Source organism: Microbacterium sp. LWH7-1.2 (genome assembly GCF_038397755.1).
GTDB lineage: Bacteria > Actinomycetota > Actinomycetes > Actinomycetales > Microbacteriaceae > Microbacterium.
On record NZ_CP151637.1, the window covers coordinates 790,716 to 903,718 of the forward strand.

Consider the following 113,003-nt stretch of genomic DNA (forward strand, 5'->3'; position numbering starts at 1 on the left):
TGGTCACCGGCGACATCACGCAGATCGACCTGCCGCAGGGCGCCTCCGGCCTGCGGCTCGTGACCCGCGTTCTCGGCGACATCGACGACATCCACTTCTCGTACCTGACGAGCGATGACGTGGTGCGCCACACCCTCGTGGGCCGCATCGTCGACGCCTACAGCGAGTACGACGAGCGCCGGATCGCCGCGCGTCGCGAGAGGGACGAGGCATCCGAGTTCGCCAACCGCGCCGAGCGACGCGCCGCCACCGTGCGCGGCGGCGGACCGCGTGACCACCTTCCGAAGCGAGGACGCCCATGACCATCGAGATCGGCAACGAATCGGGGATCGCCGTCGACGAGACGGTGCTGCTCCGCCTCATGGAGCACAACCTCGCCGAGCTTCACGTCAGCCCGGACGCCGACGTGGCGATCCTGCTGGTCGACGAGGGCGCCATGGAGGCGCTGCACGTGCAGTGGATGGACGAGCCCGGCCCCACCGACGTGCTGAGCTTCCCGATGGACGAGCTGCGCCCGGGTACGGAGGACGCCCCCACGCCCGCGGGCCTCCTCGGCGACATCGTGCTGTGCCCGCAGGTCGCCGAGACCCAGGCGGTCGCCGCAAAGCACTCGACGCTCGACGAGCTCATCCTCCTCACGACGCACGGACTCCTGCACCTCCTCGGCTTCGACCACGCCGAACCGGAGGAGGAGCGGGAGATGTTCGGACTGCAGCGCGAGCTCATCACCTCGTTCCAGGCATCCGAACGCCGACGACCTCGCGCATGACCGCCGCCCTGCTGCTCGTCGCCGCGGCGCTCCTGCTCGCGTTCGGCGCCCTCATGGTCGCGATCGACGCGGCGCTCAGCGTCACCTCCCGGGCGGATCTCGCGGAGCTCGGAGCGGGCGGACGCAATGCGGTGTCGCTGCGGAAGATCGCAGACGACCCCGACGCGCACGCCAATGCCGTGATCTTCATCCGCGTGCTCGCGGAGACGACGGCGGCCGTGCTCGTCACCGTCGCATTCACGGACCTGTTCGACAACATCTGGTGGGCGATGCTCGCCGCCGCGGTGCTCATGACCGGTGTCTCGTACGTCGTGGTGGGAGCGAGCCCCCGCACCGTAGGACGGCTCCACGCCAAGCGGCTCCTGCGCGGCGCGGCGCCGATCGTCCGCGGAGTGCGCATCATCCTCGGGCCGCTCGCGCATGGTCTCGTCGCCCTCGGCACGCGCATCACGCCGGGCGCGTCGCGCGGTTCGTCGTTCGCCTCGGAGGAGCAGCTCCTCAGCATCATCGACGAGGCGGCCGAGAACGAGCTCATCGAGGAGGACGATCGCGAACTGATCCACTCGGTGTTCGATTTCACCGACACGTTCGTCCGAGCCGTGATGGTGCCGCGCACGGACATGGTGACGGTGGATGCCTCCACCTCGACGCGTGAGGCGATGACGATCTTCCTCGAGAAGGGCGTGTCACGCGTGCCGATCGTCGACGACGACGCCGATGACGTCGTGGGCGTGCTGTACCTCAAGGACCTCGTGCAGTTCGGCTTCCGCGACGAGATTGGATGGCGGGACGCCCCGATCAGCCGCATCGCACGGCCGGCGGTGTTCGTGCCTGAGTCGATGAAGGCCGAGACGCTGCTGCAGCAGATGAAGCGCGACGCCGTGCACGTGTGCCTCGTGGTCGACGAGTACGGCGGCGTCTCGGGTCTCGTGACCCTGGAAGACCTCATCGAGGAGCTCGTCGGCGACATCTCGGACGAGTACGACCCCCGCGGCGAAGAGGTCACCGAGCTGGAGCCCGGGCACTACCGCGTGAGCGCACGCCTCGGCCTTGACGAGGTCGGCGACCTGTTCGGGCTCGAGCTGGAGGACGAGGACGTCGACTCGATCGGCGGACTCCTCGGAAAGGCGCTCGGCCGCGTTCCCCAGCCCGGCGCGACGGCGGAGTATGCCGGCCTCGTGCTCACCGGCGGCGCGTCACGTGGGCGCGGACGCGGCATCTCGACGGTGTTCGTCGAGCGCGGCGACCCCGCACTGGGTGTCGGCCGTCCGCCGCGCACGGGCGAGATCCGCATCGTGAGCCCCCGCACCGGCGAGATCCGGCTGCCTCGGAAGGAAGAGACGTCATGACCGAGAACGATCCCATGCCGGCACCCGGGACCGACTCGCCCGCCGTTCCCACCGAAGGGCGTTCGGGGTTCGTCACGTTCGTGGGCCGGCCGAACGTGGGCAAGTCGACGCTGACCAACGCACTGGTGGGCGAGAAGGTCGCGATCACCAGCGACAAGCCGCAGACGACGCGCCGCGCGATCCGCGGCATCCTGAACCGCCCCGGTGGTCAGCTCGTGATCGTCGACACCCCAGGACTCCACAAGCCGCGGACGCTCCTCGGGCAGCGTCTCAACGACCTCGTCGAGCAGGTGCTCGGCGACGTCGACGTCATCGGCTTCTGCGTGCCCGCCACCGAGAAGGTGGGCCCCGGCGACCGTCGCATCGCGGAATCGCTGAACGGCTACGGCCGCGCGAAGAAGGTCGCCGTCGTGACCAAGACGGATGCCGCCACCCGCGAGCAGATCACCGAGAGGCTCATCGAAGTCGATCAGCTCCGCGAGGACTGGGCCGCCGTCATCCCGCTGTCCGCCTTCACGCGCGACCAGCTCGACGTCCTGAGCGACGAGCTTCTCACCCTCATGCCCGAGGGCCCCGCACTGTACCCCGAGGGTGTCGTCACCGACGAGTCGACCGAGGACCGCATCGCCGAGATCATCCGCGAGGCCGCGCTCGACGGCGTACGCGACGAGCTGCCGCACTCGATCGCCGTCGTCGTGCAGGACGTGGCGCCCCGCGAGGACTCCGACCTCACCGACATCTACGCCGACATCGTCGTCGAGCGTGACAGTCAGAAGGGCATCATCATCGGGCACAAGGGCTCCCGGCTGCGCGACGTCGGCACCCGCGCCCGCGCGCAGATCGAACCCCTGCTGGGCACCAAGGTGTTCCTCAAGCTGCACGTGCGCATCGCGAAGGAGTGGCAGCGCGACCCCAAGCAGCTCGGCCGCCTCGGCTTCTGACCCGGACACGGCGGACGGATGCCGCGAACCGGCGCCTCCGCGTCGCTACGGGCGTAGCCTGGTGGAGTCGACCGGAGAGAGGAGGAGTCGCGATGACGAAGCATTCTCCGGTCCTGCCGTGGAGCGACCCTCGCGACGACATCGCGGTCGGCGTGCTGATGGCGAACGGCAGGCTCGCACCGCGGAAGTTCGCGAGCCGCGCCGAGGCCGAAGCATGGGCGCGTCCCGACGAGGGCGACCGCGTCGTCGAATGGAACCTCGTCTGCGAGTGCGACGACTGACCCGGCTCACCCGCCGGTCTCGGTGATCGCCGAGCGGATGACGACGGTGTCGGCACCGTACTCCGCGTCCACGGCAGCCTGCCGGCTCCCGTCGTCCCAGACCACGTCGACCCACAGCCTGCCGTCCTGCGGATACGAGGCCAGGTACGCATCGCCGAGCTTCTCGGGAAGTTCGTCCTGGATGGCGGCGAGGGTCGCCTCGTCGCCCTTCCCCGGCTTCCCGCCCGTCGGGTCTTCCGGCCGGATCGGGTCGTACAGCGCGAGGAGGATCGGCGGCTGGACCGAGGTGAACGTCTCGCCGTCGTACGTGCCGCGCACGGCGTAGGCCCCCCAGGTGACGTCCCCCGAAGACTCCGCACCCTCGAGCCCGCCCCACGCCCAGCCCTCGAGCGGGATTCCCGAGCACTGCGGGGGAAACGACTCCGCCACCGCGCCCAGGCACAGCTGCGTGACGCCGCCCGTGTCGAGGACGGTGCCGGTGGCCGCCACCTCGCCCTCGGGGGGCACCGGTGTCACCGCTCTGGGCGACGTCGGCGGCGGCGACCCGCCAGGACTCGCGCTCGCGCACGCGGCGGCAGCGAGGACGACGAAGGCGGCGGTGGCGGCGATGCCGAGCGGGCGACGGAGACCTCTCATGCCTACATGGTGTCGCCCCGACGCCGATCGTCTCGGGTGCGTCATGGCGCGGCATCCGTTCGTCATCTGTTCGCTGCTGCCCGGAACGGGGTGTAGCCTGATGCCATGCGCTTCGGCGGGCTTCTCCTTCTTAGCCGCCGCGACGAGACCTCGTTCTAGGGCCTTCCTCGTCGCGGAGCTTTTCGTTGGCCCGCATCATCAGGCATCGAGCCGCCCCCATCGGGCCGACGCTCGGACAGACGAGAGAAGCGACGACATCATGGAGAACACTCAGAAGCCCTCGGGCATGCCGACCCACAAGTATCGGCCGTTCCACGAGCAGATCACCGTGGATCTGCCCGACCGCACCTGGCCCGACCAGCGCATCACGACCGCACCCCGCTGGTGCGCCGTCGATCTGCGTGACGGCAATCAGGCGCTCATCGACCCGATGAGCCCCGAGCGCAAGCGCATCATGTTCGACCTGCTCGTGAGGATGGGCTACAAGGAGATCGAGGTCGGCTTCCCCTCGGCGAGCCAGACCGACTTCGACTTCGTGCGTCAGCTCATCGAAGAGGACCTGATCCCCGACGACGTCACGATCCAGGTGCTGACGCAGGCCCGCGAGCACCTCATCGAGCGCACGTACGAATCCATCGCCGGCGCCAAGCAGGCGATCGTGCACCTGTACAACTCGACGAGCGTGCTGCAGCGCGAGGTGGTCTTCCGCACCGACGAGCAGGGCATCATCGACATCGCCCTCGAGGGCGCGCGCCTGTGCCGCGAGTTCGAGAAGCGCATCCCTGAGACCAAGGTCTTCTACGAGTACTCGCCCGAGAGCTACACCGGCACAGAGCTCGAGTTCGCGCTGAGCGTGTGCAACCAGGTCATCGAGATCTTCGAGCCGACGCCCGAGCGCAAGGTCATCATCAACCTGCCCGCGACCGTCGAGATGGCGACGCCGAACGTCTACGCAGACTCGATCGAGTGGATGAGCCGTCGCCTCGCTCACCGCGAGAACGTCATCCTGTCACTGCACCCCCACAACGACCGCGGCACCGCGATCGCGGCGGCGGAGCTCGGCTACATGGCCGGCGCCGACCGCATCGAGGGGTGCCTCTTCGGCAACGGCGAGCGGACGGGCAACGTCGACCTGGTGGCGCTCGGCATCAACTTGTTCACGCAGGGCATCGACCCCCAGATCGACTTCAGCGACATCGACCAGGTCAAGCGCACGGTCGAGTACTGCAACCAGCTCCCCGTGCATGAGCGCAGCCCGTGGGCGGGCGATCTCGTCTTCACCGCCTTCAGCGGCTCGCACCAGGACGCCATCAAGAAGGGCTTCGAGGCGATGGACGCCCGCGCCGCAGCCACCGGCGTGACCGTGGACGAGATCGAATGGGCGGTCCCGTACCTGCCGATCGACCCGAAGGACCTGGGCCGCTCGTACGAGGCGGTCATCCGCGTCAACTCGCAGTCGGGCAAGGGCGGCGTCGCGTACCTGCTCAAGACCGACCACTCGCTGGATCTGCCCCGCAAGCTCCAGATCGACTTCTCGGGCGTGGTTCAGGCCAAGACCGACGCCGAGGGCGGCGAAGTCACGAGCGACCAGATCTGGAAGATCTTCACCGATGAGTACCTGCCGTCGGAGGTCGCCGACGAGCGCTGGGGCCGCTTCGAGCTCCTGGCCACGAGCACCCGCAGCGACCTGTCGGGCGACGTTGCGCTCGACATCACGCTGCGTGACGGCGACGAGCGGTTCGAGGCATCCGGGCACGGCAACGGTCCTGTCGCCGCGTTCCTCGAGATCATCCGCGCACAGGGATTCGACGTGACGCTCTACGACTACGTCGAGCACGCCCTCAGCGCTGGCGGCGACGCGCAGGCGGCCGCCTACATCGAACTCCAGGTCGACGGCGAGCGCCTCTGGGGCGTCGGCATCGACTCGGACATCTCGACCGCATCGCTCAAGGCGATCGTGTCGGGCGTGAACCGCGCCATCCGCACGCGGCAGCGCTCCGGAGCCCTCGCGGGCGTCTGAGCGCGAACCGTCGACGGGTGTGCGCGGGTGATCCCCGCGCGCGCCCGTCGGTGTGCTTCAGGGCTTGACGATCGGGATCGTCGAGGTCTCCACGGCCACCTTGCGGCGGTAGAGCGCGCGCTGCTCCGGGAGGGAGATGTCGAAGATGACCGCGAGCAGGCGTATCACGGTCGTCACGACGATGCCGATCACCGCGGCGACGACCACGCTCGCTCCAAGCTGCTCGGCGGTCGCGAGGACGAGGCATCCGATGCCCGCCGCTGCCGCGTAGAGGGAGCTGACGTGCAGGATCGCGACCGGCAGCCCCATGATCACGTCGCGGAGGATGCCGCCGCCGACGGCCGCGCACACCCCGACGAACACGGCGGGCACGAGCGGGAGACCGAGCACGAGTGCCTTGCTCGTGCCGAATGCCCCGAACAGGCCGATGACCAGGGCGTCGAGGCCGACGATGACGGCGTTCAGTCGCTGGAAGAGGCCGGCGAGCAGCATCCCGAACAAGGCCGCGCCGGCAGCGGTGAGCAGGTACCAGTTGCTCTGCAGGGTGGTCGGCGCGACGTTGAGGAGCAGGTCGCGGATCAGACCTCCGCCCATGCCCATGACGATGCCGATGATCGCGACGCCGAGCAGGTCGAGCCGCCGTTCGCCGCGGAAGCCCGATGCGAACAGGGCGCCCTGGATGCCGCCGAGACCCACGGCGATGAGGTCGGCCCACAGGGGGATCACGAAGACCGGCTCGTCCACCCCTCCATTGTCGACGGCGATCAGGGGATGTGGGTGCGCACCGCCGACAGGAAGCCGTCGAGATCGTCGGTCCACAGCCGCACCGCCTCGATGCGGTCGCGGCCCTGCGGAAGCCGCACGTCGAGCGGGTGCTCGAGTCGGATCAGCACGTTCGTCTCGTTCGCGATACGCGCGGCGAACGTGCGGCCCTCCGGTTCGTCCATGACGGCCGGCGCCTTGTCGACGCGGTGCGCAGAGCGCTCGACGGATTGCACGACGTCCCACGGCAGGTCGAGATCGAGCTCTGCGCCCTGCCGCACCCGGATGCCGTCCGGCCCGACCGCGTGCGGTCGGGTGAGGTAGCCGAACAGGAGCCCGAGCATCCAGGTCACGCCCCAGATGCCGAGGATGAGGAGCGGGATGCGGACCCAGGCCCACCGGTGGACGATGAGATCCAGGATCGGGATCTCGACGGCCGACAGCACGATGAAGATCACCAGCAGGGTCATGACAGGGGAGTGGTACCGGAACGCGCTGGCGCCCGCGGGAACCCGCGGTCGACGGAACACGAGGCGGTAGATGCTCTGGTACACCCCGAGCTCCATGATCCACGCGCGGCGGGCGAGCGTGCGCAGCTTCGTCGGCCACGCGGCCACGGTGGCCGGCCCGGGACGGTCGTCGACGATGCTCATGATCGGCCGTCCTCGGCGGTGCGGGCCTCGTGCTCGTCGATGAGCCGGGTCAGGCGGTCGAGGACGTGTGTCAGCCCCCGCAGGGTGGCCTGCGTCGTCGCCTCGTCGAGGCCGTCGATGAGGTGCGCCCCGAGTTCGGTGTGCTCGGCATCCATGGCCCGCATCGCCTCCTCACCGCGTGGGGTCAGCGTCACGAGCACCGCTCGGCGGTCATGGGGATGCGGCTCGCGCCGTGCGAAGCCGGTGGCCTCGAGCCCGTCGACGAGGGTCGTGACGTTGCGCGGCGTGACGCCCAGCGCGGACGCCAGCTCGGTCTGGGTGCGCGGGCCCTCGTGGAAGACGAGCCACAGCAGGTGGGTGCGGGCGGGAGTGAGGCCTCGGCGGTCGAGCTCGCGCTCCTGATCGGCGCCCAGGACGCCGGACAGCGCGAGCAGGGTGTCGAGAATCTGAGTACCAGACATAGTGAATAGACTACATCACTTCGCGCATGTCGCCCGCGGCGTCGTGCCGCCCGATCGTACGGGAGCGCAGGGATAATTGACGCGTGCCCACCTACCGCGATGAAGTCGTGGTCCTGCGCACCCACAAGCTGGGGGAGGCCGACAGGATCGTGACGATGCTCAGCCGCCGTCACGGCAAGCTGCGCGCCGTCGCCAAGGGCGTTCGTCGCACGTCGTCGCGCTTCGGCGCGCGACTCGAGCCGTTCATGGTCGCGGACGTGCAGCTGTACCAGGGGCGATCGCTCGACATCGTCCAGCAGGCCGAATCGCTCGGCTCGTACGGCGCCGAGATCGTGGCCCACTACGACCGGTACACCTCCGCGCACGCGATGGTCGAGGCGGCCGACCGCCTGAACGAGGCGGAGGCGACGCCCCAGCAGTACCTGCTCCTGGTCGGGGGACTCCGTGCCCTGTCGCGCGGCGAGCATGCCGCACGCAGCGTGCTCGATTCGTATCTGCTCCGCGCGATGGCACTGTCAGGCTGGGCGCCCGGTCTCGGCGAGTGTGCGCGATGCGGGCGCCGCGGCCCCCACGACACCTTCGTGGCCCAGCAGGGCGGCATCGTCTGCCGCGACTGCGCTCCGACCGGCGCCGCCCGCGTCGACGCCGCCACCGTATCGCTCCTGCAGTCGCTCATGGCAGGGGAGTGGGACGTGGTGGATGCTGCGTCCCCGGGGTCGACCGCCGCCGCATCGGGTCTCATCGCCGCCTATGCGCAGTGGCACCTCGAGCGCGGCATCCGTTCGCTCTCGCATGTCTCGACAGCCCCGCAGGAAGGCTCCAGGTGACCCCGAAGCCCTACACGCACCGCGACGCGGTGCCGTACCGCCCGCTCGACTGGACCGGCGTGCACCCGCCGGAGTATCCGAGAGGCGCCGTGCCGAACCACGTCGCGATCGTGATGGACGGAAACGGCCGTTGGGCGAACCGCCGCGGCCTTACCCGTATCGAGGGGCACAAGGCGGGAGAGGCTGCGTTGCTGGACGTCGTGGCCGGCGCGATCCAGGCGGGCGTGAAGCACCTCTCGGTCTACGCCTTCTCGACCGAGAACTGGTCGCGCTCGCCCGACGAGGTCCGCTTCCTCATGGGCTACAACCGCGATGTGCTTCACCGCCGCCGCGATCAGCTCAACGAGTGGGGCGTGCGCATCCAGTGGGCCGGCCGCAAGCCCCGCCTGTGGGGCAGCGTCATCAAGGAACTCCAGTTCGCCGAGCAGCTCACCACGGGCAACGACGTGCTGACGCTGACGATGTGCGTCAACTACGGCGGCCGCATCGAGCTGGTCGACGCGATGCGCTCGATCGCCGACGACGTCGCGGCGGGACGCCTGAAGCCCTCGGCCGTGTCGGAGAAGCTCATCCAGCGGAGGCTCTACCGCCCCGACATGCCGGATGTCGATCTGTTCCTCCGCTCGAGCGGCGAGCAGCGAACGTCGAACTTCCTGCTGTGGGAGTCCGCCTACGCGGAGCTCGTGTTCCTCGACACGCTGTGGCCCGACTTCACGCGAGAGGACCTGTGGCGCGGCATCGACACGTACCTCGGTCGCAATCGCCGTTTCGGCGGCGCGGTGGACGCGCCGGACGCCTCAGCGACGACCTGAGCTGCGCTCCGGCGACGGACGGGGTATCCAGCGAGCCCTCACGCCCTCATCATTGACGTGAGCCGCGCATGCGGCCGGTCAGGAGGCGCGATATGGCGCTGTCACGGCCCCGGGTGGGCCTCGCCGCCGTCCTGAGCCTCGCCGTCGTCTTCGCCGTCACGGGATGCGCGACCGCTGTGACCGCGGAGGACGCGGGACGCACAGCGACGGCGAGCCCGTCCGCTTCGCCGGACGAGACGAACGAGGGCACCGCCGACGGCGAGGCCGACGGCGGCGCCGACGAACAGGCGCAGGTGGACTCCGACGGTGGTGAGGATCCCGCCCAGGACCGCGTCCGCACGGGCCCCGTCGCTCAGTACGGCGGTCCCGCGTACGGCGATCAGGGCACGGCCGAGGTCATCGAGGACGGGCTCTGGTGCAAGACGATCGCGGTGTTCTGGGGAGGCGATCCTGTACCCGAGGGCGTCAGCTTCACCTTCGAGAACGCCGTGACGGATCGGCCGGGCCTGCGGGTGGACGGCAGCGTGTGCGGCACTCGGGGAGCGGACCGCTCGTGCCTCGGCATGGTCGTCCAGGCGAACGAGTCGGGCATCTTCTGCAGCCTCGTCCTCCGTCCCGCCGCCGACTTCCAGGACGGCACCGCGATCACCTTCCGCGGCACACTCGAGTGCCCGACCGCCGAGATCTGCGACCAGGTCGCCGCGCGCGAGGTCGAGCCGGGGCCGCCGATCATCGTCAACGACCCCGAGCCGTCCGCCGAGCAGGACCAGGACTCGCAGCAGGAAGGTGAGCAGCAGGAGGAGCAGCAGCTGGACGAGTCGCCCGAGCCTGCACAGTCGCCGTCGCCGGAGGAGGAGCGCCGGTGACCGATCGCCCGGCGACCACGCCCTCGGAGCCCTCCGCGACGGGCGATCCCGAAGCGCACCTGCGCGAAACGCCCCTGCGCGCAGAGCGGCGTCCGGCCGAGCCCGGCCTCGGCTTCGAGAAGTGGATGGGCTTCCTCTCCTCGTTCGTCGCTCCGCTCACGCTGGTCACCGCACTGCTCTTCTACTTCGGCTATGTCTCGACCCGAGAGTTCTTCCGGTACTTCGGGGTCGACGTCGACATCATCGGGCTGAGCTCGCAGGAGTTCGTGATGCGAAGCCCCGGCGCCCTCTTCATCCCGGTCATGGTGCTCACCCTGCTCGCCGCCGCGGCGATCCTGGGCCACCGCGCCCTGCGGAAGTGGCTGCTGACCCGGGAGCGCCCGACGCAGCGCCGGGTGATCGGCATCCTGGCGTGGACGGGGATCGGCTTCATCCTCGCCGGTCTCGGCCTGGCCTTCCTCGTGCCGTTCGTTCCAGAATGGACGTACGGCCAGCTCCTCACGCCGCTGTTCCTCGCGATCGGCGCGGGACTCGCCGCCTACGCGTCCGCCACCGTGCGCGCCCTCGACCCTTCGAGCGGTGGGAGAGGCGTGGTCGTGCTGCTCGTCCTCGTGATGATCGCCGGAACGTTCTGGTCTACCGCGACCATCGCGCAGTGGTGGGGCCTCGGACAGGCGCGCTCCCTCGCCGCCGACCTCACCACGCTTCCCGCCGTCGTGCTCGACACGCGTGAGCGGCTCTTCCCGGGCAACGACGCGATCACCTTCCAGCAGCTCGGGGACGAAGCATCCGTCGAAGATCCTGCGGCCGCCCCGCAGACGTTCGGGTACCGCTACTTCGGCCTCCGGCTGCTCGCGCAGGGTGGCGGACGCCTGTACCTCGTGCCGGACTCGTGGTCACCGGATGCCTCGACCCTCGTGGTGCCGTACGACGACGTCCGGGTGAGATTCCGGTTCGTGCCCGACGCCGATCCGCCGACTCCCTGAGCATCCTCACCGACGGCGACGCATTCGGCGGAATAGATGCGCGGACGCGCGCGGTTGTCCTCAGCATGACGGACGCCATCAAGATCGACGTGTGGAGCGACATCGCCTGCCCCTGGTGCTACATCGGCAAGCGGAATCTCGAGAACGGACTGGCCGCGGCATCCGCCGACGACGACGCCCCGGCCGTGGAGGTGACGTTCCACTCGTTCGAGCTGTCGCCCGACACCCCCGTCGACTTCGAAGGCGACGAGCTCGACTTCCTCGCGAAGCACAAGGGCATGCCGCGCACCCAGGTGCAGCAGATGCTCGAGCGCGTCACCGGCGTCGCCGCCGAAGCCGGCCTGGAGTACCGCTTCGACCTCCTCAAGCACACCAACACCGTGAAGGCCCACGAGCTCCTGCATTTCGCGAAGGAGCAGGGGCGGCAGCACCAGCTCGCCGAGCGGCTGATGGCCGCGTACTTCACCGAGGGGCGCCACCTCGGTCGCGAGGACGAGCTCGTCGACCTCGCGGCGGATGCGGGCCTCGACGCCGAAGCCGCACGGCAGGCCCTGCAGAGCGGCCGCTACCTCGACGCGGTGCGGGCCGATCAGGCGCAGGCAGCGGCCTACGGCATCAACGGGGTGCCCTTCTTCGTGATCGACGGCAAGTACGGCGTGTCGGGGGCGCAGCCGGCCGAGGCCTTCGCGCAGATCGTGCGCCAGGTGTGGTCCGAGCACCGCGAGCCCGCCGACGTCGACGCCTGAGCCCCGCACGACAACGGGCCCCCGCGATCGATCGCGGGGGCCCGTTCGGTCGGTCGGGGTCAGCGAGGAAGGTTCGCCTCGATGACCTCGACGATCGCCGGGTCGTCGGGCTTGACGTTCGGACGGAAGCGGTGGATGCCGCCCTCAGGCGTCAGGACGAACTTCTCGAAGTTCCAGACGATCGGGCCTTTCTTACCCTCGGCGTCGCGTGCCTTCTTCAGTGCCTTGTAGACCGGGGCGGCGCCGGGACCGTTCACCTTGATCTTGTCGAAGACGGGGAACGTCACCCCCCACGTGACCGAGCAGTACTCGAGGATCTCGTCCATCGACCCCGGCTCCTGACCCATGAACTGGTTGCAGGGAAAGCCCAGGACCGTGAAGCCGCGGTCGGCGTAGGCACGCTGCAACTGCTCGAGCTGCTCGTACTGCGGGGTCAGGCCGCATTTCGAGGCGACGTTGACCACGAGGACCACCTGGTCGCCGTACTCCGAGAGGGTGGCCGTGCCGCCGTCGGCGGTGTCGAAGGGGATCTCGCGCAAGTCGGTGAGCGTGGCCTTGGTCATCGTCCCAGGCTAAGCCCTCTGCACAGGGGCGCGGCCGTTCAGCCAAGGAACGGATTCCTGTAAGAGAATGGAACGCGTGACGACTGCCCTCGCCCCCGCGCCGACGCTGCGCATCGGGCCCATCGAACTCGACGCCCCCGTGGTGCTCGCGCCGATGGCGGGCATCACCAACACGGCTTTCCGGCGCCTCTGCCGCGAATACGGAGCCGGTCTTTACGTCAGCGAGATGATCACGACGCGCGCCCTTGTGGAGCGCAACGCGACGACGATGCGCCTGATCACGCACCACGAGTCCGAAACCCCCCGCTCGATCCAGCTGTACGGCGTCGACCCGGCCACCACCGAGGCGGCCGTGCGCCTCCTCGTCGAGGAGGATCGCGCCGATCACATAGATCTGAATTTCGGATGCCCCGTCCCCAAGGTCACCCGCAAGGGCGGGGGAGCGGCGCTGCCCTGGAAGCTGGGCCTGTTCCGCGAGATCGTGAGGCGCGCGGCGCGCGCTGCCGGCGACATCCCCCTCACGGTCAAGATGCGCAAGGGCATCGACGCCGACCACCTCACCTACCTCGATGCGGGCCGCATCGCCGAGGACGCCGGCGTGGCCGCCGTCGCCCTGCACGCGCGCACCGCGTCGGAGTTCTACTCGGGCGAGGCGGACTGGTCGTCGATCGCGAAGCTCAAGGAAGCCGTCACCAGCGTCCCCGTGCTCGGCAACGGCGACATCTGGTCGGCCGACGACGCCGTGCGCATGATCGACGAGACCGGCTGCGACGGCGTCGTCGTCGGGCGCGGATGCCTCGGGCGTCCCTGGTTGTTCGGTGACCTCGCCCGTGCGCTCGGCGGCCCCGGTGCCGCACCGGCTGAGCCGGTCGACGCGACCCTCGGCTTCGTCTCCCGCGCGTTCCGCCGGCACGCGGAGCTGCTCGTGGAGTTCCTCGAGGACGAGGACCGCGGCTGCCGCGACATCCGCAAGCACGTCGCGTGGTACTTCAAGGGCTACCCGGTCGGCGGGGAGCTCCGCGCGAGCCTGGCGACCGCGTCGAGTCTCGCCGAGATCGACGATCTCCTCGCGACCCTCGACGCCGACGCCCCGTATCCGGGCGCGGCGGCGGAGGGCCAGCGCGGGCGCGCCGGCACGCCGAAGCGCCCCGCTCTGCCCGACCGCTGGCTCGAGTCGCGCGAGCTCAGCGCCGAGGCCACGACCGCGATCGCCGAAGCGGAACTCGACCACAGTGGCGGCTGACCTGGCCGGCACGTCGGAGCGCCCGGTGGGGTACGACGACGCCGACGCCGCCCGCTTCCACGCCGAACGCCACCGCTCGCAGCGCGGCGACTTCGCCCGCGACCGCGCCCGTGTGCTGCACTCCGCGGCTCTGCGACGCCTCGCCGCGAAGACGCAGGTGCTGAGCCCCGCGAGTCCCGCCGACTTCGCGCGCAACCGCCTCACCCACTCGCTGGAGGTCGCCCAGGTCGGCCGCGAGCTGGCGACCGCTCTCGACCTCGCCGCCGACGTCGTCGACACGGCCTGCCTCAGCCACGACCTCGGGCACCCGCCCTTCGGCCACAACGGCGAACGCGCACTGAATGAGTGGGCCGAGGACGTCGGCGGCTTCGAGGGCAACGCGCAGACCCTGCGCATCCTCACGCGGCTCGAGCCGAAGGTGGTCGACACCGACGGGCGCAGCTTCGGTCTGAACCTCACCCGCGCGAGCCTCGACGCCTCGTGCAAGTACCCGTGGACCGCCGATCACCCCCTGCCCGACCCGGGCGGCCGGCTCAAGTTCGGCGTCTACCCCGAAGACGAAGAGGTGTTCCGCTGGATCCGCGCCGGTGCGCCGGGCCGGCTCCGCTGCATCGAGGCCGAGGTCATGGACCTCTCCGACGACATCGCCTACTCGGTCCACGACTTCGAGGACGCGATCGTCAACGGCTACCTCGACCCGGCGCGCCTGGTCGATCCGCGCGAGCACGAGTGGCTCCTCACCGCGATCCAGTCCTGGGTGGGTTTCGACTTCGCCCGTGACGAGCTCGAGGACGCGCTGTTCCGGCTCACCCGCATGCCCGAGTGGATCGACGCCTTCGACGGCACCCGTGCCGCGCTCGCGCGCCTCAAGAACCTCACCTCAGACCTCATCGGCCGCTTCGCGCGCGCCGCGACGACGGCTACGCGCGAGTCGTACCCGACGTCCGTGCTCACGCGCTATCGCGGCCACCTCATCGTGCCCCGCATCGTCGAGGCCGAGATGGCAGTGCTCAAGGGCATCATCGGTGCCGCAGTCGTGTCGATCGAAGGACGCAAGGACCTCTACAAGGAGCAGCGCCGCCTCCTCAAGCGCCTCGCCACCGCTCTGTGGGAGCGCCCCGGCGCCCTCGACGCGCTGCACGCGGAGGACTTCGCGGCGGCCGAGACGGATGCTGCGCGCCGCCGCGTCGTCGTCGACCAGGTCGCCAGTCTCACCGACCAGCTCGCGATCGCGTGGCACGGGTCGCTCGTCGAGCCGGTGGACGCCGCATCCGTCGGCGTGTGGGCACCGGGCGCACGCCCCATGGACACGGCTTCCCGCGCGTTCCGCGCTTCCGAGGCGCGCTGATGGCGGGGCGCATCCGCCAGGCGGACGTCGACGAGGTCAAGGCGCGCACGAACATCGCCGACATCATCGGCGAGCGGGTCGCGCTCAAGTCCGCCGGTGTCGGCTCGATGAAGGGGCTCTGCCCGTTCCACGACGAACGCAGTCCGAGCTTCAACGTGCGCCCGCAGGCCGGCTTCTACCACTGCTTCGGCTGCGGCGAGTCCGGTGACGTGTACTCGTTCCTGCGCGCGATGGACCACGTGACCTTCACCGAGGCCGTCGAACGGCTGGCGGGCCGCATCGGCTACGCGCTGCACTATGAGGACGGTGGCGCCGCCCCTGAGCACACCGGCCGCGCGCGCCTGTACGCCGCGAACGCGGCGGCCGCGGAGTTCTTCCGCTCGCAGCTCATGGCGCCTGAGGCGGACATCGCGCGACGCTTCCTCGGTGAGCGCGGCTTCGACGCGGGCGCTGCGGCCCACTTCGGCGTCGGGTTCGCCCCCAAGGGCTGGGAGGGAATGACCAAGGCGCTGCGCGCCAAGGGGTTCACCGACGAGGAGCTCTCGTCCGCCGGCCTCGTGTCGCAGGGGCAGCGCGGCGTCTACGACCGCTTCCGTGGCCGCGTGGTCTGGCCGATCCGCGATGTCACCGGGCAGGTGATCGGGTTCGGCGCGCGCAGACTGTTCGACGACGACAACGGCCCCAAGTACCTGAACACGCCTGAGACGACGATCTACAAGAAGGCGCAGGTGCTCTACGGCCTCGACCTCGCCAAGCGCGAGGTCTCCCGCCAGCACCAGGTGGTCGTGGTCGAGGGCTACACCGACGTGATGGCATGCCACCTGGCAGGCGTCACGACCGCGATCGCGACATGCGGCACCGCGTTCGGATCCGACCACATCACGGTGCTCCGGCGCGTGATGGGAGACGACTCCACGTCCGGCGAGGTCGTCTTCACCTTCGACCCGGATGCCGCGGGGCAGAAGGCGGCGCTGCGCGCCTTCGCCGATGCCAAGCGATTCAACGCGCAGACGTATGTCGCCACCGGTCCGGAAGGGCTCGATCCGTGCGACCTGCGCCTCGCCCGTGGCGATGGCGCCGTGCGCGCGCTGCTCGAGACGAAGGTGCCCATGGTCGAGTTCGTGCTCGATCAGCGCATCTCGGGCTACGACCTGCGAAGCGTCGAAGGGCGGGTCGGCGCGCTGCGGACGGCGGCTCCGGTGGTCGCCGAGCTGCGCGACCCGCTCCTGCAGCCCGAGTACGTGCGTGTGCTCGCCCGACGACTCGGCATGGACACCGAGGACGTCCGCCGGGAGGTCGAGCGTGCGGGCCGGAGCAACGGGGGCGGCCGACGCGACGCCGCGCCCGGCACGTCCGAGCCGGCCGAGCCGCCGGTGGTCGACGGCGCCCTGCGCGTCACGCTCGGGACCCTTCCGCGCACGCCCGACGTCGGGATCGAGCGCGACGCGCTGATGGGTGTGCTGCAGTTCGGCCACCGCATGGACCCGTCACTGGTCGCTCGCGCGCTCGACCTGCCGTTCCGGCATCCGGCTCTGGACGCCGTGCGCGTCGCCGTGCGCGACGCTCCGGGGATGCAGCGCCCCGGTTGGGCGGTGGATGCCGTCGCCACCGTCCGCGAGCCCTACCGGTCGCTCGCCGCGGAGCTTCTCGCCGCCGACTTCCCCGCTCTGAGCGACGATGAGGCGGTCTCCTCGGCGAGCGACCTCGCACGCCGCCTGGTGATGCGCGGATTCGACCGCGAGAAGGCGGAGCTGCTCGGAGCGATCCAGCGGGTGCCCGCGGACTCCGAAGAGGGCCGCACGATCCGGCTGCGCCTGCGGGAGCTCGACGCCCAGCGACAGGCGCTGGCCGACGAGGGATCCTGATCTGATCCCGTCGGCTGGCGTCGGCGCCGGCCGCAGGGCAGGATGAGGACATGGCTCCTCGACGAGACGCGGATGTCGCGATCGACTGTTCCGATCTGTCGATCGCCCGCTCCGGGCGCGGGGGTTCAGCCCAGCGCGTCGTCGACGGCGTCTCGTTCACGTTGCCGCATGGGGGCATCCTCGCGCTGATGGGGCCGACGGGCTCCGGCAAGTCGTCGCTGGCGGCGGTGCTGGCAGGCGCCGACGAACCCGGCCTCGCCGTCGTCGGGGGCCGCGGTCTCGTCGAGGGGGTGGCGGTGCGGCGCCCCCGCCGCGCTCATCGGTATCTCACGTACTACGCCGGGTACGTCCCGCAGTCCGCCGGGGCCCGGCTGCCGGCACGCCTCACCGTCGCCGAGGTGATCGGCGAGCCCATCACGAGCCGCGACCGACGCGTCAGCGCACGCGCACTCGCGGTGCGGGTGGCGTCGCTCCTCGACGAGCTGTTGCTGCCGCTCGGCGCCGCTCCCAAATACCCGTACGAGCTCAGCGCGGGCATGCGCCAGCGCGTGGCCCTGGCCCGGGCGCTGGTGCTCCAACCTCGCGTTCTGATCGCCGACGAGCCCTTCGCCAACATGGACGTCGAGGTGCGCAAGGCGGCGCGCGAGGCGGTGCTCCGCCGGCGGCGTGAACTCGACATGGCGGCCCTCGTCGTGACGAATGAGCCGGATGTCGTACGTGAACTCGACGCGGACGTCCTCGTGCTGCGGGCGGGGCACGCGGTCGCCTTCGGACACGGAACGCAGGATCTGCTGTGGACGCCCGACGGCCGGGCCGATCAACGGCTGGTCAACTACTGAGCCGCCCGCGTGGTCATGAGCACGGGTTGAGCTTTGCTAGTATGGACTGGTTGCCCGCACGAGAGTGCGGAACATTCCTCCATAGCTCAATTGGCAGAGCAATCGGCTGTTAACCGATAGGTTCTTGGTTCGAGTCCAAGTGGGGGAGCGAAGGCCTCGGGGCTCCACCCCCGAGGCTTTCTTCGTCCCCGGGGACCCACATCGAGGAGTGCACATGGCGGCTCGCGCGAAGCCTTCGCCGCGTCTTGCCGTCGAGGGCGACGTACCCGCCCCGGCGCCCATCTACCGCTCGATCCCGCTGCTGCTCGCGCTGGGCGTGTTCGGCACCACGGTCCTCTGGGTCGGGCTCGTCGTGCTTTTCGGGGGTGGACCCTGGATGTTCCCGATCTCGGCGCCGGCGCCCTGGCTCTTCCTCGCGCTCGTGCCGTCGATCATCGCGATCCTTCTCGCGGTCCGGGGCATCGCATTGTGGTCGCTGGTGTTCGCAGCGGCGAGCGTGTGGCTCGTCCCCACGGGTATCGCGACGATCGCGGTCGTGCTCGTCGCCCTCTGGACGGTGCGCGGCATCCGAAGTCAGTGGGCTGCCCACGATCTCGATACCGTGATCTCCACCGCGGCCGCACATGGGCTTCCGGTTCTGGTCGTGCAGCACGTCGCGGGTAAGGCACGGCCGCGCAAGGCCACCGACACGACGCAGGTGCAGGTACGCGACGTCGACACCGGGGAACTCTCCACGGCCCGGATCTGGGGCCCGATGATCACGGGCACGACCTTCGTGCGCCAGGGGATGAACGTCATCGCGCAGGCTCCGCCCGGAGCCGAGGCGGAGCTCCGCCGCTGGGTCGAGCGACAGAACCGACGGAGCGCGGCGGCCACCGCCTGATCACCGCCGCAGCCGTGGGCCGGATCGTGCGGACGACCCGGTCCACGGCTGCACGGGGCCAGTTAGAGCATCGTCAGGAGCTCCTGCATCTCGGCGATCTCGGCCGTCTGGTCGTCGATCACGCGCTGGGCGAGGGCGAGAACATCCGGATCCTGGCCGTCGGCGAGGGCGGCCTCCGCCATCTCGACCGCGCCTTCGTGGTGCACGACCATCTGCTCCAGGAAGATGCGGCCGGCTTCCGTCCCCCCGGCCGCACCGAGCGCGGTCATGTCGGCCTCCGACATCATCCCGTCGCCGTGATCCATGCTCCCCGAGGCAGCGGGGTCGTCCGCGACACCCCACTCACCGAGCCATCCTTCCATGAGCTCGATCTCGGGACCCTGGGCGGCCTTGATCCGCTCCGCCAGCTGGACGACGGCGGGGTCTACTCCGTCCTTCTCGAGGATCATGTCCGACATCTCGATCGCCTGCTCGTGGTGCGGGATCATCATGACGACGAACATCTGGTCGGCCATCGATACGGAGCTCGCAGAGCCCGACGGCGTCCGCGACCCGTGGTCCATTCCGGGCATCGAACCCGGGCCGTCGGACCCGTTCGCACACCCCGCCAGCCCGAGGGCGATGGCAAGGGGGAGTGCGGCGATGAGGGCGCGCTTGCGGTGATTCATTTCTTCTTCTCTCTGTCGTCCGGGTATGGCGGTCAAGCGCCCGACGGGTCGGGCGCCGGACGGCTCACGTCCGGCTGATCGAGAGAAGGGTGAGAGAGGGGGGATGCTGCGGAGCACGGTCGACGGGCACCCCGAGGGCCGCGGCCCTCCAGGACGCATCGCGCCGCCCGATCAGCCACGAGGAGCCGTTCGGCGCGACGAGGATCACCGTGAGGAGGAGTGCGACGACGCAGACGACGGCCCACACGTTCGGCAGGGAGGTCTCGGCGAGCGTGGGGTCGGTCTCGACGATCGCGCCGTCGTGCGCATGATGCGGCGCCGTACGGGACTCCATGGACGTCGCCACCGCCGTGGGTGGCGATCCATGCGCGGCATGCGACCCCTGCGAAGCGAGCACGTGCATCCCGAGCAGTCCCAGCACGATCGCCGCGATCATCAGGACGTGGGCGCCGAGCCCAATGCGCGTCGAACGGGGCGCAGGCTGCGGAAGCGGCATCCGTTCACCCCTCGACGTCGGTACGCGGTCAGCGTGCCGACGAGTCTATCGCGATACCCCCTGAGGGTATAGCGTCACAGCGCTGCTCAGGCGTCGAGGTCGTCGATGCCGGGCGTCCAGGAACTTCCGGGTCGGCCCCAACCGCGCTTGCGCGCGATCTTCTGCACGGTCTTCCAATCTCCGTCGTCGAGGCGGTCGACGTAGAGGATGCCGTCGAGGTGGTCGAACTCGTGCTGCATGATCCGCGCGCGCCAGCCGTCGACTTGGATGCGGACGGGCTCGCCCTCCAGGTCCGTGCCGGTCACCAGCACCTCGTCGGATCGGCGCAACGGGAACCGCTCGCCGGGGAACGACAGGCATCCCTCGGACTCCTCGTCGGGGTCGGGGGCACCCGGCTCGAGCGACTTCATCCACAGTTCGGGATTGATGATCACGCCGCGCCAAGGCTTCCCGTCGTCGTCGGCGTACGCGTAGGTGTAGATGCGCAGCGGCACGCCCACCTGCGGAGCCGCGAGACCCACGCCGGGTGCGGCATCCATCGTCTCGAACATGTCGGCGACCAGGGTGCGGATCTCGTCCGTGATCTCTTCGACGACGGACGCGGGGGAGTGCAGGACGGGATCGCCCATGATGCGAATCGGGAGAACAGCCACGCCCTTGAGCCTATCGACCGGCGCCTGCGGCTAGTGTCGTTGTGTGGTGTGGACGGCGGTTGAGCTCGAGGACGTGGGCGATCAGCTCGTCGGCGCGTTCCAGAACCCCGGCATCCTCATCGGCATCCCGCTGGCCCTGCTCGGCGCCGTCTTCATGTCGTTCGGCGCGCAGTACCAGCACCGCGGCGTCACCAAGGTCGAGCGGCTCTACGGTTCCCAGAGCAACGGCGGGCTCGGTGCGAGCCACCTGCTGAAGCTCCTCGCGCGACCGTCCTGGGTGATCGGCACGGTGATGTTGGCGCTCGCCATCGTGTGCCAGCTGTCGGCGTTGGCGTACGCGCCGCTCATCGTGGTGCAACCTCTCGGGGCGATCGCCCTCGTCATCACGACCCTGCTGAACGCGCAGATCAGCGGTCACAAGCCGACCAGGCGCTCGCTGACCGCGATCGGCGCGTGCGTCGGCGGCATCTTCATCTTCGTGACGATCGCGGCACTGTTCGCGACCGAGAAGCCGGTTTCCAACGGTCAGCTGATCACCATCCTGGTGCTGCTGGGCGTCGTCACGATCGTCTTCGCGGGACTGTGGATATGGCTTCGCAAGCGCATGGGCGCCCTTTTCTACATCATCGCCGCCGGTGTCATCTACGGCTTCGTCGCGACGCTCGCGAAGGTCGTCATCGTCCGCATCCAGGCCCAGGACTTCAACTGGCTGACGTTCACCTGCCTCGCGGCCCTCATCGCAGGCGCCATCGTCGGCGCCTATTTCGTGCAGAACGCGTATGCCTCCGGGCCTCCCGACCTCGTCGTCGCCGGCCTCACCGTCATCGATCCCATCGTCGCGATCTTCATCGGGCTGACGGTGCTGCAGGAGGCCGCCGGCGCACCTCTCTGGGTCTACATCTCGTTCGCGCTGGTCGGCGCGGTCGCCGTGTGGGGCGTGTTCCAGCTCGCCCGTCATCACCCTCAGGTGCTCAGCGAGAGCCAGGAGCTCCCGATCCAGCGGGGGAGCGCCGGACGGGCGACGGATGCCGCGCACCCGCACACGGCATCGATAAAGGTGACCGAGGCCGTCGCCAAGGTGTGGCCGGAACCACCCGTGAAGGACCCGGCCGACGAGGCAGAGGGCAAGCCGGGCAGGTAGGCTCGTCCACGCACTCATCAGTGCGCGGGGCGGTGGCCAAGCTGGTCAAGGCAGCGGGCTCATAACCCGACGATCGTGGGTTCAAGTCCCACCCGCCCTACCCGAGAGGCCCGTCGCGATCATGCATCGCGGCGGGCCTCGACGCGTTCCACCGCATCCGCCGGCCCGCGGATAACGGCCGGATGAGAAATTCGTTCATACCCCTAACTTTCGGAGGGGGAAGCAGTGACGGGCGCCTCGGTTTGCCTGTAGCGTCAGCGACATCAATGTCCCTGGCTCCTGATGGAGGCGAACGATGAAGTTCTTGCAGAGGCTCGGCAGGTCGATCATGCTCCCGGTGGCTGTGCTGCCGGTGGCTGCGATCCTGTCCGGCATCAGCTACTGGATCAGCAACGGCGGAAAGAGTCCCAACCTCGTCTCCGCGTTCCTCGGCGCCGCCGGCGGCTCGCTGCTCGACAACATGGCGCTGCTGTTCGCCGTCGGCATCGCGCTCGGCATGGCGCAGAAGTCCGACGGCACCTCGGCGTTGGCCGGGCTCGTGTCGTGGCTCGTGGTGACGACCCTCCTCAAGCCTGAGACGGTCGCCCTCTACACGGGGATCGCCGACGTCAACGAGGTCGATCCCGCGTTCCTCAAGGTGCAGAACGTCTTCGTCGGCATCATCTGCGGTCTGATCGGCGCGTTCTGCTACAACCGCTTCAAAGACACGAAGCTCCCGGATGCACTCTCGTTCTTCTCGGGCAAGCGTTCGGTCGCGATCGTCACCGCCGGCGCGTCGCTGGTCGTCGCCATCGCTCTATTCTTCATCTGGCCATGGGTCTACGGCGGTCTCGTCACGTTCGGCGAGTGGATCGTCACGCTCGGGCCTTTCGGTACGGGCATCTACGGCTTCCTCAACCGGCTCCTCATCCCCGTGGGACTGCATCACGCGCTCAACTCGGTGTTCTGGTTCGACGTCGCCGGCATCAACGATCTGAACAACTTCCTGTCCGGCGAAGGCACGTACGGCGTCACCGGCCAGTACATGACCGGCTTCTTCCCGATCATGATGTTCGGCCTGCCGGGAGCCGCCCTCGCCATGTACCTCACCGCGAAGACCACGCGCAAGAAGCTCGCCTACGGAATCCTCCTCGGCGGCGCGATCTCGTCCTTCTTCGTGGGCGTCACCGAACCTCTCGAGTTCGCCTTCATGTTCCTGGCGCCCGTGCTGTATGTCACCCACGCCCTGTTCACGGGCATCTCGATGGCGATCAGTCAGATCCTGCCCGTGCGCATGGGCTTCGGCTTCTCGGGCGGCTTCATCGACCTCGTCCTCAACTGGATGAACCCGATGGCGCAGAACCCGTGGCTGATCCCCGTGATGGGTGTCTTCTGGTTCTTCATCTACTTCGGGGTGTTCTACTTCTTCATCAAGCGGTTCAACCTGAAGACCCCGGGCCGCGAGGACGACGACATCCTCGGGGAGGGGACGGAGTACGACACACACGTCGCCGACGACAAGTACCTCGTCACCGGCAGCCGCTTCATCGACGCGCTCGGCGGAAAAGACAACATCCTCGAACTGGAGAACTGCGCAACGCGCCTGCGTATGGAGATCGACGACGTCAGCAAGGTCGACGAGACCGCGCTCAAGCGCGCGGGCGCCGCGGGCACCATGAAACCGGGCGGCAAGTCGGTGCAGGTGGTCTACGGCACGAACGTCCAGTTCGTGAAGGACGCGATGGAGCAGATCATCGCGGGTGAGGTCGCGGCGCCGTCAGGTGCGGCGCCCGAGCCGGCGATCGCCCCTGCCGCCGGCGGCACCGCGGTGCTGACCGACACGCCCGCGACCACCACCGTCACCCTGCGCCAGCCGCTCGAGGGCAAGGTCGTGCCGCTGTCCGCAGTGCCCGACCCGACGTTCGCCCAGGGCATCATGGGGCCGGGCATCGCGATCGAGCCGACCGGCGACACGGTCGTCGCGCCGGCCGACGGCACCATCGGCGCCACGTTCGACAGCAGTCACGCGGTGGCGCTCGTGCTCGACGACGGCACCGAGCTGCTGATCCACGTCGGCATCGACACCGTCGGGATGAAGGGCGACGGGTTCGAGACCCTCGTCGAGAAGGGGCAGAAGGTCACGGCGGGAACGCCGCTCCTGCGCTTCGACCTCGCGAAGATCCAGGCGGCCGGACACCCCTCGATCACTCCGGTGATCGTGCTCAACAACGAGAACGCGGCCGTCGCCTTCGAGTGACACCCGCGTCCCGGACACGATGAACGGGACGGATGCCTCGGCCCCGAGGCATCCGTCCCGTCTTCACATCGCGTTGCCGATGTAGGAGTACTTGACGAAGACGTCGGGGGCCAGGCCCGCCTCTTCGAGCACGCCTTGCACGGCGCTCAGCATGTAGCTGGAGTCCCAGCCCATGTAGAGCGAGTGCTGGTCGTCGAGGCGGTCCCACTGGCCGTTCCAGGACTGCGCCGTGTAGACCGGGCCGCCCCGGCGCGCGCTGTACGCGACGACCGCCTCTCGGGCGTCCGCCCAGAGCCGCTTGAAGACGCGGTTGAAGAGGTACTTGACGTCGGGCACCTCCCAGTGCTCGCCGCAGTACTCGACGTACGACCACTCGCGGTGCCAGCCCGGGGGCCATCCGCGGCGGCGGACGGCGTCGAGGATCGGGGTCAGGCCGTCATCGTCGATCGCCGGGCCGCCCGGACGCTTCCAGACCTCGACGAACCGTCCGGTGAGCCGCGTCGATCGTTCCGCGATCGCGGCCGTGCCCCATGAGGGCAGGTCGGCGAGCTCGGCCGTGGTCGAGACGGCGCTGCGGGCGTACAGCGCCTGCTTCTCGGGGAACGACCGGTCGAAGGCGCGGACGGCGAGGTCCTCCTCGAGAACCGTGAGGTTGCCGATCGTCTTCGCGAGCGCGCGATGGCTGTTCTGCTCGTCGTCGGTGTACGACGCCCACTCGCGGACGCCGTCGCCCGACCAGCCGTCGCCGGGGGCGAGCGGGAAGATGTGCTCGACGTCGAGGCCCCCCGCTCCGTCCACCCCGGCGATGCGGCCGAGGACGTAGGCCGCGTGGGGGAGTTCCGAGTACTTGAGGGCGACAGCGACGCGCTCGTCGGACGGCGTGATGCGTGAGATCGCCGACACGAGCGCACCTGCGCCGTCCTCGCGGGCCCGGCACAGCCGGGCGACGAGGCGGTCAACGCCCGTGCCGACGACAGCGCGACGCACGAGCAGCGACTGCACCATCTCGAGCGTGTCGATCAGTTCGTCGCGCCCGAGCGATCCCCGCTCGAAGTCGCGGTACGCCCGCATGACCAGCGGGTACATTCCGGTGCCGAACGTGCTGAGGTAGGCGAGGTGGCGCGCGATACCGGCATCCAGAGCCTCGTTCGGCCGGAGCAGGATGCGGTACACGCGGGAGAGTTCGCGCCACTCGTCCGCATGATGCAGGAGGCCCTCGAAGTCGAGCCGGGGGAACTCGTGGCGGAAGGCGTCGTACACGCCGCGGCCGCCGACGACGGTCACCTCGCGGCCGGTCCGCATGACGAGGTACTGCCGCCAGAACTCCGCGATCGAATCGCCCGTGTTCTGCTCGATCACCTGCCAGTAGTCGACTTCGATCTCGCGTTGCTCGGAGTGATTCAGCCCCATCAGCACGTAGTTGTGGATGAGTTCGTGGTCGCGCAGCGGCTCGCCGGTGGAGTTGAGGCTCTCGAAGATCTGCTGCGCGTTGGCGCCGGCGCCGAGCGTGATCGCAACGTGCTCGAGCTTCTGGAGTCCCCGCCAGATGCGCGGCGCCTCCTCGAGACTGATCTGGCTGCGGAAGAACGCGTAATTGTCGTCGAACCGCGAGTCGCGGTGCTCCCCGGCTGCGAGCGGGAGGTCGAGCACGACGCGTTCGAACACCGACGCCCACGCCCGGTGCGGACGAAGCTTCGTGCGCGCGTCGTCGTGCGAGTGGACGAGAACGCGCTGGAGCTGATCGGCGAGGTCGGGATCCGTTTCGCGCACCGTGTGGTGCAGAGCTGCGACCAGCAGCATGAGCGTCGTCGTGCGCTGCTGTCCGTCGATCAGCACGAGTTCCGCGTCCGACCCCTCGCCGCTCGCGGAGGAGAGGATCGATCCGATGAAGTGCATCTGCCGATCGTCGAGATCCGCGACCGCACGGATGTCGGCGAGCAGCTGCTCGCACCCGCCGATGTCCCACCGGTACTGCCGCTGATACACCGGGACCACGATCGTCCAGTCCGCGGCGGAGAGCCAGCCGATGGTGTTGACAGCAGTGGCATCGACGTTCGTGGCAGTGACCATGGCCCGTCCAGTCTAGGCCGGGCTCCCCGCCTCGGAGCGGGGCTGCAGCGGCCGCCGGTTATTCACGGCGCGGGCTTCGGGGGCGTTCAGACCCCCGAGGTAGGCTTACCTAAGTTGAGCCTGTTAAAACGTGCTGGCTCACTGACCGAAAGGCATGATTCGTCATGGGTTACATCAAGTCCGCCATTCTCGATGAGACCGGCTTCGTGGTGCTCGACTCCTACGGTGAGGAGGTCGACCCGAAGGAGTGGCTCTCGATCGAGTACGTCGACTGGAAGTCGTCGGGCGACACCCGCTTCGCGCCGCTCGCGTCCGCCAAGGGCGAGATCGAGTGCAACGGGTTCTGGAACCACACACCGCCGCGCACCGACAAGGACGGCGTCTGGATCCCCGAGCAGACCGAAAAGGCGCCGACCCTGACCCGTCGCGCGCAGGAGCCCGGCGCCAACGTCGGCCGCTGCCGCATCATCGAACTGCAGCCGAACACGTACGCCGACGCGCTGTACAACCTCCACCAGGACGACAACAACCGCCTCAACCCCGACGGCACCGGCTGGGTCGTGCGCGGCTTCTTCAACCTCACCGACGACAAGAACAGCTACTTCGTGCTGCGGGAGAACCGCACCGACCCCAGCATCGAGTACCGCGTCGCGCTTCCCGCGGGCGCTCAGCTCATCGTCGACACGCAGCGCCTGTGGCACGCCGTTCATCACGACGGCACCGAGCCGCGCTACTGCCTCATCACCTCGTGGGAGTCCGGCCCCGAGCTCGACGCCTACATGGAGAAGTACCACGCCGTGCCCACCGCACCGCAGTTCGAGGTCGCGCAGGAGGTGCTCGACGCCGGTCAGGCCGAGCAGGCCCGCCGCGACGCCGCGCGTGCCGCGTACTACGCCGCCAAGGGCAAGGCCGAGGTCCAGGCCATGAGCGAGGCCTGAGCACCGCCTGCCTGATCGGAGAGGGCCCGGGAATCACAGTCTTGTGATTTCCGGGCCCTCTCCGCGATAATGGCGGCAGCACAACCGAACAGCACGTCATGACACCGTCACAGGTCGTAGGGGAAGACGCACCTGACGAACGGAGAGATCATGGCGACACACAAAGCGCGTGGGGTGATCTTCATTCACTCCGCGCCAAGAGCGTTGTGCCCCCACCTCGAGTGGGCAGTCGGGCGAGCCCTCGGCCGCGCCGTCAGCTTCGACTGGGCGGATCAGCCGGTGCTGACCGGCAGCAGGCGCTCCGAGTTCTACTGGGAGGGTGCCGCGGGGACCGGGTCCGCCCTCGCCACGGCGATCCGCGGCTGGGAGCACCTGCGGTTCGAGGTCACGGAGGATCCCACCCCCCGCAGCGACGGCGGTCGCTGGCTGCACACGCCCGGTCTCGGCATCCATTACGCACAGACCGATACCGCGGGCAACGTCGTGATCGGCGAGGACCGGATCCGCTATGCGATGGAGATCGCCGGTGGCGACGCGTTCGAGCTGCAGCGCGAACTCGATGTCGCGCTGGGGGCCGCGTGGGACGAGGAGCTCGAGCCGTTCCGGCACGCGAGCGACGACGCCCCCGTCGTCTGGCTGCACAAGGTCGGCTGAACAACCCCACAGACGCAGGCGGCGCGAGGCGCCACTACCGAGGCTCGGAGGCCGTGAATCCCGGGTCGCGGGACCGCGAACCGCCGCCTGACACGACAGACGCCCCCGGTCGGCTTCACCGGGGGCGTCTTCGCGTCAGGTGTCGTCAGACCGAGCGGAAGGCGACGACGGCGTTGTGGCCGCCGAAGCCGAACGAGTTGCTGATCGCGAGCTGGTCGCCGGCGCCGAGGGCGAGGGGCGAACCCGAGATGCGCAGCGGGATGTCGGGGTCCTGTGTGCTGACGTTGATGGTCGGCGGCGCCTGACGCTCGCGCAGCGCGAGGAGCGTGAAGATCGCCTCGAGCGCGCCGGTGCCGCCCAGCAGGTGGCCGGTCGCGCCCTTCGTCGCAGAGACGGGGATCTCATGGACGCGGTCGCCGAAGACGCTCAGCAGCGCCTTGTACTCGGCGATGTCGCCGGTGGGGGTCGACGTGGCGTGCGCGTTGATGTGCGTGACCTCGTCGGGCGTCGCACCCGCCTGCTCGAGCGCGAGACGGACGGCACGCGAAGCACCCAGGCCCTCCGGCTCCGGGGCCGTGATGTGGTACGAGTCGGCCGTCACGCCGCCGCCCACGACCTCGCCGTAGATCCTCGCGCCGCGGGCCTTGGCGTGCTCCTCGGTCTCGAGGACCAGGGCCGCCGCGCCTTCGCCCATGACGAACCCGTCGCGATCGACGCTGTACGGCCGCGACGCGGTCTCGGGGGAGTCGTTGCGCTTGGACAGTGCCTGCATCGCGGCGAAGGCGGCGATCGTGAGTGGGTGGATGACCGCCTCGGCTCCGCCGGCGATGACGACGTCGGCGCGACCCGCTCGAAGGCTCTCGAAGGCGTTGACGAGCGACTCGGTGCTCGACGCGCACGCTGAGGCGACGGTCCGCGCGTAGGCGCGGGCGTTCAGGTGCATCGAGACGGCGGCGGCGGGGGCGTTCGGCATGAGCATCGGAACGCTCATTGGCATGACCCGGCGAGGACCCTTGGTCTTGAGCGTGTCCCAGCCGGCAAGCGTCGTCTGGAGGCCTCCGATGCCGGTCGCGAAGTCGACGGCGAACCGCTCCGGCTCGACCTCCGGCTTCCCTGCGTCCTCCCACGCCTCGAACGCGGCGACGAGCGCGAACTGCGCGGACGGGTCGAGGCGGTTGGCGACCGGACGCTCCAGCACCGTGTCGGGCCGGACGAGCGCCTGCGCGGCGAAGGTGACGGGGAGCTGGTACTCCTCGACCCATTCCTGCTCGATGGTGTGCGTGCCGGATGCGCCGCTCAGCAGCGCCGACCAGCTCTCGGGCGCGGTGCCGCCGATCGGGGTCGACGCGCCGATGCCGGTGACGACGATACGGGGTGTGCTCATGGATCAGAGTCCTCGTGATGCTGGCCGGTGGGGGCCGCGGCCCCCACCGGGATGGTCCTACGCCTGGTTCGACGTGATGAAGGTGACGGCGTCGCCGACGGTCTTGAGGTTCTTGACCTCGTCGTCCGGGATGGTGACGCCGAACTTCTCCTCGGCGTTGACGACGATCGTCATCATCGAGATCGAGTCGATGTCGAGGTCGTCGGTGAACGACTTCTCGAGCGCGACCTCGTCGGCCGAGATACCGGTCTCGTCGGTGATGAGCTCCGCGAGTCCCGCGAGGACCTCGTCGTTGGTGAATGCCATGGGATTCTCCTGTTTGTTAGGGGTAGGCGTGCCCGAGCGGGCCGGGAATCAGTCTAGGGTCGCGGTTCGCCGCGTCAGGGAAGGACGACGACCTGCGCGCCGAAAACCAGCCCGGCGCCGAAGCCGATCTGGAGCGCGAGTCCGCCGCTGAGCTCGGGGTGCTCCTCGAGCAGACGGTGGGTGGCCAGCGGGATGGAGGCCGCCGAGGTGTTGCCGGTCGTCTCGATGTCACGGCCGATCAGCACGGTATCGGGAAGGCCGAGCTGCTTGGCGAATTCGTCGATGATGCGCATGTTCGCCTGGTGGGGCACGAAGGCGGCGAGATCGGATGCCTCGATCCCGGCGGCCTCGAGCGCCTGGCGCGCGACCTTCACCATCTCCCAGACGGCCCAGCGGAAGACCGTAGGGCCCTCCTGGCGAAGCGTCGGCCACGGCGCGACGCCGTCCCGGAACTCCTTCAGCGTGTGGTTCATGCCGACGGCCTCGGACTTCGAGCCGTCGGAGCCCCAGACGGTGGGCCCGATGCCGGGAGTGTCGCTGGGACCGACGACGGCCGCGCCCGCTCCGTCGCCGAGCAGGAAGGAGATGCTGCGATCCGCGGGATCGACGATGTCGCTGAGCTTCTCGGTGCCGATGACCAGCGCGTAGTGCGCGGCGCCGGCGCGCACGAGCGCGTCGGCCTGAGCCACGCCGTATGCGAAGCCGGCGCACGCGGCGTTCAGGTCGTAGGCAGCGGCAGGGTTCGCCCCGACGCGGTCGGCGACGATGGCCGACACCGACGGGCTCTGCTTCGGGTTGCTGATCGTCGCGACGATCACGGCGTCGATCTGAGAGGGTTCCAGACCCGAGCGCTCGATCGCCTCGCGGGCGGCATCCGTTGCCAGATCGATCGCGTCGGTCTCCGGCACCGCACGAGTGCGCGTGACGATGCCGGTGCGCTGACGGATCCACTCGTCGCTGGAGTCGATCGGGCCGATGAGATCCTCGTTCGGGACCGCGATCTCGCCGCGTGCGGCGCCGAACGAATAGATGCGCGTGTGGGCGGCACCGGTGGGCTGGATGAGGCTGCGGGTCATGCGAGGTACTCCGGTCAGGCGTCGGCGGCCACCAGGGCGGTGGCGGCCTCCAGGTCAGCGGGCGTCTTGACGGCGACGGCGGGGACTCCGCGGAGCGCGCGCTTCGCGAGCCCGACGAGCGTGCCCGCGGGGGACAGCTCCACGATGCCGGATACGCCGGCGTCGGCGAAAGACTCCATGCAGAGGTCCCAGCGCACCGGTGAAGCGACCTGGTCGACGAGCAGGTCGACGAATGCGGTGCCCGAGGCCGCCGCGGAGCCGTCGCGGTTGGTCCACAGCGTGACGCCCGGATCGGAGACGTCGTGATCGTTCGCGGCGGCGCGGAGAGTCTCGACGGCCGGAGCCATGTAGTGCGTGTGGAAGGCGCCGGCGACCTGCAGCGGGATCACGCGGGTGCCGGCGACCGGCTCGGCCGCGAGAGCCTGGAGGGCGTCGAGTGCGCCGGCGACGACGAGCTGCCCGCCGCCGTTGTAGTTCGCGGGGGAGAGGCCGAGCTCTTCGAGGCGGGCGAGGACGGATGCCTCGTCCCCGCCGATCACGGCGCTCATGCCCGTTTCGGCTGCTGCTGCCGCCTCCGCCATCGCTCGGCCGCGGATGCCGACCAGGGTGAGCGCTGACTGTTCGCTCAGCACGCCCGCCGCCGCTGCGGCCGCGAACTCTCCGACCGAATGCCCGGCGACGCCGCCGATGCGTTCACGGTCGGGCAGTGCGTTCCACGACAGCAGGCTGGCTGCGACGATGAGCGGCTGCGCCACCTGGGTGTCGCGTATCTGATCGGCGTCCCATTCGGTGCCGGCGGCGACGAGGTCGACGCCCGACCACTCGGAGTACAGCGCGAGGCGATCCGCCGCGCCGTCCGATTCGAGCCAGGGAGTCAGGAAGCCGGGGGACTGGGATCCCTGCCCGGGGAAGACCGCGATTCTCACCGTTCCATCCTGTCAAGGATCAGAGAGGTCGTTCTGGCGACACCGTCACAAGAATCAACGGCGGCTTTGTGCGTGGCCCACACCGACAGGGGGATCAAGCCGGGTTGCGCCGTGCGGGCGGCCGACGGCGCGAGGCATCCGTTCCGATCGATCCGAGGATCAGTGCCGTCTGCAGGATCAGCGCCTCACGAGGCCCGGTGGCGTCCCAGCCGATCACCTCCGACACGCGCTTGAGCCGGTAGCGCACCGTGTTCGGGTGCACGAACAGCTCGCGGGCGGTCGCCTCGAGCGACCGGCCGTTGTCGAGGTAGGCCCACAGCGTCGACACGAGGTCGGCGCTGTGCGCCTGGAGCGGTCGGTAGATGCGCTCGACCAGCGTGAGCTTGGCGAGAGGATCCCCCGCGAGCGCGCGCTCGGGGAGGAGGTCGTCCGCCTCCACCGGCCGGGGCGCGTGGCGCCACGCGCGCGCGACGGCGAATCCGGCGAGGGCCGCGCGGGCGCTCTGGCTCGCGTCGACGAGTGCCGGCACCGTGGGGCCGAGCACCAGGTAACCCCCGCCGAAGCCCGGCTCGAGACGGCGCGCGATCTCACCGAACGGAAGGTCTGTCACCGCGTCGTCCGCGACGGCCGACGGCTCGGCGCGCCCGACCACCAGCACGAGACGGGAGCCCTGCACGCCGATCAGCACGTCGACGCCGAGCTTGCGCGCCGTCCGCCGGAGCTGGTCGACGTCGAACTGCGGGGGAGTCGTGCCGACGAGCACCGCGACCTCGCCGTGACCATGCCAGCCGAGGGCGGCGATGCGGCTCGGCAGCTCCTCGTCGGCCTCTCCGGTCAGGATGGAATCCACGACCAGCGCCTCGAGCCGCGCATCCCAGAGGCCGCGAGCCTCCGCCGCGCGGGCGTAGACGTCCGCCGCGGCGAAGGCGACCTCGCGCGAGTACAGCAGGATCGCCTCGCGCAGATGCTCCCCCTTGCCGGCGACCCGCTCCTCGGTCACCTCGACCGTCACACGGATCAGCTGCAGCGTCTGCGTCAGACTCACGCTCCGCAGCAGCTCACGAGGAGCGGCGGCGAAGATGTCGGCGGCGATCCACGGTGTCGACTCGGGCTCGTCGTACCACGAGATGAACGACGTGATGCCGGCCTGCGCCACCAGCCCGACGGCGGAGCGTCGGGCCGGCGGCATCTCGGCATACCAGGGCAGCGTCTCCTCGAGGCGCTTGATGGTGACGGTCGCGAGGTCGCCCGAGATGCGTCGCAGCCAGGCGAGCGTCTCGACCTTGTCCATCACCTCGGTGGATTTGCCCATCCGCGGGTCAGCTCTCGCCGCCCGCGTTCCCGCTCGTGCCGGCGGTCACGTCGTGCAGGCGGTACTTCTCGATGGCCTGCGCCGCGAGGCTGCGGTCGACCGCGCCCTCTTCGGCCAGTGCCTGCAGCGTCCGGACCGCGACCGACGGGCCGTCGATCTTGAAGAAGCGACGTGCCGCGGCGCGTGTGTCGGAGAAGCCGAAGCCGTCCGCACCGAGCGTCGCGAAGCGGTTCGGCACCCACGGACGGATCTGGTCCTGCACCGCGTGCATGAAGTCGCTGACCGCGACCACCGGGCCTGCGGCGTCCTTCAGCTTCTCGGTCAGGTAGGCCGTGTGCGGCTCCTCCTCCGGGTGGAGGAAGTTGTGCTCGTCGGCGGCCAGGCCGTCGCGCCGCAGCTCGCTCCACGACGTGACAGACCAGACGTCGGCCTGCACGCCCCAGTCGTCGCGCAGGAGCTGCTGCGCCTCGAGCGCCCACGGCACGCCCACGCCCGACGCGAGGAGCTGGGCCTTGGGGCCCTCACCCTCGGCGGTGGAGACGCGGTGGATGCCTCGCACGATGCCGTCGACGTCCACGCCTTCGGGCTCGGCCGGCTGCACCAGCGGCTCGTTGTACACCGTGAGGTAGTACATGACGTTCGGGTCGGGGTGGTTCCCGCCGTACATGCGCTCGATGCCCGAACGGACGATGTGTGCGATCTCGTAGCCGTAGGCCGGATCGTACGACAGGGTCGCCGGGTTGGTCGCGGCGAGGAGCAGCGAGTGGCCGTCGGCGTGCTGGAGACCCTCGCCGGTGAGCGTGGTGCGTCCGGCGGTCGCACCGATGATGAAGCCGCGCGCCATCTGGTCGCCCGCCGCCCACTGGGCGTCGCCGGTGCGCTGGAAGCCGAACATCGAGTAGAAGACGTAGACCGGGATGAGCGGCTCGCCGTGCGTCGCGTACGAGGTGCCCGCCGCGGTGAACGCGGCGACCGCGCCGGCCTCGTTGATGCCGACGTGGACGATCTGCCCCTGCGGGCTCTCCTTGTAGGCCAGGAGGAGCTCGCGGTCGACCGACGTGTAGTTCTGGCCGTGCGGGTTGTAGATCTTGGCCGAGGGGAAGAACGCGTCCATGCCGAAGGTGCGCGCCTCGTCGGGGATGATCGGCACGATGCGGTGGCCGAAGTCCTTCGCGCGGAGCAGGTCCTTGAGCAGGCGCACGAACGCCATGGTCGTGGCGATCTCCTGCGTGCCCGAGCCCTTCTTCGGCAGCGCGTACGCCTCGTCGCCCGGAAGCTGCAGGCCGACGTGGTGCGAGCGGCGCTCCGGGAGGAAGCCACCCAGGGCGCGGCGGCGCTCCAGCATGTACTGGATCGTCTCGTCGTTCGAGCCGGGGTTGTAGTACGGCGGCAGGTAGGGGTTCTCCTCGAGCTGCGCGTCCGAGACCGGGATCCGCATCGAGTCGCGGAAGTACTTGAGGTCCTGCAGGGTCATCTTCTTCATCTGGTGGGTCGCGTTGCGGCCCTCGAAGTGATGCCCGAGGCCGTAGCCCTTGATCGTCTTGGCGAGGATCACGGTGGGCTGGCCCTTGTGCTCGGTCGCGGCCTTGTAGGCGCCGTAGACCTTGCGGTAGTCGAGGCCGCCGCGGCGGAGCTTGCCCCAGATGTCGTCGTCCGACCAGTCCTTCACGAGGGCGGCCGTGCGCTCGTCGCGCCCGAAGAAGTGCTCGCGGATGAACGCGCCGTCCTCGGCACGGTAGGTCTGGAAGTCGCCGTCCGGGGTGGTGTTCATGAGGTGCACGAGCGCGCCGTCGGTGTCCTTCGCGAGCAGCTCGTCCCAGCCAGAGCCCCAGACCACCTTGATGACGTTCCAGCCGGCACCGCGGAAGAAGCTCTCGAGCTCCTGGATGATCTTGCCGTTGCCGCGGACCGGGCCGTCGAGGCGCTGCAGGTTGCAGTTGACGACGAAGGTGAGGTTGTCCAGGCCCTCGTTGGCCGCCACCTGCAGCTGACCACGGCTCTCGACCTCATCCATCTCGCCGTCGCCGAGGAACGCCCACACGCGCGAGTTCGAGAGATCCTTGATCCCGCGGTTGGTGAGGTACTTGTTCGACATCGCCTGGTAGATGGCGTTGATCGGGCCGAGGCCCATCGACACCGTCGGGAACTGCCAGTACTCGGGCATGAGGCGCGGGTGCGGGTATGACGGCAGCGCGTTGGGCGCCTTCGACTTCTCCTGGCGGAAGCCGTCGAGCTGCTCGGAGCTGAGGCGCCCCTCCAGGAACGAGCGGGCGTAGATGCCGGGCGAGGCGTGGCCCTGGATGAAGATCTGGTCGCCGCCGGTCGGGTCGTCGAGGCCGCGGAAGAAGTGGTTGAAGCCGACCTCGTACAGCGAGGCGGACGATGCGTACGTCGAGATGTGCCCGCCGACGCCGATGCCGGGCCGCTGCGCGCGGTGCACGGTGATCGCGGCGTTCCAGCGGATCCACCGGCGGTAACGGCGTTCGAGCTCCTCGTCGCCCGGGAACTCGGGCTCGTTCTCAGGGGCGATCGTATTGATGTAGTCCGTCGTGGGAACCTGCGGAACGTTCAGCTGCAGCTCGTGGGAGGTCTGCAGCAGGCTCAGCATGATCTCGCGGCCACGTCCGTGGCCCTTGGCCTGCACGAGCTGCTGGAGGGACTCCTGCCACTCGGAGGTCTCGTCGGGATCGCTGTCGAGGGGTTCCTGCGAGTACGGATCCTGATCGTTGACAGTCACAGAAGACCTTTCGTCGTCTGGCAGATCGTGCCAGGTAATCGCTACCGGAGCGGCGCGGGCGTTGTCTGCCCTGCACAAACGCACCAACTTCCAGCCTAGCGAGTTCGAGACGCTCCGGACGCACCTCGTAGACTGACCACGAGGGCCTTTAGCTCAGCTGGTAGAGCGCCACGTTTACACCGTGGATGTCGTCGGTTCGATCCCGGCAGGGCCCACCCGAGATGTCACCGCCGGTCCGCGCGCGGATCCCCGTCGCCGCTTCGATCCCCGTCGTCCCGCTCGTGCGAGACGACGTGGGGCAGCGCGAACTCCTGGTACCCGGGCTGGCCGATCTTGGAGTGCCTGTGCGAGTACGCGAAGTAGATCACGAATCCCAGGACCAGCCACACCACGAATCTCAGCCACGTCTCCACCGTGAGGTTGAGCATCAGGTAGACGCAGATCGCGGCAGACAGCGCCGGCAGCCACGGGTTGAGGGGCACGCGGAAGGTGCGGTGCAGGTCCGGGCGCTTGCGCCGCAGCGCGATGACGCCGATCGACACGAGCACGAACGCCGACAGCGTGCCGATGTTGACCATCTCTTCGAGCAGGCCGATCGGCGTGAAGCCCGCGACGACGGCGACCACGATCGTGACGAGGATCGAGATGACCCAGGGCGTGCGGAACCGCGGGTGTACCTTGGCGAGGCCCATGGGCAGGAGCGCGTCGCGCGACATCGCGAAGATGATGCGCGTGGCGCCGATGAGGAGCGTGAGCACGACCGTGGTGAGGCCCGCGACGGCGCCCGCGGAGATCAGTGTCGCCATCCACGTCGCCCCGTGGAAGGCGAAGGCGTTGGCGAGGGCCGCCGCCGGGTCGAGGTCCTCGTACGGCACCATGCCGGTGACCACGAGGGCGACGGCGCAGTACAGGAGCGTGCAGATCACCAGGGAGGCGATGATGCCGATCGGCAGGTCGCGCTGCGGGCGGCGGGTCTCCTCCGCAGTGGTCGCGACGACATCGAAGCCGATGTACGCGAAGAACACGAGCGCGGCGCCGGCGAAGATGCCGCCGACACCGAAGGCGGTCGGCTCGATGCCCGAGAGGAACTGCAGCAGCGGCTGGCTGAGCCCTGTGGCGGCCTCCCTCGGCGCGGGCGCGGGCACGAACGGCGACCAGTTCGCGGGACTCACGAACAGGAGGCCGGCGACGATGACGAACAGCACGATGAAGAGCTTCACGGCGACGAGCACCATGTTCACGCGCAGCGACTCCTTGATGCCGAACGTCATGAGGCCGCCGAGCACGAGCACGAGCAGGATCGCCATGAGGTCGACGGTGCCGCCGTATCCGATCTCGGCGGGGATCGGCATCCCGAGCTGTTCGAAGAGCGTGCCGAGATACGCGCTCCATCCCTGCGCCACGACGCTCGCGCCCAGGAACATCTCGAGGATGAGGTCCCACCCGATGATCCACGCGAACAGCTCCCCGAGCGACGAGTACGAGAAGGTGTAGGCGGATCCCGACACCGGCACGGTCGACGCGAACTCGGCGTAGCAGAGCGCGGCGAGCGTGCAGGCGATCGCGGCGACCACGAAGCTGATCACGATGGCCGGTCCCGCGACCTCGTGCGCGGCGCGGCCGGTGAGGGTGAAGATGCCGGCGCCGATCACGACGCCGATGCCGAAGACCGTGAGGTCCAAGGCCGTCAGGGACTTCTTGAGTCGGAATTCCGGTTCGTCGGTGTCGGCGATCGACTGCTCGACCGACTTGGTGCGGAGAACGCCCATGGTTCGCGCCTTTCGTCTTCGGAACGGCCGGTCGTCGAATGCTAGCCGCCACCGTTCGCGCCGTCGATGCCCACGGTAGGTTGGTGACGTGAACGCCAGCCCCGCAGACCAGCGCCGCCTCGTCGAGGTCGCCCAGCTCGACGCCCGCATCCGCCAGGCCGACAACGCCCGTAAGAACCCGCCGCAGGCGGGTCGCGTGCAGGAGCTGCTGGGCCGGCGTCAGGAGCTCTCGCAGGAGCTGGGAACGCGCCTCGGTGCCAGGGACGATCTGCGCACCGAGCTGTCGCGCATCGAGTCCGATGTCGCCGTGGTCGACGCCCGCGCGGCACGCGATGCGGGCCGCCTGGCGGCCTCGACCAACTCGAAGGAGGCACAGGGGCTCGAGAGCGAGCTGGCCGCCCTCGCCCGCCGCAAGAGCGATCTCGAAGACGCGGAGCTCGCCGTGATGGAGCGTCTCGAGACCGCCGACGCCGCCATCGCCGAGCAGGAGGGCCTCATCGCGGCGACCAACGCCGAGGGCGCCGAGCTGAGCGCCGACGGCAAGCGTGCCGTCGCCGAGGCGACGGCGGCCTTCGAGGCAGCCACCCGTGACCGCGCGGCCATCGCAGGCAGCGTCCCCGCCGACCTTCTCGCCTTGTACGACCGCCTCGCGGTCCGCAGCGCGGGCGCGGCGTTCCTGCGCCGGCGCACGTGCGAGGGCTGCCACATGGTGCTCGCCGGCACCGACCTGCAGGTGCTGCGCCAGGCCGGCGAGAACGACGTGGTGACGTGCCCCGAGTGCGGCTGCATCCTCGTGCGCGACGACGAATCCGGGCTGTGACCGCAGCCGGGCAGCGCTGCGGTGGGCGTGTCTGACGCCCCGGGCTGGATCGTCCTCGGGCGGACCGGACGCGGCGCCGCCGCCGTTCTGCTCGACGCGAACGCCGACGAGCTCGGCCGCGACGAGGTCGACGGTGCCGCGCTGTCGTCGTGGATCTCGGACGCCGAGTCCCGCTGGGCCCCGCGGTGGGTCTGGCACGACACGCCGCAGTGGTACGCCGCACTCCTCGCCGAGGGCGTCCGCGTGGCCCGGTGTCACGACCTGCGCCTGTGCCACGCGATCCTGCGCGACTCGGCGCTGGTCGCCGCGACGGCGGGGGTCAGGCGGGCACGGGAGTGGGATGCTGCGCCGCACGTCGATGCCGACGAAGCCGCGCCCGCCCTGTTCGAGCTGGATGCCGTCGCGCGCGGTTCCGGCCCGCCCGCCGACGTCGAGGCGGCGCTGGCCGAGTTCGCGCGTCAGCGGGATGCGGTCGCCGGCAGCACCGAGTCCGGTCGTCTTCGACTGCTCACGGCTGCGGAGTCGGCGGGCGCGCTCGTTGCCGCCGAGCTGCGTGCGGCGGGACTCCCATGGGACGCCGAGGCGCACGACCGCATCCTCGTGGAGACCCTCGGGCAGCGCCGTCCCGGTGGCGCGCAGCCCCTGAAGCTGGCCGCGGCAGCGGAACGCGTGCGCGCGGCACTCGGCGATCCTTCCGCGAGCCTCGATTCCCAGCCGAAGCTGCTCCGATCGCTCCACCGCGTCGGTGTGCTGGTCGAGTCCACCAGCCGGTGGGAGCTCGCCGAGCAGCGGCATCCCGTCATCGAACCGCTCCTCGAGTACAAGAAGCTGTCGCGGCTGCTGTCGGCGAACGGGTGGGCATGGCTGTCGGAGTGGGTCGCCGACGGCAGGTTCCGCCCGGTCTACGTTCCCGGCGGCGTCGTCACGGGGCGCTGGGCGTCGTCCGGCGGGGGAGCGCTGCAGCTGCCTCGTCAGCTCCGCGAGGCCGTCCGCGCGGACCCGGGATGGCGGTTGGTCGTCGCCGACGTCGCCCAGCTCGAGCCACGCGTGCTCGCGGCGATGTCGGGCGACACGGCGCTCGCGGCGGCGGCCCGCGGACGGGACCTCTACACGGGGATCGTCGACAGCGGTGCCGTCGCCACCCGGCAGGAGGCGAAGATCGCGATGCTCGGCGCGATGTACGGCGCCACCACGGGAGAGTCGGGGCGGCTGGTGCCGCGCCTGCGCCGCGCCTATCCGCGCGCGATGGGTCTCGTCGACGACGCGGCCCGCACCGGCGAGGACGGCGGCACCGTCTCCACGTGGCTCGGCCGGACGTCGCCGGCCCCGTCGCCGGAATGGACCGCCGCGCAGTCGCTCGCGACCGAGGTGGACGCCTCCGGCGCCGACGAGAACCGCGCCCGGCGCTGGGCCCGCGATCGTGGTCGTTTCACGCGGAACTTCGTCGTGCAGGGCACCGCCGCCGAGTGGGCGCTCGCGTGGCTGGCCGACCTGCGCGGGCGCCTCGCCGCGCTGCCGCCGGTCCCTCCCGAGCGCGGCGCGCCACGTTCGGGGCCGGCGTTCGAGCGCCGGCCGCATCTCGCCTTCTTCCTGCACGATGAGGTGATCGTGCACACCCCCGAGGAGCATGCGGATGCTGCGGCCCAGGCGGTCACGGATGCCGCGGCGACCGCGGGGCACCTGCTCTTCGGCGGCTTCCCCCTCGACTTCCGGCTCGACGTGCGCATCGCCGAGACCGCGCTCAAGGACTGACCGCGCCGCGCGCACCCGCAAGGCGGCGATAAACTGACGAATGCGAATGGGTCGGCTGGACGGTCGCGTCGCGGGCGGTTCGCCGCCGCGCGCCGAGGAACGTCCGGGCTCCACAGGGCAGGGCGGTGGGTAACACCCACCCGGAGCGATCCGCGAGACAGTGCCACAGAGAGCAGACCGCCCGGCTTCGGCCGGGTAAGGGTGAAAGGGTGGTGTAAGAGACCACCGGGGTCGTGGTGACACGTCCCGCACGGTAAACCTCGCCCGGAGCAAGGCCAGACAGGGGATGACGACGCGGCCCGCCGAGTCCCCGGGTAGGCCGCTGGAGCGGCACGGCAACGTGTCGCCGAGAGAGATGACCGTCCACGGGGCTCACGCCCCCGGACAGAACCCGGCGTACAGGCCGGCCCATTCGCCTAAATGATTTTGATCAGGTCTTTCCTGGTCAGTTCTGGTCCGCAGTCCGCAGAGAGTCCGCGGAATCCGCGAAAAGCACGGAATCGATGGCCTCGCGTGTGCGGTCGTCGGAGTCCGGCCACAAGTGGCTGTAGGTGTCGAGAGTCTCGGCCGCAGTCGCGTGCCCGAGCCTCGTCTGCACCACTTTTACCGACTCTCCGTGGCGGATCAGCAAGGACGCGTAGAAGTGCCGCAGCGAATGCAGGCCAGTGCCGGTGGAGTCGGTCAGCTTCGCCGCCGTGCGGGCCGCCGCAAATGCGTGCCCGAACTTCTGCCGCGTGATGCCCTTGCCACCGAGTGTGAACAGCAGTTCGCCGTCGCCGACTCCGTACATCGCGATGTGCTCGTTCAGCGCCGCAACGACGACGCGCGGGAGCGGCACCACTCGATCGGACGCTTCTGTTTTAACCGGACCGAACTCAGCCGTGCCGCCGGCCCTCGTCACCAACTGCCGGTCGACCGTCACGGCGGGGTTCTTCCCAAGCAGCCGCACGCGGTCGCGCGTGAGCCCGAGCGCCTCGCCCTGTCGAAGCCCGGTCCCGGCGACGAGCACGATCAGCGCGCTCAGCTCCGCGGGCACCTGATCGCGGAGGATCTCGACCTGAGCGTGCGTGAGCGGCACCACGCGGGTCTTTCCGACCTTCGGCAAGCGGACGCCGGTACAGGGGGACTCGGCAATCTTCTTGTCGTGCACGGCGGCGCGGAAGACGCTACCGATGATCTTAAACACGAGCGCGACCGTCGAGGGGGCCAGCGCCGCCCGGCCGTCGCTCGCCGTGCTCATGCGCTTGACCAGGCCGCGCAGGGTTGAGGTGGTGATCGCCTCGAGCGGCATGTCTCCGATGACCGGGTACACGTGGAGGCGCAGCCGAGTCTCGTAGCTGTCCGACGTCTGCCCCCGGTGCACCTGGGAGCCGCGCCACTGCTCGGCGTAGTCGCGAAAGGTGATGCGCCCGGCCTTCGGGTCAACGTACCGCCCCGTTAGGACGGATGTCGTCACCTCGTCGAGCCACCGCTGAGCGTCGCGCTTCAGCTCAAAGTGCCGGGCGTGCTCCTTGCCGGCCGCGTCACGGTAGCGCGCGCGCCAAACGCCATCAGGCCTCTGCTTGACGCTCGCCATGATCATCCTTCGGGAAGCTGGGCGAGTCGAAGTCCACGTAGCTCAGGTCTGCGTCGGTGAAGGCAGCATCTGGGGCCACGATGCGGTGAGGTCGCGACTCAGAGGTCTCGTGATCGACGAGCAGCTCGCGCGGAATATCAGTGTCAGTCACGATCGGGGCGGCCACTGCGCTAACGACGTCGGTGACGATGCTGGTGACAGCTGCGACGAGTTCGGCACGATCGGCGGCACTAGCTGGCCACGCGTATCCCGGCTGCGCGTCATGACTGGCCGATCCTGACACTAAGTGGTGGATGTAGGTGTCTGCTGTGATCGACGCATCGCCGGTCTCAGCGACCAGTTTGTCCGCCGCATTGGGATGCGCGCGGAGAATGTCCTGAGTTGCCGCGACGTCCGACACCCACTCGATGATCGAGTTTCGCAGTGCATCGAGCGACCCCCGCGCCGTCATATCCCTGAACCAGAAGGTGGCTTCGGGGGTGTCCTGGCTCGGAAGCAGGGAGCGAATTGGCACACGAAGGATGTCGGCGATCAGGTAGGCCTCTGAAAGCCGCACGCCTCGTGCTCCGGCTTCAATTCTGGACACCGCGGGCGCATCCACCTTCATTCCTCGCTCCGACAGCCGGTCAGCCAACTCCCGCTGCGACCAGCCCTGGTTCTTTCGAGATTCGAGTACGGCCTTACCGAACAGCACATCTGGGTCGTCGATCATGTCCACGAGCGTACGGCAGTTTGGCGAAATAGACAACGACTTGTTGCGTACACCATCGACCCATGCTACGTTGGTCACGTCGACAACCCATTGTCGATAAATACAACTCCGGACCGAGAGGGATCTGATGTCTACAGCCACCGCGCCGGTAGAGCCGGCACCACGCTTCTACTTCGTCAAGGAGGTAGCTGCCGAACTCCGGCGGACGGAGGCCTCGGTCCGCTGGCTCCTGCACACAGGTCAGTTGAAGGCGGGAAAAGTGGGCGGCCGAACCGTGATCAAGCCCGATGAGCTGGATCGGTTCATCGAGTCCGGCTTCGAAGGAAACGCCTGATGGCGTCTCGAGGTACGCGCGGGATGATCCTGCCTCCACACGGCGACGAGTCGCTAGCAGAGTACGTCGCGCGACAGAGCAATCCGATCAAGCCCAGTGTCGAGAACAACGCGGAGATCGACGCCGCGAACAAGGTCATCCATGACCGCCTGCACGGAAGGAGCGAATCATCGCCAGACGCTCGTACTTCGGCCCCTCCGAGCCGACGCTCAAGTGCGCACAGCCCACGCCACTCACCGCTGATGAACGGCGACGACTGATGCAGCTGCGCCGAGCACTGCAGCCGGCCACCGCCGCCGGAACCGCAATGGCAAACGCCATCGCACAACGAAAGAAAGGCCCCGCGGCAACGGGACCTTTCGAGAACACCACTGAGGAAACCAACGATGTCTGAGTCCACTGTAAACCCCACACCCCCAACTGCACCGGCAACCCCTGTCTGGGCCTCCGAGACGCTTCTCCTGGATGCGGACGCGTTCAACGGCCACACGTGGGAGCACCGCGGCCCGGTGCATGGATCCTTCGGCGTAAGCGCGCAGTTGGTGCAGTCCGTCTCGTGGGAGCGGGGGATGTACACGAAGTACGGCATCGAGGTGCGCGTCATCGCGAACCCAGACAGAGTCCATGAGGAGATCGACGAACACTTCTCGCTGATGCACGCGGTACGCCTCCGAGAACTGCTTACCGTGGCCACGGGCGAACTGACGCTGCTCGACGCGGTCGAGTCCACGCAGCCGATGAACACAACGCTCAACCGCGACTCTCCGCCGGACACGACGGTCGACTCCCGGTTCGCGGGCGGGTCGATTCTCGTGGAGCAGCACGAGTTCCTAGACCAGAACGTGGTCAAGCTCGCGATTCCCGGCGGCAACGGCGTGCCGCTGTTCCCTCACGAGGCGCGCGCACTCGCGGCCGCGCTGACACGACACGCCGACTCCGTCGACACACGACGTGGCGCGCTTAGACGGCCGACCGGCACCGACGACGCCCTCCGGGAGCTCGACAACGAGTGATCGTCTCCACCATCACCTCGAACCCCTGCGCTAGCACGATCGGCGCAGGGGTTCGTGCTGTCCAACATCAGAACACTGCAGGAGGTATCGCACGAACGCCTACGACTGCCGAGACCGCCGCGAGTCCACGGACGGGCCCTGGATCAACCAGCACACCTTCGACCCGATCAGCGGATGGTGCTACTGGGGATGCGGATGCCGCGTTGACGGCCGCGTCGTCAAGAACAAGAGCGGCGACGTGATCTACCCGGGCACCGGACTGAGCGACCACGACAAGCCGAAGTTCGCCGCATGGGCGCAAGCGGAGAACGACAGGATGCGCGCGGAGGCCGTCGCCCGTGGCAAAGCCCACCACCTGAACAGGAGGGCCGCGTAGATGGGTGGGGTTCCGTTCGAACTGACCACGGCAAGCGACTTCGTACAGGTCCGCCTCGAGCTGATGCGCTACCTCCACGACCCGCTCGCCGCGATCGTCTTCACGCGGATCCAGTTCCGCACCAACGACGACAGCAGGGCCTGGGTCGAGCATGATGGCCGCCGATGGTGGACGGTTACCTTAGGCGACCTCGCCGCCGAGATGGGAGCCACCGAGAAGCAGATCCGCCGCGTCATGGATGACCTCACCGACCGCGGCGCGCTCATTCGGACGCAGCTACAGCACGCCGGTCCATACGACCGCCGATACTCCTACTCGCCCGTAATCACCGAAGTGCCCTCAGGGGCACATCGTGTGCCCTCAGGGGCAGATGTAGAAGTGCCCTCAGGGGCACTTGTTCCTCTTATCAAGAACAAGGAAGAAGCAGCAGGCGGAAGGCCTCATCCGCATGACCAGAACGCCCGCCGAGCACTGACCGATCTGAAGAAGGACCGGCATCTCCCGCTGTCGATCGACGAGCTCCTGGCCCACGCCTACTCCCTCGGCGACGGCGACCCCTGGCAGGGCTACCTCGTGGTCAAGGTGAAGACGGAGGCAACGATCACGGGGGCAAACAACCCGGCCGCTGTCCTGCGTGCCCGGCTGAAGGCGGATGCTGCATGACCGCCCACCACCGGGACCCGCTGTACATGCGCAACGCCCGCATCATCCGCAAGCAGGTCAACGCCGAGCACAACGCCGGCCGATCTGTCACCTGTCACAAGTGCGGCCGGGAGATCCAACCCGGCCAACGCTACGACGTCGGCCACCGCATCGACGCTAGCCGCGGAGGCACGCACGACCTGACCAACCTCGGACCCGAACACCGACGAGAGAACCGAGCAGCAGGCGGACGCCTCGGCGCACTCATCACCAACACCACCAGCCGCACGTCGAGAGGACTGCCCACATGGTGACGGACCCTGTACGCCCCGCAGACACGACAGAACCCGACCCGACCAACCACGGGCCGGGTTCTTTGAGTGAAGCCCCTACGCCCCCCGCTTCGGCTCTCACAGGCGCGGTTTTGTTCGACGCTGAGCCGTGGCTCGCACTGCGCGCTCAGGCGACGCCGCCGTTGCACGTGTCGGAGCTCGTCACGACCGAGGAGGATCGACGCGAGTTCCTCCGCGGAGCGACGATGCTGAGGTTCTTCGGAAGCCGTGCGATGCGCGGCCGGGAGCCGAAGTCTCAGCAGCTGCTCGTGGTCGACATGCTCGCCGCCGGCCAGCCGCGAAACGCAGTCCTGTTGCCTCGCCGCTCGTCGAAGTCAACGACGCTCATCGCGATCGGCCTCGGTCGGGCCGAGGCTCGCGAGGACTACCGGGTCGCGATCCTGACGATGACCACGGGTAAGGCGGGCCGCTCGCGATTCATGAAAGACGTCGCGCCCGCGCTCGAGCGGTCGGGCGTCGACTGCAAGATCGTGCGCGCGGCCGGGCAGGAGCGCGTCGAGTTCCCCGACTCCGGCGGGATGGTCGCGTGGCTGTCGACGATGGACGACCTCCGAGGTGAGGCGTTCGACATGATCATCCTCGACGAGTCGGGCGAGCCTGACCCGCAGAAGGTGGAGGACACCCTCGCCGCTGCGCTGCCGACACTCGATACCCGCCCGGGCGCGCAGATCGTCGTCGCCGGCACGGCGGGCAAGTACCGAGTCGGGAACCTGCTGTGGGACTGGCTCGTGCTCGGTCGCGCTGGCCGCGCGGCGATCCTCGAATACGCAATGCCCGAGACCGCGCAGGACGAGGAACTCGACGACTGGGAGACGGTCGAACCTCTCATCCTCGCGGCGCACCCGGGCATCGGCACACTAACGACGCTGGACGCGGTGCGCGGCAACTGGGAGACCCTGCCGCGTCGCGTGTTCGCTGCCGAGTACGGCGGGCTGTTCGGCGACGAGGGCGGCACAGTGAACCTGTTCGACCCGCTGAAGTGGGCGCGGACCGGACTCGACGGCGCGCTGCCCGCGCCGCCGGAACGGTTCTCGTTCGCGTTCGCCTCGCACCCGGACGGCATCGCCGTGTCGATGGTTGCCGCGTGGCGCGACGACGACGGCCGCGCCGTGCCGCTGTTGGTCGACAGCGTGGACGGGATCGACAAGGCCGCACCGATCCTGCTCAAGTTCGCCCGCAAGTACCGGGTGCCGCTCGTGTACGACGCGGGCAACCAGGTGAACCTGCTGCTTGTGGAGAAGCTGAACCAGGCGAACCCGCGCCCGAAGCTCGAGCCGCGCGCGTTCATGGAGGTGAAGAAGGCCGCGTCGCTCGTGGTCGAGGAGGTCGACCGGGAGAACGTGCGCCACTGGCGCGAGCAGGTGCTCCTGAACGAGTCCATCCACCGGACCATGAAGCGCAAGTCGGGTGACCGCGGGTGGCTGCTCGGTCGTGACCCGAAGCGCCCCGACGACGACGTGACGCCGTCCGAGGCGTGGGCACTGGCGCAGCTGCACTTCGACACCACGAGACCGAAGGCCAAGGCGCGCGGGCGGGTGGCCGCGTGAGGGGGCGCATTCGGATCGACGCGTCCTCGGTCACCTTCCTCGCGTTGTGCGACGACTGCCCCGGCTGGTGGGCGCTGGAGTTCTCACGGTTGGACGCGTGGCGCTCGGCTAGGCATCATGAGCGCGAATCGCACCCAGGAGCCAAGCAGGCAACCAAAATGCTCAATCACTTGACGCGGACCCTAGCAAATTGATAAGTCCGGGAGACCATTGAAGTACATGGGACTCCTGGACTTTCTCACGAAGCGGACCCGGATGGTGGAGCTGGCCACCTCCGGGTCCTCTTCGTACACGCTGCCGCAACTCGTGTCTCCACTCGCCGGGTCGACGTCGCAGATGTCGCGTCTCGCGTGGTCGGAGTTCTACGCCGGCGAGATCGGCGAGCTGTCCCGTGAGGGCGCTCTGCAGATCCCCGCCATCAAGAAGGCCCGCAACATCCTGGTCACCTCGATCGCTGGCGCTCCGCTGCGGCAGTACCGCGGTGAGACCGAGATCGAACGGGACTGGCTGCACAACTCCGCGTCGGGGATCTCGCCGTGGCACCGCATGGCGGCGACCGTAGACGACCTGATCTTCTACGACTGGGCGTGCTGGGCCGTCAGCCGCCACTCCGATGGGACGATTCTCGACGCCCTGCGGATCCCGTACGAGCGGTGGGCGATTGACGACCTGACCGGCGCGGTGACGGTCGACGGCAACGTGGTCAGTGCTGAGGAAGTCATCGTCTTCCCCGGGGCCGGCGACGGCGGTCTGCTCGCCACGGGCGCGCAGACCATCAAGGGTTACAAGGCCCTGGAGCGTGCGTGGATCGGTCGGGCACAGAACCCCATCCCGCTCGTCGAACTCCACCAGACCACCGATGACCCGCTCACCGATGGCGATGAGCAGGAAGAGGAAGACGAGATCGGTCGCCTCGTCGACGAGTGGGCCGCCGCACGCCTCTCACCGAACGGTGCTGTGGGCTACACGCCGCACAACATCGAAGTGAAGGTACACGGCAACGTCAGCGCCGACCTGTTCGAGCAGGGGCGCAACGCCGCCGTCCTCGACGTCGCACGCACGACCGGGGTTCCCGCGTCGCTGCTCGACGGTGCACAGACCAACGCATCCCTGACTTACGTCACGACCGAGGGCAAGCGCTCCGAGTTCGATGCACTGTCGCTCCCGCAGTGGCGCGACCCGATCGAAGCGCGGCTGTCCCTCGACGACGTCGCCCCGCGCGGCGAGGTCATCCGCTTCGACCGCCGCGAGGATGTCGCGGTCGCCGCCGATCCCGTCAGCGCACCCCTGGAGGACTGACCCATGACTGATGCCCTGTTCGCCGTCGACGTCGAGAACCGACGCATCCGCGGACTGCTGCTGCCCTACGGCGAGCTCTCTCGCCCAAACGTGTCAGGGACGGAGCCAGTCATGTTCTCCGCAGGCACGGTGGAACTTCCCGCCGACCCCAGCATCGTGACGCTGAACGCCGGGCACGACGCGCTGGAGCCTCGCGGCCGTGCCATCGATCTCGAGGAGACGGACGCCGGGATCGTCGCGGAGTTCGAAATCGCCCGCACTCCGGAGGGTGACGCGCTGCTCGCCGAGGCGCAGCAGGAGCCTCGCCCGCGTCTGAGCGCCGAGCTTCGCGCGCTGGTCCGCCGGGGCGCGAACGCCGTGTCGTCGCGTCTGCGGGGTGCCGCTGTGGTTCCCGTGGGCGCTTTCCAGTCGGCGGCGCTGTTCGCCGCGCTCGACCCCGTGGCAGAGGCCGCAGTCGAAGAGATCGCAGACGAGATCGCGGATGCCGTGATCGACGCGCTGACCACCGATGAGGCAGACGCCCTGTCGGACACCACCGAGGGCGCAGTGCCTGAGGCAACCTCTGAGGAGAATGACGTGACCGGTACCCCGGCTGTCGTGCCCGCGGGTCTCGTGCCCCCGGCGCAGAAGAAGGACGAGACCACCGCGGACGGCCTGTTCGCCGCGATCGCCGCTGTGAAGGGCGGCAACCCCGACGCCGTGAGGGCGTACGCCGGAGGTGACGCGCTGTTCGCGATCGCGACCGTGCAGCACTCCGGCCCGTCGACCGTCACCATCGGCGCGGACGTGCAGCAGCCCGCGTATGTCGGCGAGCTCTGGAAACGACGCCCCTACTCGCGTCGCTTCGTTCCGCTCGTCAACCACGGCACGCTCACCAACTACCAGGTGATCGGCTGGCAGTGGGACGACGCCAAGGAGCCCAACGTCGGCGACTACACCGGCAACACCGCCGAGATCCCGTCGAACGCTGTCGACACGAAGCAGGTGACGGCCACCGCGGCCCGCATCGCCGGCGGCCACAAGATCGACCGCCGCTACCTCGACTTCAACGACCAGGGCGTCATCGGTTCGTATTTCACCCACATGGTCGAGGACGTCGCCCGCAAGACCGATGCCAAGGCACTCGCCGCGATCATCGCAGCGGCGACGGCGACCACGCCGGGCACCGTCCCGTCTGGCGTCGCGAAGGGTCTCGCTGCGATCGTCGACGGCGCGCTCGACATCATCGCCACCGACAACGCCCCGTCGTTCGCACTCGTCGACTCGGCGCTCTGGCGCGACATCGTGCTCACTGGTCGCGATGAGGTACTCGGCTACCTGCAGGCCGGCTTCGGTCTCGAGGAGGGCAGCCTCGACGGCTTCAAGATCCTCCCCGCCACGGTCGGCACCGCCGCGAACGTCGGCAAGCAGGTCGTCGTCGGCGCGAAGGAAGCCCTCACCTTCTACGAACTCGGCGGCGAGGCCCCGATCCGCGTCGAGGGCATCGACCCCCACCACGGCGCATTCGACCCGGCCGTATTCGCATACTGGGCGACCATCACCAACAACGCCGCCGCGCTCCGCGTCGTCACCACGGTCTGAACGACGGGGCGTAGGCAATGGCTACCTGGCACACCAAGGACAGCGCGCGCGAGCAGTGGCTCGACGCTGAGACCATCAGCGACGCCCTGCTCGACGTGCTGCTCGAGGTTGCCCGGGACCAGGTCATCGCCTACGCCCCCGCTTCGGGCACGCTGCTTCCCGGCGGCGAACTGGTCCCCGGAGACGACGTCTACCCGGTGGATCTCCTGACCCGCTACTCATACGGCCAACTCCGGCAGGCACAGAACCTGTGGAACGCCGGCCGTGTGGACTCATCCGGCGGCATCGGGGACGGTGGCGACTTCGTCATGCGTCCGATGCCGCTCGACTGGCATGTGAAGCAGATCCTTCGTCCCCGGAAGGGACGCCCGCGTGTCCGCTGACCAGACTGTGCGCGCATATCTGGTCGAGCAGCTCGCCCTGCCCGCCGAGTGGCACGTCATCCCGGAGCAGCGCTTTCCGGAGTCGATAGCCAAGACGACCGTGGTCTTGCAGCACGTGCGAATCGAACCGCTGTCGGAAGCTCCGATCGGACACCTCCGCCACGAGGTTGTCCTATCAGTCATCGATCCGCGTACCGACATCGCCGCTGCTGAGGACACGCTCGACGACACCGTCACTCAGATCCTGATCCGTGTCGACGGCCTCGAACGGGTCGGTTGGACCTCGGCCGAGAAGGTGCTCCACAGCGACCGGCCGGCGTGGAACCTGTCCCTGTTCGTCATCACCGAGTCCGCCGCGCCGGACCCCGAACCTACCCCTTAGGAAGTTTGAACATGGCAACCATCGCCGCGAATATCCGCCTCATCAAAGCGACCTTCAAGCTCGGAACCGACACCTACACCGAGCACGTCTCGCAGTATGAGTTTGTCCCGACGACTCCGTCGATCAGCTACACCGACGTGGGCGGTGTTGTTCACAAGCTCGCCGCGGATGAGTCGGACTGGACCCTGAACCTGACCCTGCTGCAGGACTTCTCCGCGACCGGCCTCGCGAAGTACATGCTGGACCATGCGGGCGACGAGGCCGAGGTGGAGATCGTCGACGGCCCCGCGACGTGGACCGCCGCCGTGACGTGCGTGCCGCCCCGCATCGGCGGTGCACCGAAGACTGTCGGCACCTCGCAGATCGCCCTGCCCAGCTCCAAGCCCTCCTGGGCTGCGACCCCGGCCTGATCCACCGATGACGGGCCGAATCAGCGCGCTCGTCTCCCGGGACCTGCAGACCCTCATCGCCGCCGCCGAGAGTCTCGACCGGGAGGTGGCGGCGCAGAACCGCAAGCACACCCGCGCGAACATCGAACCGATGTGGCGCGAGGAGGTCACGTTCCGCATGGGCACGCGGCTGCAGGCGCGCGTCCTGGTGGACACCGCGCGAGTGAGTGTCCGCGACTCCAACGTGACCCTCAAGGCCGCGCACATCGGCAAGGTGCATGGCACACCCGCCGACCGGCTCAAGGGCGGAGCGGAGTTCGGCGCGAACCCCAACAAGCTCATCACGCAGCGTTCCCGCAAGGGCAAGGCATACAAGCGTCGTCTCGGTAACGCGTTCGGCGCACCCCGCCGATCCGGGAACGTGTTCCACCCTGCGGTGCGGGCGTTCGGGCCGCGAGCGGTGTCGCTGTGGATGCAGACCACCGCCCGAACCGTCGCCGAGACCTTCGACAAGGCGGGTGCCTGATGGCTGGGTATCAGGTCGGGATCGCTTCGGAGACGAAAGCCTTCAAACAGGGTGTCCAGACCGGCATCATCGACCCGCTCGAGGACGCACAGAAGGAACTGCTGAACCTCGGCAAGTCGAAGGGTCCGGAGCAACTCGAAGCGGAGATGCGCGGCGCGCAGACGGCTACCGAGAAGCTCGGCGACGAGACGCGCAAGACCGCCGACGACATCGAGCGTGAGTACAAGCGCGCGTATCGCGAGGCCCGCGAGGCGTCCGATGACGGCATGGGCAAGATGAAGACCGGGGCGCAGGAGCTTCAGTCCGAGGTCGGCCAGAACATGGGGGAGGCGTTCTCGTCGTTCCGCGGCGAGATCGAGGACATTGGCCAAATTGGTCAGGACACCCTCGGCGGCCTCGCTGGCACCGTGTCGCAAATGGGCCCTGCCGGCATCGTCGCGGGTGCCGGGTTGGGCGTCGCGGCAGGTGCTGTTGGCCTCGTTGCTGAATCCTTCACCAAGGCCAAGGAAGCGAGCGATGAGGCGAAGGAATCGGCGTATGAGTACGGGTTGACGGTCGCCGAGTCAGGCAGGTTCGCTGATACCTCCGCGCGCATCAACGAACTGACCGGATCCATCGAGGGTCTCAAGCAGGTTCAGGACATCGCCACCGTGTCCGGGTGGGCGCAGAAGGATGTGCTGACCGCGATGGCCACCGGCGACGGCCTACCTGCCCTCACGAATGCGTTCGACGAGGGTGCGAACTCAACGCTGGTGGCGGTCGGCCGGGTGAACGAGCTACAGGGTGCGCTGGACGGGACCGCTCAAGGGTTCGATCTAGCCACCGACGCCGCGGATCTGAACGCCTCCGCCCTCTACGACCTAGCCACCAAAGCCGGCAAGGCGACAGGGGACGTCGACTACCTCAACCGCTCGATCGTCGAGATGCCGGATGGCAAGCGGATCGTCATCGACGCGGCGACAGAGCAGGCCCACGAAGAGATCGACGCGGTCGACAGCCATAAGCCCGCCGACAAGACAGTGAAGGTCAACGCGGATACGTCGGATTGGGATGCCGCGGTCAACCGGATCAAGTCCACCGGGATCACCGTGAACGGCAACGTGCGGTACCGGACCCCTGACGGGAGGTACCTCGAATGAGTGCGACGTTCACCCGCTACCCGTACACCGGACCTGCGGACCAGATCACCCCGGTTGGGATCGAGGCACCGTGGACGTCTGCGCGCGCCGCACGGACCATCGCGCACCAGCTCCTTGAGTCAGAGACAGCGTTGTACACCCTCCGGCACCCGGAGCCGCGAACCGGCTCCATGCTGCTGCACTTCGCGTCCTCAGCCGACGCCCACTCCGGCGCAGCCTTCTTTGCCACCCCGGCCGAGTTCGACCTGTTCCCCGTCGACCCGCCAGAGTTGTCGGCCCGTTTCGTTGTCATCGGCGGTTCCATCGCGGTCGCTCAGACAGCGGTCGACTGGACCGTCACGGTGCCATGGAAGGAGGTCCTGCCGTGAACTCCGTCCGGTACGAGTTCACCGCGGATGTGTGGGACCCGGACGCCGAGGCATGGCTGCCGCTGCCGGTCACGAACATCCGCCCGAGCATCAACAAGGACCGGGTCCCGTTCACCGACGCCAGCCTGTCGCTCGGGCCGCTCCTGGCGGACATGGTCGACCTGCTCGACCCGCGCCGCAACAGCCCCACAGTCGGCCCCACCGTGCGCTGGCAGATCACCCAGTTGAGCGCCTCGGGCGACGTTATCGGACGTCTCCCGGCAGACGCCCCGGCCCGGATGTGGCCGCGCGACATCACCCGATCACTCGGCGCGGCAGAACTCACCCTGCAGGGCGGTGAATCGATGATCGACGACAAGGTCCGCATCGACCCCATCTACGGTGCAACGACGCCCAGCACATGGGCCGGCCCGAACGTGCGAAGCCTCGTCGAGTGGGCTCTGGAGGGGATCTTCCCCGGCCGTACCGACAACACCGTCACGGCCAGCGATGAGCTGGGGGCCACCGCCCTCGAGACGCCATCTCTGCCTGCCGAAGCCGTAGCGGTCGGCGAGCAATACGCACCCGTCATCGACTACCAACTCACGGCGCTCGGATGCCGCCTGTACGACCCGTGGGGGCATGGGTGGGTTGTTGCTGGTCGGGAGACCCCGCCGACGTTCGACGGCGCGCCTGTCACCGTCAGGCTGAGCACCCACACTCCCGGCGACAACCCGCACCTGCCGTCCGACGTTCTCCCGATCGTGACCGCGCTGGAGGACCGCATCAGCCGCGACTCTGACTGGGCAGACGTCGTTGTCGCCCGCGGCGTCGACACGTGGGCCGGCGCGACCCGCTCCTGGCAACACACCGCCACCGCGGCGCACGGCACACGCGGACGGATTGTCGAGATCTCCGAGCGACGCCCCGACTTCAACATCGCAGCCGACATCGCTAACCGGGCGCTGCGCCGCGGCCGGGACATCGCCATCACCGCACGTGCACGACTGGACATCCTGCCCGGGATGGACGTCGAGCTGTACCTACGCGAGGAGACCATCACGGCACTTGTCGTCTCCGTCGAGTGGGACTTCGACCAGGGAGCTATGACTATCCACGCACAGTCCGCGGTAGCAGGCACGCCGTCACTTGAGACCGGGGAATCCGAGACCTCCGCGCGGACCGCCGATGCCGTGTACGACGAACTCAACAGCACCATCACCGCCCTCGGCGACGGGCTCAGCGGCTACGTCGACGGCCGCATCCAGATGCACGACGCCGCCGCGGAACGTGAGATCGCTCGAGGTGGGATGTGGCGATGACCATCGTTGACGAAGAGTGGACCTTCTCGACCGAGAGCGACGCCCGGTCCCTCGTCACGGACTGGCTACCTCGGATCCGCCCGTACGTGCTCAGCAAGTTCGGATGGCTGGAACGTCGCGGCAACTGCATGGTCACTGCCGATGACCTGATCCAGGTCGCATCGATCGCCCTCATGCGCCACGCAGAACGGTGGGGAGACCACCTCGCGGACTCCCTCGGTGTCGACCCCGACACGGCCTTCGACGGCGGGGAGAACGCGGGCCTGTTCTGGACCACGCTGAGAGAGGACGTCGAACGCGCGATCTACCGGTACCGACACCGGGACGCCAGAGACGACGAGTTCATGGACAGCTTCGACAACGTCGGAGAAGACGGCGAGAGCGACGCCGAGAAGCGCACATCGCTCCGCACTCCGGGCACCGGAGTCACCTGGGGAGTCGTCCGCGAGAACGTCATGGACTACTACCTCTTCCTGCCACAGCGGGACAGGGTGATGATCGCACTCCGCTACTTCGACGACCTCAAGCACGCTACCGTCGCCGAACTCCTCGGCGTGCAGACCGCCACCGTGAGACAGCGGGACAAGGTCCTGCGTGACGAGTGGACCACGGTCGCCCGCAACCAGTACGCCGAGCACCCCACGCCGCTGCCAGAACGTCGAACCAACATCCAGTGGGAACCGTCCGAAGCCCTCACCGCCTACATTCGTGACCGGTGGCGCAAAGACATCCACGAGTACCTCGGCATCGTCACCATCGCGTTCCGCGAAGACATCGGATACCTGTCCCAGATCCTCGGCTCGGAACGCACGTACGCCGCCGACGCGCACGCCAGCAGCCGCATCCTCTCGCCCTACCAAGACGCGCAGATCGACAAGTGGTACGCCGCCGGCATGAGCATGCGCGAGATCGCCCGCGACCTCGGCGTCGCATACCACCTCGTCACCGAGTACGTGAAGAGCGGACGAACCTCCGCAGCCGCCTGACAGGAGAGGGCACGGCGGGGCAAACTGAGCGAATGAAGCAGACCGATGCACCCACGATCGGCAATCTCATCAGCGAACTGCAGAAGTACGACCCCGCGTTCGTCATCACCTTCGGCTCGGACGAGCCGCCCGAGGGCGTGGACGAGGTAGTCGACCTCGTCACGCGAGAGCCATACTGGCGGGAAGCGAGCAAAGCGTGAACAGTGGTCCGCTGATCGGCGTGGATGGCGTCTTCGACCCGGACGCCATGCAAGTAGATGTCGCTCGCATCGGTGGGCTAATCGCAGATGATCCCGACGACGACGCCGGCGCGAATGAGTTGGTGCGGATCTTCGAGGCGTCGGGACGATCACGGCAGTACGCGGCATCGGTCGCGGACGCGGTAACCCGCGACGTCACCGAATTCGCTCTCAACCACCCTCCGTCATCGATGGCGGTTCGCCTGAATCGCCGGCTAGGCCTCGTCCGGCAGGCGGCGCGGGACATCCTGGCGTAGTCCGCAGAAAGTCCGCAGAAGTGCCAGCGGAGCGCACCGCCCCCCAACCATGCCCAATCATGGATTGAGCCCCTGACCAGGCATATCGGCGCGCGCCAACGAATGCCAACCTTCGCCAACTGCGGCGTGCACAGAACCCGGCGTACAGGCCGGCCCATTCGCCCTCCGCCAGACCGCGCCGCACCCGCGCGGCCCGCCCCGACGTCGCGGCGGCCGCGTCAGCCGCGCGCGAGCGCGGCGGCGCCGATGATGCCCGCGTTGTTGCGGTGCACCGCCGGCACGATGGGCGTCTTGAGGTCGAGCAGATGCAGGAACTTGTCGGAGTGCTTCGACACGCCCCCGCCGACGACGAACAGGTCGGGGCTGAAGAGGAACTCGATGTGGCTGTAGTACCACTGCAGCCGTTTCCCCCACTGCTCCCACGTGAGGTGGTCACGCTCCATCGCGGAGTACGCGGCGTAGGCCTCGGCATCCTTCCCATGACGGGCGCGCTGCACGTGGCCGAGCTCCGAGTTCGGCACCAGCACGCCGTCGTACAGCAGCGCCGAGCCGATCCCGGTGCCGAGCGTGGTGAGGATCGTGAGTCCTGGCCGATCCTTCGCGGCGCCGTAGCGGACCTCGGCGACGCCCGCGACGTCCGCGTCGTTCGCGAAGTGGATGTCGCGGCCCAGGCCGTCCTCGAAGAACTTCTCGGCCTCGAAGTCGATCCACTGCTCCGACACGTTCGCGGCCGACAGGGTGCGGCCGTGCTTGACGATCGCGGGGAACGCGACACCGAGAGCGACCGACGGGTCGTCGGCGACCCCCAGGGTCGAGAGGACCTCGGTGACCGCCGCCAGCACGTCGGGCGGATGGGCGCCGGCGGGGGTCGCGACCTTCACGCGATCGCTGACGAGTTCGCCCCTGTCGAGGTCGACGATCCCTGCCTTGATTCCGGTACCGCCGATGTCCACGCCGACGGCGCGTGCCGCGTCAGATGCCATGCCGACAGCCTATCGACGCCGACGGCGTCGCCGACGAGGCGTGCGTCAGTAGGATCGTGCCGAGGGCGACCAGCCCGCGATGCGAGGAGCGTGCAGGATGACCAGCGGCAGCGACAAGTACTGGTACAACCTCAAGACCGGTGAGGTCGAGAAGGGCTTCGAATCGCCCGCGCCCGACCGCGCCGGCCCCTTCGACACTCCCGAGGAGGCGGCGAAGGCCCCCGAAGTGATCAAGGAGCGTTCGCGGGCGTGGGCGGCGGAGGAGGCTCGCGAGGACTCGTGGGGCGCCGACACGGTGTCAGGCGAGGGCGCCGGCGACCAGTAGTCTGGCTTTCACCGCGGTCGTATTGACACCTCGGGCGATCCGGCACCGGAGAGGACGCGATGGACAAGCAGCGTGACTTCGTTCTGAGGACCATCGAAGAACGAGGCGTGAAGTTCGTACGGCTGTGGTTCACAGACGTGATCGGCACGCTGAAGTCCGTCGCCATCGCCCCCGCCGAAGTGGAGGGCGCCTTCAGCGAAGGCCTCGGATTCGACGGCTCCGCCATCGAGGGTCTGACGCGCTCCTACGAGTCGGACCTCCTGGCGCACCCTGACCCGACCACGTTCCAGATCCTGCCCTGGCGCGGCGAGATCGACCCGACCGCGCGCATGTTCTGCGACATCACCACGCCCGACGGGCAGCCGGCCGTCGCCGACCCGCGCCACGTGCTCAAGCGCACCTTGGCGAAGGCCGCCGACGCGGGGTTCACGTTCTACACCCACCCCGAGATCGAGTTCTACCTGCTGAAGTCCTCGTCCTTCGGCACCGAGGGTCCCGAGCCCGTCGACTCGGCCGGCTACTTCGACAACGTCCCCGGCGGCACCGCCCACGACTTCCGCCGGCGCTCGGTCCGCATGCTCGAAGACCTCGGCATCTCCGTGGAGTTCAGCCACCACGAGGGCGGCCCTGGCCAGAACGAGATCGACCTGCGCTACGCGGACGCCCTCACCACCGCCGACAACATCATGACGTTCCGCACCGTCATCAAAGAGGTCGCGATCGAGCAGGGCGTCTACGCGACGTTCATGCCGAAGCCGATGACGGGCAAGCCCGGCAGTGGCATGCACACGCACATGTCGCTGTTCGAAGGCGATGTCAACGCGTTCTACGAAGAGGGCGCGCAGTACCAGTTGTCCAAGGTCGGCCGCCAGTTCATCGCCGGCCTGCTGCGCCACGCGAACGAGATCTCGGCCGTCACGAACCAGTTCGTCAACTCGTACAAGCGCCTGTGGGGCGGCGACGAGGCGCCCAGCTTCATCTGCTGGGGCCACAACAACCGCTCGGCCCTCGTTCGCGTGCCGCTGTACAAGCCCAGCAAGGGCCAGTCGTCGCGTGTCGAGTACCGCGCGCTCGACTCCGCCGCGAATCCCTACCTTTCGTTCGCGCTCATGCTGGCGGCGGGCCTCAAGGGCATCGAGAACGAGTACGAGCTCCCCTCTGAGGCGGAGGACAACGTCTGGTCGCTGACGGATGCTGAGCGCCGGGCTCTCGGCTACGCCCCGCTGCCGGCGAGCCTCGACCACGCGCTGGAGTACATGGAGGAGTCCGAGCTCGTCGCCGAGACCCTCGGCGAGCAGGTCTTCAATTACGTGCTGCTCAACAAGCGCCGCGAGTGGCAGGAGTATCGCTCGCAAGTGACCCCCTTCGAGCTCAAGAGCAACCTCGAGATGCTCTGAGGCCGGCTGACGCATGTCCGCGAGCGACCGGCCGGCGTCCCTGACCCCACTCGCCCGCCTGGGCTTCAGCCGTCTCACGGATGCCGAGGAGCTCCTCCACGAGCTGTCGACCCTGCTCGAGACGACACGCGACGTGCTGCTCGATGGCGCCGCCCACGCGGCGGACCCTGACGAGGCACTCAATGCGCTCGCCCGCATCGCGCGTCGCGACGCCGCGTCCGTCCAGCGCGCCCGTGAGCGGCCCGCGGCCTGGCGCGCGCTGTGGGCGCTGCTCGGCGCGTCGACCGGCTTCGGCGAGTTCTTCTTCCGGCACCCCGCAGAGGTCGACCAGCTCGCCGACGCGGGGGAGCGACTGCCCACGCCGGAGGAGCTGCGCTCGGAGCTGCTCGCGTCGATCGACGCCGTCGACGGATTCGCCGCCGAGGGCGGCGAGGGCGCCTGGGTCGCGCTGCGCGTGCGGTACCGCCGCATGCTCGCGCGCATCGCCGCGTACGACCTCTTGAGCCCGGCACCGGTCGACGAGGTGGCATCCGTGTCGGCACGACTCGCGGATGCCGCGGGCGCGGCGCTCGAGGCATCCCTCGCGGTCGCCCGCACGCGCGTGTCGGGAGGCGCCGTCGGCGCGGGGCTGTTCCCGCGCGACCAGGTGGCGCGCGCGAAGCTCGCGATCATCGGCATGGGGAAGACCGGAGCGCGTGAACTCAACTACGTCAGCGACGTAGACGTCATCTTCGTGGGCGGGGGCGACGACGAGGCGATCGAGGAGCTCGGCGAGAGCCGCATCGTCGACATCGCGACACGACTGGCGGTTCAGACGATGCGCGGCATCTCGGGCGTCGAGATCGAGCCGCCGCTGTGGGAGGTCGACGCGAACCTGCGGCCGGAGGGCAAGCAGGGTGCGCTGGTGCGCACGCTCGACTCGCACCTGGCGTACTACGACCGCTGGGCGAAGAGCTGGGAGTTCCAGGCACTGCTGAAGGCGCGGCCCATCGCGGGCGACGAAAGCCTCGCGCAGGCGTACATCGAAGCGGTGCAGCCGAAGGTGTGGACGAGTGCCGCCCGTGAGAACTTCGTCGACAGCGTGCAGCGCATGCGCGAGCGTGTGACCGAGCACATCCCGCCCGCCGACGTGCCGTATCAGCTCAAGCTCGGACCAGGCGGCATCCGCGACATCGAGTTCACCGTCCAGCTCCTGCAGCTCGTGCACGGCCTCTCGGACGATCGCATCCGTCAGCGCGGTACGCTCGCGGCGCTGGACGCGCTTGTGGCCGAGGGGTACATCGGCCGTGCCGAGGCATCCGCCTTCTCGCGTGACTATCGCGTCCTGAGGCTGCTCGAGCATCGCGTGCAGCTGCGCCAGCTGCGCCGCACGCACCTGATGCCGTCGCGTCCGGAGGAGCTTCGCGTCCTCGCGCGCGCGACGGGCCTCGCCGACACCGGTGACGGGATCTGGCACCTGTGGGAGTCCGTCAAGCGCGAGGTGCGCGACATCCATGTCCGGCTCTTCTATCGCCCGCTGCTGTCGGCGGTCGCCGCACTGCCGGCCGACGAGCGCGTGCTGTCGACCGCGCAGGCCCACGACCGTCTCGCGGCGATCGGCTTCGCCGACCCCGCGGGTGCGCTGCGCCACATCGCCGCGCTCACCACCGGCCTGAGCCGCAAGGCGACCATCCAGCGGCACCTGATGCCCGTCATGATCCGCTGGTTCGCCGACGGCGTCGATCCGGATTACGGCCTCCTGGCCTTCCGTCGGCTCAGCGAGCGGCTCGGAGACACCCACTGGTTCCTGCGCATGCTGCGGGACTCCTCGGGCGCCGCCGAGAGCCTCTCCCGAGTGCTGTCCGGCTCTCGCTACGTGGGGGAGCTCATCGAGTGGATCCCCGAGTCGGCCGCGTGGCTGGACGACCCGGAGCTGCTGCGTCCCCGTTCGGGAGCGGCGCTGCAGCAGGAGGCACGGGCGATCCAGACCCGGCATGACACCACGGTCGACGCGATGCGCTCGGTGCGAGCGCTGCGACGCCGCGAGCAGCTGCGCATCGCGATGGGGGCGATCCTCGGAAGCGTGACGATCGAGGAGGTCGCGGACTCGCTCACGACCATCACAGACGTCACGATCCAGGCGACCCTGCGGGCGGTGCGCCGTGAGGTCGTGCCCGCCGAGGACGCCGCCCTCGACTTCTCGGTCATCGCGATGGGACGCTTCGGCGGCGCGGAGCTCGGCTTCGGCTCCGACGCCGACGTCATGTACGTCTATCGGCCCAACGGCGTCGACCCGCAGCGCGCGCACGAGCTCGCCCTGAAGCTCGTCGCCGCGCTGCGCACCCACTCCGAGGACCACCGCGTCCCGCTCGAGCTCGACGCGGACCTGCGCCCGGAGGGCCGCAGCGGCCCGCTCGCCCGCTCGCTCGAGGCGTACGAGGAGTATTACCGCCGATGGGCGCTGTCGTGGGAGGCGCAGGCGCTGCTGCGGGCGCGCGGGGTCGCCGGGAGCGTCAAGCTCATCGGCGACTTCATGAAGCTCGCCGATCGAGTGCGCTACCCCGAGAGGGTCGACCTCGCCGCCACGCGGGAGATCAAGCGCATCAAAGCCCGTGTCGAGAGCGAGCGGCTGCCACAGGGCGTCGACCCATCGCGACATCTCAAGCTCGGCCCCGGCTCGCTCAGCGACGTCGAGTGGCTCGTCCAGCTGCTGCAGCTGCAGCACGCCCACGCCGTGCCCGAGATGCGCACGACGTCCACGCTGGGGGCGCTGCGTGCCGCCGAGAGCGCCGGACTCATCCCCGCCAGCGCCGCGGACCGCCTCGCGGAGGCCTGGCGCCTCGCGAGCCGCCTCCGCTCGGCCAACACGCTGCTGTCGGGGCAGACGAGCGACGTGCTCCCGGTCGACCGCAAGAAGCTCGACGGCATCGGCCGGCTCCTCGAATATCCGCCGCGGTCAGCCACGCAGGTCGAGGAGGACTACCTCGGCACCACGCGTCGCGCACGTCGCGTGTTCGAGAAGCTCTTCTACGGCTGACACGGATGCTGCGACCCGCGCCCGCTCACGGGCCGGGGCAGTGCGGGATGCCGTCGACGCGGTCGCCCTCCAACGGGCTGCCCGTGACGGCGGCGACCACGCGCACCGCCCGATCCCAGTAGCGGGCGTAGTGATTCGGGTCGGCGTTGACCTGCGTGGGGTGGGCGACGAGGGTCGGCTCCACCGCAGCCCGGTCGGGTACGCGTGCCGCCATGGCTCGATAGAACACCGTCGCGGCCGTGTACGGATCGAGGCGCGCCTCGCGCGTTCCCCAGGAGTCCTGCTGCTGGAACAGACCGATCGAGGTGGTGCGGGAGCCGTCAGGGTTGATGACGCCGCTCGTCTCCCAGTCGCCGTAGTCGATGTTGCGCAGCGATGATTCGCCCATCGCCGTCATCACCGCGATCGTCTGGTCTCTCGCATCGAATCCGAGGTCCCTGCCGGCGGCGAGGATCGTGCAGGCGTTCGTGAGCTGCTCGAAGCGATACCCGGCGACCGCGGGCTCGATGATCGGCGGCGGGACGGGCGCACCATCGTCCGGGGCGAGCGCGAAGTCGTCCGCCCACGACATCCGGAAGCTTCCCGCGAGGAGCGCCGCACCCACCAGGACGGCGGCGAACCGGATCACCGGAACGGCGATCGCCGCCGCGACCGGCCACCCGCGGCCACGCCGGCGGGCGTGACGCCGCGGCCTGCGCCTGCGCGCCGCCGGCGACCGACGCGTGGTGCGCCGTCGTGCCGTCGCGGTGGTGCGGGTGGGCATCGTGTTCGCCTTCTGTCGGTCCGGGCGCGGATGCGCTCGTTCAGCCTAGGCCGCGCCCCGGGTCGCGGCATCCTTCTCCCAGCGAACGCAGAAGCGGGCCCCGGTCTCCCGGGGCCCGCTTGCGGCGCTGGAACGTCAGACGCCGAAGTACAGCTCGTACTCGAACGGGTGCGGACGCGCGTTGAGCGGCTGGATCTCGTTCTCGATCTTGTACTCGATCCACGTCTCGATGAGCTCGGGCGTGAACACGCCGCCCTTGAGCAGGAACTCGTGGTCGGCGCGGAGCGCCTCGAGCGAGTCGAGCAGCGAGTTCGGCACCTGCGGGATGTTCTTCGCCTCCTCGGGGGGAAGCTCGTACAGGTCCTTGTCGACCGGCTCGTGCGGCTCGATGCGGTTCTGGATGCCGTCGAGGCCCGCCATCAGCTGCGCGGCGAAGGCGAGGTACGGGTTGCCCGAGGCGTCCGGCGCACGGAACTCGATGCGCTTGGCCTTGGGGTTGGAGCCTGTGATCGGGATGCGGATGGCCGCCGAGCGGTTGCCGGCCGAGTACACCAGGTTGACCGGAGCCTCGTAGCCCTTCACGAGACGCTTGTACGAGTTGAGCGTCGGGTTGGTGAAGGCCAGCAGCGCCGGCGCGTGCGCCAGGATGCCGCCGATGTACCAGCGCGCCAGGTCGGAGAGCTGCGCGTAGCCCTTCTCGTCGTAGAAGAGCGGCTTGCCGTCGAGCCACAGGGACTGGTGCGTGTGCATGCCCGAGCCGTTGTCGCCGAAGAGCGGCTTGGGCATGAAGGTCGCGACCTTGCCCCACTCGTTCGCCACGTTCTTGACGATGTACTTGAACTTCAGGATGTCGTCGGCCGCGTGCACCATGGTGTCGAAGCGGTAGTTGATCTCCTGCTGGCCGCCGGTGCCCACCTCGTGGTGCGCGCGCTCGAGGTGCAGACCCGACTCGATGAGGTGAAGGCTGATGTCGTCACGCAGGTCGGCCGTCTTGTCGACCGGGGAGACCGGGAAGTACCCGCCCTTGAACGGGGTCTTGTTGGCGAGGTTGCCGCCCTCTTCGGCGCGGCCGGTGTTCCAGGCGCCCTCTTCGGAGTCGACCGAGTAGAAGCTGGAGTTCTGCTTCACTTCGTAGCGGACGTCGTCGAAGATGTAGAACTCGGCCTCGGGCGCGAAGAACGCGGTGTCGGCGATGCCGGTCGAGGCGAGGTACTTCTCAGCCTTCTTGGCGACCTGACGCGGGTCCTTCGAGTAGATCTCGCCGTTGCGCGGGTTGTAGATGTCGAAGACCATGACGAGCGTCTTCGCCTCACGGAACGGGTCGAGGTACGCCGTCGACACGTCCGGGATCAGCTGCATGTCCGATTCGTGGATGTTCGCGAAGCCCCGGATGGAGGAGCCGTCGAACAGCTGGCCGACCGTGAAGAACTCTTCGTCGACGGTGGAGGCCGGGATGTTGAAGTGCTGCTGCACGCCAGGAAGATCCGTGAAACGGATGTCGAGGAACTTGACGTCCTCGTCCTTGATGAACTTCAGCACCTCGGATGAATCTTTGAACATGAAGACTCCAGAGGTAGGGCATTCGGATCCGCCCGTACGGGCCGGGCACTTTGGCAACGTACCCGCAGGGCATTGCCCTCCAGTATCACTTGTGTTTCAGGGATGTTACGGCGACCTGGGTACGCTGGGGAAGTGACGCAGAGCACCCAGGACTACCCCGGCGAACGCCTCGGACTGCCTCGTGAGGGCACCGGATCCATCGGCCGTCTGGGCCGCCGCGTCGGCGCTCTCTTCCTCGATTACGGCGCCGCGTACCTCATCTCCGGCTTCTTCGGATGGGACCCGCTGGCGATCCTCGCGATCTTCGCCGCCGTCCAGATCGTGTTCCTGCCGACGTTGCAGGGGAGCCCCGGTCATCGCATCTTCGGTCTGCGTCTCGTGCGCCTCGACGGCATGTGGGTGGGCCTGTGGCGTCCCGTGATCCGCACCGCCCTCCTGGTCCTGGCGATCCCCGCGGTCATCTGGGACGCCGACCAGCGGGGCCTCCACGACAAGGCCGCAGGCACGGTGCTCATCCGCTCCTGAGACGACAGAACCCGGCCGGCGTCTCCGCCGGACCGGGTTCGTGCGCGTACGCTCAGCGTGGACGCGGCGCGCGGACCTTCGTGGGGTCGATGCCCTTCGGGATCGGCAGCGACGTGAGCGACTGCGAGACCGACTCGACGCGCTTGATGACCGCGGCCATCGTCGCCCGGTCGATCTTCGTAGGCAGCGCCTTGATGGTCGGCGCCAGCTTGGAGATCGGCGTCTCGCCCTCGCCGTGCCCCACGTACAGAACGGTCAGGGGAACGCCGGAAGCGACGCGCTGCACCTTGGAGCGCTCGTCGTTCACGAGGCGGGTGAGGCGGCCGCGGGCACCCTCGCCGACGATCACGACGCCGCCGCGACCGATCGCGCGGTAGACGGCCTCCTGCGTCTTGGGGTTGATGCCCACCGGCATCTCACTGGCCTGCCACTTGCGGCCCAGCGACGTCGAGAGGACGTGACCGGTGGCACCCGGCATCCCGTCGATCTTCTTGTACATGGCCCGCGTCGACAGACGCGTCATCGTCATCATCGACGCGAGGACGCCCAGCATGAGGCCGGTGACGCCCCACAGGATGACGCTCCAGATGGCGACCGGCGGGATGAGGAAACCGATGCCGACGCCCACGGCGATGCCGAGCAGGAGGATGCCGATCAGCAGGAACGGCAGCCAGCGGAACTCCTTCTGCGTGAAGGTGTAGAGGGTGCGGATCTGGGAGAAGAATCCCGGGCCCTTCTCGGGGGCGGAACTGCGCGCGGCCATAGCCTCCAGCCTACCTTTTCGCGGGCTCCTGCTCGGCTCCTCCCCAGCCGGGGAGGCACAGCATCCATCCACAGCCGTCGCGGGAGCGAGACGGCCGGGGAGCACGGCGCCGCACACTGGCGACATGACGACCGCCGACGGCTCGCTCAGGAGCCCCTACCGCGCCATCCGCGCGGTGCGGGCGCGGGATGACGGCCCTTGGCCGGGCACTCTTGTCCGCACCGCCGGGGGCGACGCGTGGGTGCTCGTGGACGCCGCCGTCCTCGGCCCGCAGTGGAGAGGATGGGAAGCCGCACCCGACGGCCACGTGCTGGCTCCGGTCGACGTCGTGCGACGCCTCGACGGACACGATGTCGTGCTGCCGGTGTGCCCCGAGCGCCTCGAGGACTTCGTGCGCCGACGTGCCGCGCGGATGCCGCTCAGCCTGGGTGAGGCCGTCACGCTGGGCGTGAGCGTCCTGCGCGGCTGCGCGCAGATCGCGAACGAGCCCGAGGCTGCGGGCGACTGGTGGCTCGACGACGCCGGCAGGCCCGTGCTGGCGACGGATGCCTCGGCCCGGCGGGCGTTCGAAGCGTCAGCGGGCGTCCTCGAGCAGGTGAGTGTCGACCCGCCGGCCCAGCGCACGTGGCAGACCGCGCTGCGCGCGGTCACCGCGGAGCGCATCTCGGTCCACGAGCTGGAGGCGGTCGAGGAGGCGCTGTTCGCCCTGGCTGACGCGGAGCCGCTCAGTGCGGTCAGCCTCGGCCCCCGGAGCGCCACCGAGGCCGTTGCTCGTGCCCATGAAGAGACGCGCGTGGCCGGCGTGCCACATGAGCCCGCACCGCGTTCGATGTGGCAGACGCTCGTCGCCGGCGTGGACGACGAACTCGCGGACTCCGTGTCGCGCGCGACGACAGCGCTGTGGCGGCGACTGCGGCGCACGGGGGACGGAGCGAAGACCGGGTCGCGACGCGCGCCGTGGCTTGTCGGCGGAGCCGTCGCGGCGGCAGTCCTCGCCGGCGGCGCGCTGTGGCCGACCGCGAGCGGGGTCGCGACCGACGACCGAGCGAGCGCTGCGCCGACCGCGTCACCCGAGCCCGCAGCATCCGTTCCGGCCGCTTCCGCCCCACCGGCGACATCGGCTGGCGGGGCGCCGGCGGGGGAGTCCGCCGACCTCGCTCGGATCACGGGAGAGCTGCTGGACGCACGCAACGCCTGCGCCGGCGACGACGACGCCTGCCTCACGGACGTGACCGTGGACGCGATGCCGCTGGCCGGCGGCGCCATCGACCTGCCCGCCGCGGGGCGCAGCGTGACGCCCCTCGATGACTTCGGCGACATCGCGGTGCTCCGGGTGGATGCGAGCGACGCGGCCGTCCCGTCGCAGATGGTCGTCATCCTGCGCACAGACCAGAAATGGCTGCTGCGCGACGTCTCCGACGTCGCGCAGCAGCCCTAGATGTGATGTCCAGGCAGGTTGTTGATCCTGCTGATGGGTGGGGCTCCGATTGCGGAGTGTCGCCTGTGGTGATTGTAGAAGTGGATCCAGCCGGGCAGGGCGTCGCGGCGTTCGGTCTCTGACGGGTAGAACTTCGCGTAGGCCCATCCGTCGGCCAGCGTGCGGTGGAAGCGCTCGATCTTGCCGTTGGTCTGCGGGCGGTACGGGCGGGTGCGCTTGTGTCTGATGCCGAGGTCGGCGCAGGCGTCTCGCCAGGCAAGGGACCGGTAGCAGGAGCCGTTGTCGGAAAGGACGCGCTCGACGGTCACGCCGTGATCGGCGAAGAACGCGATCGCGCGGGTGAGGACGCCGACGGCAGTCTCGGCTCGCTCGTCGTCGTGCTCTTCGACATAAGCCACCCGCGAGTTGTCGTCGACGACGGTGTGGAAGAACCCGGTGCCGGTCCTCGGCTTGTGGTCCTTGCCGCGCGGCAGTCCTGGCGTCTCGAGCTTGTTCCGGGCGCCCTGCTGCCGTCCGACGAACCGGTGCCCGCCGCCGTCGGGGATGCGACCGAACTTGGTGACATCGACGTGGATCAGTGCGCCGGGATGGTCGTGCTCATAACGGCGGATCGGCTCCCCGGTGACCCGGTCGATCGCGGAGAGGCGGTTGAGGCCGCAACGCACCAGAACCGCGTGAACGGTCGACGGAGCCAGACCGAGCTCACCGGCGATCTGGACCGGGCCCAGCCGACGCCGCCAGCGGGCCTTCACGATCTTCTTCACAACCGGCGACGGCGTCTTCGCAGGCATCGAGCGGGGGCGGCTCGACCGATCCGACATCCCCGCCGGCCCCTCGGATCGGAATCTGGCCGCCCACTTCCGGGCTGTCACGGTCGAGACCATGAACATCTTCGCTGCCACCTGCAGTGGCCACCCCTCGTCGACGATAAGGCGCGCGAGGCGCAGTCGGGCACGGGGAGTCAGAGCAGCGTTAGCGTGGGACACGAGGGCCTCCTGCGTTCGTGAAGCGGTTGAACTAGACAGCTCCACTTCACAACCGGGAGGCCTTCGCTACTCAGCTACTCCGGGCGTGTCCCGAAACAACGTCCCTGGACATCACACCTAGAAGCGGGAACCGCCCCGATCAGATGCCCAGGTTGCCCTCGAACGCGGCGGCCTCCAGGCGCGTCTTCACGGCACCGAGGAAGCGCGCAGCGTCCGCACCGTCGATGACGCGGTGGTCGTACGACAGCGCGAGGTAGACGTACGAGCGCACCGAGATCGCGTCCTTGCCGTCGACCGTCACGACGCCGGGACGCTTGACGACCACGCCGGTGCCGAGGATCGCGGTCTGGGGCAGGAACACGACGGGGGTGTCGAACAGCGCGCCGCGCGAACCGGTGTTGGTCAGCGTGAACGTGCCGCCCGCGAGCTCGTCGGGCTTCAGCTTGTTGTCGCGCGTACGCGCGGCGAGGTCGGCGATCTCGTGAGCGATCTGGGCGAGGTTCTTGCCCGCCGCGTCACGGAGCACCGGAGTCAGGAGTCCGCGCTCGGTGTCGACCGCGATGGAGAGGTTCTCCGTCGCCGGGTAGACGATCTGATCGCCGTCCACCGTCGAGTTGACGACGGGGTACGCCTGGAGCGCCTCGGCGGCGGCCAGCGCGAAGAACGGCAGGAACGACAGCTTGTCGCCGGTCTTCGCCAGGAAGTCGTTCTTCACCTTGTCGCGGAAGGTCGCGAGCTTCGTGACGTCCACCTCGACCACCGAGGTCAGCTGCGCCGTCGACTGCATCGACTCCACGGCCCGCGAGGCGAGCACCTTGCGAAGACGCGACATCGGCTGGGTGGTGCCGCGCAGCGGCGACACCTCGAGCGGCGCGGGCGCGGGCGCAGCCGCAGCAGCGGCAGGAGCGGACGCCGCGGCCTCCGCCGCCTTGAGCACGTCCTCCTTGCGGATGCGACCGCCGACGCCGGTGCCCTTCACCGAACCGAGGTCGACGCCCTGCTGCTGAGCGAGGCGACGAACGAGCGGCGTGACGTAGGTGATCCCGTCCTCCTCGGCGACAAGCGCCGGAGCGGCGGGCGCCGGGGCCGCGGCGGGAGCGGGAGCGGCAGCCGGGGCGGGAGCAGCAGCGGGGGCGGGAGCGGCCGCGGGAGCCGGGGCAGCAGCGGCAGCGGGGGCCGGAGCGGCCGCGGCAGCCGGGGCGGGAGCCGGGGCGGCTGCGGGCGTCGGAGCCTCGGCGGCCGGAGCCGGTGCCTCAGCGGCCGGAGCCGGTGCCTCAGCCGCCGGTGCCTGAGCAGGCGCCGCGGCGGCGGGCGCCGCACCTGCCTCCCCGATGCGGGCGAGCGGCGAGCCGACGGCGACGGTCTCGTCTTCGGCGACCAGGATCTCGGTGAGCACGCCGGCGAACGGCGACGGGATCTCGGTGTCGACCTTGTCGGTCGAGATCTCGAGGAGCGGCTCGTCGACGGCGACCTCCTCGCCGATCTGCTTGAGCCAGCGGGTGACGGTGCCTTCGGTGACGCTCTCGCCGAGCTCGGGCAGGACGACATCCTTGCCTCCGCCTGCGGACGCGGCGGGCTGCTCGGCAGCGGGTGCCGGCGCGGGCTCGGCCGGGGCTGCCGGAGCCTCGGCGGACGGTGCCTCCGCGGGCGCAGCCGAGGCGGCCTCAGCGGGCGCGGCCTGAGCCTCGGCGGCGGCGGCCTCGGGGGCCGGAGCGGCGGCGGGGGTACCGGAGCCGTCACCGATCTTCGCCAGCACAGCGCCGACCTCGACGGTCTCGTCCTCCTGCACGAGGATCTCCTCGATCACGCCGCTGACCGGCGAGGGGATCTCGGTGTCCACCTTGTCCGTGGAGATCTCGAGCAGGCCCTCGTCCGCCTGGACCGTGTCGCCGACGTTCTTGAGCCAGCGGGTGACCGTTCCCTCGGTCACGCTCTCGCCGAGAGCGGGGAGGACCACGGATGTGCTCATGAGGATGTCTCCTTCTGAAGAAATATCGGATCTAGCTTAGTGATGGGGCGCGCCCCGGAGGGTCACAGCGCGTGCAGCGGCTTGCCCGCCAGAGCGAGGAACGCCTCGCCGAGCGCTTCGGACTGGGTCGGGTGCGCGTGGACGAACGGCGCGATGTCTTCGGGGTGGGCTTCCCAGCCGACGACGAGCTGTCCTTCGGTGATGAGCTCGCCGACGCGGTCGCCGATCAGGTGGACGCCGAGAACCGGGCCGTCCTTGACGCGCACGACCTTGACGATGCCGCTCGTGCCGAGGATCTCGCTCTTGCCGTTGCCCGCGAGGTTGTACTCGTAGGAGACGATGCCGTCCGCACCGTGCGCGTCGGCGGCCTGCGCCTCGGTGAGGCCCACGGACGCGACCTCCGGGTGGCTGTACGTGACCTTGGGGATGTGGGCGTCGGGGATCACGACGGGAGACAGACCCGCGATCTCCTCGGCGACGAAGATGCCCTGCTGGAACCCGCGGTGGGCGAGTTGGAGGCCGGGGACGATGTCACCCACCGCCCACACGTGGTCGACCCCGGTGCGCAGCCGCTCGTCGGTGATGACGAAGCCGCGATCGATCGTCACACCGGCCTCCTCGTAGCCGAGGCCCGCGGTCGCCGGCCCGCGCCCGACGGCGACGAGCAGGTAGTCCGCCGTGAACGTCTTGCCGTCCTCGAGCGTCACGGTCACCGCGTCCGCGGTCTGCGACGCGCTCTGGAACCGCACGCCGAGGGAGTACGGGATGCCGCGACGCCGGAACGCGCGCTCGAGGCCCTTGCTGAGCGCGACGTCTTCGTTGGGCACGAGGTGGTCGAGCGCCTCGACGATGGTGACCTCGGCGCCGAACGAGCGCCAGACGCTCGCGAACTCGACGCCGATGACCCCGCCGCCCAGGATGACGACGCTGCCGGGGATCTCGTCGAGCTCGAGGGCGTGCTCGCTGGTGAGGATGCGACCGCCGATCTCGAGCCCGGGCAGCGTCCGGCTGTACGAGCCCGTCGCCAGCACGACGTCGGTGCCGCGATAGAGGTCGTCGCCGACGCGGACGGCGGGACCTGCCTCCAGGCGCCCCTCGCCGTTCACGACGGTGATGCCGCGGGCCTTGACCATGCCCTCGAGTCCCTTGTACTTCTTCGCGACGATGCCTTCGCGGTAGGCGCGGACGCCCGCCGGGTCGATGCCCTCGAAGGTCGCGCGGATGCCGATGGCCGCAGCATCCCGTGCCGTGTCGGCCACCTCGGCCGCGTGCAGCAGCGCCTTCGTCGGGATGCACCCGCGGTGCAGGCAGGTGCCTCCCACCTTGCCCTTCTCGACAAGGGCCACGGTCTTGCCGAGTTCCGCGGCGCGGAGCGCGGCCGCGTAGCCGCCGCTTCCACCGCCGAGAATGACGAGATCGAAGGAGTGGTCGGTCATCGTGCCTCCTCATCGAGGTCTGCCAGGACGAAGCGGATCAGGCTGCGCACGGTGGCGGCAGTCGGTCCCTTGTCGGTGAAGCCGTACGGCGCGCCCTTGTGGGTCCCGCTGCCGGCGATGTCGAGATGCACCCAGGGGATTCGAGGCGCATCCGTCTCGTCGGCGGTGCGGCCGACGAAGTGGCGCAGGAACAGTCCTGCGAAGAGAGAGCCGCCGGCAGGGTCGCCGATCTTGGCGTTCTGCAGGTCGGCGATGGGGGAGTCGAGCTCCTCGACCATGTGGGCGGGGAGGGGCAGCTGCCATGCGGGCTCGTCGGCCTCGGCAGCCGCGGCGAGGTAGGTCGCCACGGCGTCGTCGTCGCCCATCACGCCGGTGTGGCGCGTGCCGAGGGCGATGAGGATCGCACCGGTGAGCGTTGCGACATCGACGATCACGTCGGGCTTCTCCCGGCTGGCCGCGACCAGTCCGTCGGCGAGCACCAGGCGGCCCTCGGCGTCGGTGTTGAGCACCTCGACGGTCGTGCCGTCCAGGAGGCGCAGCACGTCGCCGGGTCGCGTGGCGCGGCCCGACGGCATGTTGTCGGCGACGCAGAGCCACGCCGTCACCTTGACGGGAGCGCCGACGGATGCCGCGGCTCGCAGCACACCGAGCACCGTGGCGGCGCCCGCCATGTCGTACTTCATCCCGACCATCGACGCGGCCGGTTTCAGCGACAGGCCGCCGGTGTCGAACGTGATGCCCTTGCCCACCAGCGCCACGTGCCTGGCGGCGCCCTCGGGCGCGTACTCGAGGCGGATGAGGCGCGGCGGGCGATCCGAGCCCTGTCCTACGCCGAGGATCCCGCCGAAGCCCTGCTCGCGGAGCGCCCCCTCGTCGAGGACCTCGACCGTGACCGGCAGGTCCGCGACGGACTCGGTCGCACGCGCGGCGACATCCGCAGGCCCGAGCCATTCCGCCGGGGTGTTCACGAGGTCCTTCACGAGGGCGACGGATGCTGCGGTCTCGACGATCAGCCTCAGCGCGGCGTCGTCCGGCTCTGCGGTGCCGTGCACGACCACGCGCTCCGCACGAGGCTTCGGCGCTTCGGTCTTGTACCCCTCGAAGCGGTAGCCGCCGAGCGCGGCGCCCTCCGCGGCCGCCGTCCACAGCGACGGATCGGCGAAGGGTGCGGCGACGGCGACCGTCGCGAACCCGGTGATGGCGCGGACCGCCGCGCCGACCGCATCGCGCAGGGCCGCGGCATCCGGAGCCGAACCGGTCCCCACGACGGCCAGCGGAACCGTCGTCGCATCGGGCACGTGGACCCGCACCCAGGCACCCACGGCGCCGGTGAAGCCCACTCCCGACAGCGCCTCGGCCAGGCCCGGCCAGTCCGAGAGATCGGGGCCTCCGTCGGCGTCGAGCGGGGGGAGCGCGAGGAGGAGAAGGTCGGCGTCGGACTCTCGGACGGATGCAGTGCGGTACTCGAGGTCGGGGAACGACATGGTCTCCATCCTAGGGACGACGACTGTTCGCTCTGAGCGCGACCGTCACGACCCGAGCTCCGCGGACGACTCGTAGCATGGGTGCATGCCTTTTCCCGGCCCGCTGTTCGAGCGTGCGGCTTCAGCGCCGCCCGTGCCGCGCGGGCTGCCGCTGGTGATCGCCCTCACCGGGTTCACCGATGCCGGCAGTGCCGTGAGCCGAGTGATCGACTACTTCCGCGACGAGCTCTCGCCGACGCCCCTCGCCGTGTTCTCCAACGACACGCTGCTGGACTACCGCGCACGCCGCCCGATCGTGTCGTTCGAGAAAGATCACCTCACGGACTACCGCCCGTCCCGCCTGGAGCTGTCGTTCGCCCACGACGCCCTCGGGCAGCCATTCCTGCTGCTGGCGGGATACGAGCCGGACTTCGCCTGGGATGCCTTCACCGAGGCGATCCTGGAATTCACCGAACTGTACGGCGTGTCGACGGTGACGTGGGTGCATGCGATCCCGATGCCGGTGCCTCACACGCGCCCGATCGGCACGACGGTGAGCGGCACCCGGTCGGAGCTGACCGAGGCGCACTCGGTGTGGCAGCCCCACACGCAGGTCCCGGCGACGGCGGGCCACCTGCTCGAGTACCGGCTCGCCGCCGCGGGCGTGCGCGTCGCGGGCTTCGTGCTGCTGATCCCGCACTATCTCGGCGACACCGAGTACCCCGCCGCCGCTCTGGCGGCTCTCGACAGCCTCACCGTCGCGACGGGGCTCGTCTTCGCGGGCGACGAGCTGCGCGAGGAGAACCGCGAGTATCTCGAGAAGGTCACAGAGCAGATCGAGGGCAGCGACGAGCTCGCGCGCATGGTGCAGGGCCTCGAGGAGCGCTACGACGCCTACATGGCCGGATCCACTCTCGCGACCCCGATGATCCACACCGGCGACCTGCCCAGCGCCGACGAGCTGGCCGCCGAACTCGAGCGGTTCCTGGCATCGCGACCCGCGGAGGACGACAAGCGCGGCTCCTGATCGCGCCGGCCCGCGCGTCGGAGGAATTCGACGCCCGCGCGGGGTGTTGACACGAGAGATGGAGGTGCGCCGGTCCCGGCGGGGCGATGCTGGCGGCGCACGGCAAGTATGAGATACTAGACGCTCTGACCCGTTGTCAACCTTCTTCGTGGGGCATCCCTTTGAAGATGTGGACTTGACAAGGGTCTTACTAGTGTCCGAAACCGACCGGAGAGGCGCAGGGCGCTTCGACCGGTGAAAGGCGAAACGTGACTCCAGGCACGAACACCAAGGCTCGCTCGGCCGCGAAGGACACCGAGACGGACGAGACGAAGACCGCGGCCGCCAAGAAGGCTCCCGCGGCCAAGGGCGCCGCCAAGACCAAGGCCGCACCGAAGACCGCGTCCAAGCGCGCGAAGAAGTCGGACGACGAGTTCGAGGACGACGTCGAGGAGCTCGACGAGGACGTCGAACTCGAGGACGAGGGCGACGACGCGGACGGCGACGACGCAGTGGAGGCCGGCGAGCCGGCCAAGGCTGCCCAGACCGCCGCGGCCGGCGACGACGCCAACGCTTCCGAGGACGAGGAGGAAGAGGAGGAGAGCACCAAGCCGGCGTTCACCGAGCCTCTCCCCACCGGCGCGATCGTCATCTCGTCCAGCGACGAGGACGACGTCCCTGTCTACTCGACTCAGATCACCGGCGCGACGGCCGACCCCGTCAAGGACTACCTCAAGCAGATCGGCAAGGTGCCGCTCCTGAACGCGGCCGAAGAGGTCGAGCTCGCAATGCGCATCGAGGCGGGTCTGTTCGCCGAAGAGAAGCTGTCGCACATGTCGGCCGCGGAGAAGACCTCGCAGCTCGGTCTGGACCTGCAGTGGGTCGCCCGCGACGGCCAGCGCGCGAAGAGCCACCTGCTCGGCGCCAACCTGCGCCTCGTCGTCTCGCTCGCCAAGCGCTACACCGGCCGCGGCATGCAGTTCCTGGACCTCATCCAGGAGGGCAACCTCGGTCTCATCCGCGCGGTCGAGAAGTTCGACTACACCAAGGGCTTCAAGTTCTCGACCTACGCGACGTGGTGGATCCGTCAGGCCATCACCCGCGCCATGGCCGACCAGGCCCGCACCATCCGTATCCCGGTGCACATGGTCGAGGTCATCAACAAGCTCGCGCGCGTCCAGCGCCAGATGCTGCAGGACCTCGGTCGCGAACCCACGCCCGAGGAGCTCAGCCGCGAGCTCGACATGACGCCCGAGAAGGTCATCGAGGTGCAGAAGTACGGCCGTGAGCCGATCTCGCTGCACACGCCGCTCGGTGAGGACGGCGACAGCGAGTTCGGTGACCTCATCGAGGACACCGAGGCCGTTGTCCCGGCCGACGCGGTGGGCTTCACGATGCTGCAGCGCCAGCTCGAATCGCTCCTCGACTCGCTCTCGGAGCGCGAGGCCGGCGTGATCCGCATGCGCTTCGGCCTGGGCGACGGCCAGCCGAAGACGCTCGACCAGATCGGCGACACGTTCGGGGTCACGCGCGAGCGCATCCGCCAGATCGAGTCGAAGACGATGGCGAAGCTGCGGCACCCGTCGCGTTCGCAGTCGCTGCGGGACTACCTCGAGTGAGTGAGGCGAACGCCGGCAAGGCGCTCACCGTACAGGTCGAAGGCTCGTCGTTCGCGCGCATCCCGATCCGCACGCGGGTCGTGATGCCGGGCGACGACCTCGACGCCTTCGTCCGCGAGTACGCGGCAGATGTGGTGCGCGAGGGCGACCTGCTGTTCGTGACGGAGAAGATCGTCGCGATCACGCAGGGGCGCTCGTACCTTGTCGAGGACATCAAGCCGCGCAAGTTGGCGCTCTTCCTCTCGAAGTACGTCACGCGCACGCCCTACGGCATCGGACTCGGCATGCCCGAGACGATGGAGATGGCGCTGCGAGAGTGCGGCACGCTCCGCATCCTCTTCGCGGCAGCCGTCTCCGCCGTTACCAAGCTGTTCGGCCGCAAGGGCGACTTCTATCGCATCGCCGGCGACAAGGCCCGCGCGATCGACGGACCGACGTCGGGAACGATCCCCCCGTACAACAAGGCCGTCGTGCTCGGACCCGAGCGCCCGCGCGAGGTCGCGACCCACCTCAAGGCGCTGCTCGGCGGGGTGCCCGAGGTGGCCGTGGTCGACATCAACGACCTCGGCGGCAACATCCTCGGCTCCACGCTCGACAAGGCGGACGAGAAGCGTCTCGTCTCGATCCTCAGGGACAACCCGCTGGGTCAGGGCCACCAGTCGACGCCGCTCGGCATCGTCCGGACGATCTGAACCGGCGCTGCCGAAGGCGCGGCATCCTTCACGGATGCCGCGCCTTCGGCACGTTCAGAATCCGATCGCCTCGCGGTAGCGGGGCTTGTGGCCGGTGCGGATGCCGGTGACGCTCGGCTTGTTCTCGTAGACACCGGCGCCCCAGTTGCCCTCGACCAGCACCGGACCGTCCGGCGAGACCACGATGTCCCAGCCGACGTACTGGATCTGGGGCACGACGCGCGCGACCCGGTCGACGAACGCCTTGACCTCGTCGATCATGGGCAGCTGGAAGTCGGCGATGACGAAGCCGCTGTCGGGGTGCTTCTCGTGCACGTGGCCATGCGAGTCGTAGCCGGGGCCGACGGCATGGCCGTTCTCGTCGAGCATCGTGTAGAAGCCGCCGAAGGTCATCTGGTCGCTCACCGCCCCGCGACCGAACTTCTGCGCCATCGCCAGGATGTGGGTCTTCTCGCCGTCGAAGAACGCGGTGACACGCGTGGTGTTCACGGTTCCGGGGCACACGGCCGCGAGGTCGGCGTGCTGGCGGATGACCTCCTCGATGAGCAGCTCGCCGCGCGCCAGCAGCCCGCGGTGGAAGTCGTCCCAGTCCGAGACGTCGGCTGCGTGGTAGCGGTGCACACCCGTGCCCGCCTGGCCCACCGGCTCCTTCGTGACGATCGTGCCGTGCTCCTGGGCGAAGGTGCGCACCGCGTCGGCGTTGCCTTCCTCGACGACCATCCAATCGCGACGGAGGAAGTCGCTGAACGTGCGGTCGAACTCGACCTTGTCCTGGAACCGGCCCCGGTGGGCGGGGTCGTCGTACTTCTGCGACAGCTCGTTCGAGACCGGATGCGTCATGTAGGTCGCCCGCTCCGCCCGGTTCAGGATCGCGAAGTCGTAGTCGACGTAGTCCTGGAAGCCGACCTGCTTGAAACCCGCCGACCACAGCATGTCGACCACGACCGCGGGGGTCCACTTGCCGTGCGTGTGCGCGGTCTCTTTCGCGCGCTCCAGCACGGAGCCGACATCGATGCGACGGACGCGCCAGGCGAGGTAGCGAAGGCGGTTCGAGAGGGCGAGGCCCTGAGAAGACATGCGTGCTCCGGGTTCGGTTCGGGGACCCCGATAGTCTAGGGGCGTGAGTTCCGCGATCCCTGGGCACGACCACACCGTGCCGGGATCGGACCCTCGCAGCGCACCGGTTGCACGCGTCTCGCGGACCGCCCTGACGGCGAACGCCCAGCCCGCGCGGGAGCGCGGCGTCCGTTCGTACGACCCGTCGATCCTGGAAGCGGATGCCTGGGGCCACGGTGCGGAGCTCGTGCGCAGCGTGCTGGCCACCGTGGGCCTCGAGCCGCGGGACCGCCATGCCGTCGTGACCGCGGGCGACGCGGCGCCGTCGGCCGGACGGACCGGCGCGCTGTCAGCCGCGGCACTCTTCGGACTGCCCGATGCCGGGTCGACCGGTGTGCCCGCCCTGCGGCTCACGGGCACCGTGCTCTCGGTGAAGGACCTCCGGGCCGGTGAAGGCGTGTCGTACGGCTACGCGTACCGCGCGCCGGCCGACACCCGGGTCGCGCTGGTCACCGGGGGCTACGCACAGGGCATCGTGCGCGGGCTCGGCGGCGCGGTTCACGTGATGATCGCGGGGGAACGGCACGCCATCGTCGGGCGCGTCGCGATGGACGTGTGCGTGGTGGAGATCACGGATGCCGCGATCCCGCGCGGCGCCGAGGTCCTGTTTCTCGGCGACCCGGCGCTGGGAGAGCCGTCGCTCGCCGACTGGGTGCGCGCCACGGAGCTGACCGCCGGCGAGCTGATCACGACGGTCGGACTTCGCGCCACCAGGGTGGAGGCACCGTGACCGCCCGCCTCTCCGTCGACCTCGATGCCCTCGTCGCGAACGTCGCGCGCGTGCGCGACACGGTGTCTCCCGCCGAGCTGATGCTCGTGGTCAAGGACGACGCCTACGGCCACGGCCTGGCGCCCGTCGTGCGGGCCGCCTCCGCCATCGGGGTGACCTGGTTCGGCGCCTTCGACGTGCGGACGGGGTGTGCGGTGCGCGATGCCGTCGGCGATGACGCCCGGATCTTCGCCTGGATCGCTGCCTCACGCGAGGACCTCGACGCCGCCGTCGCCCAGCGGATCGACCTCGGCATCGGCGACGCCGATCTGCTGGAGGAGCTCGCGGACGCCGCGCGGGACGCCGGCGCGACGGTGCGCGCGCACCTCAAGATCGACACCGGCCTGCACCGCAACGGCGTGCGGCCGGAGCAGTGGCCCGGGTTCGTGTCGCGCGCGGCTGCGCTCCAGACGGAAGGCGTCATCGATGTCGTCGGCGTCTGGAGCCACATCGCGGAGGCGTCGGACGCCGAGGACGACGACGCCCGCCTTGTCTACGAGTGGGCGCTCGACGAGGCAGCGGCCGCAGGCCTCCGCCCGGCGATGCGTCATCTGGCCGCCAGCGCTGCCTCGTTCGCGCGCCCGGAGTTCCGCTACGACATGGTTCGTGTGGGGGCGTTCTGTTACGGCATCCGCTCGGCCGGAGGCCCCTCCGCCGACGACCTCGGCCTCACGCCGATCGGAACGCTCGAGACCGACGTGATCGAGGTGGCCGGAGAGTCCGTCAGGGTCGACCTCGGATTCCTCCACGGGCTTCCGTCGACGCTGCGCACTCGCGCGGCGGTCGGAACGCCCGCCGGGAGCCGGCAGCTCATCGCCGTGGGGGACTCGGATTCTCTCGTCGCCGCGTGGCGGGGAGCCGCCGTGGGGGATGCCGTCACCATCTACGGTCCGGGTGCTTCGGGCGAAGTGAGCGCGACGGATCTCGCGGAGCTCATCGGCACCATCGGTGAGGAGATCGCGCTGCGCGTGTCACCGCTCGTGGAACGCAGATACACCCGCCGCTGAAGCGACGGGTGCGAGTCTGCCGGGGCGGTTCCTACTCGGCGAGGCGAGCGGTCTCGTCGTGCCACGAGGTCGCGATGGCGCGGAGCTTCTCTTCGTACTTGCGGCCGTGGTGGGCGCAGAAGAGGAGTTCGCTGCCGTTGACCTCGGCCGCGATGTACGCCTGTGCGCCGCAGGAGTCGCAACGATCCATGGCGGTGAGGCGGTGCTCGAGGACGGCGCCGGGCTCAGTGGGTGTCGATAGCGTGGTCATGTCGGTGCCTCCTCGTATTCGTAGAACTCTCTCGCGGTCATGAAATACAACCACGCCGATGTTTCGAGAATGCCGCGAATCGACAACATTTCGCTGAGCGCGTACGCTGCTCGCCCCTGAAGCGTGTCTGCGCCGGGCTGTCTGGCGCCCCGATTACGATGGGAGATTGTGACCGCCGAGTACTCCGCCCATCATCTTCAGGTGCTCGAAGGGCTCGAAGCGGTCCGCAAGCGCCCCGGCATGTACATCGGCTCGACGGACTCCCGCGGCCTCATGCACTGCCTGTGGGAGATCATCGACAACTCCGTCGACGAGGCCCTCGCAGGGCACGGCTCACGCATCGACATCGTCCTCCACGCCGACGGCAGCGTCGAGGTGCGCGACCGCGCCCGGGGCATCCCCGTCGACATCGAGCCGCGCACGGGGCTCTCGGGCGTCGAGGTCGTCTTCACGAAGCTCCACGCCGGCGGCAAGTTCGGCGGTGGCTCTTACGCCGCGTCAGGCGGTCTGCACGGTGTCGGGGCATCCGTCGTCAACGCGCTCTCGGAACGCCTCGACGTCGAGGTCGACCGCGGCGGCAAGACGTGGGCGATGTCGTTCCACCGGGGCGAGCCCGGGGTCTTCTCGAACGGCAGTCCCGACTCGGCTTTCACCCCGTTCGAGGAGCGCAGCGAGCTGCGCGTCTCGGGCCGCGCCGCGAAAGGCGTCACCGGCACCCGCATCCGCTACTGGGCCGACAGGCAGATCTTCACGAAGGATGCCGCGTTCAATCTGCAGGAGCTCGAGCAGCGCGCCCGCCAGACCGCGTTCCTGGTCCCCGGACTCGAGATCGTCATCCGCGACGAGCGCCCGGGCACCGAGTCGGGCGAGCCGGTCGAGACGAGCTACCGGTTCGACGGCGGCATCTCGGAGTTCGCCGACTTCCTCGCGCCCGACTCCGGCGTCACCGACACATGGCGGCTCAGCGGCGAGGGGAAGTTCACCGAGACTGTCCCGGTGCTGCAGCCCTCGGGCGCGATGGTCCCGACCGAGGTCGAGCGCGAGTGCCACGTCGACATCGCCGTCAGGTGGGGCACCGGGTATGAGACGGTGTCGCGCTCGTTCGTCAACATCATCGCCACGCCCAAGGGCGGGACGCACCAGCAGGGGTTCGAGCAGGGCCTCATGAAGGTGCTGCGCGACCAGGTCGCACAGAACGCGCGCAGGCTCAAGGTCGGAAACGACAAGCTCGAGAAGGACGACATCCTCGCCGGGCTCACGGCCGTGCTGACCGTGCGCCTCCCCGAGCCGCAGTTCGAGGGCCAGACCAAGGAGGTCCTCGGCACGCCCGCGGTCCGCCAGATCGTGTCGAACGTCGTCACCCGCGAGCTCACCGCGCGGTTCACGTCGCCGAAGCGCGACGACAAGGCGCAGACCTCGCTGCTGCTCGACAAGGTCGTCTCCGAGATGAAGGCGCGCATCTCTGCGCGCACGCACAAAGAGACGCAGCGCCGCAAGAACGCGCTCGAGTCCTCGTCGCTGCCCGCCAAGCTCGCAGACTGCCGGTCGAACGACGTCGCCGAGTCCGAGCTGTTCATCGTCGAGGGCGACTCGGCGCTCGGCACCGCCAAGCTCGCGCGCAACAGCGAGTTCCAGGCGCTGCTGCCGATCCGCGGCAAGATCCTCAACGTCCAGAAGGCGTCGATCAGCGACATGCTCTCTAACGCCGAGTGCGCCGCGATCATCCAGGTGATCGGAGCCGGCTCGGGCCGCTCGTTCGACCTCGACACCGCGCGTTACGGGAAGATCATCCTGATGAGCGACGCCGATGTCGACGGCGCCCACATCCGCACGCTGCTGCTGACGCTGTTCTTCCGGTACATGCGGCCGCTCATCGACGAGGGTCGCGTCTACGCCGCGGTCCCGCCGCTGCACCGCGTCGTCGTGATGAACCCCGGGTCCAAGCCGAACGAGACGATCTACACGTACTCCGAGGCCGAGCTGCATGGACTCCTCACCAAGCTCACAAAGGCCGGCAAGCGCTGGCAGGAGCCGGTTCAGCGCTACAAGGGCCTCGGTGAGATGGACGCGGACCAGCTGGCCACGACGACCATGGACCGGGGCGGCCGCACGCTCCGACGTGTGCGGATGCAGGATGCCGAGGCCGCGGCATCCGTCTTCGAACTGCTGATGGGCAACGACGTGGCGCCGCGCAAGGAGTTCATCATCGACTCCAGCGACCGTCTGGTGCGCGAGCGCATCGACGCGTGACGGCCTGCCTCCCGGTTCGCCCCACCACGACAGTCAGGCGGAACCGGCAGGGACTCAGCGGATGCCGGTGCCGATGGCGCCGATGACGCCGTCGAGTGCGGTGCCCGACGCGTCGCGCTTCGCGCCGGACTCCGGCAGCGCGCGGGTCGCGCCGTCCGGCCCGATGGCGCGCGGATCGGTTCCGACCCACGCGAGCGTGAGCGCGTCTTCGCCACGGAGGAACCGCTGAGCGCGCACACCGCCGGTCGCGCGGCCCTTCGCCGGGAACTCGCTGAACAGCGACACCTTCGCGCTGCCGGCGTCGGTGCCCGCGAGCGCCGTCGTGGAGCCGGCGATCGTCACCACGACGGCGTCGAACTCGGAAGGCCCGACGACGTCGAACGCGATGACCTGTGCGCCGTCGGTGAGGCGGATGCCGGCCATGCCGCCTGCGGACCGGCCCTGCGGGCGCACAGATGACGCGTCGAAGCGCAGCAGTTGCGCGTCGCTGGCCACGAACACCAGCTCGGCGCCGTCCGAGGCGGGGGCGGCACCGACGACCCGGTCGCCGTCCTTCAGGGCGATGATCTCGACGTCGTGCTTGTTCGCGATCTCGCTGGCGGCCACGCGCTTGACGATGCCCTGCGCCGTGCCGATGGCGATCGGCGGGGCGTCTGCGAGCGGCACGAGTGCGACGATGTGCTCGCCGCCACTCAGCCCGAGGTACTGGTCGCCGCGAGTCCCGGCCGCCAGCTGCACGGAATTTCCCGGCACGGACGGCAGGTCGACGGGGGAGAAGCGCACCAGGCGGCCGAGGTTCGTCACCGCGCCGATGTCGCCGCGCGTGGTGGCGTCCACCGCCGAGCGGATCGCGTCGTGCTTGGAGCGTCGCGATGGCGCGACGATGCCACCGGCGGGTGCGTCGGCCACGAGCTCGGCACGCACCATGCGGCCGGTGGCGGAGAGGAAGACGCGGCACGGAGCATCGGCGATCTGCAGGTCGGCGGCCGCCGCAGCCGCCCGCGAGCGCGGCTGGACAGGGCCGCCGTTGAGCAGCAGCGTGCGCCGCGGGGTGCCGAACGCCTCGGCGGCGGCATCCAATTCGTGCGCCACCTGCGCGCGCAGGAGCACGTCGCTGCCGAGCAGCTCCTCGAGCTGGGCGATCTCCTTCTTGAGGTTGTCGCGCTCGGCCTCGAGCTCGATGCGCGAGAACTTCGTGAGGCGACGCAGCCGCAGCTCGAGGATGTACTCGGACTGCGCCTCCGACAGGTCGAACACGCTCATCAGGCGCGTGCGCGCCTGCTCGCCGTCGTCGGATGTACGGATGACCTGGATGACCTCGTCGATGTCGAGGATCGCGATGAGCAGGCCCTCGACGAGGTGGAGGCGTTCCTTGCGACGCTCCAGACGGTAGCGGCTGCGGCGAGTGACCACGCTGATGCGGTGGTCGAGGTAGACGCGCAGGAGATCACGAAGTCCGAGCGTCTGCGGCTGTCCCTCGACGAGGGCGACGTTGTTGATGCTGAACGAGTCCTCGAGCGGCGTCAGGCGGTAGAGGTGGTCGAGCACCGCCTGCGGGTCGAATCCCGTCTTGATGCCGATCACCAGGCGCAGGCCGTGGTGGCGGTCGGTCAGGTCGTTGACGTCCGCGATGCCCTGCAGCTTCTTGGCGTTGACGGCGTCCTTGATCTTCTCGATCACGCGCTCGGGACCGACGAGGTACGGCAGCTCGGTCACGACGAGGCCGGTGCGGCGCGGGCCGAGGGATTCGATCGACACCTTCGCCCGCGTGCGGAAGCTGCCGCGGCCGTTCGTGTACGCATCCTTGATGCCGTCCAGGCCGACGATGATGCCGCCGCCGGGAAGGTCGGGACCGGGCACGAACTCCATCAGTTCGTCGACCGTCGCCTCGGGGTTCTCGAGCAGGTGCGTCGCGGCTCCCACGACCTCGATCAGGTTGTGCGGCGCCATGTTGGTCGCCATGCCGACCGCGATGCCGGTGGTGCCGTTGACGAGGAGGTTGGGGAACGCCGCCGGCAGCACCTCGGGCTGCTGGAACTGGCCGTCGTAGTTCGGGATGAAGTCGACGACGTCCTCGTCGAGGTTCTCGGTGAGCGCCAGCGCCGGCGGGGCGAGACGGGCCTCGGTGTACCGGGGTGCGGCGGGACCGTCGTCGAGCGAGCCGAAGTTTCCGTGCCCGTCGACCAGGGGCACACGCAGCGAGAAGGGCTGTGCGAGACGCACGAGCGCGTCGTAGATGGGGGCGTCGCCGTGCGGGTGCAGCTTTCCCATCACCTCGCCGACCACACGGGCGCTCTTCACGTGGCCGCGGTCCGGACGAAGGCCCATGTCGGCCATCTGGAAGAGGATGCGACGCTGCACCGGCTTGAGCCCGTCGCGCGCGTCGGGGAGCGCGCGCGAGTAGATGACCGAGTACGCATACTCGAGGAACGACGTCTGCATCTCCGAAGAGACGTCGACGTCCTCGATGCGTCCGTGGTCGGCGGGGGAGGAATCGGTGCGGGAAGCGGGCATGTGTCGATGAAGCCTCGGGTGACGGCGGGGAGCGAGGGGGCGCGGCCGCGTGTGCGAGACTGGCCCCGATGACCCTCAGCCTACCCGTGGACCCGCCGCGCGCCCGGAGCCTCACCCGTGTCGTGACCGAGATGTCGGCAGCGCTGGACGGCGGCTCGGAGTGGTTCGCGCCGGCGCGGAGCGCGATCGTCTGGGTGCTCGACGGGCTCGGCGTCTCCAACCTCTCGGCCCGCGCCGGGCACGCGCGCTTCCTCAGCGAGGCTCGCTCGAAGAAGGATGTCGCGCGCTCGGTCTTCCCGTCGACGACGGCCGCTGCACTGACCAGCCTGCTGACGGGCACACTGCCGGGGGAGCATGGCATCGTCGGCTATCGGGCGCGCGTACCCGGCACCGATGACGTGGTGAATCTGCTGCGCGGCTGGGACACCGAAGGCCTGCCCTTGGAGTTCCAGCGGGCAGCCCCGCTGTCTGCCACGCTCGGCAGGCCGTTCCTCGCCGTGTCGCGCAACGAGTACGCGGGCACCGGCTTCACCGCGGCCACACTCGGCGACGCCGAATTCCACGGCGCCGACGACCTCGACGAGCGTGTGAGCCTCGCCGCCGACCTCGCGGCGCAGCATCCGGGGTCCCTCATCTATCTTTATGCGCCCGATCTCGACGCGATCGGTCACAAGCGCGGCTGGGAGTCCGATGAATGGGTCGCAGGGCTGGAGCGGGTGGATGCGGCGGCCCGCACGCTCTCGGCATCCCTCGACCGCGGCACCGGCGTCGTGGTGACGTCGGACCACGGCATGGTCGACGTGCCGCGGCATCGCCATCTCCTTCTGGAGGAGGGGGACGACCTGCTCGACGGCGTCCGCCTCATCGGCGGAGAACCTCGGATGCTCCACCTGTACGCGGAGCCGGGTGCGGCAGACGCGGTGCTGGCGAGGTGGCGGGAGGCCGAGGCATCCCGTTCGTGGGTCTTCTCACGCGCCGAACTCGAAGCGTCAGGGCTGGTGGGCCCGGTCGACCCGGAGGTCGCTGCGCGGATCGGCGACGTGATCGTCGCCGCGCGCGCGGGCGTCGCTTACTACGACGACCGGCTCGCCGACAAGGCCCCGCAGAAGATGATCGGGCAGCATGGCTCGCTGACCGATGAGGAGCGCATCGTGCCGCTCATCCGGCTCGGCGCGTTCGCCGGAGACTGAGGTTCAGTCGTCGGAGCGGGCGCCGAACACGATCTCGTCCCACGACGGCATCGACGTGCGTCCCTTGCGACGACCGGCCTCGGCGACAGCAGCCGGCGTCGGCGCCTGATAGTCGGACGCCGGCGGTTCCTCATCGGACGACGACTCGTCGTATCCGGGCTCCAGCGCGTCGAAGAGCGCAACCGGCGCGGGCGAGCGGGGAGCCGACGCGACCTCTTCGGCACCCGGGAGGGGCTCACGCTGACCGCGACGACGTCGCAGTGCCTCGAGCAGGTCGGCGGTCTCGGCGGAGGTCGCCACGGCGGGCTCGCTCGCGCGCTTGATGGCGGCCTCCTGGACGGCGGGAGCGGCCGGGCCAGGGATGTCGGGTGACTCGATGTCGGCGTCGGGAAGGCGGCGCGGACCGAACGCCCCGCTGTCGAAGCGGGAGTCGTCCTTCGCGGCCACGGTGTCGAGGGCCCGAAGCCGGGGGATGAGCCCCTCGGGGAGCGAACCCTGACGCGAGAGCTGGATGGCGTCGGTGTTCAGCGGCGACAGCGTGCTGCGGCGCGGGTCGAATCCCCAGCGGGCGTCATGGCCGATGTCGTTCGAGGTGAACTCCAGCTTGACGGTCCAGCCGGTCGGTTCCTTCCAGCTGGTCCAGCGTTCGCCGATCGCGCCCGCCTCGGCGAGCTTGGCGCGCACCGCCGAGCCGAATGTCGTCTGCCCGTCGCCCTCGAAGTCACCGCCGAGGAGCACGGGAACGGCCAGCGCCTGGCCGACGATGTGCTCGCGCTCGGCGAGCACGGGGCCCTCGAAGCGCACGATGTCCTCCACGCGGGCGCCGAGCAGCTCTGCCACCTCGCGCGCGGACAGACCGGAGCGGATGTGTGCCTGGATCTCGCGGGGGCTCGGACGCGGGGTCTGCACATCGGCCTCGCGCTCGCGGCGCGCCTTGCGCAGCTCCCCGCGCAGCACGTCGTCCACGTCGAGCGTGAATCTCTCGCCGGACTCCGTCGCCAGGATGAGCTTGTCGTCCTCGGTTCCGATGACCTTGAGCTGTTCCATGCGGACGCTCCCTGCTTCTCGTGCCGGCTCTTGGCTGCGCTGGTCCGGCGGACTTCACGGCTTCAGAGCCCGCCTGTCCGCCCCATCGTGTCATAGCGCACCACGAGGGCCGGGAATATCCCGCGCGTGCCGCGAGTTTCACGCGAACGCACGGTCAGGATGGCGCCCGATCGCATTTGCGAAAAGGGAAATGGTCGTGCAAACTATCGCCGCCCGCAAGGGCGAGCGCAACCGCGAATACCCGGAAGTTGAGATCTTCACGCATGGCCACCGATTACGACGCCCCCCGCAAGACCGAGGACGACAGCGAGTCGATCGAGGCGCTCAAGGAGCGCGTTCCCGACAAGCTCTCGGGCTCGGTCGATGTGGAGGACGCCGACAACCCGTCGGGCTTCGAGCTGCCCGGTGCCGACCTGTCGGACCTCGAGCTCGACGTCGTCGTTCTGCCCGCCCAGGAGGACGAGTTCACCTGTTCGAACTGCTTCCTCGTGAAGCACCGCTCGCAGCTCGATCACGAGACCGCCGACGGCCCTATCTGTACTGAGTGCGCCGCGTGATCTGAGCCCGCCGCACTGCGGCGGCCAGTCGGTCCGGCGTCCGCGAGGAGATCACCCACGCGGTCGTCGGATCATCGGCATCCGTCACAGGGAACACGACGACTCCGTCGATCCCGCCCCGGATGAGATGCCACGACCGCGGGTCCAGTCCCGCACCGCGCGCATGGCGCGCGTCCTCCCCGGCATGCACTTCTCCGGCGCCGAGGAACTCCACGCCGATGTGCGCGCGTCCCGCTCGCAGTTCGCCGTCCCGGACCTCGACCACGGGTGCCGCCAGGATCAGCAGCGCGATCAGCAGGACGCCGACGGCGGCGCCCACGAGGAGTGCGACGGTCGTGTCGATCGGCGTGACGACGAGCGCCACCATCGGCGCCGCCATCCCCGCCGCGACCAGGATCCACAGTGACGGGCCGAGCCGCTCGCGATAGACGTCGGCGCGGCCGGTCCGGGCACCGGCGTGAGGCGTTGAGTTCTGCATTACCCTCGTTGGGTGACTGAAACGGTGGACGTCCCCATTATCGCCCCCGACGTTCCGGTGTACGCGCACCCCGGGGACGCCGGAGCCGACCTCGTCGCCGCCGAGGCGGTGCGCCTCGAACCCGGTGAGCGCGTCCTCGTCGGCACCGGCGTGCGGATCGCGCTGCCCGAGGGCTACGTCGCGTTCGTGGTGCCGCGCAGCGGCCTGGCCGCCAAGCACGGGATCACGATCGTGAACGCACCGGGAACGATCGACGCCGGCTACCGCGGCGAGATCAAGGTGATCCTGCTGAACACCGACGCCACACAGACGCACGAGATCGCCGTAGGCGACCGCATCGCCCAGCTCATCGTGATGCCCGTCCCGCGCGCCGTGTTCATCCCCGTGGAAACCCTGCCCGACAGCGTGCGCGGCGAGGGCGGCTTCGGCTCCACGGGCTATCAGAAGGACGGAGTCCTCGCATGACCGACCCCTCATCCGTCGACGGCCCGCGCAAGGTCGCACCCGACGACCGCGCCACGACCGGCCCGTTCGACGAGTCGGAGGCCAACCCCGTCCGCCCGTACATCGATCTCGGCGGGATCAAGATCCTCCCGCGCGAGGGCCTGAACCTGCGCCTCGAGGTCGAGGAGCAGACCAAGCGCATCGTCGCCGTCGGACTGGACTACGCCGGATCGACCCTTCAGGTGCAGCCGTTCGCCGCGCCGCGTTCAGCGGGCCTGTGGGAGGAGACGCGCGAGCAGATCCGCCAGCAGATCCGCCAGCAGGGCGGCCGCGTCGAGGAGCGCGAAGGACCGCTCGGTCCGGAGCTTCTCGCCGAGGTGCCGGTCATCGCCGGCCCCGACGGCACGGCCGGCAAGCGCCTGGCCCGCTTCGTCGGCGTCGACGGGCCGCGCTGGTTCCTGCGCGGCGTGATCGGCGGTGCGGCCACGGCCGACGTGGAGGCCGCCGCTGCCGTGGAAGACCTCTTCCGGTCGATCGTGGTCGTCCGCGGCGGCTCGCCGATGCCGCCGCGCGACCTCATCCCGCTGAAGATGCCGGCGACGCCGGGCTCGGCGTGAGCGACACCTCACGCCCCGACGACGCGGCAGCGGAGTCCGCCGCGCACGCCCCTGCCGGCGACACGGACGGAACGGATGCTGCACCCTCGGCGTCCGAGATGCTCGGTGCCGCATTGGGCGGCGCCGCGCGCCGCGCGGGGCTCGACCCGGCCGAGGGCAAGAGCACGGGGCATGTCGTGTGGGCCGCCATGGGCGGCTGGCGCGGCATCCTCGAGTCCGTCCTTCCGGGCGTCGTGTTCCTCGTCGCATGGACGGCGACCTACAACCCCGACCCGGATGTGCGCTCCGGCAACCTCCTGCTGAGCCTCGGGCTGTCGGTCGGCCTCGCGGCGGTCTTCACCCTCGTTCGCCTCATCCAGCGGCAGTCCGCGAGCGCCGCCATCGGCGGCCTGATCGCGGCCGCGGCGGCCGCGGGCCTGTCACTGTGGACCGGCAGGGGAGAGGACAGCTTCATCCCCGGCTTCCTCACCAACACGCTGTACGGCATCGCGTTCCTCGTCTCGGCACTCATCGGGTGGCCGCTCATCGGTCTCGCGGTGGGCTTCCTCATGGGCGAGGGCACCGCGTGGCGCGCCGACAAGCGCAAGCGGCGCGTCTTCTTCTGGCTGTCGATCGCCTGGGCGGGGCTGTTCGCACTCCGCCTGATCGTGCAGGTGCCGCTGTACTTCGCCGGCGACGTCACCGCGCTCGGCACCCTGAAGCTGATCATGGGGCTGCCGCTGTTCGCGCCACTGGTCGCGGTCACATGGCTTGCCGTGCGCGCGCTCTATCCGCGCACGCCGAAGTGATACATTTATCTCGACATCAAGATAAATTTCCTCCGATCCGTTAGGTCGGCCTCACTAGCCGAGGGCTCCGGTGCGGGGGAAGATGGGGATGCCGGACTCCGGCACGATCCCGCCGCCGACGAAGGAGACAGACGTGTCCACGGTTGACAGCTTCGGTGCGAAGAGCACCCTGACGGTCGGCAGCACCGACTACGAGATCTTCCGCATCGACACGGTCGCGGGCTACGAGAAGCTCCCGTTCAGCCTCAAGGTGCTGCTGGAGAACCTTCTGCGCACCGAGGACGGCGCCAACGTCACCAAGGAGCAGATCCAGGCCCTCGGCTCGTGGAACCCCGACGCGGAGCCCGACACCGAGATCCAGTTCACGCCGGCGCGCGTCGTGATGCAGGACTTCACCGGCGTACCCTGCATCGTCGACCTCGCCACGATGCGCGAGGCCGTCACCGCGCTGGGCGGCGACCCCAGCAAGATCAATCCGCTCTCGCCCGCCGAGATGGTGATCGACCACTCCGTGATCGCCGACCTCTTCGGCCGCGAAGACGCCCTCGAGCGCAACGTCGAGATCGAGTACGAGCGCAACGGCGAGCGGTACCAGTTCCTCCGCTGGGGCCAGACGGCGTTCGACGACTTCAAGGTCGTGCCGCCGGGCACCGGCATCGTGCACCAGGTGAACATCGAGCACCTCGCCAAGGTCATCTACGACCGCCAGGTCAACGGCGTCCTGCGCGCCTACCCCGACACCTGCGTCGGCACCGACTCGCACACCACGATGGTCAACGGCCTCGGCGTGCTCGGCTGGGGCGTCGGCGGCATCGAGGCCGAGGCCGCGATGCTCGGCCAGCCCGTCTCGATGCTCATCCCGCGCGTCGTCGGCTTCAAGCTCACCGGCTCGATCCCCGCCGGCGTCACGGCGACCGACGTCGTGCTCACGATCACCGACATGCTGCGCAAGCACGGCGTCGTGGGCAAGTTCGTGGAGTTCTACGGCGAGGGTGTCGCCTCGGTGCCGCTCGCGAACCGCGCCACCATCGGCAACATGAGCCCCGAGTTCGGCTCGACCGCGGCGATGTTCCCGATCGACGACGTGACCCTCGACTACCTCCGCCTCACCGGCCGCGACGAGGACGCCGTCGCGCTCGTCGAGGCGTACGCCAAGGAGCAGGCGCTCTGGCACGATCCCGCCCGCGAGCTCGTCTTCAGCGAGTACATGGAGCTGGACCTCGGCACGGTCGTCCCCTCGATCGCCGGCCCCAAGCGTCCTCAGGACCGCATCCTGTTGTCCGAGGCGAAGTCGCAGTTCGAGAAGGACATCGTGAACTACGCGACGGCCTCCACGAGCGATGACATCGTCGACCTCGAGTCGAAGCACTCGTTCCCGGCCTCCGACCCGGGCGCCGTTCCCGGCGAGGAGGAGCCCACGACGCGCCCGGTGCACATCAACAGCGGCGCACCCGCGTCGGCGTCCAAGCCCGTGAAGGTCACCACGCCCGACGGCGAGGCATACATCCTCGACAACGGCGCCGTGACCCTCGCGGCCATCACCTCGTGCACGAACACGTCCAACCCGTCGGTCATGATCGCGGCGGGCCTGCTCGCCAAGAAGGCCGTCGACAAGGGCCTCAAGCGCAAGCCCTGGGTCAAGACGACGCTGGGCCCGGGCTCGAAGGTCGTCACGGACTACTACGAGAAGTCCGGCCTCGACAAGGCGCTCGAGGGCCTCGACTTCTTCACGGTCGGCTACGGCTGCACGATCTGCATCGGCAACTCGGGACCCCTCATCGAAGAGGTCTCGGCCGCGATCAACGACAACGACCTCGCCGTCACCGCCGTGCTCTCGGGCAACCGCAACTTCGAGGGCCGCATCAGCCCCGACGTGAAGATGAACTACCTCGCCTCGCCGCCCCTCGTGGTCGCGTACGCGCTGGCCGGCTCGATGAACTTCGACTTCGAGACCGACCCGCTCGGCAAGGACACCGACGGCAACGACGTGTTCCTCAAGGACATCTGGCCGTCGCCGGAAGAGGTCCAGCAGATCATCGACACCTCGATCTCGCGTGAGCAGTTCATCACGCAGTACGCGACGGTGTTCGAGGGCGACGAGCGGTGGAAGAACCTGCCGACGCCGACCGGACCGGTCTTCGAGTGGGACCAGGACTCGACGTACGTGCGCAAGGCGCCGTACTTCGACGGCATGAAGATGGACCTGACCCCGGTCTCGGACATCTCCGACGCGCGTGTCATGGCGACCCTCGGCGACTCGGTCACGACCGACCACATCTCGCCCGCCGGCAACATCAAGGCAGGCACACCCGCGGCTCAGTACCTCACCGAGCACGGTGTCGCGCAGAAGGACTTCAACTCCTACGGCTCGCGCCGTGGCAACCACGAGGTCATGATCCGCGGCACGTTCGCCAACATCCGCCTCAAGAACGAGCTGGTCGCCGCCGTCAACGACGGCCAGATCGTGGAGGGCGGCTTCACGCGCGACTTCACGCAGGAGGGCGGTCCGCAGTCGTACATCTACGACGCGAGCCAGAACTATCAGGCGCAGGGCACTCCGCTCGTCGTCTTCGGCGGCAAGGAGTACGGCTCCGGCTCGTCGCGCGACTGGGCGGCCAAGGGCACCAGCCTGCTGGGTGTGAAGGCGGTCATCACCGAGAGCTTCGAGCGCATCCACCGCTCGAACCTCATCGGCATGGGCGTCGTCCCGCTGCAGTTCCCGGCCGGCGAGAGCTGGAAGTCGCTGGGTCTGGACGGCACCGAGATCGTCTCGATCTCGGGTCTCGAGCAGCTCAACGAGGGCGTGACGCCGAAGACCGTCAAGGTCACGGCCGAGCCCAGCGAGTTCTCGCCCGAGGGCAAGCAGACCGTCGAGTTCGACGCGGTCGTCCGCATCGACACGCCCGGTGAGGCCGACTACTACCGCAACGGCGGCATCCTGCAGTACGTGCTGCGCTCGCTGGTCTGACAGCTGATTCACGGGGGACCGGATGCTGCGGCATCCGGTCCTCCTTCATGCCCCGGGTAGACTTGCAGAGCCCTTCCCGGGCCGGAAAGGAGCGGGGATGTCGCTGCTGTCGTCCATCACCGGACCCCGCGACCTCGACGCACTGAGCCTCGATCAGCTCGAGCAGCTCGCGGAAGAGATCCGCGGCTTCCTCGTCGAGAACGTCGCACGCACGGGCGGTCACCTGGGCCCCAACCTCGGTGTCGTCGAACTGACGATCGCGCTCCATCGCGTGTTCGACTCGCCCAACGATCCGATGATCTTCGACACGGGTCACCAGTCCTACGTCCACAAGCTCCTCACGGGACGTCAGGATTTCACGAAGCTGCGCGCGCGCGAGGGCCTTGCCGGCTATCCGCAGCGCTCCGAGAGCCCGCACGACGTCGTCGAGTCGTCCCACGCATCGAGCTCGCTGAGCTGGGCGGACGGCGTCTCGCGCGCCCTGACCCGCACCGGCCGCAAGGACCGGCACGTCGTCGCCGTCGTCGGCGACGGCGCGCTCACCGGCGGCATGACGTGGGAGGCGCTCAACAACATCTCCGACGACAACGACCGCAACCTGGTCATCGTGGTCAATGACAACGGGCGCTCGTACGCCCCGACCATCGGCGGCATGGCGCGCTACCTCAACCGCGTCCGCACCGCAGATTCGTACCGCAACCTGCACCGCGGCTCCGACACGCTGTTCCGCAAGCTCGGCCCCGCCGCCCGCGCCGTCTATCGCGGCGTCCGTGGGGGCACGCACGGCTTCCTGTCGCGGTTCACGAACAACGCGGCGCTGTATTCGAACCTCGACATCAAATACCTCGGGCCGGTGGACGGGCATGACCTCCCGACGCTCATCGAGACGCTCGAACTCGCCAAAGAGTACGGTGCGCCCGTCATCGTCCACGCGATCACGGAGAAGGGCCGAGGCTACGCACCCGCCCTCGAAGACGAGGCCGACCAGTTCCACGCCGTGGGCAAGATCGACCCGATCACCGGCGAGTCCCTCGGCGCGGCCGCAGGCACCGCCTGGACCGACGTCTTCGCGGACGAGCTCGTGCACGTGGGCGACCGGCGCGGCGACGTCATCGCGATGACCGCGGCCATGCTGCGCCCCACAGGTCTGCTGCCCTTCGCGCAGCGGTTCCCCGACCGCGTGTACGACGTCGGCATCGCCGAGCAGCACGCCGTCGCGTCGGCGGCCGGCCTGGCGTTCGGCGGCCTGCACCCGGTCGTCGCGATCTACGCGACGTTCATGAACCGCGCGTTCGATCAGGTGCTGATGGATGTCGCGCTCCATCGCGCGGGCGTCACCTTCGTGCTCGATCGCGCCGGCGTGACCGGCCCCGACGGCCCGAGCCACCACGGCATCTGGGACCTCGCGATGCTGCAGATCGTGCCGCACATCCGCATCGCCGTGCCCCGCGACGAGGTCCGACTGCGCGAGGAGCTGCGTGAGGCGGTGGCCGTCGACGACGCGCCCACCGTCATCCGCTTCCCGAAGGGCGGCGTGAGCCCCGAGCTCGCAGCCCTGGAGCGCCTCGAAGACGGCGTGGACGTGCTGGTGCGCTCCGACGCACAGGACGTGCTGCTGGTCGGCATCGGCCCGATGGCGCACATCGCGGTAGACGTCGCCGAGCGCCTGCGCGCGCAGGGCATCGGCGCCACGGTCGTCGACCCGCGGTGGGTCGTCCCTGTGCAGCCGTCGATCGTCGAGCTCGCAGCATCCCACCGTCTCGTGATCACGATCGAGGACGGCATCCGCGTGGGCGGCATCGGCACCCGCGTGCGCCAGGTACTTCGTGAGGCGGGCGTCGACACTGCGGTCGACGAGCTGGGCGTACCCGACGAGTTCATCGACCACGCGAGCCGCGAGCAGATCTTGGAGGACGCGGGTCTCACGCCGGCGAAGATCGCGCAGGACGTCGTCGCGCAGGTGCTCGGCACCCGCATCCCCGTCGCACGCGGCGCGGAGACCCGCGAGATCCCCGTGATCCCGACGCTGTCGCGGGAGGACTCGACGCTGTCGCGCGAGGAGCGCCGCTAGACTCGCGCGGCGCAGCCACGTCGAAAAGGGCGCATCCTCCGAGGAGGATGCGCCCTTTCGGTGTTCGCGGCGTCAGCCGGCGATGCCCTTGATCACCGGGTGGTGGAAGGTGTCGTCGAAGACGCGCTCGGACGCACCCTCTCGATCGAGGTAGGGCGATGCGCCGCCGTCGACGAACGGCCAGCCCGCGCCGAGGATGAGGCAGAGGTCGATGTCCTCGACTTCGGGGACCACGCCCTCGTCGAGCATGATCTTGATCTCCTGTGCGAGCCCGTCCTGCACGCGGCGCAGGATCTCGTCGGCGGAAGCCGGCGACGAGCCCACCGCGGGCTTGAGCACCTTCTCGGCCGCCTTGGTCCAGCCGGTCACGCGGCCGCCCTTGTCCTTCTCGACGACTTCGGGCAGCTCCGCCAGCGCGTGGAAGTTCTCGTTCGCATAGAACCGTTCGGGAAACGCGCGCACCATCGTGTCCTGCACGTGTGCGGCGACCTTCCAGCCCACCAGGTCGATGAGCTGGAACGGCCCCATCGGCAGACCGAGCGGTGCGAACGCCTTCTCGACGTCGGCGACCGGAGTGCCCTCGTACACGGCACGCGCAGCTTCGCCCATGACCTTCGCCAGCAGGCGGTTGACGACGAAGCCGGGCGCGTCGGCGGTGAGCACCGCGTTCTTGCCCAGGTTCTTCGCGACCACGAAAGCCGTCGAGAGTGCGCCCTCCGAGGTCTGCGGCGTCTTCACGATCTCGATGAGCGGCATGACCGCGACCGGGTTGAAGAAGTGGAAGCCGACGAGGCGTTCGGGGTGGACGAGCTTCGCGCCGATCTCCTCGACCGAGAGCGACGAGGTGTTGGTGGCGAGGATCGCGTCCTCGGCGATGATCTGCTCGATCTCCGCGAACACCTGCTGCTTCACACCGACCTCTTCGAAGACGGCCTCGATGACGAAGTCGCAGTCCGCGTAGAGGCTCTTGTCGGTCGTGCCCGTGACGAGTGCGCGCAGCCTGTTGGCGGAGTCGCCGTCGAGCCGGCCCTTCGCCTCGAGCTTGCCGATCTCGTCGTGGATGTACGCCACGCCCTTGTCGACGCGCGCCTGGTCGAGGTCGGTGATGAGCACCGGCACCTGCAGCTTGCGCACGAACAGCAGCGCGAACTGACTGGCCATCAGACCGGCGCCGATGATGCCGACCTTCGTGACCTTCTTCGCGAGCTCCTTGTCGGGAGCGCCGACCGGACGCTTGGCCCGCTTCTGCACCAGATCGAAGGCGTACATGGATGCGGCGAACTGGTCGCCCGTGACGAGCTCGGCGAGGGCCTCGTCCTCACGTGCGAAGCCTTCCGCCTTCGAGCCGTTGCGCGCCTTGTCGAGGAGGTCGAGAGCCACGTACGGGGACTTGGGCACGGTACCGATCTCGGACTCGAGCATGCCGCGCGCCATCTTGATCGCGATCGGCCACTTGGTGAGGCGCTCGATCTTGCCCGGCTCCTTCTTCCGGTCGACCTTGATCTTCCCGCCGAGCACGCCGTCGGCCCACGCCAGCGAGTCCTCGAGGTAGTTCGCAGCAGGGAAGATCGCGTCCACGATGCCGTAGTCGAACGCCTGCTGCGGCTTGAGCATGCGGTTCTGCTTCAGCGGGTTCGAGATCACGACCTCGAGCGCGTTCTCGATGCCGATGAGGTTCGGCAGCAGGTATGCGCCGCCCCAGCCGGGGATGATGCCGAGGAACACCTCGGGGAGCGCGATCGCCGCGGCCGAGGCATCCACCGTCCGATACGTGGAGTTGAGTGCGATCTCGAGGCCGCCGCCGAGTGCCAGCCCATTCACGAACGCGAACGTGGGCACGCCCAGCTCGGAGAGCTTGCCGAACACCTTGTGGCCGAGCTGGGCCACCATGCGGGCGTCGTCCTTCGAGCCGACCTTGCTGATGTCGCTGAGGTCGGCGCCGGCGGCCAGGATGTACTGCTTGCCGGTGATGCCGACCGCGTGGATCTCGCCGGCGGCCGCCCGTGCCTTCAGCGCGTCGAGCGTCTCGCCGAGCTGGAACATCGTGGCGGGGCCGAGCGTGTTCGGGCGGGTGTGGTCGCGGCCGTTGTCGAGGGTGACCAGTGCGAGCACCTTGCCGGAGGCCAGACGGACGTCGCGCACCCGGGACTGCGTGACCACCTCGCCGTCGGTCACGGCGAGGATGGGGGAGAAGTCGATGTGTTCGTACTGTTCGGAAACGGTGTTCGTCATCGTCGTGTCACTCACTTCCGCTTCTTGCCGTCGAAGTGCGGGTTCTCCCAGATGACCGAGCCGCCCTGGCCGAGGCCGACGCACATCGCGGTGAGTCCGTAGCGCACGTCGGGGCGCTCGGCGAACTGGGCCGCGAGCTGGATCATCAGGCGCACGCCCGAGGCGGCGAGCGGGTGGCCGACTGCGATGGCGCCGCCCCACTGGTTGACCCGGGGATCGTCGTCGGCGATGCCGAAGTGGTCGAGCAGCGAGATCACCTGGATGGCGAACGCCTCGTTCAGCTCGAAAAGGCCGATGTCGTCGATGGTCATGCCCGCCTTCTTCAGCGCCTTCTCGGTCGACGGGATCGGGCCGATGCCCATGATCTCGGGCTGCACGCCCGCGAAGGCGAACGAGACCAGCTTCATCTTCGGCTTCAGGCCCAGCTCCTTGACCGCACCGCCGCCGGCGAGCAGCGACATCGTCGCCCCGTCGGTGAGAGGCGAGGACGTGCCGGCGGTCACCCGGCCGTGCGGGCGGAACGGCGTCTTGAGGCCGGCGAGGTCTTCCATCGTGGTCTGCGGGCGGCGACCCTCGTCCTCGGTCGCGAGGCCCCAGGAGCCGTCGGCGTCCTTGGTGGCGACCGAGACCAGGTCGGGCTGGATCTTGCCGGCGTCATATGCGGCCTGCGCCTTGTGCTGGCTGAGCATGCCGTAGCGGTCCGAGCGCTCCTTGGTGAGGTGCGGGAACCGGTCGAAGATGCGCTCGGCGGTAACCCCCATGTTGAGCGCGCCGGGGTCGACCATCTTCTCCGCGACGAAACGCGGGTTCGGGTCGGCGTTGCCGCCGATGGGGTGGTGGCCCATGTGCTCGACGCCGCCCGCGAGAGCGACGTCGTACATGCCCACGCCGATCGAGCCCGCCATCGTGGTGACGCTCGTCATGGCACCCGCGCACATGCGGTCGATCGCGAAGCCCGGAACCGTCTGGGGGAGCCCGGAGAGGATCGCGACGCTGCGGCCGAGGGTCAGCCCCTGGTCACCGGTCTGGCTGGTCGCGGCGATCCCGACATCGTCGACGCGGTCCTTGGGAACGCCGGGATTGCGCTCCATGAGCCCGATCGTCGCCTTGACGGCGAGGTCGTCCGCGCGGGTGTTCCAGTACATGCCTTTCTCGCCTGCGCGCCCGAACGGGGTGCGCATTCCATCGACGAAGAAGACGTCCGAAATCTCGGCCACTCTGCCTCCAAAAGTAGGGATGTCGCCAGCCTAGGAGGGCGCGTGGAGCGGTCGGAATCGGGTGGGGGAAACCTACGAAGCGGTTTCCGACGCCTCCGACGCGACTTGCACGGATCCCACAAAGGCATCGGCGATCACCTGTGCGGTCTGCGCAATCTGCCAGGGTCGCGCACCCAGGGCCGACAGGGCTTCACCGATGGATGCCGCGTCCAACTGTCGCGGCGGAGCCCAGGCGACGCGTCGCAGCAGCTCGGGAGTGAGCAGGTTCTCGGTGGGCATGTGGAGCTCCTCGGCACGCTGCTCCACGACAGGGCGCGCCGCCTTGAGACGGGCGTCGGCCTCCGGGTTGCGATCGGCCCACGCCCGCGGCGGCGGCAGCGTGTCTCCGCCGGTCGCACGTTCCAGGGGAAGCTGCGTGACGGCACGTCCGGCCTCGATCGCCGCCCACCAGCGGTCGAGCTGGGAGCGGCTCGCCCGGCCGGTGAAGTCCTTCACGGCGGCGAGGGCGCTCTTGGACTGGGGATCCGCCAGCACGGCGGCGACCAGAGCACGGTCGGGGACGAGCCGCCCGGGTGCGACGTCCTCCTCCCTCGCGTACTCCTCGCGGGCTGTCCACAGTTCGCGGGCGACGGCCAGCGCCTTGCGGCCGCGCACCGTGTGCAGGCCCGACAGGCGGCGCCATGGCTCCTCACGCGGAGGCTTGGGCTCGCGCTCGAGCACGGCGCGGAACTCCTCCGCGGCGAACTCCGTCTTGCCCTGTTCCAGGAGTTCCGCCACCAGTTTGTCGCGCACGTCCACGAGGTGTTCGACGTCGAGTGCCGCGTATTCGAGCCACGTCTGGGGGAGTGGACGCATCGACCAATCCGACGCGGAGTGGGCCTTCGCGAGCGTGATGCCCAGCGTGTCCTCGACGACGGCGGCGAGACCCACTCGCTCGTGCCCGAGGAGGCGGGCGGCGAGCTCGGTGTCGAAGATGGAGGCGGGCTCGAGACCGATCTCGCGCAGCGACGGCAGGTCCTGACTCGCGGCGTGCAGCACCCATTCCTCGGCACCGATCGCGTCCTCGAGGGCGCGGAAGTCGCCGATCGGCGGGGGATCGAAGAGGAACACGCCCGCACCGCGCCGGTACACCTGCACCAGGTAGGCCCGCTGCGAGTAGCGGAACCCCGAGGCGCGCTCGACGTCGACGGCGACGGGTCCCTTCCCGTCTGCCAGGCGCCGTGCGGCCTCTCCGACGCGCGCGACCTCGTCGATCACGTCGTATTCAGCCACGTGGCGACCTGTGCGAACCGAGCATCGCGATCCCTTCCGAGCCGGGCGGAAGCCCTGCAAGCATGCAAACCAACTCCGCCCATGCTTCCACGTGCGGAGCGATCGCGCCTTCCGGGGTCCAGGACGCGCGCAGTTCTATCTGCGCCCCGTCGCCCTCCGCGGCCAGCGCGCCGAAACCCTTGGAGAGTGTCTTCGTGGCGGTGCCGGACGCCGAGTGGTAGGCGGCGCGTCGTGACTCGAGCGCATCGGTGAGCCAGGTCCACGCGACGTCCGCGAGCAGCGGATCCACCCCGATCTCCGGCTCGAGCGGGGCCTGCGCGAAGCACACGATCCGCCACGGACCGTTCCAGGGCGCGGGCTCCTCCGGATCGTGCAGGAGCACCAGCCGCCCCGTGCCGTAAGGCGAGTCCGCGGAGTCGGGCTCGGGACGCACGTCGCCCGCGATCGCGAACGCGTTCGGCGCGAGACCCTGCGGCGCGGCGATCTCGCGGACGGTGAGGTCGTCGCGGAACGAGATCGTGCGCACCGCCTCGGCGGCCTGCTCGAAAGAGCCCGGTGCCGCCGGGGGACGCTGCTCAGTCACGCGGACAGACTAGGCTGATGCCTCGATGGTCGCCTCCAGGCGCGCCGCATGGGACGGCGCACGCAGTTACCCGGGAGGGCCGAAGGCTCTCGCTCCTCGCCGCAGGCGCAGGACGCCCGCCCTCGTCGCCGGTGTGAAGGCCGCGCTCACGGTGCTGAGCGTGGCGCTGGCTGCTGTGCTCGGCGCCCTCGCGGCGGGTTCGGTGGTGATGGCGCGCAAGGTCGTCACTCCGGCGCGCCGGCAGTCCGACACTCGCATCCTCGCGCTCGACACCGCCGCGCAGACGATCACCCTGTCGCGCACGGCCGACACGGAGCTCCCCGGACGCTACGGGCTGTTCACGTCCGGCACGTCCGATTACATCAAGCTCGGCTCGGTGCTGTCGGAGGACGCCTCGAGCGTCAAGCGCAAGCTCCTCACGCACATCCCGGCGGACGCGAGCCTCGCCCCCGAGGCGGCGTTCAGCGGCTGGTACTACGACCACCCCGAGCAGCTGCACCTTTCGTTCACCCCCGAGCTCATCGGCTCCACCGTCGGCCCGTGCCCTGCGTGGCAGTTCCCGGCCGGCGACGGCGACACCTGGGTCATCCAGGTGCACGGGCGCGGCACCACCCGGGCCGAGTGCTTGCGTGCGGTGCCCGTGTTCCACGCGCTCGGCATCACGTCGCTCGTGGTGTCGTACCGCAACGACGGCGAGGCGCCGCGCAGCCGCAACGGCACGTACGCGCTCGGGGCCACCGAGTGGAGAGACGTCGATGCGGCCGTCGGCTTCGCGAGGCGACGCGGCGCACGCCGGATCATCGTCATGGGCTGGTCCATGGGCGGCGCGATCGCGCTGCAGCTCGCGCTCAACTCGGCGCACGGTGACGCCATCGCAGGTCTCATCCTCGAATCGCCGGTGGTCGACTGGCGGATCGTGCTCGACTTCCAGGCCCGTGCGGAGCGCGTCCCGGGCGCCGTCAGCCGTCTCGCAATCGAGGCGCTGCAGGCCGAGTGGGCCTCCCCGCTGACCCGTACGGGCGCCGCCATCCGTCTCGACCAGCTCGACGTCGTCGCGCGGGCCGCGGAGCTGCGGCATCCGATCCTCATCCTCCACAGCGACGACGACGGATTCGTGCCGTCAGACGCGTCGCACGACCTCGTCGCCGCCCGTCCGGATCTGGTCGAGATGCAGGTGTTCGAGGTCGCGCGGCACACCAAGCTGTGGAACTACGACCAGGAGCGCTGGACCGCCAGCATCGGCACGTGGCTCGCCGCTCACGGGATCGTCGCGGACTGACGACCCCCGATGGGCATCAGGCCGCCGATCTGGCGCGCACCTGACGCTGGGCGCGCAGGAGCATTCCGGTCATCCCGGAGATGCGCAGGGGCGACACCACTCGCGTGAGGCCCAGCGTCTGCGGGAAGTCGCCCGGCACCGCCAGCACCTCCGCGGTCGTGAGGCCGGTGAGGCCCTGCGCCAGGATGCTCGCGAATCCGCGCGTCGTCGGCGCCTCGGGCGGAGCCGTCGCGTGCATCGCGACGGTGCCGTCGGCGTCGACGTCCACGACGATGAACACCGGCGACTGGCACTCGACCACGCGCTCGTACAGTTCCGGGTGACCCTCGTATTCCACGGGCATCGACGGCAGCTCGTACGAGTACTCCAGGAGCAGCTGGAGCCGATCGGGCTCAGGCAGCTCGAGGAACTCGTCGCGGATCTCGGCGAGACGGTCAGGCAGGACGGATTCGGTCATCTCCGCCATTTTCCCACGAGACGGATGCTGCGGCTCAGCGCAGAGGCGCATCTCCCGGCTCGGCACCCGCCACGATCGGCACACGCACCGCGCTGCCCCACTCGGTCCACGACCCGTCGTAGTTGCGGACGTCCTCGAAGCCGAGGAGGTGCTTGAGGACGAACCACGTGTGGCTGGACCGCTCGCCGATGCGGCAGTAGGCGACGATCGCGTCGCCGTCCTGGAGCCCGACCTCGCCGCGGTAGATGGCGTCCAGCTCCGCGCGGGGCCGGAAGCCGCCGTCCTCGGCGACGGCGCGCGCCCACGGCACGCTCTGCGCCGACGGGATGTGTCCGCCGCGCAGGGCTCCTTCCTCGGGGTACGCCGGCGCCGACGTGCGGGATCCGTCGTATTCCTCGGGGGAGCGCACGTCGATGAGCGGTCCACGGCCGAGGTGGGCGAGCACGTCGTCCTTATAGGCGCGCAGGACGGAGTCGTCGCGCTCCACGACCGGGTATTCGGTCGGCTCCGGGTTCGGGGCATCCGTCGTGATCGGTCGCCCCTCGGCGATCCACCTGTCTCGTCCGCCGTCGAGGAGGCGGACATCCTCGTGCCCGAACAGGGAGAACACCCACAGCGCGTACGCGGCCCACCAGTTGTTCTTGTCTCCGTAGATCACGACGGTGTCGTCGCGGGAGATTCCCTTCCTGCTGAGCAGCGCGGCGAAGCCCGCACCGTCGACGTAGTCGCGCACGACCGGATCGTTGAGCTCGGTGTGCCAGTCGACCTTCACGGCGCCCGGGATGTGGCCCGTCTCGTACAGCAGCACGTCCTCATCGGACTCGACGACGACGAGGCCCTTGCGGTCCAGGTTCGCCTCGAGCCAGTCGCCCGTCACGAGTCGCCCCGGCTCGGAGTACTCGGCGAACTTCTCGGACGAGGTGTCGGTCTCGACGGTCATGGCGTCTCCTGGATTCGGGTGCGAGGTTCGAGCGGCCGTCATCCGCCATCAAGCGGGGGCGGGCGCGCACGGCTGACGGTTAGGGTTGAACCGTCGACTCCGACCCTAGATTCCCGCGGGGGGCGCCACAGCCCCTCCGTAAGACACCGACACAGGATCCGCATGACCGTCTCCGCCACCCGCACCGGCGTCGTCCACCTCGCGGAGCGCGCCCCGCAGCTCGCCGGTGCCGAGATGGTCGCCGCGCTGGTCCCGCCGCCCCAGTTCGCCGACGCGACGTTCGACACGTACCGCGCCGACCCGGCCTATCCGTCCCAGCAGGAGGCGAAGGACCTGCTCCAGGCGTTCTCAGGTGCCGCCGCGCCGGCCAAGGGCGGCCTGTTCCGTCGAGCCAAGCGCCCTGAGCTCAAGCCCGGCGTCTACCTCGACGGCGGGTTCGGCGTCGGCAAGACCCACCTCCTCGCCGCCGTGTACCACGCGATGCCGGCCCGTCGGAAGTACTTCGGATCCTTCATCGAGTACACGGCGCTCGTGGGTGCGCTCGGCTACCAGAACACCGTCGAGCTCTTCCGCGGCGCGGATCTGCTCTGCATCGACGAGTTCGAACTCGACGATCCCGGCGACACCATGGTCATGACGCGGCTGCTGGGCGAGCTCGTCACCTCGGGAACCAGGCTGGCCGCGACATCCAACACCCCTCCCAACGCCCTCGGCGAGGGGCGCTTCGCCGCGCAGGACTTCCTCCGCGAGATCCACGCGATGGCCTCGAGCTTCCAGACCATCCGCATCGACGGCACGGACTTCCGCCACCGCGCGGTCGACGGGCATGCCGTCGTTCTCGATCTGCCCCACTATGAGGCGGCGATCGCGGACGCCGCCACCACGGGACTCGCGTCGGACGACACGTTCGAGGCGCTCGTCGCGCACCTCGCGCACGTCCACCCCTCGCGCTACATCCGCCTCATCGAAGGGCTGGCGGTCGTCGGCCTGAGGGACGTGGCCCCTTTCACCGACCAGTCGGCGGCGCTGCGGTTCGTCGCGTTCATCGACCGCGTCTACGACGCGCAGCTGCCGATCCGCGCCACCGGCACGTCGCTCGACCTCGTCTTCCCGGAGGAGATGCTCGCGGGCGGCTACCGCAAGAAGTACCTGCGCGCGATCTCGCGGCTCGTCGCCTCGACGCTCGCCTGAAGCGCGCCGTTCTCGGAGCCGGTGTTCGGCGCGCCGAAACACGATGTTTACGTGCGCGCCCCTCGCGTAACGAAGGGGAAACACGGGTCGTCCCGCTGCCGAAACGGAGCCTCGGCACACTGAGTGAACCCGACGCTATACCTGCGTCCCTGCAGAGAGGTTCTCTTCGAGATGGATCAAGGCAACACCGCATTCATCCTGATAGCGGCAGCACTCGTCCTGTTGATGACGCCAGGACTTGCGTTCTTCTACGGCGGTCTCGTCAAGGCCAAGAGCGTCATCAGCATGATGATGCTGAGCTTCGGCGCCATGGGCCTGATCGGCGTCCTGTGGGTCGTCTACGGCTACGCGATCGCATTCCCCGGTGCTGACGGCCTCGTGGCGCCGTGGTCGATCGACTGGTCGGCGCTGGGGCTCACGAGTCTGCTGGAGGCTCCGGAGGGCGCTGCCTACCCGCCGCTCGCCTTCGTCGCGTTCCAGGCCACGTTCGCCATCATCACCGTCGCCCTCGTATCGGGCGCCATCGCGGACCGCGCGAAGTTCGGCGCGTGGCTCGTCTTCGCCGCTATCTGGGCGACGATCGTGTACTTCCCCGTTGCGAGCTGGGTGTTCAACTTCGGCCTCGCCGAGGACGGCAGCTTCGCGTACGGCGGCTGGATCACCTACGGCATGCAGGAGTGGTTCGGCGTCGGTGCGATCGACTTCGCCGGCGGCACCGCAGTCCACATCAACGCCGGTGCGGCCGCCCTCGCCCTTGCGCTCGTCCTCGGCAAGCGCGTCGGCTTCCAGAAGGGCGTGCACGTGCCGCACAACCCTCCGTTCGTGCTGCTGGGCGCGGGCCTGCTGTGGTTCGGCTGGTTCGGCTTCAACGCGGGCTCGGAGCTCGCGGCCGACAACACGGCCGCCCTCGCTTTCGTGAACACCATCGCCGCCCCGGCCGCGGCACTGCTCGCGTGGCTGATCGTGGAGAAGATCAAGGATGGCAAGCCCACCTCCGTCGGCGCCGCCTCGGGTGCCGTCGCCGGTCTCGTGGCGATCACGCCCGCGTGCGCCTCGCTCGACCCGATCTGGGCGATCCTGCTCGGCTTCCTGGCCGGTGCCGTGTGCGCCCTCGCCATCGAGCTCAAGTACAAGTGGGGCTTCGACGACTCGCTCGACGTGGTGGGCATCCATCTCGTCGGCGGCCTCCTCGGCACCCTGTACCTCGGCTTCTTCGCCAAGAGCACCGGCCTCTTCTGGACCGGCAACGGCACCCAGCTGATGGTCCAGGCGATCGCCGCCCTGGCGGTGCTGGTCTACTCCTTCGTGCTCGCCTACGTCATCGGCTGGGTCATCCAGAAGACCGTCGGCTTCCGCGTCAAGAACGAGGACGAGGTCGCCGGTATCGACACCGTCGTCCACGGTGAAGAGGGCTACGTGCTCGAGGGCACTCGCGCCTGACACACGGCATCCGCTCCCAAAGGGCGTCGCGGTTTCCCCCCGGACCGCGGCGCCCTTCGGCGTTCCCGGGCGCCGACCCCCGGCGATCCTAGGATGGCGATCGTGACACAGCGAAGCGGGTTGCGCGGCATCCTGAGCAGCATGTTCCGGCCCCACCGGACGGCAGGGTCCTCCACGACCGCACCCGCGTCCGAAGACGGCCGCAGCGGCCCGACGGCGACCGTGGAGGTGGCGCCGCCCGGCAGGGGAGCGCTGCGGATCACTTACGCCCCGGACCACGACGGCGACCCGGACGCGGGCGAGATCATCTGGACGTGGGTGCCGTACACCGAGAACGACGGCCGCGGTAAGGACCGCCCGCTCCTCGTGATCGCGAGGCAGAGCGCCGACCGCGTCTACGCCGTCCGTCTCACCAGCAAGCCGCACGACGGCGACCGGGACTTCCTCGCCCTCGGCACAGGGGACTGGGACTCGCAGGGTCGCCCGTCGTGGCTCGATATCGAGCAGCTCTACAGCGTGCATCGCGACGGCATGCGGCGCGAGGCATCCGCCCTCGATCTGAACCGGTTCGTCCTCGTTGCGGACGCCCTCCACCGCCGCTACGGCTGGGATGTCGGCGACTGACGCGAGAAGGCCCGATCACTGTCGTGACCGGGCCTTCTGTGGTGGTGGGCGATACCAGACTCGAACTGATGACCTCTTCTGTGTGAAAGAGGGAAACGGCATCCCACCCCATACCGGCGAGTCCCCGTCTGCCCCCTGGATACGGGCTCCAGGCGGGGACTCGTCCCGTTCTGTCCCATCGCGTGACGGGGCCGTACCGCGTGTGGATTCCACACACGGCTCTACACATCTGTTGGCTAGTCCTGCGCCTGGCCGAGGTCGATAGGAAGCTGCCCGAGGATTCGCCGCGCCGCGTCCAATGTCGCGAGCGCCTCACCCACGGTCACAGGGCTCAGCGGAGACATGTTGATGTGGATGAGGGACTCATCGTCGTCCTCCTCCACGCGAAGGACGCATGCGGAGCCGATCGGCTCGACCTCGCCAATGAGGCGCGAGATGTACCGCACGTCATCGAGGATGACGGGTTCGGCTTCGCGCATGTACATCGCAACGATGGTGTGGCAGGCGTTGAAGGCGTCGTGGAACGCCCACCGGAGATCGACCTGTGCGGGCTGACCTGCCCATAGGTCGCGGAACTGCTCCCACGCCTTCCGATATGGAGGCTCCGCCTCCTTGATGTACCTCTCACACAACGCGGGCACGTCGACCATGGGTCGGGTTCGATTCTCACCAGTGTCGGGGTCCCGGTCCTTTGACACGGTTATGGCGCTCGTCGCTGACCGGTAGTGCTGCTCGACGTTGCGGAGCATCCACACCAACCGGAAGGCGTGATGCTTCTTGTACAGGGTGTCGAAGTTCGCAGGCGCAGTGCTTCCCATCGGAAACGATAGAGAACTTGCCGTCGTCTCGATAGTTGCCCGGAGTCCAGTGAAGGCTGTCAGCGCGGCGCTGAGGCGTCCGTTCAGACGCGACCGGAACTCACCACGCTCGAAGTCGGTAGGCGTGACCGAGGGAATCTCGTCCAGCGTCTCGGTAAGCGCGTTCAACGCGTCGATGAGTGGCCCGATCAGCGTATGGCCCGCGAAGTCGCGCATCCGCTCCATCGCGAGGGGTATCCGCTTCCGCTCCTCGTCGGTGAGGGGCCTGTCAACGCGGACACTTCCCTTCGTGTTCGACCCGAGGGACCAACCATCACCATCCAGCATGTACGCCTCCTCAGGGCAAGCATGACGCACCCCTCCCACGCAGGAGAGCGCGGGAGTGGTGCGCGGTTGGGGTCGCGTCAGTCGCTCAGGGTGATCCTCTGAATCGCGGCCGCGTGCGGGAACGCGAACGACACGCGCATGGTCGCGCGGATCGCCGTGCGGTCGCTGGTGAAGTACGCCGAACGGTCCACGGCCAGGTCGACGTCATTCCGGCGCACCAGGATCGCGTGCACCCGCGGGATGCCCCAGCCGGTGCCCGCCGTCACTGCCGACGAGAAGCGCTCGCGGACGCCAATTCCACACAACCGGCCGATTTCTCCACACAACGCGCCGTGGGCGAATAGGTGGAATGCGAAAACCCCCGGCGAACCAGGGGTTTTCTTGGTGGGCGATACCAGACTCGAACTGATGACCTCTTCCGTGTGAAGGAAGCGCGCTACCAACTGCGCCAATCGCCCGTTCCCCGAGGGGGACGAGTAACAACCTTACCGGATGCAGCCCGGTGCCTCGAACCACATCGCCGAGACACGCGCGGGGTGCACCCGGTTTTGCAGGACGCCCCGGATCGGTTAGAGTCTTTCAAGTGCCCGGGTGAACAACCCGGGAACGAAATGCGGATGTAGCGCAGTTGGTAGCGCATCACCTTGCCAAGGTGAGGGTCGCGAGTTCGAGTCTCGTCATCCGCTCGAGTGCAGGGATCCCTCCAGGGGTCACGGCACGTGGGGTCAAACCACACGCGGTGGCGTGGCCGAGCGGCTAGGCACCGGCCTGCAAAGCCGTTTACACGGGTTCGAATCCCGTCGCCACCTCCACTCGAACTGAATAGCCCTTTCACGGGCGCGATTGGCGCAGCGGTAGCGCGCTTCCCTGACACGGAAGAGGTCACTGGTTCGATCCCAGTATCGCGCACCACCTGAAGCCCCCGCCTCGGCGGGGGCTTTCGCATTCCGCGTGCACATCAGCGGACATGCTCCGAGGGATACACCTCCCTGATCCGCTCCCTGAAGAACCTGCCGGCGCTGTCGGACTCGCGGAGCGCCCGGTGCACCGAGGGCGGGACCGCGAAGTAGCGATACACATCGCCGGACGTGAACTCGAGTTCGAGCACGGCCGTGTCGGCGTCATACCCGGCCGACGCGATCGCCGCGGAATCGAGACGGTGTCGTCGCACGCCTTCAGGCTACGCCGGGGCGCCGCGCCGGCACCTCCGACACTGCGTCAGGCGTTCAGCTCGGCGAGGACCCTCGGGTATACGTCGATGTGGGCACGTGCCCCGAGGAAGACGTCGGCGTGGCCGTACCCGCGGAGCACGGTGAGCGAGTGTCGCCCTGGCTGATGCCGTTCCAGGTACGCGTGGGTCTTCCTCTGACTCTCCGGCAGGAACGCCCTGTTCTCGGCACCCGCGAACAGCGCGAACCTCGCCTGCGTCTGCGGCACCCCCGCCGCGAACCTCGACGGGAGTCCTCCCTTCCCACGGATGGACACGAGCTGGCCCGCCCGGTCCGAGGCGGCGAGCTGCGCGTAGAAGCTCATCGGCACGCGGCCGAACTCGGTCGCGACCCAGTCGTGGGTCGCAGCATCCAGATTCGCGTGCCGCCAGAGCGCGGGATGCCCGGATCCGAGCGCGAAGCTCGCCATGTTGCAACTCGCGTTGCCGCACTCGGCGTGCCAGAGCCGCACCGCGTTGCGGGTCACGCGGGGGAGCGCGCGCTCGGGGCCGTCGCGCCACGGCACGTCGACGTACGACTGCGTGCGCTGCACGAGAGGCCGCAGGGTGTGCAGCTTCAGGCGCGCGAACGACGGCATCACAGGATGCAGCGACACGCCGTTCGACACGATCACGTCGACTTCGGGCACGAGGCCGCTCACCGCCGCCATGCTGAGGGCCGTCGATCCCTGACAGTGCGCCACCGCCCTGAGGGACGAGGCGCCAGTCTGTGCGATCACGTAGCGGACGGCGGTGGGGATGTCGTGGAGCGCGACGTCGTCGAGCGTCCAGGGGCGCGGGTCGAGGTCGGTCGAACCGCGCCAGTTGAGCATCCAGACGTCCCAGCCGTCGTCGAGGAGCACGTCGACGAGCGTGCGGGCGACGGGGGGCCGGAACGACTCCGCCCGCATCGCCACGCCGTGCAGCAGGAGCACCGGCCCCTTCGTGGGTCCGGTGTCGGTGCGCACGCGGATGAGCGTGATCGTGACGCCATCGCCCGCGTCGATGAAGTGGACCTCGTCCTGGTGCCGGAAGCGCGCCGTCGCCCTCACGATCGGTCCTCCGGCGCGGCCTCCGACGAGACCGCTGCCGGAACGGTGCCCGGTGCGGGCGGTCTCGGGCGCAGGTACACGTCCTTCATCGAACCGGCGAAGAACGCCCCGAAGCGTGCGATGGAGCCCAGCGGCCCGGATCCCGACCCGCGGAAGGTCGTCAGCTGACGGGCGAAATCGAGGGGCAGGATCCGCAGGATCCCCGCGCCGATCACATCGGCGGGGGCATCCTGCGCGCCGTTGTCACCCGGCGGGACGTGCCCGCGCATCAGGGAGATGTAGAGGGTGGAGGTATCGGTCCACATGTCGAACCCACGGTCGTTGCGCACGGTCTTGAAGCCGTACATCGTGAGCGGCTGGCCGGACAGGTCGCTGAACCAGAGCCGGTAGCGCATCTCGCGGGTGAGGGCCGCCTTCGCCGTCACGAACAGGTTCGCCCATCCGCGCTGCACGGGCAGATGTCCGCCGAGCAGGTCGCAGTCGACGTACCCTTCGGCGATCGCGGTGTGATCCTCACCGGCGGCGAAGCGCTCGACATCCGGTGCGGTGATCGTGAGCTGGAACATGAATCGCTGCGCCAGCTGGCGTCCGAGCTCCCAGCCGGCGAGCGGATCGGTCTCGCCCAGGGCCAAGTGGCCCTTCATCTTCTCGGTGAACTCCATTCCGCGGCCGGCGACCGGGTCTGCGGGCGCCTCGACGACCGGCGCGGGGGCCGCGTCCGCCGCAGCGCGCCGTCGCCGGGGCTTCGGCTTCTCGAGGGCGTGCTCGAGGGCGCGGTCGGCCATCGCGGCGATGGTGAGCGAGGGATTGGGCCCGACGGGGCCGGGCACGGCGGAGCCGTCCACGACGAACAGCCCGGCGTGGCCGAACGATTCGCCCCAGCTGTCGACGACGCCCTCCTGGGGAGCGCGGCCCATCGGTGTGCCGCCCAGCGGGTGGACGGTCACGACGCGTTTCGTCCACCAGAGCGGGTTGTCGCGGAACCTGCCGCCGAGCGACTCGGTGATGCCCTGCATGGTCTCACGCATGGCATCGAAGTACGCCTTGCTGGTCGCGGTCGTCCATTCCACGTCGATCTCGCCGTCGACGAGCGTGATGCGTCCGTCGGGGGTGTCGCGGCCCATGCCGAGCAGGGGGAGAGAGCTGGAGGTGAGTCGCCCCTGACCGACGAGCTTGGCCACCTCGGCCGAGATGGTGGACTCGTTCTTGTTCGTCAGCCGATGCGCGACCATCTGCGAGACGACACCGGCAGCGCGGCGCATCGACGCCGTGACCTGGGCGGTCTCGACGAGCCAGCTGGTGAACTCGGGGAAGCCGGCCTCCTGGACGTAGTACCCGCGGCCCTGTCCCTCCTCGTCGAGTCCATCCGGCTTGCGGATCGCGGTCGTGATCACCGGCCCGTATGCCGGGTCGATCATCCTCGTGTGCCCGGCCTCGGTCGTGGACTGCGCGCCGAAGCAGAAGGTGAGCAGGTCGCCGTTGCCGCTGAAGCGCGTTCCCAGCGCGCGTCCGAGAGCGGGCAGCGCCACCCTGTTGCGCAGCAGCAGCGCGGTGGTGCCGAACGTGCCCGCGCCGAGGAACAGCTGGTCGCATGTGATGCGCAGATGCGTGCGCTCGTGACGGCCGCTCGCGTCGGGCTCGCCGTACCGCACGTAGCGCACTTCATACCCGCCGCCGTCGAGCGGCGTGACGCCGTACACCTCGCAGAGGGTGCGGAGCTGGGCGCCGCGCGCGGCCGCGGCGGACAGGTAGTTGTGGTCGAGGGTGTTCTTCGACCCCTCGTTGCAACCGATGTCGCATTCGCCGCACAGCCGGCAGGTCAGTCGCGTCGCGCCGTGCAGGTTTCCATAGGAGGGCTCGTCGACGATCTGCTTGGGGATCGGCTGCGCGCCCGGTCGCGAGGCGAACGCCACGGCGAGCGGGGGAGAGAAGGCCTGCAGGCCCATCGCCTGCGCGGCCTCATGCAGCGCCCGCGCCTTGGGGAGATCGGGATACGGGTTGGGTACCGGCGTCATCATCGCCTCGACGGCGTCGTAGTGCCGGTCGAGGTCGTTGCGGCCGATCGGCCAGTGCTCGTACCCGCCGCCGGGAAGCGGCGAATCGTGCACGAACCAGCGCTCGTCCTTGCGCAAGAGCACGTTGGCGTAGATGAGCGATCCGCCGCCGAGGCCGGCCGACACGATGCCCTCGAGCTTGCGGAAGGACCGCACATCGAACAGGCCGAGCAGTTCGTCCTTCGGCTCCCAGAACGCCCGGCTCATCTCGTAGGGATTGCGCGCGAAGCTGCCCGGCGGATAGGCGCGTCCGCGCTCGAGCAGCACGACGGAGCGGCCCGCCTCGGCCAGTCGGTAGGCGCTGACCGATGCCCCGAATCCGGAGCCCACCACCACCGCGTCGACGTGTTCGGCCGCGGGCATGTCAAAGCACCTCCGTACGGAGCTCGGCGTGCCTCTGGTCGTTCTCGTGTTGCGTACGGATCATCGACTCCCTCTCTGCGGGGCTCGGCGACACACTCGGTGGAGACGGTCGTACACCGGAGGAGTCCCGGGCGCCGCAGAAGATACGTCGCCCCGGAACCGCCCCCTCGGCACTCAAACTAGTGATCCCGACGACGGCGCCGCAACGGATGCATCACGCCCCGAGTCGTGCTGCGGAGCAGGACTTCCGAAACTACCGCGCGGCGCATGTACGAAGGATGGTTCGTGCGTGCTCTCTTCACTAAGATTCGGGCAGATCCACGGACCCGCCCTCCCGCGTTAACCGCCGGCTACGAGGAGACCCAAGGTGCTCAGACGCTTCTACGCAAGGATCAATCGCACGAGGCCGTGGTACCGGCTTCCTTTCCTTCTGGGCCTGCTCAACCTGATCGCGCTGCGCGACGAGTTGCGGGAGGACAACCTCATCGACACCCGCACGCCGGGCGGCGCGGGCCGTGCACCGGGCGTCACCCCGGCGACGGCCGGCGAGGAGCGACGGCGATTCCGCACCGCCGACGGCTCGTTCAACGATCTGAGCGATCCCGACATGGGCAAGGCGGGAACGCGGTTCGCGCGCAACGTGCCGCTGGCGCACGCCTGGCCCGCCGAGGGCGACGAGCTCATGACGCCGAACCCGCGGGAGGTGAGCCGGAAGCTGATGCGCCGCGAGACGTTCACCCCGGCGACCTCGATCAACCTCCTCGCCGCCGCATGGATCCAGTTCCAGACGCACGACTGGTTCGCGCACGGCAGGGAGCCCGCCGACGTCATCGAGATCGATGTCGCCGAGGGCGACGACTGGTTCGAGCGGCCGATGCGCATCCCGCGCACGAAGGCGGACGACACCCGCACGGACTCCGACCGCGACCTGCCACCGACGTTCATCAACAACAACTCGCACTGGTGGGACGCGTCGTCGATCTACGGCAGCACTCCCGAGCGGCGCGAGCAGGTGCGCAGCCACGTGGACGGCAAGCTCGTCCTCAAGGACGGGAACCTGCCCCTCGACCCCGCCACGGGTGTCGCCCTGACCGGGTTCAGCGAGAACTGGTGGGTGGGCCTCGGACTCCTGCATACGCTGTTCACCCTCGAGCACAACGCGATCTGCGATCAGCTGAAGGAGGACTACCCCGGCATGACCGAGGACGAGCTCTTCGGCACCGCGCAGCTGGTCGTCTCGGCTCTCCTCGCCAAGATCCACACGGTGGAGTGGACGCCCGCGATCATCGCGCACCCCGTGCTCAAGGTCGCCATGCGTGCGAACTGGTGGGGTCTCGCGGAGGAGAAGCTCCACCGCATGTTCGGCCGCCTGAGCAAGAGCGACGTCATCAGCGGCATTCCGGGATCCGGGTTCGACCACCACGGCTCGCCGTATCAGCTGACAGAGGAGTTTGCGGCGGTGTACCGCCTCCACCCGCTTCTGCCCGACACCCTCGAGGTCCACTCGCTCGACGACGGCTCGCTGGTGGACAGCATGGAGTTCCAGGAGATCATCCTGCTCAACGCCCACCGCGTGCTCACCTCGGGCGCGAAGGTCCAGGACCTCTGGTACTCGTTCGGGGTGCAGCATCCGGGAGCCGTCCAGCTGCACAACTTCCCGCGCTGGATGCAGGACATCACGCTGCCCGACGGGCTGCGCCTCGACCTCGCCGCCCTCGACGTCATGCGCGATCGCGAACGCGGCGTCCCGCGGTACAACGAGTTCCGCCGCCAGCTGCACCTGAAGCCCGCCACGACGTTCGATGAGCTCACCGACAACGCGACCTGGGCTCGGGAGCTCGAGGCCATGTACGGCGACGTCGAGAAGGTCGATCTGCAGGTGGGCATGCATGCCGAGACGCCTCCGCCGGGATTCGGGTTCAGTGACACCGCCTTCCGTGTGTTCATCCTCATGGCCAGCCGCCGGCTCAAGAGCGACCGGTTCATCACCGACTGCTACACCGAGGAGTACTACACGAAGACCGGGATGCAGTGGGTCGCCGACAACACGATGGCCTCGGTGCTCCTTCGCCACTACCCGCAGCTCTCGCCGTCGCTGGACGGCGTCAAGAACGCGTTCGCCCCGTGGAACGTCGTCGGCTCCACAGCCGAACGCTCCACCAGCACGGCATCAGCTGCGGCGAGCACCGCGGGATGAGGGAAGCGTCATGACCGTCACCGAGGCGGACCGCGAGGCGCGGTTCACCCTGATCCGCACCTACTGGGACGTGCTGATGGCCGCCGACATGCCGGCCTTCCGCCGTCTGCTCGCGCCCGACGCTGTCATCCACTATCCGGGTCAGAACCACATGTCGGGCGACTACCGGACGACCGACGACATCGTGGGGCTGTACACCCGGCTCACGCAGTTCATCAAGGACGGCATGTTCGTCGGCGAGGTGCTCGACATCACCGCGGGCGAGACGTTCACCACCGTCATCCTGAAGTACGAGATCCGGATGCCGTTCAAGACCCTCCACGGGCGCGCCACCGGCATCTTCATCCTCGACGAGAACCACCTGATCAAGGAGTACTGGCTCCACGAGTGGAACCAGCAGATGATCAACTGGGTGTTCCGCTCCTCCCGGTGGTTCGGATGGACGATGAAGCTTCTGCCGAAGAAGAAAGCGACCTGACGATGGCGAAGCCGAAGGCTACCCAGAAGCCCCTGCCCCCCGGACGGTTCGGGCTGCCCTGGCTGGGCGAGACC

The 113,003-nt window shown here is 69.1% G+C and carries 106 protein-coding genes, 7 tRNA genes and 1 other RNA gene (2 of these 114 cut by a window edge); 71 read left to right on the forward strand and 43 right to left on the reverse strand.

Going from position 1 to position 113,003, the window contains the following annotated elements; translation table 11 throughout:
- The 5 genes from MRBLWH7_RS03750 to MRBLWH7_RS03770 form a co-directional block, all read left to right on the forward strand.
- Nucleotides 1-302 carry the 3' end of a PhoH family protein gene (locus MRBLWH7_RS03750; protein WP_342001901.1) on the forward strand. It extends 730 nt beyond the left edge of the window, so 302 of the gene's 1,032 nt are visible here — the last part of the coding sequence; the start codon falls outside the window, past its left edge; the stop codon is at nt 300-302.
- Nucleotides 299-769, forward strand: a complete 471-nt coding sequence (ybeY, locus tag MRBLWH7_RS03755; protein WP_159844058.1) for an rRNA maturation RNase YbeY — start codon at nt 299-301, stop codon at nt 767-769. Before MRBLWH7_RS03750 ends, ybeY begins: the two co-directional genes overlap by 4 nt.
- A complete protein-coding gene (locus MRBLWH7_RS03760; RefSeq protein WP_341999285.1) occupies nt 766-2,118 on the forward strand; it encodes a hemolysin family protein in 1,353 nt (450 codons plus the stop codon). The genes ybeY and MRBLWH7_RS03760 overlap by 4 nt, the downstream gene beginning before the upstream one ends.
- 14 nt (nt 2,119-2,132) lie before the next feature.
- On the forward strand, nt 2,133-3,059 hold the full coding sequence (gene era, locus MRBLWH7_RS03765; protein WP_342001902.1) for a GTPase Era: 927 nt from the start codon (nt 2,133-2,135) through the stop codon (nt 3,057-3,059).
- 92 nt (nt 3,060-3,151) lie between these two features.
- Nucleotides 3,152-3,340, forward strand: coding sequence for a hypothetical protein (locus MRBLWH7_RS03770; RefSeq protein ID WP_341999287.1), 189 nt, complete (start codon nt 3,152-3,154; stop codon nt 3,338-3,340).
- Between the two features lie 6 nt (nt 3,341-3,346).
- Here MRBLWH7_RS03770 and MRBLWH7_RS03775 read toward each other — a convergent pair whose 3' ends face one another.
- Nucleotides 3,347-3,976, reverse strand: a complete 630-nt coding sequence (locus MRBLWH7_RS03775) for a hypothetical protein (protein ID WP_341999289.1) — start codon at nt 3,974-3,976, stop codon at nt 3,347-3,349.
- A 259-nt stretch (nt 3,977-4,235) separates the two neighbouring features.
- Between MRBLWH7_RS03775 and leuA the strand changes: the two genes are divergently transcribed.
- On the forward strand, nt 4,236-5,996 hold the full coding sequence (gene leuA / locus MRBLWH7_RS03780; RefSeq protein WP_341999291.1) for a 2-isopropylmalate synthase: 1,761 nt from the start codon (nt 4,236-4,238) through the stop codon (nt 5,994-5,996).
- A 57-nt stretch (nt 5,997-6,053) separates the two neighbouring features.
- Here leuA and MRBLWH7_RS03785 read toward each other — a convergent pair whose 3' ends face one another.
- The 3 genes from MRBLWH7_RS03785 to MRBLWH7_RS03795 are packed head-to-tail and all read right to left on the reverse strand — an operon-like array spanning nt 6,054 to nt 7,872.
- On the reverse strand, nt 6,054-6,740 hold the full coding sequence (locus MRBLWH7_RS03785) for a TRIC cation channel family protein (RefSeq protein WP_341999293.1): 687 nt from the start codon (nt 6,738-6,740) through the stop codon (nt 6,054-6,056).
- A 20-nt stretch (nt 6,741-6,760) separates the two neighbouring features.
- Nucleotides 6,761-7,411 carry a hypothetical protein gene (locus MRBLWH7_RS03790; RefSeq protein WP_341999295.1) on the reverse strand — a complete coding sequence of 217 codons (651 nt, stop codon included), beginning with the start codon at nt 7,409-7,411 and terminating at the stop codon, nt 6,761-6,763.
- Nucleotides 7,408-7,872 carry a MarR family transcriptional regulator gene (locus MRBLWH7_RS03795; protein ID WP_341999297.1) on the reverse strand — a complete coding sequence of 155 codons (465 nt, stop codon included), beginning with the start codon at nt 7,870-7,872 and terminating at the stop codon, nt 7,408-7,410. The genes MRBLWH7_RS03790 and MRBLWH7_RS03795 overlap by 4 nt, the downstream gene beginning before the upstream one ends.
- Nucleotides 7,873-7,955: 83 nt before the next feature.
- Between MRBLWH7_RS03795 and recO the strand changes: the two genes are divergently transcribed.
- The 5 genes from recO to MRBLWH7_RS03820 all read left to right on the forward strand — a co-directional run bounded on the left by recO (nt 7,956) and on the right by MRBLWH7_RS03820 (nt 12,109).
- Entirely contained in the window at nt 7,956-8,699 is a 744-nt protein-coding gene (gene recO, locus MRBLWH7_RS03800) for a DNA repair protein RecO (protein WP_341999299.1), read from the forward strand.
- On the forward strand, nt 8,696-9,511 hold the full coding sequence (locus MRBLWH7_RS03805) for an isoprenyl transferase (protein WP_341999301.1): 816 nt from the start codon (nt 8,696-8,698) through the stop codon (nt 9,509-9,511). Before recO ends, MRBLWH7_RS03805 begins: the two co-directional genes overlap by 4 nt.
- 92 nt (nt 9,512-9,603) lie before the next feature.
- The gene (locus MRBLWH7_RS03810; protein ID WP_341999303.1) at nt 9,604-10,377 is read left to right on the forward strand and encodes a hypothetical protein; all 774 of its coding nucleotides are present in this window, start codon (nt 9,604-9,606) and stop codon (nt 10,375-10,377) included.
- Entirely contained in the window at nt 10,374-11,363 is a 990-nt protein-coding gene (locus MRBLWH7_RS03815) for a hypothetical protein (RefSeq protein ID WP_341999305.1), read from the forward strand. Before MRBLWH7_RS03810 ends, MRBLWH7_RS03815 begins: the two co-directional genes overlap by 4 nt.
- A gap of 65 nt (nt 11,364-11,428) precedes the next feature.
- Nucleotides 11,429-12,109: a DsbA family oxidoreductase gene (locus tag MRBLWH7_RS03820; protein WP_341999307.1), complete on the forward strand. Its 681-nt coding sequence runs from the start codon at nt 11,429-11,431 to the stop codon at nt 12,107-12,109.
- Between the two features lie 59 nt (nt 12,110-12,168).
- Here the strand turns inward: MRBLWH7_RS03820 and MRBLWH7_RS03825 are convergent, their stop codons facing one another.
- Nucleotides 12,169-12,672 carry a glutathione peroxidase gene (locus MRBLWH7_RS03825; protein WP_341999309.1) on the reverse strand — a complete coding sequence of 168 codons (504 nt, stop codon included), beginning with the start codon at nt 12,670-12,672 and terminating at the stop codon, nt 12,169-12,171.
- Nucleotides 12,673-12,748: 76 nt separating this feature from the next.
- Here MRBLWH7_RS03825 and dusB point away from each other — a divergent pair, with 76 nt between their 5' ends.
- From dusB to MRBLWH7_RS03855, 6 genes are all read left to right on the forward strand, one after another.
- Nucleotides 12,749-13,915, forward strand: a complete 1,167-nt coding sequence (gene dusB / locus MRBLWH7_RS03830) for a tRNA dihydrouridine synthase DusB (RefSeq protein WP_341999311.1) — start codon at nt 12,749-12,751, stop codon at nt 13,913-13,915.
- Nucleotides 13,905-15,263 carry a deoxyguanosinetriphosphate triphosphohydrolase gene (locus tag MRBLWH7_RS03835; protein ID WP_341999313.1) on the forward strand — a complete coding sequence of 453 codons (1,359 nt, stop codon included), beginning with the start codon at nt 13,905-13,907 and terminating at the stop codon, nt 15,261-15,263. The genes dusB and MRBLWH7_RS03835 overlap by 11 nt, the downstream gene beginning before the upstream one ends.
- Nucleotides 15,263-17,128: a DNA primase gene (dnaG, locus tag MRBLWH7_RS03840; protein WP_341999315.1), complete on the forward strand. Its 1,866-nt coding sequence runs from the start codon at nt 15,263-15,265 to the stop codon at nt 17,126-17,128. The genes MRBLWH7_RS03835 and dnaG overlap by 1 nt, the downstream gene beginning before the upstream one ends.
- A gap of 50 nt (nt 17,129-17,178) precedes the next feature.
- Complete coding sequence (locus MRBLWH7_RS03845) at nt 17,179-17,967, forward strand: ATP-binding cassette domain-containing protein (protein ID WP_341999318.1); 789 nt, start codon at nt 17,179-17,181, stop codon at nt 17,965-17,967.
- Between the two features lie 75 nt (nt 17,968-18,042).
- Nucleotides 18,043-18,115 (forward strand) — tRNA-Asn (locus tag MRBLWH7_RS03850).
- Nucleotides 18,116-18,181: 66 nt separating this feature from the next.
- On the forward strand, nt 18,182-18,850 hold the full coding sequence (locus MRBLWH7_RS03855; protein ID WP_341999321.1) for a hypothetical protein: 669 nt from the start codon (nt 18,182-18,184) through the stop codon (nt 18,848-18,850).
- Nucleotides 18,851-18,912: 62 nt separating this feature from the next.
- Here MRBLWH7_RS03855 and MRBLWH7_RS03860 read toward each other — a convergent pair whose 3' ends face one another.
- From MRBLWH7_RS03860 to def, 3 genes are all read right to left on the reverse strand, one after another.
- On the reverse strand, nt 18,913-19,518 hold the full coding sequence (locus tag MRBLWH7_RS03860) for a DUF305 domain-containing protein (protein ID WP_341999324.1): 606 nt from the start codon (nt 19,516-19,518) through the stop codon (nt 18,913-18,915).
- Nucleotides 19,519-19,582: 64 nt separating this feature from the next.
- Nucleotides 19,583-20,014 carry a DUF6153 family protein gene (locus MRBLWH7_RS03865; RefSeq protein ID WP_341999327.1) on the reverse strand — a complete coding sequence of 144 codons (432 nt, stop codon included), beginning with the start codon at nt 20,012-20,014 and terminating at the stop codon, nt 19,583-19,585.
- A gap of 86 nt (nt 20,015-20,100) precedes the next feature.
- Nucleotides 20,101-20,667, reverse strand: a complete 567-nt coding sequence (def, locus tag MRBLWH7_RS03870; RefSeq protein WP_341999330.1) for a peptide deformylase — start codon at nt 20,665-20,667, stop codon at nt 20,101-20,103.
- A gap of 43 nt (nt 20,668-20,710) precedes the next feature.
- Between def and MRBLWH7_RS03875 the strand changes: the two genes are divergently transcribed.
- The 3 genes from MRBLWH7_RS03875 (at nt 20,711) to nagE (ending at nt 24,044) form a co-directional block, all read left to right on the forward strand.
- Nucleotides 20,711-21,808, forward strand: a complete 1,098-nt coding sequence (locus MRBLWH7_RS03875; protein ID WP_341999333.1) for a DMT family transporter — start codon at nt 20,711-20,713, stop codon at nt 21,806-21,808.
- Nucleotides 21,809-21,834: 26 nt separating this feature from the next.
- Nucleotides 21,835-21,908, forward strand: a tRNA-Ile gene (locus MRBLWH7_RS03880).
- A 195-nt stretch (nt 21,909-22,103) separates the two neighbouring features.
- Nucleotides 22,104-24,044, forward strand: coding sequence for an N-acetylglucosamine-specific PTS transporter subunit IIBC (nagE, locus tag MRBLWH7_RS03885; RefSeq protein WP_341999336.1), 1,941 nt, complete (start codon nt 22,104-22,106; stop codon nt 24,042-24,044).
- Nucleotides 24,045-24,107: 63 nt separating this feature from the next.
- Here the strand turns inward: nagE and MRBLWH7_RS03890 are convergent, their stop codons facing one another.
- The gene (locus MRBLWH7_RS03890; RefSeq protein ID WP_341999339.1) at nt 24,108-26,114 is read right to left on the reverse strand and encodes a DUF262 domain-containing protein; all 2,007 of its coding nucleotides are present in this window, start codon (nt 26,112-26,114) and stop codon (nt 24,108-24,110) included.
- 164 nt (nt 26,115-26,278) lie between these two features.
- On the opposite strand from MRBLWH7_RS03890, the gene MRBLWH7_RS03895 reads away from it, so the two are divergent.
- Nucleotides 26,279-27,052: a hypothetical protein gene (locus MRBLWH7_RS03895; protein ID WP_341999342.1), complete on the forward strand. Its 774-nt coding sequence runs from the start codon at nt 26,279-26,281 to the stop codon at nt 27,050-27,052.
- A 150-nt stretch (nt 27,053-27,202) separates the two neighbouring features.
- Nucleotides 27,203-27,706: a DUF3145 domain-containing protein gene (locus MRBLWH7_RS03900; protein ID WP_341999345.1), complete on the forward strand. Its 504-nt coding sequence runs from the start codon at nt 27,203-27,205 to the stop codon at nt 27,704-27,706.
- Between the two features lie 145 nt (nt 27,707-27,851).
- On the opposite strand, the gene MRBLWH7_RS03905 is transcribed toward MRBLWH7_RS03900, so the two are convergent.
- The 6 genes from MRBLWH7_RS03905 to aceE form a co-directional block, all read right to left on the reverse strand.
- The gene (locus tag MRBLWH7_RS03905) at nt 27,852-29,090 is read right to left on the reverse strand and encodes a beta-ketoacyl-[acyl-carrier-protein] synthase family protein (RefSeq protein ID WP_341999348.1); all 1,239 of its coding nucleotides are present in this window, start codon (nt 29,088-29,090) and stop codon (nt 27,852-27,854) included.
- A 57-nt stretch (nt 29,091-29,147) separates the two neighbouring features.
- On the reverse strand, nt 29,148-29,396 hold the full coding sequence (locus MRBLWH7_RS03910) for an acyl carrier protein (RefSeq protein ID WP_013586517.1): 249 nt from the start codon (nt 29,394-29,396) through the stop codon (nt 29,148-29,150).
- A 74-nt stretch (nt 29,397-29,470) separates the two neighbouring features.
- The gene (locus MRBLWH7_RS03915) at nt 29,471-30,472 is read right to left on the reverse strand and encodes a beta-ketoacyl-ACP synthase III (RefSeq protein WP_341999358.1); all 1,002 of its coding nucleotides are present in this window, start codon (nt 30,470-30,472) and stop codon (nt 29,471-29,473) included.
- A 14-nt stretch (nt 30,473-30,486) separates the two neighbouring features.
- Entirely contained in the window at nt 30,487-31,398 is a 912-nt protein-coding gene (locus MRBLWH7_RS03920) for an ACP S-malonyltransferase (RefSeq protein WP_341999360.1), read from the reverse strand.
- Between the two features lie 94 nt (nt 31,399-31,492).
- Nucleotides 31,493-32,689 (reverse strand): helix-turn-helix domain-containing protein, encoded by a 1,197-nt coding sequence (locus MRBLWH7_RS03925; protein WP_342001904.1) that lies wholly within the window; start codon nt 32,687-32,689, stop codon nt 31,493-31,495.
- 28 nt (nt 32,690-32,717) lie between these two features.
- On the reverse strand, nt 32,718-35,447 hold the full coding sequence (gene aceE / locus MRBLWH7_RS03930) for a pyruvate dehydrogenase (acetyl-transferring), homodimeric type (RefSeq protein WP_341999362.1): 2,730 nt from the start codon (nt 35,445-35,447) through the stop codon (nt 32,718-32,720).
- Between the two features lie 142 nt (nt 35,448-35,589).
- On the opposite strand from aceE, the gene MRBLWH7_RS03935 reads away from it, so the two are divergent.
- Nucleotides 35,590-35,662, forward strand: a tRNA-Val gene (locus MRBLWH7_RS03935).
- A 9-nt stretch (nt 35,663-35,671) separates the two neighbouring features.
- Here MRBLWH7_RS03935 and MRBLWH7_RS03940 read toward each other — a convergent pair.
- Complete coding sequence (locus tag MRBLWH7_RS03940) at nt 35,672-37,216, reverse strand: amino acid permease (RefSeq protein ID WP_341999364.1); 1,545 nt, start codon at nt 37,214-37,216, stop codon at nt 35,672-35,674.
- 88 nt (nt 37,217-37,304) lie between these two features.
- Here MRBLWH7_RS03940 and MRBLWH7_RS03945 point away from each other — a divergent pair, with 88 nt between their 5' ends.
- From MRBLWH7_RS03945 to rnpB, 3 genes are all read left to right on the forward strand, one after another.
- Nucleotides 37,305-38,036, forward strand: a complete 732-nt coding sequence (locus tag MRBLWH7_RS03945) for a C4-type zinc ribbon domain-containing protein (RefSeq protein WP_341999366.1) — start codon at nt 37,305-37,307, stop codon at nt 38,034-38,036.
- A 21-nt stretch (nt 38,037-38,057) separates the two neighbouring features.
- A complete protein-coding gene (locus MRBLWH7_RS03950; RefSeq protein ID WP_341999368.1) occupies nt 38,058-39,788 on the forward strand; it encodes a bifunctional 3'-5' exonuclease/DNA polymerase in 1,731 nt (576 codons plus the stop codon).
- Nucleotides 39,789-39,835: 47 nt separating this feature from the next.
- Nucleotides 39,836-40,203, forward strand: an RNA gene (rnpB, locus tag MRBLWH7_RS03955) — RNase P RNA component class A.
- Between the two features lie 30 nt (nt 40,204-40,233).
- Here the strand turns inward: rnpB and MRBLWH7_RS03960 are convergent.
- Both MRBLWH7_RS03960 and MRBLWH7_RS03965 read right to left on the reverse strand, forming a co-directional pair.
- The gene (locus tag MRBLWH7_RS03960; protein ID WP_341999370.1) at nt 40,234-41,364 is read right to left on the reverse strand and encodes a site-specific integrase; all 1,131 of its coding nucleotides are present in this window, start codon (nt 41,362-41,364) and stop codon (nt 40,234-40,236) included.
- A complete protein-coding gene (locus tag MRBLWH7_RS03965) occupies nt 41,339-42,154 on the reverse strand; it encodes a helix-turn-helix transcriptional regulator (RefSeq protein WP_341999373.1) in 816 nt (271 codons plus the stop codon). The genes MRBLWH7_RS03960 and MRBLWH7_RS03965 overlap by 26 nt, the downstream gene beginning before the upstream one ends.
- A 49-nt stretch (nt 42,155-42,203) precedes the next feature.
- On the opposite strand from MRBLWH7_RS03965, the gene MRBLWH7_RS03970 reads away from it, so the two are divergent.
- The 17 genes from MRBLWH7_RS03970 (at nt 42,204) to MRBLWH7_RS04050 (ending at nt 55,191) form a co-directional block, all read left to right on the forward strand.
- The gene (locus MRBLWH7_RS03970; RefSeq protein ID WP_341999375.1) at nt 42,204-42,410 is read left to right on the forward strand and encodes a helix-turn-helix domain-containing protein; all 207 of its coding nucleotides are present in this window, start codon (nt 42,204-42,206) and stop codon (nt 42,408-42,410) included.
- 386 nt (nt 42,411-42,796) lie between these two features.
- Nucleotides 42,797-43,423 (forward strand): hypothetical protein, encoded by a 627-nt coding sequence (locus MRBLWH7_RS03975; RefSeq protein ID WP_341999376.1) that lies wholly within the window; start codon nt 42,797-42,799, stop codon nt 43,421-43,423.
- A gap of 376 nt (nt 43,424-43,799) precedes the next feature.
- Nucleotides 43,800-44,462, forward strand: coding sequence for a hypothetical protein (locus tag MRBLWH7_RS03980; RefSeq protein ID WP_341999378.1), 663 nt, complete (start codon nt 43,800-43,802; stop codon nt 44,460-44,462).
- Nucleotides 44,459-44,755, forward strand: a complete 297-nt coding sequence (locus MRBLWH7_RS03985) for a hypothetical protein (RefSeq protein WP_341999380.1) — start codon at nt 44,459-44,461, stop codon at nt 44,753-44,755. The genes MRBLWH7_RS03980 and MRBLWH7_RS03985 overlap by 4 nt, the downstream gene beginning before the upstream one ends.
- A gap of 110 nt (nt 44,756-44,865) precedes the next feature.
- Complete coding sequence (locus tag MRBLWH7_RS03990) at nt 44,866-46,341, forward strand: hypothetical protein (protein ID WP_341999381.1); 1,476 nt, start codon at nt 44,866-44,868, stop codon at nt 46,339-46,341.
- 255 nt (nt 46,342-46,596) lie between these two features.
- The gene (locus tag MRBLWH7_RS03995; RefSeq protein WP_341999384.1) at nt 46,597-47,640 is read left to right on the forward strand and encodes a hypothetical protein; all 1,044 of its coding nucleotides are present in this window, start codon (nt 46,597-46,599) and stop codon (nt 47,638-47,640) included.
- Between the two features lie 3 nt (nt 47,641-47,643).
- On the forward strand, nt 47,644-49,221 hold the full coding sequence (locus tag MRBLWH7_RS04000) for a hypothetical protein (protein ID WP_341999386.1): 1,578 nt from the start codon (nt 47,644-47,646) through the stop codon (nt 49,219-49,221).
- Between the two features lie 17 nt (nt 49,222-49,238).
- Nucleotides 49,239-49,604: a hypothetical protein gene (locus MRBLWH7_RS04005; protein ID WP_341999387.1), complete on the forward strand. Its 366-nt coding sequence runs from the start codon at nt 49,239-49,241 to the stop codon at nt 49,602-49,604.
- Nucleotides 49,594-49,986: a hypothetical protein gene (locus MRBLWH7_RS04010; RefSeq protein ID WP_341999388.1), complete on the forward strand. Its 393-nt coding sequence runs from the start codon at nt 49,594-49,596 to the stop codon at nt 49,984-49,986. Before MRBLWH7_RS04005 ends, MRBLWH7_RS04010 begins: the two co-directional genes overlap by 11 nt.
- Nucleotides 49,987-49,997: 11 nt before the next feature.
- Nucleotides 49,998-50,396: a hypothetical protein gene (locus MRBLWH7_RS04015; protein WP_341999389.1), complete on the forward strand. Its 399-nt coding sequence runs from the start codon at nt 49,998-50,000 to the stop codon at nt 50,394-50,396.
- A gap of 7 nt (nt 50,397-50,403) precedes the next feature.
- Nucleotides 50,404-50,901: a hypothetical protein gene (locus tag MRBLWH7_RS04020; protein ID WP_341999390.1), complete on the forward strand. Its 498-nt coding sequence runs from the start codon at nt 50,404-50,406 to the stop codon at nt 50,899-50,901.
- Nucleotides 50,901-52,040, forward strand: coding sequence for a hypothetical protein (locus tag MRBLWH7_RS04025; protein ID WP_341999391.1), 1,140 nt, complete (start codon nt 50,901-50,903; stop codon nt 52,038-52,040). Before MRBLWH7_RS04020 ends, MRBLWH7_RS04025 begins: the two co-directional genes overlap by 1 nt.
- Before the next feature lie 170 nt (nt 52,041-52,210).
- Nucleotides 52,211-52,408: a hypothetical protein gene (locus tag MRBLWH7_RS04030; RefSeq protein WP_341999392.1), complete on the forward strand. Its 198-nt coding sequence runs from the start codon at nt 52,211-52,213 to the stop codon at nt 52,406-52,408.
- Nucleotides 52,405-53,709: a hypothetical protein gene (locus tag MRBLWH7_RS04035; protein WP_341999394.1), complete on the forward strand. Its 1,305-nt coding sequence runs from the start codon at nt 52,405-52,407 to the stop codon at nt 53,707-53,709. The genes MRBLWH7_RS04030 and MRBLWH7_RS04035 overlap by 4 nt, the downstream gene beginning before the upstream one ends.
- Nucleotides 53,706-54,695, forward strand: coding sequence for a sigma factor-like helix-turn-helix DNA-binding protein (locus MRBLWH7_RS04040; protein ID WP_341999395.1), 990 nt, complete (start codon nt 53,706-53,708; stop codon nt 54,693-54,695). Before MRBLWH7_RS04035 ends, MRBLWH7_RS04040 begins: the two co-directional genes overlap by 4 nt.
- A 32-nt stretch (nt 54,696-54,727) precedes the next feature.
- On the forward strand, nt 54,728-54,895 hold the full coding sequence (locus tag MRBLWH7_RS04045) for a hypothetical protein (protein ID WP_341999397.1): 168 nt from the start codon (nt 54,728-54,730) through the stop codon (nt 54,893-54,895).
- Nucleotides 54,892-55,191, forward strand: a complete 300-nt coding sequence (locus MRBLWH7_RS04050; protein ID WP_341999399.1) for a hypothetical protein — start codon at nt 54,892-54,894, stop codon at nt 55,189-55,191. Before MRBLWH7_RS04045 ends, MRBLWH7_RS04050 begins: the two co-directional genes overlap by 4 nt.
- Before the next feature lie 218 nt (nt 55,192-55,409).
- On the opposite strand, the gene MRBLWH7_RS04055 is transcribed toward MRBLWH7_RS04050, so the two are convergent.
- A complete protein-coding gene (locus MRBLWH7_RS04055; RefSeq protein ID WP_341999401.1) occupies nt 55,410-56,174 on the reverse strand; it encodes an ROK family protein in 765 nt (254 codons plus the stop codon).
- Nucleotides 56,175-56,271: 97 nt separating this feature from the next.
- On the opposite strand from MRBLWH7_RS04055, the gene MRBLWH7_RS04060 reads away from it, so the two are divergent.
- Genes MRBLWH7_RS04060 through MRBLWH7_RS04070 form a run of 3 tightly spaced genes read left to right on the forward strand, consistent with a single transcriptional unit; the run spans nt 56,272 to nt 60,912 of the window.
- Nucleotides 56,272-56,499 (forward strand): SPOR domain-containing protein, encoded by a 228-nt coding sequence (locus tag MRBLWH7_RS04060; RefSeq protein WP_341999402.1) that lies wholly within the window; start codon nt 56,272-56,274, stop codon nt 56,497-56,499.
- A gap of 59 nt (nt 56,500-56,558) precedes the next feature.
- Complete coding sequence (gene glnA, locus MRBLWH7_RS04065; RefSeq protein ID WP_341999404.1) at nt 56,559-57,896, forward strand: type I glutamate--ammonia ligase; 1,338 nt, start codon at nt 56,559-56,561, stop codon at nt 57,894-57,896.
- 13 nt (nt 57,897-57,909) lie between these two features.
- Entirely contained in the window at nt 57,910-60,912 is a 3,003-nt protein-coding gene (locus MRBLWH7_RS04070; protein ID WP_341999406.1) for a bifunctional [glutamine synthetase] adenylyltransferase/[glutamine synthetase]-adenylyl-L-tyrosine phosphorylase, read from the forward strand.
- Between the two features lie 25 nt (nt 60,913-60,937).
- Here MRBLWH7_RS04070 and MRBLWH7_RS04075 read toward each other — a convergent pair whose 3' ends face one another.
- Entirely contained in the window at nt 60,938-61,675 is a 738-nt protein-coding gene (locus MRBLWH7_RS04075; protein ID WP_341999408.1) for a peptidase M23, read from the reverse strand.
- A 135-nt stretch (nt 61,676-61,810) separates the two neighbouring features.
- Nucleotides 61,811-63,235 carry a type I glutamate--ammonia ligase gene (gene glnA / locus MRBLWH7_RS04080; protein WP_341999410.1) on the reverse strand — a complete coding sequence of 475 codons (1,425 nt, stop codon included), beginning with the start codon at nt 63,233-63,235 and terminating at the stop codon, nt 61,811-61,813.
- A 132-nt stretch (nt 63,236-63,367) separates the two neighbouring features.
- On the opposite strand from glnA (MRBLWH7_RS04080), the gene MRBLWH7_RS04085 reads away from it, so the two are divergent.
- Nucleotides 63,368-63,760 (forward strand): RDD family protein, encoded by a 393-nt coding sequence (locus MRBLWH7_RS04085; protein WP_341999412.1) that lies wholly within the window; start codon nt 63,368-63,370, stop codon nt 63,758-63,760.
- A gap of 52 nt (nt 63,761-63,812) precedes the next feature.
- Here the strand turns inward: MRBLWH7_RS04085 and MRBLWH7_RS04090 are convergent, their stop codons facing one another.
- Nucleotides 63,813-64,523 carry a DUF4191 domain-containing protein gene (locus tag MRBLWH7_RS04090; protein ID WP_341999414.1) on the reverse strand — a complete coding sequence of 237 codons (711 nt, stop codon included), beginning with the start codon at nt 64,521-64,523 and terminating at the stop codon, nt 63,813-63,815.
- Nucleotides 64,524-64,647: 124 nt separating this feature from the next.
- Here MRBLWH7_RS04090 and MRBLWH7_RS04095 point away from each other — a divergent pair, with 124 nt between their 5' ends.
- Nucleotides 64,648-65,961 carry a hypothetical protein gene (locus tag MRBLWH7_RS04095; protein WP_341999416.1) on the forward strand — a complete coding sequence of 438 codons (1,314 nt, stop codon included), beginning with the start codon at nt 64,648-64,650 and terminating at the stop codon, nt 65,959-65,961.
- Here MRBLWH7_RS04095 and MRBLWH7_RS04100 read toward each other — a convergent pair.
- From MRBLWH7_RS04100 to MRBLWH7_RS04115, 4 genes are all read right to left on the reverse strand, one after another.
- Nucleotides 65,958-66,947 carry an IS481 family transposase gene (locus tag MRBLWH7_RS04100; protein WP_341995282.1) on the reverse strand — a complete coding sequence of 330 codons (990 nt, stop codon included), beginning with the start codon at nt 66,945-66,947 and terminating at the stop codon, nt 65,958-65,960. The genes MRBLWH7_RS04095 and MRBLWH7_RS04100 overlap by 4 nt on opposite strands.
- Before the next feature lie 139 nt (nt 66,948-67,086).
- Entirely contained in the window at nt 67,087-68,916 is a 1,830-nt protein-coding gene (gene sucB / locus MRBLWH7_RS04105; RefSeq protein ID WP_341999418.1) for a 2-oxoglutarate dehydrogenase, E2 component, dihydrolipoamide succinyltransferase, read from the reverse strand.
- Between the two features lie 62 nt (nt 68,917-68,978).
- A complete protein-coding gene (gene lpdA, locus MRBLWH7_RS04110; protein WP_341999420.1) occupies nt 68,979-70,352 on the reverse strand; it encodes a dihydrolipoyl dehydrogenase in 1,374 nt (457 codons plus the stop codon).
- Nucleotides 70,349-71,836: a leucyl aminopeptidase gene (locus MRBLWH7_RS04115; RefSeq protein WP_341999422.1), complete on the reverse strand. Its 1,488-nt coding sequence runs from the start codon at nt 71,834-71,836 to the stop codon at nt 70,349-70,351. The genes lpdA and MRBLWH7_RS04115 overlap by 4 nt, the downstream gene beginning before the upstream one ends.
- Before the next feature lie 85 nt (nt 71,837-71,921).
- Here MRBLWH7_RS04115 and MRBLWH7_RS04120 point away from each other — a divergent pair, with 85 nt between their 5' ends.
- From MRBLWH7_RS04120 to MRBLWH7_RS04130, 3 genes are all read left to right on the forward strand, one after another.
- Nucleotides 71,922-72,842, forward strand: a complete 921-nt coding sequence (locus tag MRBLWH7_RS04120; protein ID WP_341999424.1) for a PAC2 family protein — start codon at nt 71,922-71,924, stop codon at nt 72,840-72,842.
- A gap of 248 nt (nt 72,843-73,090) precedes the next feature.
- Entirely contained in the window at nt 73,091-74,440 is a 1,350-nt protein-coding gene (locus MRBLWH7_RS04125) for an RNA polymerase sigma factor (protein WP_341999426.1), read from the forward strand.
- Nucleotides 74,437-75,132, forward strand: a complete 696-nt coding sequence (locus tag MRBLWH7_RS04130; protein ID WP_341999428.1) for a coenzyme F420-0:L-glutamate ligase — start codon at nt 74,437-74,439, stop codon at nt 75,130-75,132. The genes MRBLWH7_RS04125 and MRBLWH7_RS04130 overlap by 4 nt, the downstream gene beginning before the upstream one ends.
- Before the next feature lie 54 nt (nt 75,133-75,186).
- On the opposite strand, the gene MRBLWH7_RS04135 is transcribed toward MRBLWH7_RS04130, so the two are convergent.
- Entirely contained in the window at nt 75,187-76,209 is a 1,023-nt protein-coding gene (locus tag MRBLWH7_RS04135) for a sugar-transfer associated ATP-grasp domain-containing protein (RefSeq protein ID WP_341999430.1), read from the reverse strand.
- 43 nt (nt 76,210-76,252) lie between these two features.
- On the opposite strand from MRBLWH7_RS04135, the gene MRBLWH7_RS04140 reads away from it, so the two are divergent.
- Nucleotides 76,253-76,978 carry an alanine racemase C-terminal domain-containing protein gene (locus MRBLWH7_RS04140; protein WP_341999432.1) on the forward strand — a complete coding sequence of 242 codons (726 nt, stop codon included), beginning with the start codon at nt 76,253-76,255 and terminating at the stop codon, nt 76,976-76,978.
- Nucleotides 76,975-78,024 (forward strand): alanine racemase, encoded by a 1,050-nt coding sequence (locus MRBLWH7_RS04145; protein WP_341999434.1) that lies wholly within the window; start codon nt 76,975-76,977, stop codon nt 78,022-78,024. Before MRBLWH7_RS04140 ends, MRBLWH7_RS04145 begins: the two co-directional genes overlap by 4 nt.
- A 31-nt stretch (nt 78,025-78,055) precedes the next feature.
- Here MRBLWH7_RS04145 and MRBLWH7_RS04150 read toward each other — a convergent pair whose 3' ends face one another.
- On the reverse strand, nt 78,056-78,274 hold the full coding sequence (locus MRBLWH7_RS04150; protein ID WP_341999436.1) for a hypothetical protein: 219 nt from the start codon (nt 78,272-78,274) through the stop codon (nt 78,056-78,058).
- A gap of 165 nt (nt 78,275-78,439) precedes the next feature.
- Here MRBLWH7_RS04150 and MRBLWH7_RS04155 point away from each other — a divergent pair, with 165 nt between their 5' ends.
- Nucleotides 78,440-80,524 carry a DNA topoisomerase IV subunit B gene (locus tag MRBLWH7_RS04155; RefSeq protein ID WP_342001905.1) on the forward strand — a complete coding sequence of 695 codons (2,085 nt, stop codon included), beginning with the start codon at nt 78,440-78,442 and terminating at the stop codon, nt 80,522-80,524.
- A 54-nt stretch (nt 80,525-80,578) separates the two neighbouring features.
- Here MRBLWH7_RS04155 and MRBLWH7_RS04160 read toward each other — a convergent pair whose 3' ends face one another.
- Nucleotides 80,579-83,038: a DNA topoisomerase IV subunit A gene (locus MRBLWH7_RS04160; RefSeq protein ID WP_341999438.1), complete on the reverse strand. Its 2,460-nt coding sequence runs from the start codon at nt 83,036-83,038 to the stop codon at nt 80,579-80,581.
- A gap of 68 nt (nt 83,039-83,106) precedes the next feature.
- On the opposite strand from MRBLWH7_RS04160, the gene MRBLWH7_RS04165 reads away from it, so the two are divergent.
- On the forward strand, nt 83,107-84,228 hold the full coding sequence (locus MRBLWH7_RS04165) for a nucleotide pyrophosphatase/phosphodiesterase family protein (protein ID WP_341999439.1): 1,122 nt from the start codon (nt 83,107-83,109) through the stop codon (nt 84,226-84,228).
- A 3-nt stretch (nt 84,229-84,231) separates the two neighbouring features.
- On the opposite strand, the gene sepH is transcribed toward MRBLWH7_RS04165, so the two are convergent.
- Nucleotides 84,232-85,275 carry a septation protein SepH gene (sepH, locus tag MRBLWH7_RS04170; protein ID WP_341999440.1) on the reverse strand — a complete coding sequence of 348 codons (1,044 nt, stop codon included), beginning with the start codon at nt 85,273-85,275 and terminating at the stop codon, nt 84,232-84,234.
- 263 nt (nt 85,276-85,538) lie between these two features.
- Here sepH and MRBLWH7_RS04175 point away from each other — a divergent pair, with 263 nt between their 5' ends.
- A complete protein-coding gene (locus MRBLWH7_RS04175; RefSeq protein ID WP_045302586.1) occupies nt 85,539-85,832 on the forward strand; it encodes a DUF4193 domain-containing protein in 294 nt (97 codons plus the stop codon).
- Here the strand turns inward: MRBLWH7_RS04175 and MRBLWH7_RS04180 are convergent.
- On the reverse strand, nt 85,807-86,310 hold the full coding sequence (locus tag MRBLWH7_RS04180; protein ID WP_341999444.1) for a DUF3093 domain-containing protein: 504 nt from the start codon (nt 86,308-86,310) through the stop codon (nt 85,807-85,809). The genes MRBLWH7_RS04175 and MRBLWH7_RS04180 overlap by 26 nt on opposite strands.
- A 12-nt stretch (nt 86,311-86,322) precedes the next feature.
- On the opposite strand from MRBLWH7_RS04180, the gene dut reads away from it, so the two are divergent.
- The 5 genes from dut (at nt 86,323) to dxs (ending at nt 93,198) form a co-directional block, all read left to right on the forward strand.
- The gene (dut, locus tag MRBLWH7_RS04185; RefSeq protein WP_341999446.1) at nt 86,323-86,775 is read left to right on the forward strand and encodes a dUTP diphosphatase; all 453 of its coding nucleotides are present in this window, start codon (nt 86,323-86,325) and stop codon (nt 86,773-86,775) included.
- Entirely contained in the window at nt 86,772-87,371 is a 600-nt protein-coding gene (locus tag MRBLWH7_RS04190) for a DUF3710 domain-containing protein (protein ID WP_220287761.1), read from the forward strand. Before dut ends, MRBLWH7_RS04190 begins: the two co-directional genes overlap by 4 nt.
- Before the next feature lie 98 nt (nt 87,372-87,469).
- The gene (locus MRBLWH7_RS04195) at nt 87,470-88,159 is read left to right on the forward strand and encodes a DUF3159 domain-containing protein (protein ID WP_342001907.1); all 690 of its coding nucleotides are present in this window, start codon (nt 87,470-87,472) and stop codon (nt 88,157-88,159) included.
- Between the two features lie 133 nt (nt 88,160-88,292).
- Nucleotides 88,293-91,127, forward strand: coding sequence for an aconitate hydratase (locus tag MRBLWH7_RS04200; protein ID WP_341999450.1), 2,835 nt, complete (start codon nt 88,293-88,295; stop codon nt 91,125-91,127).
- A 97-nt stretch (nt 91,128-91,224) separates the two neighbouring features.
- A complete protein-coding gene (gene dxs, locus MRBLWH7_RS04205) occupies nt 91,225-93,198 on the forward strand; it encodes a 1-deoxy-D-xylulose-5-phosphate synthase (RefSeq protein WP_341999453.1) in 1,974 nt (657 codons plus the stop codon).
- A gap of 72 nt (nt 93,199-93,270) precedes the next feature.
- Here the strand turns inward: dxs and MRBLWH7_RS04210 are convergent, their stop codons facing one another.
- From MRBLWH7_RS04210 to MRBLWH7_RS04225, 4 genes are all read right to left on the reverse strand, one after another.
- Nucleotides 93,271-95,430 (reverse strand): 3-hydroxyacyl-CoA dehydrogenase NAD-binding domain-containing protein, encoded by a 2,160-nt coding sequence (locus tag MRBLWH7_RS04210; RefSeq protein ID WP_342001909.1) that lies wholly within the window; start codon nt 95,428-95,430, stop codon nt 93,271-93,273.
- Between the two features lie 11 nt (nt 95,431-95,441).
- Entirely contained in the window at nt 95,442-96,647 is a 1,206-nt protein-coding gene (locus tag MRBLWH7_RS04215; protein ID WP_341999455.1) for a thiolase family protein, read from the reverse strand.
- A gap of 72 nt (nt 96,648-96,719) precedes the next feature.
- Nucleotides 96,720-97,919, reverse strand: a complete 1,200-nt coding sequence (locus MRBLWH7_RS04220; protein ID WP_341999457.1) for a ribonuclease D — start codon at nt 97,917-97,919, stop codon at nt 96,720-96,722.
- Nucleotides 97,912-98,502 (reverse strand): DUF3000 domain-containing protein, encoded by a 591-nt coding sequence (locus MRBLWH7_RS04225; protein ID WP_341999459.1) that lies wholly within the window; start codon nt 98,500-98,502, stop codon nt 97,912-97,914. The genes MRBLWH7_RS04220 and MRBLWH7_RS04225 overlap by 8 nt, the downstream gene beginning before the upstream one ends.
- Nucleotides 98,503-98,527: 25 nt before the next feature.
- Between MRBLWH7_RS04225 and MRBLWH7_RS04230 the strand changes: the two genes are divergently transcribed.
- A complete protein-coding gene (locus tag MRBLWH7_RS04230; protein WP_341999461.1) occupies nt 98,528-99,781 on the forward strand; it encodes an alpha/beta fold hydrolase in 1,254 nt (417 codons plus the stop codon).
- 16 nt (nt 99,782-99,797) lie between these two features.
- Here the strand turns inward: MRBLWH7_RS04230 and MRBLWH7_RS04235 are convergent, their stop codons facing one another.
- Nucleotides 99,798-100,238 (reverse strand): SufE family protein, encoded by a 441-nt coding sequence (locus MRBLWH7_RS04235; RefSeq protein ID WP_341999463.1) that lies wholly within the window; start codon nt 100,236-100,238, stop codon nt 99,798-99,800.
- A 34-nt stretch (nt 100,239-100,272) separates the two neighbouring features.
- Nucleotides 100,273-101,178 carry a sulfurtransferase gene (locus MRBLWH7_RS04240; protein ID WP_341999465.1) on the reverse strand — a complete coding sequence of 302 codons (906 nt, stop codon included), beginning with the start codon at nt 101,176-101,178 and terminating at the stop codon, nt 100,273-100,275.
- 162 nt (nt 101,179-101,340) lie between these two features.
- On the opposite strand from MRBLWH7_RS04240, the gene zapE reads away from it, so the two are divergent.
- From zapE to MRBLWH7_RS04255, 3 genes are all read left to right on the forward strand, one after another.
- Nucleotides 101,341-102,369: a cell division protein ZapE gene (zapE, locus tag MRBLWH7_RS04245; RefSeq protein WP_341999467.1), complete on the forward strand. Its 1,029-nt coding sequence runs from the start codon at nt 101,341-101,343 to the stop codon at nt 102,367-102,369.
- A gap of 171 nt (nt 102,370-102,540) precedes the next feature.
- Nucleotides 102,541-103,809 carry an ammonium transporter gene (locus tag MRBLWH7_RS04250; RefSeq protein ID WP_341999469.1) on the forward strand — a complete coding sequence of 423 codons (1,269 nt, stop codon included), beginning with the start codon at nt 102,541-102,543 and terminating at the stop codon, nt 103,807-103,809.
- Nucleotides 103,810-103,911: 102 nt separating this feature from the next.
- The gene (locus tag MRBLWH7_RS04255; RefSeq protein ID WP_341999471.1) at nt 103,912-104,433 is read left to right on the forward strand and encodes a type II toxin-antitoxin system PemK/MazF family toxin; all 522 of its coding nucleotides are present in this window, start codon (nt 103,912-103,914) and stop codon (nt 104,431-104,433) included.
- Nucleotides 104,434-104,669: 236 nt separating this feature from the next.
- On the opposite strand, the gene MRBLWH7_RS04260 is transcribed toward MRBLWH7_RS04255, so the two are convergent.
- The 3 genes from MRBLWH7_RS04260 to MRBLWH7_RS04270 form a co-directional block, all read right to left on the reverse strand.
- Nucleotides 104,670-105,578 carry a hypothetical protein gene (locus tag MRBLWH7_RS04260; RefSeq protein WP_341999473.1) on the reverse strand — a complete coding sequence of 303 codons (909 nt, stop codon included), beginning with the start codon at nt 105,576-105,578 and terminating at the stop codon, nt 104,670-104,672.
- Nucleotides 105,579-105,655: 77 nt separating this feature from the next.
- Entirely contained in the window at nt 105,656-105,844 is a 189-nt protein-coding gene (locus MRBLWH7_RS04265) for a hypothetical protein (RefSeq protein ID WP_341999475.1), read from the reverse strand.
- A 116-nt stretch (nt 105,845-105,960) separates the two neighbouring features.
- Nucleotides 105,961-106,036: transfer RNA gene (locus tag MRBLWH7_RS04270), tRNA-Val, on the reverse strand.
- Nucleotides 106,037-106,191: 155 nt separating this feature from the next.
- Here MRBLWH7_RS04270 and MRBLWH7_RS04275 point away from each other — a divergent pair.
- The 3 genes from MRBLWH7_RS04275 to MRBLWH7_RS04285 all read left to right on the forward strand — a co-directional run bounded on the left by MRBLWH7_RS04275 (nt 106,192) and on the right by MRBLWH7_RS04285 (nt 106,490).
- Nucleotides 106,192-106,264 (forward strand) — tRNA-Gly (locus tag MRBLWH7_RS04275).
- A gap of 52 nt (nt 106,265-106,316) precedes the next feature.
- Nucleotides 106,317-106,390 (forward strand) — tRNA-Cys (locus MRBLWH7_RS04280).
- Nucleotides 106,391-106,415: 25 nt separating this feature from the next.
- Nucleotides 106,416-106,490: transfer RNA gene (locus MRBLWH7_RS04285), tRNA-Val, on the forward strand.
- A gap of 46 nt (nt 106,491-106,536) precedes the next feature.
- Here the strand turns inward: MRBLWH7_RS04285 and MRBLWH7_RS04290 are convergent.
- Genes MRBLWH7_RS04290 through MRBLWH7_RS04300 form a run of 3 tightly spaced genes read right to left on the reverse strand, consistent with a single transcriptional unit; the run spans nt 106,537 to nt 110,254 of the window.
- Entirely contained in the window at nt 106,537-106,749 is a 213-nt protein-coding gene (locus tag MRBLWH7_RS04290) for a KTSC domain-containing protein (protein ID WP_341999477.1), read from the reverse strand.
- A 47-nt stretch (nt 106,750-106,796) separates the two neighbouring features.
- Nucleotides 106,797-107,837, reverse strand: coding sequence for an alpha/beta fold hydrolase (locus tag MRBLWH7_RS04295; RefSeq protein WP_341999479.1), 1,041 nt, complete (start codon nt 107,835-107,837; stop codon nt 106,797-106,799).
- Nucleotides 107,834-110,254, reverse strand: coding sequence for a GMC family oxidoreductase (locus tag MRBLWH7_RS04300; RefSeq protein WP_341999481.1), 2,421 nt, complete (start codon nt 110,252-110,254; stop codon nt 107,834-107,836). The genes MRBLWH7_RS04295 and MRBLWH7_RS04300 overlap by 4 nt, the downstream gene beginning before the upstream one ends.
- A gap of 367 nt (nt 110,255-110,621) precedes the next feature.
- On the opposite strand from MRBLWH7_RS04300, the gene MRBLWH7_RS04305 reads away from it, so the two are divergent.
- The 3 genes in view from MRBLWH7_RS04305 to MRBLWH7_RS04315 are tightly spaced (at most 10 nt apart) and all read left to right on the forward strand, a layout consistent with a single transcriptional unit that may run on beyond the window.
- A complete protein-coding gene (locus MRBLWH7_RS04305; RefSeq protein ID WP_341999483.1) occupies nt 110,622-112,451 on the forward strand; it encodes a peroxidase family protein in 1,830 nt (609 codons plus the stop codon).
- Between the two features lie 10 nt (nt 112,452-112,461).
- Complete coding sequence (locus MRBLWH7_RS04310) at nt 112,462-112,929, forward strand: nuclear transport factor 2 family protein (RefSeq protein WP_341999485.1); 468 nt, start codon at nt 112,462-112,464, stop codon at nt 112,927-112,929.
- 2 nt (nt 112,930-112,931) lie between these two features.
- Nucleotides 112,932-113,003 carry the beginning of a cytochrome P450 gene (locus MRBLWH7_RS04315; RefSeq protein WP_341999487.1) on the forward strand. It continues 1,272 nt past the right edge of the window, so only the first 72 of its 1,344 coding nucleotides appear in the window; it begins with the start codon at nt 112,932-112,934; the stop codon falls past the right edge of the window.

Coding starts and splice junctions, on each gene's coding strand:
- ybeY (WP_159844058.1), top strand. CDS start 299: ATGACCATCGAGATCGGCAACGAATCGGGGATCGCCGTCGACGAGACG.
- MRBLWH7_RS03760 (WP_341999285.1), top strand. CDS start 766: ATGACCGCCGCCCTGCTGCTCGTCGCCGCGGCGCTCCTGCTCGCGTTC.
- era (WP_342001902.1), top strand. CDS start 2,133: ATGCCGGCACCCGGGACCGACTCGCCCGCCGTTCCCACCGAAGGGCGT.
- MRBLWH7_RS03770 (WP_341999287.1), top strand. CDS start 3,152: ATGACGAAGCATTCTCCGGTCCTGCCGTGGAGCGACCCTCGCGACGAC.
- MRBLWH7_RS03775 (WP_341999289.1), bottom strand. CDS start 3,976: ATGAGAGGTCTCCGTCGCCCGCTCGGCATCGCCGCCACCGCCGCCTTC.
- leuA (WP_341999291.1), top strand. CDS start 4,236: ATGGAGAACACTCAGAAGCCCTCGGGCATGCCGACCCACAAGTATCGG.
- MRBLWH7_RS03790 (WP_341999295.1), bottom strand. CDS start 7,411: ATGAGCATCGTCGACGACCGTCCCGGGCCGGCCACCGTGGCCGCGTGG.
- MRBLWH7_RS03795 (WP_341999297.1), bottom strand. CDS start 7,872: ATGTCTGGTACTCAGATTCTCGACACCCTGCTCGCGCTGTCCGGCGTC.
- MRBLWH7_RS03810 (WP_341999303.1), top strand. CDS start 9,604: ATGGCGCTGTCACGGCCCCGGGTGGGCCTCGCCGCCGTCCTGAGCCTC.
- MRBLWH7_RS03820 (WP_341999307.1), top strand. CDS start 11,429: ATGACGGACGCCATCAAGATCGACGTGTGGAGCGACATCGCCTGCCCC.
- MRBLWH7_RS03825 (WP_341999309.1), bottom strand. CDS start 12,672: ATGACCAAGGCCACGCTCACCGACTTGCGCGAGATCCCCTTCGACACC.
- dnaG (WP_341999315.1), top strand. CDS start 15,263: ATGGCGGGGCGCATCCGCCAGGCGGACGTCGACGAGGTCAAGGCGCGC.
- MRBLWH7_RS03845 (WP_341999318.1), top strand. CDS start 17,179: ATGGCTCCTCGACGAGACGCGGATGTCGCGATCGACTGTTCCGATCTG.
- MRBLWH7_RS03855 (WP_341999321.1), top strand. CDS start 18,182: ATGGCGGCTCGCGCGAAGCCTTCGCCGCGTCTTGCCGTCGAGGGCGAC.
- MRBLWH7_RS03860 (WP_341999324.1), bottom strand. CDS start 19,518: ATGAATCACCGCAAGCGCGCCCTCATCGCCGCACTCCCCCTTGCCATC.
- MRBLWH7_RS03865 (WP_341999327.1), bottom strand. CDS start 20,014: ATGCCGCTTCCGCAGCCTGCGCCCCGTTCGACGCGCATTGGGCTCGGC.
- nagE (WP_341999336.1), top strand. CDS start 22,104: ATGAAGTTCTTGCAGAGGCTCGGCAGGTCGATCATGCTCCCGGTGGCT.
- MRBLWH7_RS03890 (WP_341999339.1), bottom strand. CDS start 26,114: ATGGTCACTGCCACGAACGTCGATGCCACTGCTGTCAACACCATCGGC.
- MRBLWH7_RS03895 (WP_341999342.1), top strand. CDS start 26,279: ATGGGTTACATCAAGTCCGCCATTCTCGATGAGACCGGCTTCGTGGTG.
- MRBLWH7_RS03900 (WP_341999345.1), top strand. CDS start 27,203: ATGGCGACACACAAAGCGCGTGGGGTGATCTTCATTCACTCCGCGCCA.
- MRBLWH7_RS03905 (WP_341999348.1), bottom strand. CDS start 29,090: ATGAGCACACCCCGTATCGTCGTCACCGGCATCGGCGCGTCGACCCCG.
- MRBLWH7_RS03910 (WP_013586517.1), bottom strand. CDS start 29,396: ATGGCATTCACCAACGACGAGGTCCTCGCGGGACTCGCGGAGCTCATC.
- MRBLWH7_RS03915 (WP_341999358.1), bottom strand. CDS start 30,472: ATGACCCGCAGCCTCATCCAGCCCACCGGTGCCGCCCACACGCGCATC.
- MRBLWH7_RS03925 (WP_342001904.1), bottom strand. CDS start 32,689: ATGGACAAGGTCGAGACGCTCGCCTGGCTGCGACGCATCTCGGGCGAC.
- MRBLWH7_RS03940 (WP_341999364.1), bottom strand. CDS start 37,216: ATGGGCGTTCTCCGCACCAAGTCGGTCGAGCAGTCGATCGCCGACACC.
- MRBLWH7_RS03960 (WP_341999370.1), bottom strand. CDS start 41,364: ATGGCGAGCGTCAAGCAGAGGCCTGATGGCGTTTGGCGCGCGCGCTAC.
- MRBLWH7_RS03970 (WP_341999375.1), top strand. CDS start 42,204: ATGTCTACAGCCACCGCGCCGGTAGAGCCGGCACCACGCTTCTACTTC.
- MRBLWH7_RS03975 (WP_341999376.1), top strand. CDS start 42,797: ATGTCTGAGTCCACTGTAAACCCCACACCCCCAACTGCACCGGCAACC.
- MRBLWH7_RS03980 (WP_341999378.1), top strand. CDS start 43,800: ATGGGTGGGGTTCCGTTCGAACTGACCACGGCAAGCGACTTCGTACAG.
- MRBLWH7_RS03985 (WP_341999380.1), top strand. CDS start 44,459: ATGACCGCCCACCACCGGGACCCGCTGTACATGCGCAACGCCCGCATC.
- MRBLWH7_RS03995 (WP_341999384.1), top strand. CDS start 46,597: ATGGTGGAGCTGGCCACCTCCGGGTCCTCTTCGTACACGCTGCCGCAA.
- MRBLWH7_RS04000 (WP_341999386.1), top strand. CDS start 47,644: ATGACTGATGCCCTGTTCGCCGTCGACGTCGAGAACCGACGCATCCGC.
- MRBLWH7_RS04005 (WP_341999387.1), top strand. CDS start 49,239: ATGGCTACCTGGCACACCAAGGACAGCGCGCGCGAGCAGTGGCTCGAC.
- MRBLWH7_RS04015 (WP_341999389.1), top strand. CDS start 49,998: ATGGCAACCATCGCCGCGAATATCCGCCTCATCAAAGCGACCTTCAAG.
- MRBLWH7_RS04020 (WP_341999390.1), top strand. CDS start 50,404: ATGACGGGCCGAATCAGCGCGCTCGTCTCCCGGGACCTGCAGACCCTC.
- MRBLWH7_RS04025 (WP_341999391.1), top strand. CDS start 50,901: ATGGCTGGGTATCAGGTCGGGATCGCTTCGGAGACGAAAGCCTTCAAA.
- MRBLWH7_RS04030 (WP_341999392.1), top strand. CDS start 52,211: ATGCTGCTGCACTTCGCGTCCTCAGCCGACGCCCACTCCGGCGCAGCC.
- MRBLWH7_RS04040 (WP_341999395.1), top strand. CDS start 53,706: ATGACCATCGTTGACGAAGAGTGGACCTTCTCGACCGAGAGCGACGCC.
- MRBLWH7_RS04045 (WP_341999397.1), top strand. CDS start 54,728: ATGAAGCAGACCGATGCACCCACGATCGGCAATCTCATCAGCGAACTG.
- MRBLWH7_RS04055 (WP_341999401.1), bottom strand. CDS start 56,174: ATGGCATCTGACGCGGCACGCGCCGTCGGCGTGGACATCGGCGGTACC.
- MRBLWH7_RS04060 (WP_341999402.1), top strand. CDS start 56,272: ATGACCAGCGGCAGCGACAAGTACTGGTACAACCTCAAGACCGGTGAG.
- glnA (WP_341999404.1), top strand. CDS start 56,559: ATGGACAAGCAGCGTGACTTCGTTCTGAGGACCATCGAAGAACGAGGC.
- MRBLWH7_RS04070 (WP_341999406.1), top strand. CDS start 57,910: ATGTCCGCGAGCGACCGGCCGGCGTCCCTGACCCCACTCGCCCGCCTG.
- MRBLWH7_RS04075 (WP_341999408.1), bottom strand. CDS start 61,675: ATGCCCACCCGCACCACCGCGACGGCACGACGGCGCACCACGCGTCGG.
- glnA (WP_341999410.1), bottom strand. CDS start 63,235: ATGTTCAAAGATTCATCCGAGGTGCTGAAGTTCATCAAGGACGAGGAC.
- MRBLWH7_RS04090 (WP_341999414.1), bottom strand. CDS start 64,523: ATGGCCGCGCGCAGTTCCGCCCCCGAGAAGGGCCCGGGATTCTTCTCC.
- MRBLWH7_RS04095 (WP_341999416.1), top strand. CDS start 64,648: ATGACGACCGCCGACGGCTCGCTCAGGAGCCCCTACCGCGCCATCCGC.
- sucB (WP_341999418.1), bottom strand. CDS start 68,916: ATGAGCACATCCGTGGTCCTCCCCGCTCTCGGCGAGAGCGTGACCGAG.
- lpdA (WP_341999420.1), bottom strand. CDS start 70,352: ATGACCGACCACTCCTTCGATCTCGTCATTCTCGGCGGTGGAAGCGGC.
- MRBLWH7_RS04115 (WP_341999422.1), bottom strand. CDS start 71,836: ATGTCGTTCCCCGACCTCGAGTACCGCACTGCATCCGTCCGAGAGTCC.
- MRBLWH7_RS04120 (WP_341999424.1), top strand. CDS start 71,922: ATGCCTTTTCCCGGCCCGCTGTTCGAGCGTGCGGCTTCAGCGCCGCCC.
- MRBLWH7_RS04135 (WP_341999430.1), bottom strand. CDS start 76,209: ATGTCTTCTCAGGGCCTCGCCCTCTCGAACCGCCTTCGCTACCTCGCC.
- MRBLWH7_RS04150 (WP_341999436.1), bottom strand. CDS start 78,274: ATGACCACGCTATCGACACCCACTGAGCCCGGCGCCGTCCTCGAGCAC.
- MRBLWH7_RS04160 (WP_341999438.1), bottom strand. CDS start 83,038: ATGCCCGCTTCCCGCACCGATTCCTCCCCCGCCGACCACGGACGCATC.
- MRBLWH7_RS04165 (WP_341999439.1), top strand. CDS start 83,107: ATGACCCTCAGCCTACCCGTGGACCCGCCGCGCGCCCGGAGCCTCACC.
- sepH (WP_341999440.1), bottom strand. CDS start 85,275: ATGGAACAGCTCAAGGTCATCGGAACCGAGGACGACAAGCTCATCCTG.
- MRBLWH7_RS04175 (WP_045302586.1), top strand. CDS start 85,539: ATGGCCACCGATTACGACGCCCCCCGCAAGACCGAGGACGACAGCGAG.
- MRBLWH7_RS04180 (WP_341999444.1), bottom strand. CDS start 86,310: ATGCAGAACTCAACGCCTCACGCCGGTGCCCGGACCGGCCGCGCCGAC.
- MRBLWH7_RS04190 (WP_220287761.1), top strand. CDS start 86,772: ATGACCGACCCCTCATCCGTCGACGGCCCGCGCAAGGTCGCACCCGAC.
- MRBLWH7_RS04195 (WP_342001907.1), top strand. CDS start 87,470: ATGCTCGGTGCCGCATTGGGCGGCGCCGCGCGCCGCGCGGGGCTCGAC.
- dxs (WP_341999453.1), top strand. CDS start 91,225: ATGTCGCTGCTGTCGTCCATCACCGGACCCCGCGACCTCGACGCACTG.
- MRBLWH7_RS04210 (WP_342001909.1), bottom strand. CDS start 95,430: ATGACGAACACCGTTTCCGAACAGTACGAACACATCGACTTCTCCCCC.
- MRBLWH7_RS04230 (WP_341999461.1), top strand. CDS start 98,528: ATGGTCGCCTCCAGGCGCGCCGCATGGGACGGCGCACGCAGTTACCCG.
- MRBLWH7_RS04235 (WP_341999463.1), bottom strand. CDS start 100,238: ATGACCGAATCCGTCCTGCCTGACCGTCTCGCCGAGATCCGCGACGAG.
- MRBLWH7_RS04240 (WP_341999465.1), bottom strand. CDS start 101,178: ATGACCGTCGAGACCGACACCTCGTCCGAGAAGTTCGCCGAGTACTCC.
- zapE (WP_341999467.1), top strand. CDS start 101,341: ATGACCGTCTCCGCCACCCGCACCGGCGTCGTCCACCTCGCGGAGCGC.
- MRBLWH7_RS04250 (WP_341999469.1), top strand. CDS start 102,541: ATGGATCAAGGCAACACCGCATTCATCCTGATAGCGGCAGCACTCGTC.
- MRBLWH7_RS04260 (WP_341999473.1), bottom strand. CDS start 105,578: ATGCTGGATGGTGATGGTTGGTCCCTCGGGTCGAACACGAAGGGAAGT.
- MRBLWH7_RS04300 (WP_341999481.1), bottom strand. CDS start 110,254: ATGCCCGCGGCCGAACACGTCGACGCGGTGGTGGTGGGCTCCGGATTC.
- MRBLWH7_RS04310 (WP_341999485.1), top strand. CDS start 112,462: ATGACCGTCACCGAGGCGGACCGCGAGGCGCGGTTCACCCTGATCCGC.